87 protein-coding genes and 2 pseudogenes are annotated in these 115343 nt (G+C 71.1%); 41 read left to right on the top strand and 48 right to left on the bottom strand.

Translation table 11 applies throughout. The features are described 5' to 3' along the window. Window positions 1–194 precede the first annotated feature (194 nt). Together NQO67_RS37595 and NQO67_RS37590 are read right to left on the bottom strand one after the other, a co-directional pair. Window positions 195–5375 (bottom strand): wHTH domain-containing protein, encoded by a 5181-nt coding sequence (locus NQO67_RS37595; protein WP_255954966.1) that lies wholly within the window; start codon window positions 5373–5375, stop codon window positions 195–197. Continuing rightward, window positions 5372–5755 (bottom strand): Pepco domain-containing protein, encoded by a 384-nt coding sequence (locus NQO67_RS37590; RefSeq protein ID WP_255954965.1) that lies wholly within the window; start codon window positions 5753–5755, stop codon window positions 5372–5374. Before NQO67_RS37590 ends, NQO67_RS37595 begins: the two co-directional genes overlap by 4 nt. A 348-nt stretch (window positions 5756–6103) precedes the next feature. Here NQO67_RS37590 and NQO67_RS37585 point away from each other — a divergent pair, with 348 nt between their 5' ends. After that, complete coding sequence (locus tag NQO67_RS37585; RefSeq protein ID WP_255954963.1) at window positions 6104–7261, top strand: TolB-like translocation protein; 1158 nt, start codon at window positions 6104–6106, stop codon at window positions 7259–7261. 101 nt (window positions 7262–7362) lie between these two features. On the opposite strand, the gene NQO67_RS37580 is transcribed toward NQO67_RS37585, so the two are convergent. Together NQO67_RS37580 and sigJ are read right to left on the bottom strand one after the other, a co-directional pair. Continuing rightward, on the bottom strand, window positions 7363–8601 hold the full coding sequence (locus NQO67_RS37580; RefSeq protein ID WP_255954962.1) for an NAD(P)/FAD-dependent oxidoreductase: 1239 nt from the start codon (window positions 8599–8601) through the stop codon (window positions 7363–7365). A gap of 115 nt (window positions 8602–8716) precedes the next feature. Further along, entirely contained in the window at window positions 8717–9661 is a 945-nt protein-coding gene (gene sigJ, locus NQO67_RS37575; protein WP_255954961.1) for an RNA polymerase sigma factor SigJ, read from the bottom strand. Window positions 9662–10089: 428 nt separating this feature from the next. Here sigJ and NQO67_RS37570 point away from each other — a divergent pair, with 428 nt between their 5' ends. Then, window positions 10090–10233 carry a hypothetical protein gene (locus tag NQO67_RS37570; protein WP_255954960.1) on the top strand — a complete coding sequence of 48 codons (144 nt, stop codon included), beginning with the start codon at window positions 10090–10092 and terminating at the stop codon, window positions 10231–10233. A 498-nt stretch (window positions 10234–10731) separates the two neighbouring features. After that, entirely contained in the window at window positions 10732–11559 is an 828-nt protein-coding gene (locus NQO67_RS37565; protein WP_255954959.1) for a carbohydrate kinase family protein, read from the top strand. A 16-nt stretch (window positions 11560–11575) separates the two neighbouring features. Here the strand turns inward: NQO67_RS37565 and NQO67_RS37560 are convergent, their stop codons facing one another. Beyond that, window positions 11576–13699, bottom strand: coding sequence for a tetratricopeptide repeat protein (locus NQO67_RS37560; RefSeq protein WP_255954958.1), 2124 nt, complete (start codon window positions 13697–13699; stop codon window positions 11576–11578). A gap of 270 nt (window positions 13700–13969) precedes the next feature. Here NQO67_RS37560 and NQO67_RS37555 point away from each other — a divergent pair, with 270 nt between their 5' ends. Continuing rightward, window positions 13970–17128 carry an AfsR/SARP family transcriptional regulator gene (locus NQO67_RS37555; RefSeq protein WP_255954957.1) on the top strand — a complete coding sequence of 1053 codons (3159 nt, stop codon included), beginning with the start codon at window positions 13970–13972 and terminating at the stop codon, window positions 17126–17128. A gap of 16 nt (window positions 17129–17144) precedes the next feature. On the opposite strand, the gene NQO67_RS37550 is transcribed toward NQO67_RS37555, so the two are convergent. Then, window positions 17145–18503 carry a chloride channel protein gene (locus tag NQO67_RS37550; RefSeq protein WP_374119258.1) on the bottom strand — a complete coding sequence of 453 codons (1359 nt, stop codon included), beginning with the start codon at window positions 18501–18503 and terminating at the stop codon, window positions 17145–17147. Between the two features lie 224 nt (window positions 18504–18727). After that, window positions 18728–19606, bottom strand: coding sequence for a GOLPH3/VPS74 family protein (locus NQO67_RS37545; protein ID WP_255954956.1), 879 nt, complete (start codon window positions 19604–19606; stop codon window positions 18728–18730). Window positions 19607–20551: 945 nt separating this feature from the next. Here NQO67_RS37545 and NQO67_RS37540 point away from each other — a divergent pair. From NQO67_RS37540 to NQO67_RS37520, 5 genes are all read left to right on the top strand, one after another. Continuing rightward, window positions 20552–22627, top strand: coding sequence for a bifunctional polysaccharide deacetylase/glycosyltransferase family 2 protein (locus NQO67_RS37540; protein ID WP_445195115.1), 2076 nt, complete (start codon window positions 20552–20554; stop codon window positions 22625–22627). Between the two features lie 163 nt (window positions 22628–22790). Further along, window positions 22791–23897, top strand: a complete 1107-nt coding sequence (locus NQO67_RS37535) for an LCP family protein (RefSeq protein ID WP_255954955.1) — start codon at window positions 22791–22793, stop codon at window positions 23895–23897. 286 nt (window positions 23898–24183) lie between these two features. Beyond that, the gene (locus NQO67_RS37530) at window positions 24184–25422 is read left to right on the top strand and encodes an AfsR/SARP family transcriptional regulator (RefSeq protein WP_374119261.1); all 1239 of its coding nucleotides are present in this window, start codon (window positions 24184–24186) and stop codon (window positions 25420–25422) included. Window positions 25423–25594: 172 nt separating this feature from the next. Beyond that, on the top strand, window positions 25595–27112 hold the full coding sequence (gene adh / locus NQO67_RS37525; RefSeq protein WP_255954953.1) for an aldehyde dehydrogenase: 1518 nt from the start codon (window positions 25595–25597) through the stop codon (window positions 27110–27112). Beyond that, window positions 27112–27543 (top strand): DUF779 domain-containing protein, encoded by a 432-nt coding sequence (locus NQO67_RS37520; protein ID WP_255954952.1) that lies wholly within the window; start codon window positions 27112–27114, stop codon window positions 27541–27543. The genes adh and NQO67_RS37520 overlap by 1 nt, the downstream gene beginning before the upstream one ends. Before the next feature lie 60 nt (window positions 27544–27603). Here NQO67_RS37520 and NQO67_RS37515 read toward each other — a convergent pair whose 3' ends face one another. Genes NQO67_RS37515 through NQO67_RS37500 form a run of 4 tightly spaced genes read right to left on the bottom strand, consistent with a single transcriptional unit; the run spans window position 27604 to window position 31646 of the window. Then, window positions 27604–28362 (bottom strand): class I SAM-dependent methyltransferase, encoded by a 759-nt coding sequence (locus NQO67_RS37515; RefSeq protein ID WP_255954951.1) that lies wholly within the window; start codon window positions 28360–28362, stop codon window positions 27604–27606. A 59-nt stretch (window positions 28363–28421) separates the two neighbouring features. Next, window positions 28422–29234 carry a carbohydrate ABC transporter permease gene (locus tag NQO67_RS37510; RefSeq protein ID WP_255954950.1) on the bottom strand — a complete coding sequence of 271 codons (813 nt, stop codon included), beginning with the start codon at window positions 29232–29234 and terminating at the stop codon, window positions 28422–28424. Continuing rightward, window positions 29234–30217, bottom strand: a complete 984-nt coding sequence (locus tag NQO67_RS37505; protein ID WP_255954949.1) for a carbohydrate ABC transporter permease — start codon at window positions 30215–30217, stop codon at window positions 29234–29236. Before NQO67_RS37505 ends, NQO67_RS37510 begins: the two co-directional genes overlap by 1 nt. A 10-nt stretch (window positions 30218–30227) precedes the next feature. After that, entirely contained in the window at window positions 30228–31646 is a 1419-nt protein-coding gene (locus NQO67_RS37500; protein WP_255954948.1) for an ABC transporter substrate-binding protein, read from the bottom strand. Window positions 31647–31887: 241 nt separating this feature from the next. Between NQO67_RS37500 and NQO67_RS37495 the strand changes: the two genes are divergently transcribed. Next, window positions 31888–32631 (top strand): GntR family transcriptional regulator, encoded by a 744-nt coding sequence (locus NQO67_RS37495; protein ID WP_255954947.1) that lies wholly within the window; start codon window positions 31888–31890, stop codon window positions 32629–32631. 52 nt (window positions 32632–32683) lie between these two features. Here the strand turns inward: NQO67_RS37495 and NQO67_RS37490 are convergent, their stop codons facing one another. Genes NQO67_RS37490 through NQO67_RS37480 form a run of 3 tightly spaced genes read right to left on the bottom strand, consistent with a single transcriptional unit; the run spans window position 32684 to window position 35860 of the window. Next, a complete protein-coding gene (locus NQO67_RS37490) occupies window positions 32684–33685 on the bottom strand; it encodes an N-acetylglucosamine kinase (protein ID WP_255954946.1) in 1002 nt (333 codons plus the stop codon). An 8-nt stretch (window positions 33686–33693) separates the two neighbouring features. Continuing rightward, window positions 33694–35001 carry a family 4 glycosyl hydrolase gene (locus tag NQO67_RS37485; RefSeq protein WP_255954945.1) on the bottom strand — a complete coding sequence of 436 codons (1308 nt, stop codon included), beginning with the start codon at window positions 34999–35001 and terminating at the stop codon, window positions 33694–33696. Window positions 35002–35053: 52 nt separating this feature from the next. After that, complete coding sequence (locus NQO67_RS37480) at window positions 35054–35860, bottom strand: 6-phosphogluconolactonase (RefSeq protein WP_255954944.1); 807 nt, start codon at window positions 35858–35860, stop codon at window positions 35054–35056. A 443-nt stretch (window positions 35861–36303) separates the two neighbouring features. Between NQO67_RS37480 and NQO67_RS37475 the strand changes: the two genes are divergently transcribed. Next, a complete protein-coding gene (locus tag NQO67_RS37475; RefSeq protein WP_255954943.1) occupies window positions 36304–37320 on the top strand; it encodes a lysylphosphatidylglycerol synthase transmembrane domain-containing protein in 1017 nt (338 codons plus the stop codon). A gap of 49 nt (window positions 37321–37369) precedes the next feature. Here NQO67_RS37475 and NQO67_RS37470 read toward each other — a convergent pair whose 3' ends face one another. Genes NQO67_RS37470 through NQO67_RS37455 form a run of 4 tightly spaced genes read right to left on the bottom strand, consistent with a single transcriptional unit; the run spans window position 37370 to window position 42722 of the window. Continuing rightward, the gene (locus NQO67_RS37470; protein WP_255954942.1) at window positions 37370–39622 is read right to left on the bottom strand and encodes an alpha-L-rhamnosidase; all 2253 of its coding nucleotides are present in this window, start codon (window positions 39620–39622) and stop codon (window positions 37370–37372) included. 18 nt (window positions 39623–39640) lie between these two features. Next, window positions 39641–40468 carry a carbohydrate ABC transporter permease gene (locus tag NQO67_RS37465; RefSeq protein ID WP_255954941.1) on the bottom strand — a complete coding sequence of 276 codons (828 nt, stop codon included), beginning with the start codon at window positions 40466–40468 and terminating at the stop codon, window positions 39641–39643. Further along, window positions 40465–41400: a carbohydrate ABC transporter permease gene (locus NQO67_RS37460; protein WP_255954940.1), complete on the bottom strand. Its 936-nt coding sequence runs from the start codon at window positions 41398–41400 to the stop codon at window positions 40465–40467. The genes NQO67_RS37465 and NQO67_RS37460 overlap by 4 nt, the downstream gene beginning before the upstream one ends. Next, window positions 41391–42722 (bottom strand): ABC transporter substrate-binding protein, encoded by a 1332-nt coding sequence (locus NQO67_RS37455; RefSeq protein ID WP_255954939.1) that lies wholly within the window; start codon window positions 42720–42722, stop codon window positions 41391–41393. Before NQO67_RS37455 ends, NQO67_RS37460 begins: the two co-directional genes overlap by 10 nt. Before the next feature lie 385 nt (window positions 42723–43107). Between NQO67_RS37455 and NQO67_RS37450 the strand changes: the two genes are divergently transcribed. From NQO67_RS37450 to NQO67_RS37440, 3 genes and pseudogenes are all read left to right on the top strand, one after another. Then, window positions 43108–44139, top strand: coding sequence for a LacI family DNA-binding transcriptional regulator (locus NQO67_RS37450; RefSeq protein WP_255954938.1), 1032 nt, complete (start codon window positions 43108–43110; stop codon window positions 44137–44139). A gap of 209 nt (window positions 44140–44348) precedes the next feature. Then, on the top strand, window positions 44349–45815 hold the full coding sequence (locus NQO67_RS37445) for an ABC transporter permease (RefSeq protein WP_255954937.1): 1467 nt from the start codon (window positions 44349–44351) through the stop codon (window positions 45813–45815). A gap of 79 nt (window positions 45816–45894) precedes the next feature. Next, window positions 45895–46563 (top strand): annotated as a pseudogene (locus tag NQO67_RS37440) (ABC transporter ATP-binding protein); the annotation flags it as partial. A gap of 268 nt (window positions 46564–46831) precedes the next feature. On the opposite strand, the gene NQO67_RS37435 reads toward NQO67_RS37440, so the two are convergent. Next, the gene (locus NQO67_RS37435; protein ID WP_255954936.1) at window positions 46832–47224 is read right to left on the bottom strand and encodes a VOC family protein; all 393 of its coding nucleotides are present in this window, start codon (window positions 47222–47224) and stop codon (window positions 46832–46834) included. Window positions 47225–47286: 62 nt separating this feature from the next. Beyond that, window positions 47287–48147: a TIGR02452 family protein gene (locus NQO67_RS37430; RefSeq protein WP_255954935.1), complete on the bottom strand. Its 861-nt coding sequence runs from the start codon at window positions 48145–48147 to the stop codon at window positions 47287–47289. Between the two features lie 61 nt (window positions 48148–48208). On the opposite strand from NQO67_RS37430, the gene NQO67_RS37425 reads away from it, so the two are divergent. Beyond that, window positions 48209–48667, top strand: coding sequence for a hypothetical protein (locus NQO67_RS37425; protein WP_255954934.1), 459 nt, complete (start codon window positions 48209–48211; stop codon window positions 48665–48667). 41 nt (window positions 48668–48708) lie between these two features. Here NQO67_RS37425 and NQO67_RS37420 read toward each other — a convergent pair whose 3' ends face one another. The 5 genes from NQO67_RS37420 to NQO67_RS37400 form a co-directional block, all read right to left on the bottom strand. Further along, a complete protein-coding gene (locus NQO67_RS37420; protein WP_255954933.1) occupies window positions 48709–49848 on the bottom strand; it encodes a suppressor of fused domain protein in 1140 nt (379 codons plus the stop codon). A 145-nt stretch (window positions 49849–49993) separates the two neighbouring features. Further along, the gene (locus NQO67_RS37415; RefSeq protein WP_255954932.1) at window positions 49994–50581 is read right to left on the bottom strand and encodes a DUF1062 domain-containing protein; all 588 of its coding nucleotides are present in this window, start codon (window positions 50579–50581) and stop codon (window positions 49994–49996) included. A gap of 119 nt (window positions 50582–50700) precedes the next feature. After that, a complete protein-coding gene (locus tag NQO67_RS37410) occupies window positions 50701–50946 on the bottom strand; it encodes a hypothetical protein (RefSeq protein ID WP_255954931.1) in 246 nt (81 codons plus the stop codon). A 67-nt stretch (window positions 50947–51013) separates the two neighbouring features. Further along, on the bottom strand, window positions 51014–51982 hold the full coding sequence (locus tag NQO67_RS37405) for an RlpA-like double-psi beta-barrel domain-containing protein (RefSeq protein ID WP_255954930.1): 969 nt from the start codon (window positions 51980–51982) through the stop codon (window positions 51014–51016). 287 nt (window positions 51983–52269) lie between these two features. Next, the gene (locus tag NQO67_RS37400) at window positions 52270–53115 is read right to left on the bottom strand and encodes a helix-turn-helix domain-containing protein (protein ID WP_255954929.1); all 846 of its coding nucleotides are present in this window, start codon (window positions 53113–53115) and stop codon (window positions 52270–52272) included. A gap of 193 nt (window positions 53116–53308) precedes the next feature. Here NQO67_RS37400 and NQO67_RS37395 point away from each other — a divergent pair, with 193 nt between their 5' ends. Then, window positions 53309–53788: an isomerase gene (locus NQO67_RS37395; protein ID WP_255954928.1), complete on the top strand. Its 480-nt coding sequence runs from the start codon at window positions 53309–53311 to the stop codon at window positions 53786–53788. Window positions 53789–53915: 127 nt separating this feature from the next. Here NQO67_RS37395 and NQO67_RS37390 read toward each other — a convergent pair whose 3' ends face one another. Beyond that, window positions 53916–56543: a CBM35 domain-containing protein gene (locus NQO67_RS37390; protein ID WP_255954927.1), complete on the bottom strand. Its 2628-nt coding sequence runs from the start codon at window positions 56541–56543 to the stop codon at window positions 53916–53918. Between the two features lie 71 nt (window positions 56544–56614). Then, window positions 56615–57484, bottom strand: a complete 870-nt coding sequence (locus NQO67_RS37385; protein ID WP_255954926.1) for a carbohydrate ABC transporter permease — start codon at window positions 57482–57484, stop codon at window positions 56615–56617. Window positions 57485–57666: 182 nt separating this feature from the next. Here NQO67_RS37385 and NQO67_RS37380 point away from each other — a divergent pair. Next, window positions 57667–58870, top strand: a pseudogene (locus tag NQO67_RS37380) (RNA-guided endonuclease InsQ/TnpB family protein); the annotation flags it as partial. Window positions 58871–58921: 51 nt separating this feature from the next. Here NQO67_RS37380 and NQO67_RS37375 read toward each other — a convergent pair. The 3 genes from NQO67_RS37375 to NQO67_RS37365 all read right to left on the bottom strand — a co-directional run bounded on the left by NQO67_RS37375 (window position 58922) and on the right by NQO67_RS37365 (window position 62447). Continuing rightward, on the bottom strand, window positions 58922–59911 hold the full coding sequence (locus NQO67_RS37375) for a carbohydrate ABC transporter permease (protein WP_255954925.1): 990 nt from the start codon (window positions 59909–59911) through the stop codon (window positions 58922–58924). A 30-nt stretch (window positions 59912–59941) separates the two neighbouring features. Further along, on the bottom strand, window positions 59942–61279 hold the full coding sequence (locus NQO67_RS37370) for an ABC transporter substrate-binding protein (RefSeq protein ID WP_255954924.1): 1338 nt from the start codon (window positions 61277–61279) through the stop codon (window positions 59942–59944). A gap of 106 nt (window positions 61280–61385) precedes the next feature. Continuing rightward, window positions 61386–62447, bottom strand: coding sequence for a LacI family DNA-binding transcriptional regulator (locus NQO67_RS37365; RefSeq protein WP_255954923.1), 1062 nt, complete (start codon window positions 62445–62447; stop codon window positions 61386–61388). Between the two features lie 186 nt (window positions 62448–62633). On the opposite strand from NQO67_RS37365, the gene NQO67_RS37360 reads away from it, so the two are divergent. Continuing rightward, window positions 62634–64838, top strand: coding sequence for an alpha-galactosidase (locus NQO67_RS37360; RefSeq protein WP_255954979.1), 2205 nt, complete (start codon window positions 62634–62636; stop codon window positions 64836–64838). Between the two features lie 7 nt (window positions 64839–64845). Here NQO67_RS37360 and NQO67_RS37355 read toward each other — a convergent pair whose 3' ends face one another. The 6 genes from NQO67_RS37355 to NQO67_RS37330 all read right to left on the bottom strand — a co-directional run bounded on the left by NQO67_RS37355 (window position 64846) and on the right by NQO67_RS37330 (window position 71725). Continuing rightward, window positions 64846–65247 carry a nitroreductase/quinone reductase family protein gene (locus NQO67_RS37355; protein ID WP_255954922.1) on the bottom strand — a complete coding sequence of 134 codons (402 nt, stop codon included), beginning with the start codon at window positions 65245–65247 and terminating at the stop codon, window positions 64846–64848. Window positions 65248–65420: 173 nt separating this feature from the next. Then, window positions 65421–65807 (bottom strand): DUF742 domain-containing protein, encoded by a 387-nt coding sequence (locus NQO67_RS37350; RefSeq protein WP_255954921.1) that lies wholly within the window; start codon window positions 65805–65807, stop codon window positions 65421–65423. Continuing rightward, a complete protein-coding gene (locus NQO67_RS37345) occupies window positions 65804–66250 on the bottom strand; it encodes a roadblock/LC7 domain-containing protein (RefSeq protein WP_255954920.1) in 447 nt (148 codons plus the stop codon). Before NQO67_RS37345 ends, NQO67_RS37350 begins: the two co-directional genes overlap by 4 nt. Continuing rightward, complete coding sequence (locus tag NQO67_RS37340; RefSeq protein WP_255954919.1) at window positions 66247–69297, bottom strand: sensor histidine kinase; 3051 nt, start codon at window positions 69295–69297, stop codon at window positions 66247–66249. Before NQO67_RS37340 ends, NQO67_RS37345 begins: the two co-directional genes overlap by 4 nt. Before the next feature lie 516 nt (window positions 69298–69813). Then, window positions 69814–70905, bottom strand: a complete 1092-nt coding sequence (locus NQO67_RS37335) for a Gfo/Idh/MocA family protein (protein WP_255954918.1) — start codon at window positions 70903–70905, stop codon at window positions 69814–69816. Window positions 70906–71128: 223 nt separating this feature from the next. After that, window positions 71129–71725 (bottom strand): gamma carbonic anhydrase family protein, encoded by a 597-nt coding sequence (locus NQO67_RS37330; protein ID WP_255954917.1) that lies wholly within the window; start codon window positions 71723–71725, stop codon window positions 71129–71131. 396 nt (window positions 71726–72121) lie between these two features. On the opposite strand from NQO67_RS37330, the gene NQO67_RS37325 reads away from it, so the two are divergent. Continuing rightward, window positions 72122–72502, top strand: coding sequence for a hypothetical protein (locus NQO67_RS37325; RefSeq protein ID WP_255954916.1), 381 nt, complete (start codon window positions 72122–72124; stop codon window positions 72500–72502). A 241-nt stretch (window positions 72503–72743) separates the two neighbouring features. On the opposite strand, the gene NQO67_RS44025 is transcribed toward NQO67_RS37325, so the two are convergent. Both NQO67_RS44025 and NQO67_RS37310 read right to left on the bottom strand, forming a co-directional pair. After that, on the bottom strand, window positions 72744–73481 hold the full coding sequence (locus NQO67_RS44025; protein ID WP_305126736.1) for a cupin domain-containing protein: 738 nt from the start codon (window positions 73479–73481) through the stop codon (window positions 72744–72746). 21 nt (window positions 73482–73502) lie between these two features. After that, the gene (locus tag NQO67_RS37310) at window positions 73503–75056 is read right to left on the bottom strand and encodes an MFS transporter (RefSeq protein WP_374119257.1); all 1554 of its coding nucleotides are present in this window, start codon (window positions 75054–75056) and stop codon (window positions 73503–73505) included. A gap of 659 nt (window positions 75057–75715) precedes the next feature. Here NQO67_RS37310 and NQO67_RS37305 point away from each other — a divergent pair. The 8 genes from NQO67_RS37305 to NQO67_RS37270 all read left to right on the top strand — a co-directional run bounded on the left by NQO67_RS37305 (window position 75716) and on the right by NQO67_RS37270 (window position 84833). After that, complete coding sequence (locus NQO67_RS37305; RefSeq protein WP_255954915.1) at window positions 75716–77722, top strand: elongation factor G; 2007 nt, start codon at window positions 75716–75718, stop codon at window positions 77720–77722. 312 nt (window positions 77723–78034) lie between these two features. Continuing rightward, the gene (locus NQO67_RS37300; protein ID WP_255954914.1) at window positions 78035–79387 is read left to right on the top strand and encodes an extracellular solute-binding protein; all 1353 of its coding nucleotides are present in this window, start codon (window positions 78035–78037) and stop codon (window positions 79385–79387) included. Continuing rightward, window positions 79384–80340 carry a carbohydrate ABC transporter permease gene (locus tag NQO67_RS37295; RefSeq protein ID WP_255954913.1) on the top strand — a complete coding sequence of 319 codons (957 nt, stop codon included), beginning with the start codon at window positions 79384–79386 and terminating at the stop codon, window positions 80338–80340. Before NQO67_RS37300 ends, NQO67_RS37295 begins: the two co-directional genes overlap by 4 nt. Window positions 80341–80441: 101 nt before the next feature. After that, window positions 80442–81239, top strand: a complete 798-nt coding sequence (locus NQO67_RS37290) for a carbohydrate ABC transporter permease (RefSeq protein WP_255954977.1) — start codon at window positions 80442–80444, stop codon at window positions 81237–81239. 81 nt (window positions 81240–81320) lie between these two features. Beyond that, window positions 81321–82346 carry an arabinan endo-1,5-alpha-L-arabinosidase gene (locus NQO67_RS37285; RefSeq protein ID WP_255954912.1) on the top strand — a complete coding sequence of 342 codons (1026 nt, stop codon included), beginning with the start codon at window positions 81321–81323 and terminating at the stop codon, window positions 82344–82346. Window positions 82347–82748: 402 nt separating this feature from the next. Then, window positions 82749–83225 (top strand): phospholipase, encoded by a 477-nt coding sequence (locus NQO67_RS37280; protein ID WP_255954911.1) that lies wholly within the window; start codon window positions 82749–82751, stop codon window positions 83223–83225. 199 nt (window positions 83226–83424) lie between these two features. Next, window positions 83425–84042, top strand: coding sequence for an RNA polymerase sigma factor (locus tag NQO67_RS37275; RefSeq protein ID WP_255954910.1), 618 nt, complete (start codon window positions 83425–83427; stop codon window positions 84040–84042). Next, entirely contained in the window at window positions 84039–84833 is a 795-nt protein-coding gene (locus tag NQO67_RS37270) for a hypothetical protein (protein ID WP_255954909.1), read from the top strand. The genes NQO67_RS37275 and NQO67_RS37270 overlap by 4 nt, the downstream gene beginning before the upstream one ends. Window positions 84834–85120: 287 nt before the next feature. Here NQO67_RS37270 and ku read toward each other — a convergent pair whose 3' ends face one another. Then, window positions 85121–86137: a non-homologous end joining protein Ku gene (ku, locus tag NQO67_RS37265; protein WP_255954908.1), complete on the bottom strand. Its 1017-nt coding sequence runs from the start codon at window positions 86135–86137 to the stop codon at window positions 85121–85123. A gap of 79 nt (window positions 86138–86216) precedes the next feature. Here ku and ligD point away from each other — a divergent pair, with 79 nt between their 5' ends. Continuing rightward, on the top strand, window positions 86217–87104 hold the full coding sequence (gene ligD, locus NQO67_RS37260; RefSeq protein ID WP_255954906.1) for a non-homologous end-joining DNA ligase: 888 nt from the start codon (window positions 86217–86219) through the stop codon (window positions 87102–87104). 64 nt (window positions 87105–87168) lie between these two features. Here the strand turns inward: ligD and NQO67_RS37255 are convergent, their stop codons facing one another. Next, a complete protein-coding gene (locus NQO67_RS37255) occupies window positions 87169–87972 on the bottom strand; it encodes an NERD domain-containing protein (protein WP_255954905.1) in 804 nt (267 codons plus the stop codon). A 726-nt stretch (window positions 87973–88698) separates the two neighbouring features. On the opposite strand from NQO67_RS37255, the gene NQO67_RS37250 reads away from it, so the two are divergent. From NQO67_RS37250 to NQO67_RS37240, 3 genes are all read left to right on the top strand, one after another. Further along, the gene (locus NQO67_RS37250) at window positions 88699–89628 is read left to right on the top strand and encodes an AurF N-oxygenase family protein (protein ID WP_255954904.1); all 930 of its coding nucleotides are present in this window, start codon (window positions 88699–88701) and stop codon (window positions 89626–89628) included. Between the two features lie 102 nt (window positions 89629–89730). Next, the gene (locus NQO67_RS37245) at window positions 89731–90021 is read left to right on the top strand and encodes a DUF8847 domain-containing protein (protein WP_255954903.1); all 291 of its coding nucleotides are present in this window, start codon (window positions 89731–89733) and stop codon (window positions 90019–90021) included. 297 nt (window positions 90022–90318) lie between these two features. Further along, window positions 90319–91647 (top strand): C40 family peptidase, encoded by a 1329-nt coding sequence (locus NQO67_RS37240; RefSeq protein ID WP_255954902.1) that lies wholly within the window; start codon window positions 90319–90321, stop codon window positions 91645–91647. A 57-nt stretch (window positions 91648–91704) separates the two neighbouring features. Here the strand turns inward: NQO67_RS37240 and NQO67_RS37235 are convergent, their stop codons facing one another. The 5 genes from NQO67_RS37235 to NQO67_RS37215 all read right to left on the bottom strand — a co-directional run bounded on the left by NQO67_RS37235 (window position 91705) and on the right by NQO67_RS37215 (window position 97727). After that, complete coding sequence (locus NQO67_RS37235) at window positions 91705–92961, bottom strand: styrene monooxygenase/indole monooxygenase family protein (RefSeq protein ID WP_255954901.1); 1257 nt, start codon at window positions 92959–92961, stop codon at window positions 91705–91707. Window positions 92962–93042: 81 nt separating this feature from the next. Then, the gene (locus NQO67_RS37230; RefSeq protein WP_255954976.1) at window positions 93043–93654 is read right to left on the bottom strand and encodes a GTP-binding protein; all 612 of its coding nucleotides are present in this window, start codon (window positions 93652–93654) and stop codon (window positions 93043–93045) included. A 94-nt stretch (window positions 93655–93748) separates the two neighbouring features. Further along, complete coding sequence (locus NQO67_RS37225) at window positions 93749–94141, bottom strand: DUF742 domain-containing protein (RefSeq protein ID WP_255954900.1); 393 nt, start codon at window positions 94139–94141, stop codon at window positions 93749–93751. Beyond that, window positions 94141–94779, bottom strand: a complete 639-nt coding sequence (locus tag NQO67_RS37220; RefSeq protein ID WP_374119256.1) for a roadblock/LC7 domain-containing protein — start codon at window positions 94777–94779, stop codon at window positions 94141–94143. The genes NQO67_RS37225 and NQO67_RS37220 overlap by 1 nt, the downstream gene beginning before the upstream one ends. Further along, window positions 94776–97727 (bottom strand): sensor histidine kinase, encoded by a 2952-nt coding sequence (locus tag NQO67_RS37215; protein ID WP_374119260.1) that lies wholly within the window; start codon window positions 97725–97727, stop codon window positions 94776–94778. Before NQO67_RS37215 ends, NQO67_RS37220 begins: the two co-directional genes overlap by 4 nt. A gap of 1007 nt (window positions 97728–98734) precedes the next feature. On the opposite strand from NQO67_RS37215, the gene NQO67_RS37210 reads away from it, so the two are divergent. Continuing rightward, a complete protein-coding gene (locus NQO67_RS37210) occupies window positions 98735–99520 on the top strand; it encodes a hypothetical protein (protein ID WP_255954898.1) in 786 nt (261 codons plus the stop codon). Between the two features lie 67 nt (window positions 99521–99587). On the opposite strand, the gene NQO67_RS37205 is transcribed toward NQO67_RS37210, so the two are convergent. After that, window positions 99588–100082, bottom strand: coding sequence for a MarR family winged helix-turn-helix transcriptional regulator (locus NQO67_RS37205; protein WP_255954897.1), 495 nt, complete (start codon window positions 100080–100082; stop codon window positions 99588–99590). Between the two features lie 328 nt (window positions 100083–100410). Between NQO67_RS37205 and NQO67_RS37200 the strand changes: the two genes are divergently transcribed. Together NQO67_RS37200 and NQO67_RS37195 are read left to right on the top strand one after the other, a co-directional pair. After that, the gene (locus NQO67_RS37200; protein WP_255954896.1) at window positions 100411–101256 is read left to right on the top strand and encodes a lysozyme; all 846 of its coding nucleotides are present in this window, start codon (window positions 100411–100413) and stop codon (window positions 101254–101256) included. 338 nt (window positions 101257–101594) lie between these two features. Next, on the top strand, window positions 101595–101954 hold the full coding sequence (locus NQO67_RS37195) for a MerR family transcriptional regulator (RefSeq protein ID WP_255954895.1): 360 nt from the start codon (window positions 101595–101597) through the stop codon (window positions 101952–101954). Here the strand turns inward: NQO67_RS37195 and NQO67_RS37190 are convergent. Next, window positions 101951–102442 carry an ATP-binding protein gene (locus tag NQO67_RS37190; protein WP_374119255.1) on the bottom strand — a complete coding sequence of 164 codons (492 nt, stop codon included), beginning with the start codon at window positions 102440–102442 and terminating at the stop codon, window positions 101951–101953. The two genes, NQO67_RS37195 and NQO67_RS37190, sit on opposite strands and share 4 nt — an antisense overlap. A 147-nt stretch (window positions 102443–102589) precedes the next feature. Here NQO67_RS37190 and NQO67_RS37185 point away from each other — a divergent pair, with 147 nt between their 5' ends. After that, a complete protein-coding gene (locus NQO67_RS37185) occupies window positions 102590–103483 on the top strand; it encodes a helix-turn-helix domain-containing protein (protein ID WP_255954893.1) in 894 nt (297 codons plus the stop codon). Next, window positions 103480–103749, top strand: coding sequence for a DUF397 domain-containing protein (locus NQO67_RS37180; protein WP_255954892.1), 270 nt, complete (start codon window positions 103480–103482; stop codon window positions 103747–103749). Before NQO67_RS37185 ends, NQO67_RS37180 begins: the two co-directional genes overlap by 4 nt. Before the next feature lie 284 nt (window positions 103750–104033). On the opposite strand, the gene lon is transcribed toward NQO67_RS37180, so the two are convergent. Beyond that, window positions 104034–106463, bottom strand: coding sequence for an endopeptidase La (gene lon / locus NQO67_RS37175; RefSeq protein WP_255954891.1), 2430 nt, complete (start codon window positions 106461–106463; stop codon window positions 104034–104036). Window positions 106464–106743: 280 nt separating this feature from the next. Between lon and NQO67_RS37170 the strand changes: the two genes are divergently transcribed. The 5 genes from NQO67_RS37170 to NQO67_RS37150 all read left to right on the top strand — a co-directional run bounded on the left by NQO67_RS37170 (window position 106744) and on the right by NQO67_RS37150 (window position 115208). Then, the gene (locus NQO67_RS37170) at window positions 106744–107547 is read left to right on the top strand and encodes a GNAT family N-acetyltransferase (RefSeq protein ID WP_255954890.1); all 804 of its coding nucleotides are present in this window, start codon (window positions 106744–106746) and stop codon (window positions 107545–107547) included. A 267-nt stretch (window positions 107548–107814) separates the two neighbouring features. Continuing rightward, the gene (locus NQO67_RS37165) at window positions 107815–108615 is read left to right on the top strand and encodes a spermidine synthase family protein (RefSeq protein WP_255954889.1); all 801 of its coding nucleotides are present in this window, start codon (window positions 107815–107817) and stop codon (window positions 108613–108615) included. A 116-nt stretch (window positions 108616–108731) separates the two neighbouring features. After that, window positions 108732–109469, top strand: coding sequence for a response regulator transcription factor (locus NQO67_RS37160; RefSeq protein ID WP_255954888.1), 738 nt, complete (start codon window positions 108732–108734; stop codon window positions 109467–109469). Between the two features lie 61 nt (window positions 109470–109530). Then, window positions 109531–110925 (top strand): HAMP domain-containing sensor histidine kinase, encoded by a 1395-nt coding sequence (locus tag NQO67_RS37155; protein ID WP_255954887.1) that lies wholly within the window; start codon window positions 109531–109533, stop codon window positions 110923–110925. A gap of 434 nt (window positions 110926–111359) precedes the next feature. Further along, window positions 111360–115208, top strand: a complete 3849-nt coding sequence (locus tag NQO67_RS37150; RefSeq protein WP_255954886.1) for a multifunctional oxoglutarate decarboxylase/oxoglutarate dehydrogenase thiamine pyrophosphate-binding subunit/dihydrolipoyllysine-residue succinyltransferase subunit — start codon at window positions 111360–111362, stop codon at window positions 115206–115208. The last annotated feature ends 135 nt before the right edge of the window (window positions 115209–115343 follow it).

Raw genomic sequence — 115343 nt, 5'->3', positions numbered from 1 at the left:
GAGGCCAGTCCACTCACGGCAGCCGACAAGGGTCCCATGGCCTCAACTGGAACCGTTCGGAAGGGAACAGGCACGGAGTGTAACCCCGGTCACACCGGTGATGAAATACTTCAAGTAACTCTTGAGCCACAGTGGCATCAAGTCGCACTCATCGTCGAACTGGTGACTGAGCCGGCATTTGGGTGTTCGACCCGTCACGCCTTCGGCACCAGCGCCCAGGCCTCCGCCACCATGCCGTGGACGTCGGGCACGGTCAGCCCGAACTCTCGTAGGCGCTCCGCCGTCTCCGAGACGGTGGAGCCGAGCCGGTGTGCTGTCACGAGCAGGTGCTCCAGACCGACCGGTTCGTACGGGTTGATCCAGTCGCTGTAGGGCGAGGCGTTCTCTCGCAGGATGAGTAGCTCTTCCTGACGTGGGTGGTGGTCGCTGTACTCGGCCTCCCGGACGGCCAGGCCCGCGGCGGCGAGCCTGCCGGCCGCGTCCCGGAGGGTGAGCAGGTTCTGTGCGGCGACGATGCTCACGTACGCCGAGGGCACGGACATCCCTGTCGCAAGTCGAATTCGGTGTTGACCGGCGATCAGGTTGCGGTCCGGTGAGTCACGGAAAGCCGCCGCTTCTTCCATCGAGACAACGGAAACTCCGAGCTCCAGCAAACGTGCCCGGACCTCGGCAACGGGCAGCCCCACCTCTCGGGCCGCGGTGATCACACTCCATGTGTCCATCGTCTGCCGCGGGTTCCTGAACGGAGGTCGACCGTTCGCCTGCTCGCTCAGGAGTACTCGGTCGACGTCGCTGTCGAAGTCCTGTCGCTCCGGAGGAGGCGGTCCGACCGGCAGACACCGCTCGGCGAAGTGCTCCAGCGTCTCGCGGACTTCCCATCCGCGTTCGACTGAAATGCTGAGAACGTGTGCCCATGGAACCGCAGGTGATTCGCCGGTGGCGGAGTATGGAATCCACCCCTCGGCTGTCGCGCGCTCTTGGGTCTCGGTATCGGGCTCAGGCAGCGGCCCGAGGGCCTGGTCGACCTGCATCCCCAGAGTGCGCAGCCGGTCGATCGTCTGCTGGACCGTCATCCCGAGTGTCGCCGCGGCCAGCACGACGTGCGCGGGCGGAACCGGCGCGCTGGGGTCAAGCCAGACAGGCTGACGGGACAGCCGGACGTTCTGGCTCAGCAACAGGTTGTCCGCCTCGTCCAGCGACTCGGGAAAACTGTGGAACGGCACGTCAAGACCCAGGTCCCGCAACTGTCCGGCCACGACGCTCATGGGTCGCCCGAAGAGCTTGCCCAGTGACTGGAGCACCGGCAGCGGAACCGGCCACCCGATATTGATCCAGTCGCTACCCCAGATCGAGGCGCCCAGTAGATCGAGGTGCGGCGAGACCGTGTCCGTCAGACCGTCGTCCGGCACTACGTAGCCCAGCGCGGCCAGGTGGAGAGCCACCTCTTGTACGTCAGACCCCATACGCCACGCCGTCCACATCACGTGCGTCCTGCTCAGGGGCTGCTCCGGCGGATCCGTCCGGTAGCTACGGCCCAGCAGAACGTTGAGCGTGTCGAGCACCCTCCTGTCCCGTCCGGTGAGCTGCCTCGTGGGCGAGACGACCTCCACGCCCAACTCGGCGAGCCTCCGTCGCACCTCGGCAACGGGCAGGTCCAACTTCCCTGCCACGGCCCGGATGCGCTCCGATCCCGCGAAGGAGATCCACGGGGCTTGCCCGTCCACGCCCTCACTGAGCAGCAGCCGGGCCGCTTGGTCGGCGTCCGAGCCAGGGTCCGAGAAACAGGCGCTGGACTCCATGTCGTACCCGATGCCGTCCAATTGTCGAACGATCTCCGGCACGGACAAACCGGCGCTGTCACACACCATCAGGACCAGATATGCCGCAATCCGATCACCGGGCCGCTGCCACGGCCAACTTGCGTCGCCGTCCCTGCTGATCAGACGAAGGAGGCTGGGGAGCGGGATGTTGGGCTGTGGACCGGGGGCCTCCATGCGCAGGTTGAGAGCATCGATCCTCCGCTCCATCTCGTCCATGGAGACATGCAGCTCGTACGCGCAGTTCTCCATGTTGCCCACCAGGACGACGGCATCCCAGGACGGCTCACTCTCGATATCGCCGAATCGCAGGTCGTGCCCGAGGGCGCGGGCGTGTGAGGGGAGGGCCGGAAGCAAGGGAGCGGTCGGCAGATCGGGAGGGGAGACATCGCCCAAGGCACGAGCAACGTCCTGGGGGAAGTGCGCGGTGTAGCGCCACAGGGCCAGATGGCTGGGGAGGCGACAGACCTTTCCTCGCTCGTCCCACGTCAAGTTGCGGCGTCGAGGAGGGCTCAAGGCCGTCCAGGCGGACCGTAGCTCGATGTCCCCCGGGAAGAATCCCGTGCACGCGATCTGATAGCTGCCGTGCTCGCCCACCACGTCGGCAGACGTCCCGGTGAGCTCGGAGACGATGGCATCGGCGATCGCAATGTCGTCGTGTGCCACGTTCATGAGCCACTTGTCGGTGAGCAGGCTGCTGCGAGCCAGGCTGTCCACCGCCCGACGCAGCCTGCTCACGATCGGCCTGGTGACGTCGTCCAGGACTTCGCCGCGGTCGACCGACAGGCGGGGCAGGACCAGCCCTCTGCCGGGGATCTGGATGCGGCCGCGCAGGTTGACCACGGCGCTGCTGAGCTCGACCCGATCGCCAGGCGCGGCGTCGTCCGTGGTCGCCCAGCGGGCCTCGACGGCGATGCCGTCCACCAGCAGGGCGCCGCCACGCTCGCACCAGAAGACGTCGCCTCCGGGGTCCGCCACGATCTGCCCGGATCCAGCCACGTCCCGTCGGGCCCGTGACCGGTATTCCTGCGGCTCCCAGACCTCCTTCTCGTTCTGCGACTCGAATTCGACAGTGGTGCGAAAGCGTGCGACGCCGAGCACCTCGCGGAGCGCTTGGACGCACGACACGTCGGCGGCACGTTTGCGATCCAGGTACAGCCGCACCCGTGTGCCGCACGGCTCCCCCAGGAAGTCGGCGTCGTCCAGACGGTCGTCCACGTGGAAAAGGTCGTCGGGACCGAACACGGTGACGCGAAGCAACTCGCCGGGCGAGCGGTCCCGGTGAAACTTCCGGGTGGTCACCTCGATCTCGTCCGCGAGCATGAAATAGCTCAGCACGCCGATGCCGAATCGGCTGTTGGGGTGGAAGGAGATCCGCGGATCCTTCTCCCATTCGCGCTGCTCCTGCCGGAAGGAGGCAAGGTGGGACAGGCGCGCGCCGCCCTGTGCGAACGCATAGAGCAGTTCTTCGCGGTCCATTCCGGAAGCGTTGTCCACGCACTCCAGATAGGTGCGGTTGCCGTGGCCGCCCTGGCGGATCGTGATGTGCCCTTCCCAGGGTGCCGAGCCCGCGGGCGGTGGGCGCCACTGCTCCCGGGCCTGCCGCACCGCGCAGGCGTCCATGGCGTTCTGGTAAAGCTCGCGGATGGCGAGCCGGCGGTCCCGGTAGAGCTGTTCACCCGTGAGCAGGTCACGCACCCGCGTACCGTCGAGACCGAAGCGGGTGGCCACGGGGAGGAACTTCATGGTGCCGCTGACCGGGTCCTTCTCCGGCAGGACGGCTTCCCCGGACGCGCGGTGTGGCAGGCCGGCGACGGTGCCGTCGTCGTCCGCGCTCCCGGTCGCCCTCAGTCGGGTACTGGCGTGGTGGAGCAGCCCGTCGAGGTAGTCGGCCCGTTCCTGGAGTGCCACCATGACGGCCTGGTGCCCGCAGACCGCGCTCAGTCGCAGGGTCTGCCCCGAGCGGTGCCAGTCGGCTGCCGCGATGCTCCTGCGGGCCTGCACGAGGTTCATCCGCCCGTGGCCGCCGGTGTGCTCGACCAGGACACGGGGCAGTTCGCAGATGTCCAGTGCCATGGTCTGGGCAGCGGCCAGAAGGTAGCCCACGAGGCGGCGGCGCATCGGCTGCTGCATTCCCGAGCCGCGCTCCGGCGGCTCGCCGAGAACGCTGCCGCCGTGTTGCATGGCGCGGAAGACCCATGCCAGCAGTTCCGCGTCGAGGACCTCCGCAAGCTCCCACGTGTCCTGGAAGGCGTAGTTCAGCAGTTCGCGCAGCCCGTCCAGCGGGCCGCGCGAGTCGTCGTCCAGCCGGTAGTACTCCTGGTGCAGGATCCAGGCCCGGACGGTGCGGTGATCCCTGCTGCGTGGTCGTGGCTCCCGGTCGGGAGAGGTCCGCTGAAGCAGTTGCGCGTATTTGTCCCAGGGTTCGGACGCCACGTCCAGCCGCCGCAGTTGCAGGTCGAGGTCCTGCACCCGGTGCACTTTGAACGCGTGGTAGAGCATGGGCGCCAACGCGAGGACGGCGGCCTCCGCCGTGCTGAACTTCTCCTCGGGCAGGAACTCCTCGATCAGGAAGCCGACCCACCTGGACGCCCGCTGGTCCGTCTCCCAGTCGAGCCAGGGATCGTCGGCGAGGCGCCAGCGTTCCTTTCTGAGGCGGGTGCCGATCGCGGTGGTGACGCTCTCGGTGTCCTGGCGGAGCCGCTGGCTCGCCCGCCTTTCGACCTGTTTCCACACCCGGTGGTCATGCAGCACGTGCAGACGCTCGTCCTCCGGTCGAGCCCCGAACGGCAGGAACGGAAAGGCGTCCCGGCCGCGCTCGCCACTCAGCCGAGGCTCCTGCCGGAAGCCTCTGGGCAGCCGGTCCTCCACCCTCCTCCCCAGGTCCTCCATTTCCTCGCGGAGGAGTTCGTGCAGCCTGTCGGTCGCCATTTCCCCGTGCACGTCACGGACGATGTCCCGCAGTGCCCTGGTGAGAAGGCTGAAGCTCGGCTCCTGCGACTCGGGGACCTCGCCCGTGTAGGCGGCTGACGCCTCCGGCTCGCAGGCCATGAGGTAGCTCAGCTTCTCCGTCTCGGGCGGCGGCGTGACGGGGATCCGGCGGGTGGCTCGGTCGTGCACGAGGCGTTCACGGCAGGCGTCCACGACGAAGAGGACCTTGTCCGCGTGACTGTTCTCCACGGCTTTCGCCCAGCCGTCGCTGAGGGGGACGTTGCCGCTCTCCAGAACCTCGTCGCTGTCGCTGTCGGGATCGGAGTCGGAGGCGGCGAACCAGGAGCGCCCGTTGTGGTGGAATCCGTGGCCGCTCAGGTAGACGAGCAGGTGTTCACGGGCACGCGCGCCCGAAATGAAGTTCTTGATCCGGCGGGTGACATCGGCCCGGGTCAACTGCTCCGGGTCGCAGGTACTGTCCTCGTCGACGAGGTAGCCGCGGTCTTCGAGCGTCGTGCGGAGATCCGCGTACTCCCCTTCGAGGAAGTCGAGATCGATCCACTCGGGCGACCGGTAGCGCGGCACGAAGAGCAGCAGGGCGCGATGCCGACCGCCGGCTGCGCTCATGCCGCACCCTGGTCGCGCGCGCCGAACACCAGGGTGATCCCACCCTTGCCCTCCACCTCGCTGGTACCGATCAGACGGATGCCGCCTTTGGCGGTGACCTCGAAGGAGACCTGGACCTCTTTCAGCGGGAAACGCCCCTCGGTTCCCGCGACCCGCCCGAACAGGTCCCTGAGCGCTGCGACGGTGCCCTCAAGGCTGTCCTTGAGCTGTTCCACGCGGACCGACACGGAAGCGAGTTCGCCCCCGTCTCGACGCAGGAGACCCTTGGTGCCGCCCCGCATGCCCGGAGCTCCGTGGTCCTCCACTTCATCCGCCCGGACGAGGACTTCCAAGCCGGCGATCTCCACGTCCACCGGCTCGCGCTCCGGATACAGCGACACGCTCGGTCCCCCTCCAGTCGTTCGCGTCCGGCTGTCGACACTGCCGGACTTTCGGCCTGCCGGACGCAGTCTACTGACAGGCTTTCAGATGATTGTCCTATCAGCCACTTTTGTGCCACCTCCAGCCGCTGACCTTCTCCGGCCGCCGACCGTCTCTGGTCGCTGACCTCTCTGGTCGCCGGCTTCGGTCGCTTCTGTGTATTTGTCGCAGCACCCCTCACCTACGGTATGGGAGTGACTGTTGTTGAGACCGTGGCGCGTGTGCGCGTCAGTGGCGGGGCTTCTGTTGAGCAGTTGGCGTGCCATCCGCGACGTCCCCTGGTCGCCGGCCTGGATTCGGAACGTCCGATGGTCCACGTCTGGGACTGTGAGGCAGGGCAGCTGCACGAGATCGGTGCGGTTGGCGCCGAGTCGGCCGGCTACGGGGATGCCGACGGTTGGGAGCGGCGGCAGCGCACACCCGCCGTGGCATGGCATCCCGACCGGCCGCTGCTCGTCGTGGCGGGCGAGGGTGGAGTGGTGCAGTGGACGCCCGGCGAGAGCGAGCGCTCCGAACCGGCAGGTCTGCCGCGACTCGCCAAGTACCGGAGCTTGGCGTTCAGCCCGGACGGCCGGACGTTGTGGGGGTCTCCGTCGTCAGGCGAGGGAGACCGCGCATGGGAGAGCTCTGACGTCGTCGATCTCGCCTCGGGAACCGTCGGTACCGGTCCGCGGTGGGACACCGGAATCGCGGAGCATCCCGCGGGCGGACTGGTGGTCACGCTCGCCAGCGATCAGGGCGCGACTCTCGGACTCTTCGCGCGGGTCGAGGCCGGCACCGTGCCCTCCACGCTGCGCGTGCTCCGCCGGGCGCTGATCCTGGATGCCGACGGCTACGGGACGCCGGTCTTCAGCCCGGACGGACGCCATCTGGCGATTCGAGGCAACGCGTACGAGAACTCGCTGGAAGTGTTCGACTTTCCCGCGCTGCGCCGCATTCTGGCGACGACTCTCGGGGAACCCAACCCGGGCTATCCGTACCCGCAGGAGTGGCTCGACCAGATGAACGCCTGGTCGAGCCAGAACGTCGCCTTCGGAGGCCGACCCGGCGTGCTCTGGATCGGCACGCCCACCGGAGCCCTCATCGAAGTCGACCTCGACAACGAGCACGCGGTCGAGCACGACGTGCTGGCCGGCTCCCCGGTGTCCGCGCTGAGCACGACGGCGGCCGGCGAGCTCGTCGTCGCCAGCGGTGGGGGCGATCTCGTGCTCGTGTCGGTGCCCGACGGCTCCGCCACGGCCGGCACCGCGGACGGCGATGCGTTGCGGGCCACCGTCACCGCGTTCTCGGCGGCCACCTCCGAGGTTCCCGACGACGGCGACCTGGAGACGCACCTCGTCCTGACCGACGGATCCCGCACCTGGGAGTCGGACGACCTGGAGGCGGTGACCACCGCAACCCCGGCAGATCCGACCTGGTTGCAGCTTCGAGCGGCTCTCAACGACGCCCTCGAACATGACGGGTGACTTCCCCGAACGACCTTCTCGATCTCGAACACGGCAGGTGGGAGCGGGGCGCCCGCCGGTGTGCGGGTCGAGCCGGCGCCCCGTCCCGTCGGCCGTGGCAGTCAGGCCGGTGCCTTGACCGCCGCCGCCCCCGTCCGGGTCCCCTCCGCCACGACGCGGCGCCGGCGGCTCGGCATCATCAGCGTCGGGTTGGCGACTCCCCAGGCCGCACCCTTGCAGACCAGTTCCTTGTAGACGGCGGCCGTCCGCCCCGTCAGGGCCGCCCGGACGGCGCGGTCGTCGGCGGTGACGTACTGGATCAGGCCTTCCTTGCGGCCCAGCGAGATGCACTGGTTGAAGTAGCGCGCCGCCACCTTCGGCAGCTTTGCGCCGGTCAGCCGGGCCGCGATGGCGTCGGCGGCCTGCCAGGCGGTGGGCACGCCCGAGGCGCACGACATCCGCAGCGGCTTGTCGCCGGGGCCCATCGCCATGGCTGCGTCACCGACGGCGTACACGTCCGGGTGGGAGACCGAACGCATGGTCCGGTCGACCACGATCTGGCCTCTGTCGGTGACCTCCAGGGCGGTGGCCTTCGCGATCGGGTGGACGGCGAAACCCGTGGTCCACACGGTGACCGCAGCCGGGATGGACGTGCCGTCGGCGGTGGCCACCCGGTCGGCGTCGACGGCGGTGACGTGGACGTTCTCGTGCACCGTGATGCTCAGCTTGTCGACGACCTTCCGCAGGTGTCGACGGCCCTTGGGCGCGAGCCAGTCGCCCAGACCACCGCGGGCGGCGAGGGCGACGGCGAGGTCCGGGCGGGCCTCGGCGATCTCGGTCGCGGCCTCCAGGCCGGTGAGGCCACCGCCGACCACGACCACGTGCTCTCCGGCGGTCAGGCGGGCCAGCCGGTCACGCAACCGGAGCGCCCCGGGGCGGCTGGCGATCTCGTGGGCGTGCTCGACGGTGCCGGGGACACCCTGGTCGTTCCAGCCGCTGCCGAGGGCGTACACGAGGGTGTCGTACGCCAGCTCCTCGGTGGTCGGCTCCGACGCGTCGCTGCCGCCGTTCCCGTCATGCGTGTCGGTGACGGTGACGGTGACGGTCTTGCGGTCGACGTCGATGCCGGTCACCCTCGCGAGCTTCAGTTCGACGCCGGTGCCCGCGAACATCTCGCTGAATGGCCGAGGCTCGAGGTCCTGGCCGACCGCGAGTTGGTGCATCCGTACGCGCTCGACGAAGTCGGGCTCGGCGTTGACGAGGGTGATGGCGACGTCGTCGCTGGTCAGCCGCTTGGCGAGGCGTCCGGCCGCGGTCGCTCCGGTGTATCCGGCTCCGAGGACGATGATGCGGTGCTGCATTTCCTGGCTCCTGTCTTCAGCGGTTCGCCCCTTGAACCGGGCGGCCCGCCGTTTCCTGACAGCAAGCAGATGTGAAGCACCTCACATGAGGGGGAGCAGGAGCGGGGCAGCAGGGTCAGAAGGCGTGGAGCAGGGGTTCGCCGTGCTCGCCGGCCGCCCATCGCCGGGTCGCGCGTTCGAGCTTGTCGGGGTTGACCTGGTTGCGGAACGCGGCGATGCCGTCGGCGGTGATCTCCAGGCACATGACGCCGATGACGCGGCCGTCGACGACCGCCACGATGGCGGGATCGCCGTTGGCGGTCGTGGCGTAGACCTCGGGTGAGCCGCCGGCCAAGGCGCGCTTGGCCTGGGCGGGTTTGAACAACCCCCGCATGAACGTCGCGACCGCAACGGCGCCTTCGAAGGCCTTGGCACGTGCCGGGACCTTCCCGCCGCCGTCGCCGACGGCGGTGGCGTCCTGGGTGAGCAGGCGCACGAGCGGCTCGGTCCGACCGCTGGTGGCGGCGGCGAGGAATTCGCCGATGATCCGGCGGGCGGCGGCCTCGTCGATCTCGGTGCGGGCCTTGCCTGCCGCGACGTGCTTCTTGGCGCGGTGGAAGATCTGCTGGCTGGACGCCTCGGTGATGTCGAGGATCCTGGCGATCTCCCGGTGCTGGTAGTCGAAGGCCTCCCGCAACACGTACACCGCCCGCTCGTTGGGGGAGAGGCGCTCCAGCAGGGCGAGGACCGCGTACGAGACCGACTCGCGCTGTTCGGCGGTGTCGGCCGGGCCGAGCATCGGATCCCCGGCGAGCAGCGGCTCGGGGAGCCACTGGCCCACGTACGTCTCCCGCCGTGCGCGGGCCGAGGTGAGCTGGTTGAGGCACAGGTTGGTGAGCACCTTCGTCAGCCACGCCTCGGGGACCTCGATGCGGTCGACGTCGGCGGCCTGCCAGCGCAGGAACGTGTCCTGCACGGCGTCCTCGGCCTCGCCGGCGGAGCCCAGGAGGCGGTAGGCGATGGCCTCCAGGCGAGGCCTGGCGGCCTCGAACCGGTCCACGTCGTTCATGGTCAGCGCCATGGCCGGATCCTAACGCGCGCGGTGGGAGATGGGAGTGGTGCGGCGGCACCCGCCCGGTCGGTCGACCGCCCGGTCGGTCGACCGGCTGCTCCATCCGGCGATGCTCGAAAGAGTTCGGGTTTTACATTTGGTTGCGTTCTCCTGAATTTGTGCGTTTTCGCGGCAAATCATGATCGTCATCCCCATCGGGAAGACGGCGCCACGCGAAAGCAAACGGCTGCGGCCGCGCCGTCAGAAACGGTTCACAAGGCGCATATCGGCAGCTCTCGGCCCAGTCCGACCGAGACCGCCACCCCTGCTAGGGTGATCAGCCTCAAACCCCCCATGGGCTGCGACTTTCGCGGTTGGGGTCCCTTCACGCGCCTCTTCCGGCGACTCCGCTCATTCCTCCGTCACTTTCATTCCTAAATCACCTTGGAGAAATAAGAGTGTTCAGGAACTACGTGTTTGCGGCCCTCCTGGGCGCGGCTGTCATTTCCGGGCTGTTCGTGGGTGTGGAACGCTCTGATCACGTCGAGCCCACTTCCACCACCGTGGTCGCGACTCCCACCATCGACCGCTTCATGATCTGAATTCTCCTTTTCCTTAGGCCTCCGCTGGATCCTCACCAGGTGGAGGCCTTTCCCATGCCTCTTCGCCCGTCCTTGCCCGAAGCGGCGCCACCCCGCCCGCATCCGCGGTACCGTGGAATCCATAGGCAGATGCCCCTGGCACTCCGCTGCCCTTCGGCCGTCCGTCTCGGCGCTGCCGGCTCCGGCCAGGCACACGCGACCGGCGCTGGCGATCAGCCCTTGATCACGTAACCGCCGCTGCCCTTGCAAGCCTTGTGCAGGCATGCTGCAAGCCTTCTGTCCAATCCCCTCCCCCATCCTCGAATGGGCGACGGATGGATCACGCGGTCCGTCGTTCAAAGCGCCGGATTTCACGATCCGGCACCGGAGCAATGAGTAACGGGGGAGACAGAAGAAGTAATGGTGCACATAGTTAGCGTGGGTGTGACGCGCCTTTCCATGACGGTGCCTGTCGAGCGCTTTCCGGTGGAGTTCCACGCCTATCGCCGTGCTTCGTGGATGCGGTGTTCCGTTGTGGGCGGCGCCTACAACGTGGCCAGTGCGGTCGCGCGGTTGGGGGACACCTCTCGGCTCTGCACGGCGGTGGGGTCGGACGACGCAGGGCACACGATCAGGGCGGCCCTGCGCCGAGCCGGCCTGGAAGGGCGTGGTGTCGTCACCGTGCCGGAGTCGGCCAAGACAACCATCTTCGTGGAGTCCGGCGGCCGGGTGTCCCGCAGTTGGTGCAGCGGCGGACCGTCGCTGCCGTACCCCATGGAGCGTTTCATCGAGCAGGCCGTCGGCGCCGATCTGGTGGTGGTCGCCAGCAATCCTTTCGGCGAGCCCTTCCTGCCCGTGGCGAAGGGGCTCCTGAACCTGCCGATAGCCACGGACCTGCATGCGGCCGGCGACTCGGACGACATGAGCAGGAAGCCGTGGCTGGAGTGTGCCGACATCATCTTCCGCAGCCACGAGGGGCTCAGCTGTTCCCCGCAGGAGTGGGTGGCGGATGTGCTCAGCCGCTACCCGGGGTGCAGCATCGCCGTGGTGAGCCGCGGCGATCAGGGCTGCGTCATGGGCCTGCGGGACGGCAGACTGGTCGAGACCGGGGCGGTCGCGCCTCGCGGGGTGTGCAGCACGGACGGGGCCGGGGACGCGCTCTTCGCCGCGTTCCTGCACGGGTGGCTGACCTCCGGTGAACCGGTGGAAGCGCTGGAGTCCGCGACGCTCTTCGCCGGCTGGAAAATCGGGGCCGAAACGGCGGCGGAAGGGTTCCTGACCGCGGGGGAACTCGCCGCGTTGCGCCTGGTCTGCCCGGTTCGATCCCGAGTGGGAAGGTGGCGGTAGGACCAGGGCCGAGGCGTCATCCACCGGTGGCGGAGTCGAGCCGGCGGATGCGCTCGCCGGCGCGGCGCGCCTCGGGTTCGGCGCTCAGACGCGTGTAGACGGCTTCGGCCCGGGCATAGTGCGTCCGCGCCGACGGCCCGTCCTGCTCGGCTTCGGAGAGTTCGCCCAGCACTTCGTGGACGGCTGCGACGTCGTAGGTGTCGCCGACCTGCTCAAGGATGCCGAGCGCCTTGTTCAGGTGGGCGCGAGCGGCTGCAAGGTCACCGGAGCGCATCCGCGCTTCCCCGAGCAGTCGCTCGGTCAGCGCCTCGTAGGGGCCCTGGGTGTCCCGCAGTATCCGCTGTGCCTGCGTCAGGTGCGACAGGGCCTCGGTGTGCCGTCCGGCCAGGCTCTCCACCTCGCCCAACGCGAGATGGGCGCGTCCGACACCGTAACTGTCCCCCGCCTGCTCGCGGATGGACAACGCGGTACCGAAAGTGGACCGGGCACGGGCCCAGTCGCCCCTACGGACATGTGTCAGGCCCACGTTGTGCAGGACGAGTCCCGCACCGCGCCGGTCGTCCGTGGCGTGGCGTAACGCGAGGGCCCTCTCGAACTCGGCCAGCGCCTCCTCGGTTCGGCCCGCATCGCGCAGGGCGATTCCGAGACCGGTACGCATGCGGGCTTCGGCCGGTAAGTTCCGGCAGCACTCGGCCCCTCGCACACCCAGTTCGTGGGTGGAAATCCAGTCCTGGTGATAGCGGAGGTGGATGAACAGGGTCCACATGGCGTCGGCGAGCTGCCACGTCGCCCCGTGGAGATCCAACTGCGCCGCCAGGCGTTGCACCGCGACCAGGCTCTCTCTTTCGCGTTCGAACCAGGCGAGTGCGGTGGGGGAGTCGGGATGGTCGATGTGCAGGTCGATCGGGTGCAGATAGGTCGCGGGCTGGCGTCTTCTCTGGGGGTAGAGGACCTTGTCCGCCGCATCGGCGAGGAACAGGTACGCGTCGACGATCCGCTCGGTGGATTCCCGACGCTGGTCCTCCCCCTCATACGTCTCCGCGCAGCCCCGGGCATGACGATGGATGACGTCGTGGAAGCGGAATCGCTCCGGCTCGGGGGCGGCGAGCAGGTTCGCGTCGACAAGGGCCGTCAGGCTGTCCTCCACATGCGCAATGACAGGTGCGGTCGCCGCCACCGCCTGGGCAACCTGCTTACCGAACACGGTGCCGGGATGGAGACCCAGCCGGCGGTACAGACGCGCGGCATCCGGGGGGAGAGCTCCGTAGGACTGATCGAGGCTGGCGTTCATCGAGATCTCCTCGTCATGGTCCGTCGGGCGAAGGCCGGTCAGCCGGGCGGCGGCCGAGGCGAGGCTCCACTCGGGGCGGCTGAGCAGCAGCGCGGCTCCCACGGCCACCGCGAGGGGGAAGCAGCCGCCCGCGGTGACCATGCTCCGTGCCGAGCGGCGGTCCGCTGCGACCCTGTCCTGTCCCACGATCTGCCCGAGGAGTTCCACCGCGGAGTCGGTGTCGAAGGGATCCAGCGACACGAGGTGCGCCCCGTCCAGGAGCAGCGGCGTCAACTGCCATCGGCTCGTCACCAGGCAGACACCGTTCTCGGACGCGGGAACCAGCGGTCGGACCTGCGCCGCCGACAGGGCGTTGTCGCACAGCACGGCGATGCGGCGGTCGGCGACGACCGTGCGATACAGGGCGGTCTGCTCCGCGAGGTCGGTGGGAATCTGCTCGACGGGGACACCCAGGGCGCGCAGGAACTGCGGCAGAACGGTACTCGGGACAATCGGGTCTTCGGACATGTGTCCGCGTAAGTCGACATAGAGCTGCCCGTCGGTCCAGTCGGCCCGGTGCTCGTGCATCCACCGCAACGCGAGTGAGGTTTTACCGACACCGGCCGGACCGGTGATGAGGGCCATGGACGCGGGTGATTCCAACAACACGTCGAGAGCGGCAAGGCTGTCGGTGCGGTCGGTGAAGTGCCGGGGAGGTGGCGGAATTTGCCGTGGCACAGGCCGAAAACGACCGGCGTCGGCACCGATGAACACATCTCCGTGAATCATTCCCGCCTGGACACTGTGGCCGTGTACCGAGCCGGAGAGAGTGTTCGTGGTCCATGTGGAATCAGCCGCCTCGTGCGACATAGCCGTACCCTCCCCCCTCAGGCCGCCCCTCAGGCCGAGACACACAAAGGCACCGGCGCGCACACCAGTGATCGATCGTTTGCCCAACTCCGGACGCAAACAAACAGATCCAGGGGTGTCAACGAGGCACCTCATCGAAGAATATGCCAGAAGAATATGCCATGACCGCGAAGTGGCCGACACGGCACCCTGCCGAAGCAGACCAAGTGGTGCCACACTCGAAGAGCAGTTCCCATACGGGCGGGGTGCAACCGGCGGAGGGGACGCTGGGTGGAATTCCGGTTACTTGGACCGCTGGAGTTGTGGGCGGACGGTTCGCGGCACCATCTCGGTTCGGTCAAGGAGCGGCTCCTGCTGGCCGTTCTGCTGTACGCAGAGGGAGCTCCCGTCCCGGTGGACACGCTGATGAGGCGGGTGTGGGCCGCGGACCCACCGCCGAGCGGAGCTGCGACCCTGCAAAGCAACATCTCGCGATTACGCTCCCGCCTCCGAGACGCCGTCGGAGACCGTGTCGGCATCGAGTTCAGCGCACGGAACTACACCCTCAACGTGCCGGCCGACACGGTCGATCGCCGACGTTTCCGGACCCTGCGCCGCCAGGCCGGTGCCGCGGCGGCCGAGGGCAACATCGAACGGGCGGTCCTCCTGCTGCGCGAAGCGGAGTCGCTGTGGCGCGCCGAGCCCCTGGCCGAGTTCAGCGGAGCCTGGGCCGCGGCCATGAAACGCCGGCTGATCGAGGACCTGCGCCAGGTCAGGGAGCAGCGCATCACCTGGGAGCTGGATCTGGGCCGGCACGCCGAGCTCGTCGCCGAACTGTACGACCTGCTCGCCCATGAACCCGCCCACGAGCCGTACGCCCGGCATCTGATGCTCGCCCTGCACCGCTGCGACCGGCACGGCGACGCGCTCGCCGTGTACCGGGACACGCGGCTGTGGCTGAGCCGGACACTCGGTGCCGACCCCAGCCCGGAACTCGAACGCCTACAGGGGCGCATCCTGACCCGGGATCCGGCTCTGCGCGCGCGGCCGAGCCGCCTCGCCGTCGCCGGGCCTCCCGACAACCTGCAACGGGACATCGGCGACTTCAGCGGGCGCCAGCACGAACTGGCGGTCCTCCTGTCGAGACCGCAGGGGGAGACGACCGCCCTGCCCGTCACGGTCGTCCACGGGATGGGTGGGGTGGGCAAGACCGCGCTCATCACCCATGCCGCCCACCGGCTGCGCTCCCACTATCCCGACGGGCGGTTTCACCTCCACCTCCGCGCGCACCACGAGCAACCGCCGATCGACCCCGCCGACGCACTCGCCCGGCTGCTTCCGGCGATCGGCGTGCCGGCGGAGAAGCTGCCTCCCACGCTGGACGCCCGGGCGGCCCTGTGGCGGGAGCGTACGGCTCACCGCTCCGTCCTCCTGCTGCTCGACGACGCCCGCAGCGCCGCACAGGTACGGCCGCTGCTGCCCGGCTCCCCCACCTGCCGGGTCTTCATCACCAGCCGCTATCGCCTTGCCGATCTCGAGGGCACCCAGTCGCTCAACCTCGATGTTCCCGACATCGCCGAAGCCACCGAGATGTTCAGCCGGATCGCCGGCGCCCAGCGCGCAGCGGACCAGGAAGCCGTTCGGCAGGTCGTCGACATCTGCAACCGTTACCCCCTGGCCATTCGTCTGGCGGCGAGCCTCTGCCGTCATCGGGAGGCCTGGGACGCCCACGACCTTGCCGAACTGCTCATGCAGTCGGCCAGCCCGATGGACGAGATCGACGCCCAGCCCGGCATCAGCACCGTGTTCGACTTCTCGTACAGAGAGCTCCGTGCAGCCGATCGGCAACTGCTGCGTGCGCTGGCCCTCCATCCCGGGCCCGACCTCACGCTCGACGCGATAGCGAGCCTGGCCGACATCGAACCCGCACAGGCGCGGAAGGGCGTGGCGGAGTTCGTCAACGCCCACATGCTCGAGGAACCCATCAAGGACCGGTATCGGCTGCACGACGTGGTCCGTGAGATGGCGCGGACGGTCGGCCGACGGCACGACACGTTCCAGGAGAGGCACGCTGTCATGCAGCGGATCCTGGACTACTACCTCATGGCCGCCGACCGCAGCGACCGGTTGGCCTACCCGCAGCGCCGGCGGCTGGACCCCGCCGCGGCGCGTACCGCCGGCAGCCTGCCCGACATCGACAGTTCGGATGCGGCACTGGCCTGGCTCGACCTGAACCGGGGGAACCTTCTGGCGGCGGCGCAACTGGCGGCGACGAGGGATTCCGAACACGCGATGTACTTCTCCCACGTCCTGGACCGTTCGTTCCACACCTGGGGCATGTGGCAGACCGCGGCAGAAATGAACGCCGCGGCGCTCGGCCGAGCGCGCGTGCTGGGAGACCGGGCGCTGACCGGCCAACTTCTGGTGGAACGGGCAGCCGTGCTGCGCCCCCAGGGTGCCCATGGCGAGGCCCGTTCCTACGCCACGGAGGCGCTTGCCCTCGGCCAGCGGGTGGGTGACGAGTGGTTGCAGGGTGAAGCCCTGGACCAGATCGGCATCGTCGATCTGGTGTCCGGCCGATTACCCGACGCGCTGAAGCGCTTCCAGGAGGCCCGACCGCTGCACCAGCGGGCCGGGAACGAAGCCGGAGAGGCCGAGACGCTCGGCCATCAGGGGATCGCCCTGGCGCACCTGGGGCATCGCGTGCAGGCGTCACGCCGTTTCCAGGCCGCGCTGGAGATACACCAGAGATGCGGCAACACGAACGGGCAGATAAAGGCGCTGAACAACATCGGCGAAGTGCACGTCATGCAGGGCAGGCACGCGAAGGCCCGGGAGTACTACGAGCGGTCACTGGCGCTCGTGAGGGTGTTCGGCGGCCGTCAGGAACTGGCCATCCTCTACAACAACCTCGGCATCATCCACAGGGAAAGCGGAAGCACGGCACAGGCGGTGGACTACTTCTTCATGGCCCTGGAGAACTACCAGGCCATGGGAGACCGGGCAGGTCAGATAGATTCGCTGATCAACCTGGCCATCACCTGGCAGGGCCAGGGCCGCTACGGAGACGCACGAGGACACCTCACCCAGGCCGACGCGATAGCGCAGGAGATCGACGACCAAAGTCAACGGCAACGGATCCTCGCCGCCTGCGCCGCTCTTCAGCACCGGACGGGACAGAGCGAGACCGCGTTGGCCACCTACCGCAGGGCCCTGCGGATGGCCCGGGACCTGAACCAGCGGTACGAGGAAGCGGCGACCCTGGAGGCCATGGCCCGGATCGTCGAGGAACGGGAAGGGCTGGCGGCCAGCGAGGCGCACTGGCGTCAGGCGTTGGCGATCTACCGGGAACTCGACCTCGAACCCCAGGCACATGCGGTGCTGGGACACCTCGAAGGTGCGGCGGACGCCGGTACGGAAGCCGGTACGGACGCCGGCGGTACGCCGTGAGGCCGGCCCGTGGGCGTCATCGTGCACCACGGTCGTCTTCGTGCACCGCCGCCGGCCTCAACCTGACCGACGCGACATGGGACACCACCACGGCGACGATCACCAGGGGCATGACGGTCACTCCGTCCCTGGCCATCAGCAGGGTGGCCAGGAGCAGGGAACTCATGGGCAGCCCGAGCACGGCGACGGTCATCGCGCCCATTCCCATCGCCGCACCGGCGACGAGCTCGATGCCGGGCAGGTGCGAGAAGGCGATGCCGCCGGCGGCGCCGAGGAACAGGGCGGGGAAGACCGGGCCGCCACGGAAGGCGGCCATGCTCCCCACGTACGCCAGTGCCTTGCAGGCGAGCAGGAGCAGCAGCGTGCCGATCGAGTACCGCGCGCTGTGGACGATCAGCGGGCCGATCCCCGTCTGGCCCGAGAACAGCACGTCGGATGAAGGGAAGCCGCTGCCCTCGGCGTAGGCGATGGCCAGGGCCGCCACGGCAAGGCCGACGATCGGGCTGAGCAGCAGCCTGCGGCGGGCGACGCGCACCTGGAGCGCCTTGGCGAGGACGCGTACGCCCGTGCCGACCATGGCCGCCGCCAGTCCGATGGCGACCGCCCAGCCCAGCTCCGCCAGCGAGGGGTCGCCCACCGGCGGCAGGTCCGGCAGGAACAGCGAGTCCGTTCCGAGGCCGGCCCAGGAGTCGAGTCCGACGAAGACCAGCGCACCGATCCCGGCGGAGAGCAGGCCGGGCAGCAGCACCACTCCCAGTGTCGGGCCGCCGAGACCCACCACTTCCATCAGCAGGAAGGCGCCGAGCAGCGGCGAGCCCAGCAGCGCGCTGACCGCGGCGAAGCTCCCTGACGCGGCCACCACTGCCTGGGCCTTGGCGTCCGCACCGCGCGCGAGCAGCCGTACCGTCAGCAGCGCGACGCCACCGCCCAGCGCGATCAGCGGCGCCTCGGGACCGATCACCGCCCCGAGGGAGAGCGAGGCGACTGCGGCCAGCAGCACCCCGGGCAGTTCGCGGCCACCGGGCGCCCCCGACATGACGAACCCCTCCGCCGGCTCGTGTCCCCCGATACCGGGCAGGAAGCGGATGGTCAGCGCCACCAGCAGGCCGGCCACGGCGAGCAGCGGCAGCGGCCACCACAACGGCTGGCCGTGGAAGCCGAGCGATCGGGGGAGGGCGGTGAAGGACAGGTGCTGCAACTCCTTGACCGCCGCCTGGAAGCCGTAGGCTCCAGCCGCCAGCGGTGCCCCGAGGAGCGCCGCCAGGACCAGCAGCGACAGGTAGGCCCTGCTGCGCAGCGCTGCCAGGGGGTCCGTGCCGGCCGGCCCGGCTGCCGCCCCCGCTGGGCCCGCGCCGCCCGGCTGCTGCTCTGGCACCAGCCCCTCCTCGTGCGGGTGGGCGAGGCCGGCGCGTGAGTCGCCGGCGGGGTCGTGGGCGTGGGGACCGCGCGTCGGGGCTGCCGTGTCCGTGCGTCCGTGCCGCGGGGTTCCGGCGGCGACGGTCTCCCGCCGGCAGGGCCCTCGAATCGATCATGCCAGCCGAGACCCGTGGTGTGCGGGATCGACCCGCGTGGCGGTCGCGCGGTCCTCGGAGGGCGGGGTCACCAGCCGCCACCGCCACCGTCCCCGCCACCGTGTCCACCGCCGCCGTCGTGCCCATGGCCGCCGCCGTGTCCGTGCCCGCCTCCGTAGTGGCCCATCCCGCCTGAGCCGCCGTCGGACCAGCCGCCCGGGTTCAGGTCGTGGCTCAGGCCATGGCCTCCGGTGGTGAGGTCGGAGTAGATGTCGCCGAGTTCGTCGAAGAGGCGGGTGGTGAGGGTCTCCATTCCGGTGGAGAGGGCTTCGGCGAGTTCTTCGTCGGCGGCCGCGGCCGCACCGGAGTGCGCGGCGAGCCGGTCGGTCGTGGCGAGCCGGTCGGTTGCCGTGAGGGCGGCCAGGCGACGGCGAGCGGGGCGGCCCCGTAAGCCCGGGTAGAGGGCGGAGGCGAGGCCCGCGGCCTGGGCGAGCACGGCGAGGGTGACGTCGCGGTCGGCGGCGGAGGTCGCCGGGTCGGAGCGGACCACGGCGTCGACGCGGGCCAGCAGCGCGCGGCGGCGCGCCAGGTCGACGGAGGTGACGCGGTGCCGGACACGGCCGCCGGAGTCCCGCCAGCGACGCAGGCGCACCGCCTTGCGATCCCGGAGTCGGTAGAGGTACGCCGTGGTCAGGGAGGGCGGGGTCCGGCGCAGCCAGCCCTGAAGGCTGGGCGGCGGCGTCGCGGTGGCCAGACGGCGCAGGACTTCCCTCAGGCGCGGGTCCTCGATGTACCGGGAGTCCACCACCTCGATCCGCCGGGGCCCGACGGTGATCCGTCCGGCCAGGCTCAGGTCCGCCAACTCGGCGGCACGCAGGGCGAATCCGAGCCGCCCCTCGCCGCGTATCCGTATGCGCCATCTGCCCGGGACTGTGGCGAGCAGGAGCAACTCATCCCCCGTATTCATATATGTCAGAATATGCTCGATCGGCCATGGAAGAGAGTGCTCCGCAGGCCATTTCTCGCCCGTACCCGGGCGGCACCCCTCGGCAGCCCTGCGGAAGCAGCGGGCCAAGAAGCAGCGGGCCAACAGGACGAACTCGGGGGCGGGTTCGCGCGCCGCACGGAGCGACCCCCGCGCACCACCGGGCCGTCGTCGACCACGGACCCAACACCGGCCCGGCAGGGAGACTCGAACTCACCGACCCTCGAACTCACCGACCTCGAACTCACCGGGGACCATCAGAAGGACCGGTTCGCGGTCGACGCGGAAGTGCGCGTGTCCAACCCGAGCGCCGAGCCGGAAGGGACTCCGTTGATCCGGAGGACCCGCAAGACCGGGACACCTCCGAAGTCCCCGAGGCGACGGGGTCCCCACGCTGAGTGATGTGAACCAGGACACCGCTGGTCAAGATCGTCTGGGCTGAACTGCACGGTACACGACGGGATCCGGGCCCTACCTGCCTCGTCCGTCACGAGACCGCAGTCACATCACATCCCAGAAATGCGCACAAGATTCGCCGTGACTACACTCGCCCCCCATGTGTCACGGCAACCGGAACATAGAGCTCCACAAGAGATACGCCCCTCGTGGCTCCCGCCGCGTCCGCACTCCGGGCCATGACAGCCGCACCCCAGCCCCCGGCACACGGGACGGGAGGGTGTGAGACGACCGATGCGAGCGCGGCAAGCCCGAGCACAGCAGGCCGAAGCACGGCAAGTCCATGTCCAGCGGTCCGAGACACGGCAGCTCCCAGGGGGGCAGGAAGCCGGATCGCGGCAGTACCGAACGCGGGAGACCCGACCGGACCAGACCCGGCCGGACCGGACCCGGCCGGCGCAGGCCCGGAGGCGGCACGCACGGTCCAGGGATCCGCGTGCGCACTGGCTCCTGCTGATCGTCACCCTTCCTGTGATATTCGTCGCCCTGTTCTTCGAGGGGTGGACCAGCCACGAGGTGGACGCGGCGACGACGCGGCCCGCCTGCACCCGGCCGGTGCCCAAGCCCGTGGCGCAGGGCGGACCGGTGGTGCGCATCGACGGCAAGCGGACACAGTCGTATGCCATGCCCGCCCGTACCGTGGCGCTCACCTACGACGGCGGCCCCGACCCGGTGTGGACGCCGCGGCTGCTCGACCTGCTGCGCCGGCACCACGCCCATGCCACCTTCTTCGTCAACGGTGCCCAGGCGGCCCGGTACCCGGGCCTGATGCGCCGGATCAGGGACGCGGGCCACGAGATCGGCTCGAACACCTACACGGGCGCCGACATGGGCGCGGCCTCGCGGCTGAGGGCTCCGGCGGAGCTGTCGCTGGCCCGGTCCGCGATCGCCGGTACGGCGGGCGTGCACACCAAGCTGCTGCGCATGCCGCAGACCACCACGGTGAACACGGTGTGTGACGCCGAGTGGTCGGCGGCACGGCGGGCCGCAGCCGACGGTTATCTGCTGGTCGCGGCGGACCGGCCGAAGCGCAAGCCGTCGCTGGGCGCCATCCGCCAGTACGGCCAGACCGGCACGGCGTACGCGGAGACGAAGAAGCTGCTCGACACGGCCGGCGCGAACCGGTTCACGACGGTCTCGGCCGGCCTCGGCCGGGCATCGACGAACACGCCGGCGCACGCGTCGTCGCACGCGGCGACCCGGACAGCGGCGCCCGCAGCGCCCGCGTCGTCGAACGCACCGGCGTCCACCCTCGACCGGTGGACGGGCACCGGGCTGGTCTGGGCCGCAGCCGCGGGGCGCGGTCTCGTGGAGGTCATGGGCTGGGTCCTTGCCGTGGCGGGCGCGCTGGGCGTGCTCCGGCTGCTGATGCTCGCGCTGTTCGCGCGCGCCCATGTGCGCCGGCTCACCCGCTTCCGGCCCGGGTCCCCGTGGCTGCGCCAGGTCAATGAGCCGGTGACCGTTCTCATCCCTGCGCACAACGAAGCCGCGGGCATCGAGGCGACCGTCCATTCGCTGCTCGCCTCCGATCACCCCCACCTCCAGATCATCGTGATCGACGACGGGTCGACGGACGAGACGGCCGACCTGGCGACCTGGATCGACGACCCCCGCGTGATGGTGATCAGGCAGCCCAACTCGGGCAAGGCCGCCGCCCTCAACACCGGTCTCGCCCATGCCCGGCACGACATCATCGTCATGATCGACGCGGACACCGTGGTGGAGCGGGACGCCATCCAGCAGCTCATCCAACCGCTGGCGCACCCCGCCATCGGCGCGGTCAGCGGGAACACCAAGGTCGGCAACCGGCGGGGGCTGCTCGGCCGGTGGCAGCACCTGGAGTACGTCTCCGGGTTCAACCTCGACCGCCGGATGTTCGAGGTGCTGGAGTGCATGCCGACCGTTCCCGGTGCCATCGGGGCGTTCCGCCGTGATGCGCTGATGGGCGTCGGCGGCATCAGCGAGGACACCCTCGCCGAGGACACCGACCTGACCATGGCGCTGTGGCGGGCCGGCTGGCGCGTGGTCTACGAGGAGACGGCCATCGCCTGGACGGAGGTGCCGAGCTCGCTGCGGCAGTTGTGGCGGCAGCGGTACCGCTGGTGTTACGGCACCTTGCAGGCCATGTGGAAGCATCGCCGCGCCGCCCTCGAAGTGGGTCCGGCCGGGCGCTTCGGCCGCCGCGGACTGAGCTATCTCCTGGTCTTCCAGGTGGCCCTGCCGCTGCTCGCTCCCGTCGTCGACCTCTACGCCCTGTACGGGGCGCTGTTCTCGACGCCCTGGCAGTCGGTCGGGGTGTGGTGCGGCTTCCTGGTCGTCCAACTGATCTGCGCCGGTTACGCGTTGCGGCTGGACGGTGAGCGGGTGCGGACGCTGTGGTCGCTGCCGTTCCAGTTCCTCGTCTACCGGCAGTTGATGTACCTGGTGATCATCCAGTCGGTGGTCGCGCTGCTGCTCGGCACCCGACTGAGGTGGCACCGCATGCAGCGCTCCGGCACCGCCATGCCGACGCATCGACGCCCCGAGTACTCGCCCTCACGCCTGTGAGCGGGCAGCCGTGCACGACGACCGGGACGACGGGCCCCGAGACGACGGGTCCCGGGACGACGGGTCCCAGGACGACGCGTTTCCGACCCGACCGAGCCCGGGCCCGACGAACCCGGACCCGACGAGCCCAGACCAGACGAGCCCGAGACGACCGAGGATCCGCATGAGTGACCGGACGACTGCACGGCCCGGCTACGACGGGGACGGCGTGCCGGCCGGCGCCCTCGCGGCGGGCAGGCGCCGCCGGGCTCCCCGGCCACCGCGCCGCAGGGCCCGCCGGATCCTGCGGGCCGTGGTCGTGGTGGTCTGCCTGCTCCTCGTCGCCTCCGTCGGCGCCTACGTCTGGGCGGGCACCCGGCTCAACCAGGACGTCGACCTCGGCAGGCTCCCGAGCCCCCGGGCGCCGCAGGGCAAGGGCACCAACTACCTGATCGTGGGCTCGGACAGCCGGATCGGCCTCTCGGACCAGGACCGCAAGCGGCTCCACACCGGTGGGTCGGCCGACGACGGGCGCCGCACCGACTCCATGATCCTGCTGCACACCGGCTCCCACGGCACCACGATGACGAGCCTGCCGCGGGACTCGTGGGTGACCATCCCGCCGTACGTCAACCCGCAGACCGGCACGCACCACGGCGCGTCGAAGAACAAGCTCAACGCGGCGTTCTCGTACGGCGGCCCGGAACTGCTCGTACGCACCATCGAACGCAACACCGGGCTGCGCGTCGACCACTACGTGGAGATGGGGTTCGCCGGCTTCGTGGACATCGTGGACGCGGTCGGCGGCGTCGAGATGTGCGTGGACAAGGACGTCAAGGACGAGAAGTCCGGCCTCGACCTGACGAAGGGGTGCCACAACCTGGACGGACGCAGCGCGCTCGCCTTCGTCCGGCAGCGCCACCAGGAGGCGGAGGGCGACCTCGGCCGCAGCAGGAACCAGCAGAAGTTCCTCGCCGCGCTGGCGCGCAAGGCCGCCACACCGGGTGTGCTGACCAACCCGGTCAAGGTCTCCGCCACGATGAGCGCGGGTCTCGACTCGCTCGTCGTGGACGAGGACACGGGCCTGCCGACCCTCGGGACGCTCTTCGAGGCCATGAAGGGGGTCACGGCGGGCAACGGCCGGAAGATCAACGTTCCCGTGGCGTCCCTCGCCTTCCCCACCTCGAAGGGCAGTGCCGTCAAATGGGACGGGCCACAGGCCAGGAAACTCTTCGGTGAACTGCGCAACGATCGGCCGGTGGACGTCAAGGACGTGGCGCCGGGGAAGTGACGAGCGCGCGCCGCACCTCGGAAGCCGGCACCCGCCCCGGCAACCCCCGTATCCCCACGGGCCCGTGCACCCGTCGAACTGGTCCAGATCGCCCTCTCCGCCTTCCTGCCGTACGCCATTAGCATGAGAGCCACCTCACAAGTGACCGACGGCGACCATGCGGACTGCACAGTGGCTCCTTGGAGGTCCGCGCGTTCCCCTCGGTCCGCTACATCGGGAGGTGACCGATCCCCCCGGATCGGTACCGCCCGTGCATACCTCGACGATCAGCGAGCTGGGGATGCCGATGTCAGGGCAGGGAGAGCTGTCGCAGCGGCGGACCGTACTGGAGCGCCAGTGGGCCCGTGTCGTACCGGAGTTGAAAGCCAGCCGCAGACCGCTCGGTGCGGGCTTCGCGCTGCGTCACGAGGTCACCGAGTCCTGGGCCCGCTCCGTGGAGACGGTGGATCCGGCGCGGGACAGCGCTCCGGTGTCGAGCCGGGGCGTGCACGCGCTCTGGTCCCGTTCGCCGCTGTACGAGCCGGTGAACACGCTGGCCGACGAGGTGCGCAGCGTGGCGGACGACGCGGGGTTCGTCGCCGCGGTGACCGACGAGGACGGCACGATCCTGTGGACCTGCGGCGGCCGGGTGATGCGGCACCGCGCGGAACGGGTGAACTTCGCCCCCGGCGGGTGCTGGGGCGAGCCGGCCATGGGCACCAACGCGCTCTCGCTGGCGCTGCGCACCGGCCTGCCCAGCACGGTGTTCTCCGCGGAGCACCTGGTGGCGGCCCTGCACGGCTGGGTCTGCTACTGCGCCCCGATCCACGGCCCGGACGGCCGGGTGCTGGGCGTGCTGGACCTCTCGACGACCTGGGACCGGTCGCATCCGCTGGCCATGTCCACCGTGCGCATGATGGCGTCGGCCGTGGAGGGCGCGTTGCGCAGCAGAGCGGGGCAGGCCGCGGGGACCGGTGGCGGCGGCAGGCTGGAAGTGACCTGCCTGGGCAGCGAGAAGGTGATGCGCGACGGCGCCGCGGTGCACCTGCCGCCGCGGCAGCTGGAGATCCTGACGCTGCTGGCGTTGGAGCCGAAGGGCTTCTCCCCCGAGCGGCTGCGCGCGGCGCTGTACGGCGAGCGGCCGGTCAGCGCGTCCACCTTCAAGGCGGAGGTGTCGCATCTGCGGCGGGCCCTCGGCGGACGGGTCACCACCCGCCAGTACGAGCTGACGGTGCCCGTGGTGTGCGACGCGGTCGAGGTGCTGCGGGCCCTGGAGCGTGGCGACACGACGACGGCCGTGGAGCTGTACCGCGGGCCGCTGCTCCCCTATTCGGAGGCGCCCGGGATCCTCGACTGGCGGGAGCAGATCGCGGTGGCGGTCCGGGAGGCGGTGCTGGCCAGCACCCGCCCGGAGCTGGTGCTGCGCTACGGCAAGCGGGCGCCGTACGACGCCGAGGTCCATGCCCACGCGCTGCGGATGCTCGGTCCGGGGGACCCGCGCCGCGGGATCGCGGCGGGCCGGCTGACGACGGCCCTACGCAGCTGACGAGCCGGGGTCCCCACACCGACCGGAGCCGGCGCCACGTGGCTGACCAGCCCGCATCACACAGCTGACCAGCCTGCCAACCTGGAGCCAACCTCTTCGGCGCACAGTGTGCCCGCCACGGCGGTCGATCCGTCATGGCACCCGCCACACCTCTATCCCGAGGAGCACCGGCATGGTCTACGCACAGCCAGGCACCGAAGGCAGCATCGTCAGCTACGCCAGCAGCTATGACAACTTCATCGGCGGCGAGTGGGTGGCCCCCGTGGAGGGCCGGTACTTCGAGAACCGGTCCCCGGTGACGGGCGAGGTCTTCTGCAACGTCGCACGCTCGACGGCCGCGGACGTCGAACTCGCCCTCGACGCCGCGCACGCCGCGGCCGGCGCCTGGGGCCGCACCTCCACCACCGAGCGCGCGGTGCTCCTCAACAAGATCGCCGACCGTATCGAGGAGAACCTGGAGAAGCTGGCCGTCGCCGAGACCTGGGAGAACGGCAAGCCGGTGCGCGAGACGCTGGCGGCCGACCTGCCGCTGGCCGTGGACCACTTCCGCTACTTCGCGGGCGCGATCCGCGCCCAGGAGGGCAGCGTCGCGGAGATCGACGCGGACACGGTGGCGTACCACTTCCACGAGCCGCTCGGCGTGGTCGGGCAGATCATCCCGTGGAACTTCCCGATCCTGATGGCGACCTGGAAGCTGGCGCCCGCGCTGGCGGCCGGCAACTGCGTGGTGCTCAAGCCGGCCGAGCAGACCCCGGCCAGCCTGCTGCTGGTGATCGAGCTGATCGCCGATCTGCTGCCGCCGGGCGTGGTCAACGTGGTCAACGGCTTCGGCGTCGAGGCGGGCAAGCCCCTGGCGTCCAGCTCGCGGGTGGCCAAGGTCGCGTTCACCGGTGAGACCACCACCGGGCGCCTGATCATGCAGTACGCCAGCGAGAACATCATCCCGGTCACGCTGGAGCTGGGCGGCAAGAGCCCGAACATCTTCCTGCCCGACGTGACCTCGGCCGACGACGACTTCCTGGACAAGGCGATCGAGGGCTTCGTGATGTTCGCCCTCAACCAGGGAGAGGTCTGCACCTGCCCGTCCCGGGCGCTCATCCACTCGGCGATCTACGACGAGTTCATGGCCCGCTGCCTCGAACGCACCAAGGCCATCGTCGGCGGCGACCCGCTGGACCCCGCCACGATGCTGGGCGCGCAGGCCAGCAACGACCAGTACGAGAAGATCCTGTCCTACATCGACATCGGCCGGCAGGAGGGCGCGGAGGTCCTGACCGGCGGCGGCACCCGCAAGGTGCCCGGTCTGGAGGGCGGCTACTACATCGAGCCGACCGTCTTCCGCGGCTCCAACGACATGCGGATCTTCCAGGAGGAGATCTTCGGCCCGGTGGTGTCCGTCACCACCTTCGACTCCGTGGACGAGGCGCTGAAGATCGCCAACGAGACGCTGTACGGGCTCGGCGCGGGCGTGTGGACCCGGGACGGCAACACCGCCTACCGGATGGGCCGCGAGATCAAGGCCGGCCGGGTATGGACCAACTGCTACCACGCCTACCCGGCGCACGCGGCGTTCGGCGGGTACAAGAACTCCGGGATCGGCCGCGAGAACCACAAGATGATGCTGGATCACTACCAGCAGACCAAGAACCTGCTGGTCAGCTACTCCCCCAAGAAGCTCGGATTCTTCTGATGGGCACGGCAGGCGACGGTGGGCCGCCCGCCCGCGTCGAACTCACCCCGGCCGCCGAACGGCTCGTGCAGCAGCTCAGCCGGCAGCACGGCCCGCTGATGTTCCACCAGTCGGGCGGGTGCTGCGACGGCAGTTCGCCGATGTGCTACCCGCGCGGCGAGTTCCGGGTCGGGGCCGCCGACGTCCTGCTCGGAGAGGTCGCCGAGCAGACCCCGTTCTGGATGAGCGCCAGCCAGTACGCGTACTGGAAGCACACCCATCTGACGGTGGACGTGGTCGAGGGCCGGGGCAGCGGGTTCTCCCTGGAGGCCCCCGAAGGGGTGCGGTTCCTCCTCAGGTCCCGTCTCCTCACCGACGAGGAGCTGACGGCACTGGAGGCCCAGCCTCCGCCGTTGACGGGCGACGCCGTGCAGGACGGCGCCCAGCGATGAGCGGGGGAGGCGTGCGGGATCGTCCCGCACGCCTCCCCGGAGCCGGAAAGAGGCCGGCACTCACCGGAAGACCACGAGGTCCAGGCGCTCCGTGACCGGCCCGGGGAAGGCCCCCCGCGCCACGTCCGCCCGGAGCCGGCGCACCCCCGCGTGGTACTCGGCGTCGGGTAGCGCGGCCAACGGGCTCAGGGATCGCGTGCCGACCTTGTACAGCAACTCGTCGCCGTCGGCCGCGAACACCTGCGGGACCTGCGCATGGGCCACCCGGCCCAGACCGGCCGCCGCCAGCACGTCCGTGATGTGGGGCAGCGACGGGTGCGTCGAATCGGCGGACCACGCGCCCGGGAAGTAGCGGTACAGGGGGATGTCGGTGACGGCACCGAACCCGCCGCGCAGGAGGAACGCTCCCCCCTCGGCCAGCACGCGGCGCAGTTCGTGGGCGAACCGCGGGAGGTCCTCGACATGGTGGACGACCTGGGACGCCCAGACGGCGTCGAAAGTGTCCTCGGCGAACGGCAGGGCCTCGGCGGTGCCCGCGACGATCCGCACGTCAGACGGGCAGAACGCCTGGCACGCCGCGCGCATGGCGGCGGACGGCTCGCAGGCGACCACGGTGGCCGGACACGCCTGCGCCAGGGCGGTGCTGAAGCGGCCCGTTCCCGCACCGATGTCGAGCAGCCTGCCCGACCGGCCCGGCAGATGGGGACGGGCGGCGGTCATCCAGGCCTGGACGGCCGAGGACGGCAGAGCGCGCCCGGCGACGTAGGCGGCGGCCATCGCGGTGTCGTAGGTGGTGCGCGGTCCGGCGTGCTGGCCCATGGCCACAGTGAAGCCCCGTGCCGGGAGCGCCGCAAGGGAGCCGGGCGCGTGGCCGACCGTCACTCCTTCAACGCCCCCGCCAGCACCCCGCGGATGAAGTGCCGTTGGAAGATCAGGTACAGCACCACGATGGGCAGGGCGATCAGGACGGCGGCAGCGGCCAGCAGGTTGACATGGACCAGGTAGCGGCCGGAGAAGACGCCCAGGCCCAGGGTGAGGGGCTGGTGGGCGGGGTCGGAGACTAGGACCAGGGAGAGGAAGTAGTCGTTCCAGGTCCACATGAAGCTCAGCAGGACCAGGGTCACCACGGCCGGCCGGGCGATGGGCAGGTAGATACGCCAGAGCTGGGCCCAGCTGCCCGCACCGTCCATGGCGGCCGACTCGCCGACGGCACGCGGCACGGCACGGAACGCGGTACGCATCCAGAACGTTCCGAAACTCACCGAGAGGCCGACCTGGGCCAGGATGATGCCCTGGTAGGTGTCGATGAGCCCGTAGGACTGGAAGTCGTAGTAGAGCGGGACGATGATCGTCTCCATCGGCAGCATGATGCCGAGCAGGACGAGCGGGAACAGCAGCCTCTCGCCGGGGACGCCGAGCACGCCGAAGGCGTATCCCGAGCCGATCGCCAGCACCGTGGCGATGCCCACCACGCTGAAGGTGATGATCAGGCTCGACTTGAGGTACCTGCCGAAGCCGCCCTCGTGCCAGGCGGTGGCGAAGTTGCCCCAGTGCATGTGCGCGAGGTCCAGGTTGCCGTTGACGCTGGGCGAGACGGCGACGCCGAGTATCCAGACGAGCGGGAAGACCACGCAGATCGCCACCAGGGTGAGGACGACGTAGTTGGAGATCTTCTCCCGGGTGGAGATCATCAGGACTTCTCCTCGGAGAGCTTGGCCACGCAGAGGGTCACCAGCAGGGAGACCACGGCGAGCACCACCCCGATGGCGGCGGCGGCGCCGATGTCCGGGTTGGTGAAGGCGCGCTCGTACAGCAGGATCGCGGGGGTGATGGTGGAGGTGCCGGGGCCGCCCCGGTTGGTCAGCCAGACGATGTCGAAGACGCGCAGCGCACCGAGCGCGGAGAGGGTCAGCGCCACGGCGAGGTGCCCGCGCAGGCCCGGCAGCGTCACGCTGAAGAACTCCCGCACGGGCCCTGCGCCGTCGACCCGGGCCGCGTCGTAGAGCTCGGTGGGGATGTTCTGCATCCCGGCGACGAGCAGCACCATGCACAGGCCGAAGGTGGTCCAGGTGCCGACCAGGCCGAGGGCGGGCAGCGCCCAGGTGTAGTCGCCGAGCCAGCCGTGCGCCAGGGAGCCGAGCCCGAGGTCGCGCAGCACCAGGTTGACCGGGCCGTCGGGGGCGTAGATCCGCTTCCACACCACGGCGGTCACCGCGGGGGTGAGCATCTGCGGCAGGAAGATCACCCAGCGGTACATGCCGGCGCCGCGCACCTCCCGGCGGGCGGTCAGGGCGGCGCTGAGCAGGCCGAGCGCGATCGGTAGCGCCGAGAAGAAGATGAGGAAGACCCCGGTGTGGTCGAGGGCCTGGCGCAGCCGGGGGTCCGTGAAGAAGCCCGTGTAGTTGGCGAACCCGGCCCAGGTCGCCGGGGTGACGCCGTCCCAGTGCCAGAACGACAGCCAGACGCCCTGGCCCGCGGGGACCAGCGTGACGACGGCGTAGACGACCAGTGCGGGCGCCAGGTAGAGCAGTCCGAGCAGACGGCGCCGGGCCGAGGCGCGGGAGGCGGTGCGCCGGTACGCGCCGGCCGTGCCGGTGGAGCGGTCACGGCCGGCCGGCGTGGCGGCGGAGGACGGGTGCGGCCGCGCGGCGGCGGGGCGGGTGGAGGTCGGCATGGTCGCCCCGCTACTTCAGCTTGGCCCGGAAGCCGTCGACGTCCTCTTGCACGTCGTCGACCACGTCGGCCGGTGAGATCCTGCCGGCGAGCATGTCCTGCATCCGGGTGCTCATCGTGTCGAGCAGGGTGGGCGTGGTCCAGTCCAGGTAGGGCACCGAGGAGTCGTGCGCGGTGATCTCGGCGGCGTTGGCCACGTCGTCGGCGAACATCGGGTTGCCCTTCGGGGCCTTCAGGTCCGGGGCGAGCATGGGCATCGTGCCGTGGTCGACCGCCAGCCGTGCCGCCTCGTGGCCGGCGGCGAAGTTCAGGAACGCGGCGGCCGCGTCGGGGTGCTTGGACTTGGCGGAGATCGAGAAGTTGGTCGTGGAGCCGGCGGTGGCCACCGGGTCGCCGCCGTGGGCGCGCGGCAGGAAGAACGAGCCGAAGTCGCTCCCCTGCTCCTTGGTCACCGGCAGGGATCCGGAGTAGTTGAAGATGAACAGGCCCTTGCCGTCGACGAAGTCCTGCGTCGCGTCCTGCATGGGCGTGCCCTGGTAGTCGTGGGTGAAGTAGCCCTTCTTCGACCAGTCGTGGACGGTGTCGACCGCCTCGGGGAAACCCGCCTCGCTGAGCGGGACGTCGCCCTGGGAGTAGACCAGGTTCGAGATCTTCGGCTGCGAGCCGTAGGAGTTCATGGCGGAGAACAGCGGCTCGGTCATGCCCGCCTTGTCGGAGTTGCCCATGGCGATGGGGGTGATGCCGGCCGACTTGGCCTTGGCCAGGTCCTTCTCGAAGGCGGCCAGGGTGGTGGGGACCTTGGCGCCGATCTTCTCCATCAGGTGGCGGTTGTAGTAGACCTCGATCAGGGAGGCGCGGGCCACCGGCGTCCCGAACATCGCCCCGGTGCCCATCTTCTTGCCGTCCGTGGAGAACTCGTGCTGGCGCAGGATCGACTCGGGGATGTGTTTGCGCCAGCCGTAGGCGTCGGCGTAGCGGTCCAGGTTGAGCACCAGATGGCCCTGGACGAGTTCGCCCAGCGACTGCCAGCCGTTGTTCGCGGGGACGATGTCGGGCGGGTCGTCGGCCTTGAGCTTCAGCGGGAGTTCCTGCATCACGTCGCCCCAGGGCTGGCTGGTGCGGTCGATGGTGATGTTCGGGTACTTCCGGTGGAAGGCCGCCACCACGCTCTTCATCCACGGGGCGTCGACCCCGCCGGCGAAGGTGTCCAGCACCTTGAGGTGGACCTTGCCCAGCTTCGCCGGGTCGGTGGCCACCGGCCCCGTGGGCGCCTCGGCGGGTGCGGCGGAACCGCTGCCCGGGGCGCAGCCGGACAGGCCGAGCGCCGCGGCGAGCGACAGGGCGATCGCGGTCTTCCTCGCCGTGCCGGAGATCCCGAGCACGGTCCCTTTCGCCGTGCGTGGCAGGCCGTACATCCCAGCGCGTTGCATCCAGCTCCCCTTACGTCGGTGGTCGACCAGGTCCGCCGGACGGTGGCCCGCCAGGAGATCCGGAAGGCACCGCAGGCCCAGCGCGGGCCCAGCAGGGCCAGGAGCCCGGCAGACCCAAGAAGCCGGGCAGGCCCTGGCAGGGGTGGACCCGGAGCGTGGACCGGAGCATAGGCACCGGTAGACCAGTTAGTCCATAGTCGTGCTTGAGTGCCTACTGGTACTCGGCTGGTACCATCCGGTCATGACGAGTGATGCGGAGCCGGGCGGTGGCACGGCCGTCGACGAGACGTATCGCAAGCTCACCGAATCGCTGCACCGCGGGGTCTTCGCCCCCGGCACCCGGCTGCCCGGGGAGCGCGACCTCGCCACTTCCCTCGGGGTCTCCCGCTCGACGCTCCGCCAGGCGCTGGGCCGGCTCGCCGAGCAGGGCGCGCTGGAACGCTCCTCGCAGCGCGGCTGGTTCGTGCCGCGCAGCATGGTGGGTGAGCCGCCGAGCACCTTGCAGAGCTTCTCCGAGATGGCCTACGCACGCGGCCTGACCCCGCAGTCGCGCGTGCTGTCCCGCAGCGAGCGCCCGGCGACCTTCGAGGAGGCCGGCCGGCTGCGGATCGCCCCGGCCTCGCGCGTCCTCGAAGTACGGCGGCTGCGCAGCCTGGACAAGGTCCCGGTGTGCGTGGACACCGGCGTCGTCGTCCTGGAGCAGGCCCCGGCGCTGGCCGAGGTGGACCTGACCGACCGGTCCCTGTACGGGGTGCTGGAGGGGACCTGCGGCGTGCAGATCGCCCGCAGCGCGTACACGGTGCGGGCGGACGCGGCGGCGCCGGAGACCGCCGAGCTGCTGGAGATCGAGCCGGGCAGCCCCGTCCTGGTCGGCGAGGAGATCACCTACGCGGTGGACGGCACCCCGGTGCTCTGCGGGGTGATGTGCTACCGCGCGGACGCCTACCGGTTCCAGGCGGACCTGTTCCGGCCCGTGCGTGCGTGACGCGGGTCCGGCCGCCCCGTGCGCGCGAGCCGGTTCCGCCGTCGCGGGGGGCCTACCGCCGTGCGCCCCGCTCCTGGACGCTCCGGGCGAGCCGTTCCAGCACGTCCTGGTCCGGCGCCGCCCCGCCCTCGGCCAGCGCGTCCAACGCCGCCCCGCCGACCGGCGGTATCACGGCCTGGTGCACGACGGCGTCCGGCAGGTACGCCGGCAACCGGCCCAGCAGCGCCGACGTCACCGGGGAGTCCTGCGCCGTCAGCACCGACCCGGACAGCACCACGCTGACCGGTCGCCCGTCGCCCGAGAGACCCACCTGCCGGGCCGCCACGGCGGCGTACCGGGCGAACCTTCGGCCCTGCTCGGCCACAAGACCCATCGCCACCGGGTCGCCGTGCACGGCCGCCGCGGTGATGGCCGGGGCGCAGCGGGCCCGGTCCGGGTGGCGGGCGGCCCCGACCCGGCGGGTGAGCCAGTGGTTCAGCTCCCGTACCGAGTCAAGGCCGTAGAAGTCCAGCACGGCCCGGGCCAGCTCGGTCGCCGGTGCCTCCCCCAGCTCCGCGAGGACGATCGCGCGGAAGGCCTCCTGCGCGAGGCCGAGCGCCCCCATCGGATGCTGGCCCCACCAGGCCAGCTCCCACAGCGCGCCGTCCGGCCCGCGCGCGGCCACGGCCGCCGCCGTGCCGCCGATGACCGCCACTCCGGTCCCGCTCGGCTCACCGCAGCGGATCGCCGCGTACCCGTCGTTGAGGATCGAGCGCGGCAGCGCCGCCGGCCAGTGGGCGAGAAGCGTGTCGTGCCAGAACTCCCGGTCCTCCGGCCAGTCCACGCCGGCCAGCCGCAGCGCGGCGCCGGCCAGCTGCTCGAGCTTCGCGCCGGCCTCGTCCAGCGCCCGGGTGACCGCGGCGAACACCTCGTCGACGGCGTCCTGCGGGGTCTCGGCGCCGTAGATGTCGCCGCAGCCGGCCAGGCCGGCGCCCACGACCTCACCGGTCGGGGCGCAGACCATGGCCGCGGTCTTGCTGTTCCCGGCGTCGACGCCGAGGTAGAGAGGGGTCATGGAGGGGATCATGAAGCAGGGTGCAGCCGCTGCGGAAGCCAGCGGGCCTGGGCGGTGGCCATCTCGTCGTACAGCGCTTCGGCGACGGTCAGCGACGGCACCAGCGGGTGCGCCGCCATCGCCCGTACCGCGTCCGACCGGTCGCCGTCCCAGCCCGCCCTGGCGGCGAGGATCTGGTACTCGGCGAGGTGCTGGGTGATCCCCAGGACGGAGTGCGGCAGCGGCTTCTGCGCGTCCGGGTGGAAGCCCTTGGCGTCCACCGTGCCCCACACCTCCACCACGGTGGTCTCGTCGAAGCCGGGCAGCACGCCGCCGGTGTTGGGGACGTTGAACGGCAGCCGGTCACCGGTGTCGTTGTAGAAGGCGCTCATGGCCTCGATGGCCAGCTCCAGCTCGTGGATCCCGCCGCGCGAACGCGCCTGGTCCAGCTCCGGCGCGTCCTTGGTGGCCTGCTCGCGGTAGTGCTCCCAGTAGTCCGGCAGCGCCGCCATGATGTCCTCGGAGCGGGTGGTGCGGGCGAGCTGGCGCTCCCGGAGGATCTCGTCGCGGAAGAAGTAGTAGTTGAAGTAGTCCGCCGGGATGGAGTTCATGGCGACGGCCAGGTGCAGCGCCCGCATCCCGCCGACGTTCTCGGTCGGCTGGTCCTTCAGGGCCTCCCAGCGCTCCCGCAGGATCGGGAAGACGTCCTCGCCGTCGTAGGTGGCCTCGGTCGACCAGCAGTTGTGGTTGACGCCGGCCATGGTCGCCTTCAGCTTCGCCGGGTCCAGGCCGGCGGCCCTGGCGACCACCGGCGGGAAGACGATCGGCCCTTCGCAGAACGAGACGATCGGGATGTCGCTGTTGTCGGCCACCGCCTGGGCGACGATGTTGACCGGGTTGGTGTAGTTGAAGATCCGGGCGTTCGGGGCGACCTCGGGCAGGATCGCGCACACGTCCTTGATGATGTTGATCGAGCGCAGCGCCATCATCAGGCCGCCGGGCCCCTGGGTCTCCTGGCCGATCACGCCGTGCTTCAGCGGGATCCGCTCGTCCAGGGCGCGCGCCTCGAAGCCGCCGGGCCGGTAGCTGGACAGCACCGCGTCGACGTCGCGCAGCCCCTCGCGCAGGTCCGTGGTGGCCCGCACGGAGATGTTCACGCCCGCGTGGGCGGCCATCTTCTCGGTGATCGTCCTGACCACCTCGAGCCGGTCGGGGTCCAGGTCGATCAGCACGAACTCGGAGCCCTCGAACTCCGCACCGTGATGGATGAACGAGGCCATGGTGCCCGGGGCGCGCGAGGAGCCGCCGCCGAGGTAGGCGATCTTGATGGAGGCCATGTCTCTCCTTGTGAACTGCGTGGACGGCCGGGGTGGGTGGGCTCGGATGGGCTCAGGTGTGGACGGGCTCGGCGGGGGCGCTCGCGCGGTCGACGTACAGCCGGGCGCCGGCGCACTCCGTGAAGACCGTGGCGGGCCAGTCCGGCTCGTACCGCTCCGCCGCGGTCAGCCGCCGCACCGCGGGCGCCTTGTGCGCGCCGTGCGCCAGCATCACCACGCTGCGGGAGAGCTCCCGGATGGTGCCGATGCCGACGGTGACGCCGTACCGGGGCACGTCCGCGAGGCGCCCTCCGAAACTGGGGAAGGTGGCCAGGTTGTCCCGGCGGGTCTGCTCGGCCAGGGCCACCACCCGGGTACCGGAGTCGCGTGCGGCGCCGGCGGGGTTGAACGCGATGTGGCCGTCGCCCGCGCCGGTGGCGAGCAGGAACAGGTCGATGCCGCCGAGTTCGGCGATCCGCCGGTCGTACGCCTCGGGGGCGGCGGGGTCGGGAACCAGGAAGCGGTCGGCGGTGATGCCGCGGCCGGGTCGGGCGGCGGCGGTGAGCCGTTGCACGATCTCCTCGGCGCCGAAGCGGACGCAGCTGTGCGCCAGCGCCGGGTCGATCCGCCGGAAGGTCCCGTCGGGGCCCTCCTCGACGTACTCGTCCATCATCACCACGACCACGTGGGAGAGGTCGAGGCCGCGTCGCCCCACCTCGTCGGCGAGGGCCTCGTAGGTGCTCAGCGGGGTGCGGCCGCCCGGACAGCCCAGCAGGTACCGGCGTCGTCCCGCCGCATCGGCGATCTCATCGGCGATCCGTCCGGCCAGGGCGCTGCCCAGACTCTCCGGATCGGCGAACAGGGTCGGCGTGACACGCACCAGAGAGCTCCTTTGAGGACCAGTGATCGACGTGGAGCGTAATCTGGTCTGACTGGTTCAGTCAATTTTTTTGGAGCTCGGTTCGCCTCCGGGCTCCCCCACGCTCGAACCAGCTCGCGCGGGAGGTACCCCCACCAGCCGGTGTCGACCTGGGTGACCGCGTCGGACCGCACGAACACCACGGGTGGCCCCTGGCGGCGTGCGGTGAGCAAACGCACAAAACCGCGCCGATCCTCGGCCCCGCGCATGTCAGAAGGGGGTGAGCCCGCCGCCACCCGGTTACCGTCACCTTCACATCGCCGGCTCTTCTTCTGTTTTCGGACACCGAACCGTTACACAGGATGGGAAACCTTTTCTCGTCCCCCACGCACCGTCCCCGCCCGCTCCCCCCTCCGTGCCCGCCGTCCGGCCGTCCGCGGACCCGGCACAGAAACGGCTCGCCTGTGTCCTCACCCCAGCTCGCCGCGGTTGCGCCGGCCACGCCGGCACCCGCCACGCCGGCGCCCGCCCGCGTGTCCTTCCCGGCCAACCGTCTGCACCGGGCCCTGTGCATGCTGCCGCTCCTGATGATCGGGGCATGGATGGCGGCGCACTGGCACACCATGTACGCCGGCGCCATGCGGCTGACCTCCGCCGACCCGAAATGGCTGCTGACCGGGCTGCTCTTCGCCTGCCTGTGCTGGGCGGCGGCCGCCTGCGTACGGCAGGGTGCGGTCCTGGAACGGCTGCCGTCGGGGCTGCTGTACGCGACCCAGTTCGCGGCCGGTGCCGCCAACCACGTCCTGCCGGGCGGGCTGGGTGCGCACGCGGTCACGCTGCGTTTCCTGAACCGGCGCGGGATCCCGCTCGACCGCGGCACCGCGTCGATCGCGCTGTACTCGCTGACCAAGTCGATCGCCACGACGGTGGTGACCACCGCGTTCCTGGCGCTGCGCCCGCACACCGTGCCGTACGACCGGCTGCTGCCCGACAACCCGGGCACCGCGCTGGCCATCGGTGGCGCCGCCGTGGGCGTCGCCGCCGTCGTGGCGGCCCTGCTGCTGACGTTCGTGCACCCGCTGCGCCGGCTCGTCACCGACTTCCTGCGCACCGCACGCACCGACGTACGCCGGCTGCACACGCGCCCCGCCCGGATCCTCGCACTGTGGGGCGGCGCGCTTGCCTTCCCGCTGCTCCAGGGGAGCGTGGTCGCCGCCGTGGGCACCTCGCTCCACCTGCCGCTGCCCTGGGCTGACATCATCCTCGCCTACCTCGCGGCGAACGCCCTGGGCGCCCTCGTGCCCTCCCCCGGCGGCCTCGGCTCGGTGGACGCCGCCCTGGTCCTCACCCTCACCGCCTTCGGCGCCCCGGCGGCCCTCGCCGCCGCCACCGTCATCGGCTACCGCGTCCTGACCGTCTGGCTGCCGCTCCTGCCGGGCGCGCTCACCTTGACGGCGCTGGTGCGCAAGAAGGTGTTGTAGCGGCCCGGCTCTCCTCGGCGCCCCGGCTCCCCCTTTCCCCGGGGGTGCCTCAGCGGACGGTGTGCTCGACGGTGCCGGGGCCGAGTGCGACGTCGTCCCGGCCGGGCAGGCTGAGCACTCCGGTGACCCCGTCGGGCAGCGTGGTGCGCACCCACAGCCCGCCGTCGTCCGCCAGCCGCCACCGGACCTCCACCTCCCCGTGCCGGGTCTTCAGGCTCGTGGTGGCCCAGGTCAGCCCGCCGCCCGGGCGGGGCGCCACACGCACCGTGGCGTAACCGGGCGTGAGCGGGGCGACACCGCCGACGGTGCGGTGCATCCAGTCCGCCACGGCGCCCAGCGCGTAGTGGTTGAAGCTGGTCATCTGGCCCCGGTTGATCGTGCCGTCCGGCAGCATGCTGTCCCAGCGCTCCCAGACCGTGGTGGCGCCCATCGTGACGGGGTAGAGCCAGGACGGGCAGCTCCGCTCCAGGAGCAGCCGGTAGGCGTCGTCGACGTGGCCGGTGCGGGTGAGCGCGTCGGTGACGTACGGCGTGCCGGCGAACCCCGTGGCGACGTGGTAGCCGCCCTCCGCCACCAGCTCGGCCAGCCGGTCCCCCGCCCCGGCGAGGTCGTCCTCGTCCAGCAGCCCGAAGACGATCGCCAGCGCGTAGACCGTCACCGCGTCGCTGTGGACGCGCCCGCCGTCGCGTACGTAGTGCCTGCGGAAGGCCGTGCGCAGCCGGTCGGCCAGCGCGGCGAAGCCGGCCGCGTCGTCCGCCCGGCCGGTCAGCGTGGCGGCCTCGGCGACGGTGCGGGCGCTGCGGTAGAGGCACGCGGTGGCCACCACCCCGGGGTCCGCCTTGGCCCGGGCCGGGTCGTCGGGCGGCGCCGTGGGGTCCAGCCAGTCGCCGAACTGGAACCCGCGGTCCCACAGGCCGGTCGGGGACAGCAGCGACGCGGCCCGCCGCACGTGTGCGGCCATCGAGTCGTACTGGGCGTCCAGGACCGTCCGGTCGCCGTGGGCCCACCACAGCGCCCAGGGCACCCACACCGCGGCGTCGCTCCAGACCGCGGTGGCCTCGGGGTCCGGGAAGTGCGTGGCCTCGGGCACGTACTTGAGCGCGTCCGGGATCACGAACGGGACGAACCCGTGCGCCTCCTGTTCCACCACGAGGTCGCGCAGCCAGTCCCGCAGCAGGGCGTCCACGTCGTAGAGGAACGCGGCCGTGGGCGCGAACACCGCGATGTCACCGGTCCAGCCGAGCCGCTCGTCGCGCTGCGGGCAGTCGGTGGGGACGTCGAGGAAGTTGCCCTTCAGACCCCACACCACATTGCGGTGCAGCTGGTTCAGCAGCGGCTCGGAGCACTCGAAGAAGCCGGTGCGCCGCAGGTCGGAGTGGACCACCACGGCTTCCAGCGACTCCTCGGTCAGGGGCCCCGGCCAGCCGTCGACCTCCGCGTAGCGGAAACCGTGGAACGTGAACGTCGGCTCGAAGAAGTCCTCCCCGCCGCTCAGCACGAACCGGTCGGTGGCCTGCGCCGTCCGCAGCGGCCGGACGCCGAGCTCGCTGTCCTCCAGGACCTCCGCGTGCCGGATGGTGATCTGCCGGCCGGCCTCGCCCCGGACCGTGCAGCGCAGCCAGCCGACGAGGTTCTGCCCGAAGTCGACGAGGGTCCGTCCGGACGGCGCCGTCCAGATCCGCTGCGGGCGCACGACCTCCTGCCGGCGCACCGGCGGGCCGATGTACGGGGTGAGCCGGTCGGTGGCGAAGTCGAGGGCCACCACCGACGTCCACCCCTCGGGCACCTGGCCCGGGTGGGCCCAGGACGGGTCGTGCCGGCGTGCGTCGACGGTCTGCCCGTCGTACAGGTCGTCCGCCGTCACCGCCGACGGGCCCGCCGCCCAGGTGGTGTCGGTGCCGACGACCTGCCGGTGGCCGTCGGCGAAGGTGATCTCCAGCTGGGCGATGGCCGCGAGCCGGTCCCCGTACAGGGCCCGTGCGCCGGTCCAGGCCAGCCGGCCCCGGTACCAGCCGTTGCCGAGCGCGACCCCGAGCGCGGACCGCTCGCGCAGCAGCGGTGCCACGTCGTGGCTGCGGTACCGCAGCCGCCGTTCGTAAGCGCTCCACCCCGGGCTCAGCACGTCGTCGGCGACCGGCGTTCCGTTCACCGAGGCCTCGAAGACCCCGAGGGCGGAGAGGTGCAGCCATGCGTCGCGCACCTCCCCGTGCCCGGGGTCGAGCGCGAACTCCTTGCGCAGGAGCGGCGCGCTGCCGAGCTCCTTCGCCGGGGAGATCATGGATGCGGACCATTGCACAGACATGTCCATCCTTCGCAGGGGTCAGCCTTTGACGGCGCCTTGGGTCATCCCGGACACGATCTGCCGCTGGAAGACCAGGTAGGCGATGAACGGGGGGATCGTGATGAGCAGGATGTTCATGAAGAGCAGGTTGTAGGCGGTGGTGAACTGGCTGCGGAAGTTGTAGAGCGTCAGCTGCACCGTGGCGTTGGCGTCGCCGGGGAAGAAGTACAGCGGGTTGGCGAAGTCGTTGAACACGGTGACCGACTGCACCACGACCACGGTCACGACCACCGGCCTGATCAGCGGGAATATCACCGTGAAGAACAACCGGAGCGGCCCTGCCCCGTCGATGACGGCCGCCTCGTCCAGCTCCCGGGGTATCGAGCCGATGAACGCCCTGAACAGCAGCACGCAGAAGGCGAGTCCGAAGGCGACCTCGATGAGGACCATCCCCGACATCGTCTTGAACAGCCCGATGCCCTGGAGCACCCACACCGTGGGCACCACCGCGGGCGGGATGACGAGACCCATCAGCATGCATAGGTTGACGACGGCGTTCCAGCGGCTCGCGCGGCGCTGGAGCACGTAGGCCACCATCGCCCCGAACACGACCATGAGCGTGACGCTGCACACCGTGAGGGTGGTGCTGTTGATGAGGGCGACCACGAGCATGTAGTCGTGCGCCTGGAAGACCTGCCTGATGTTGCCGACGATCGGGAAGGCGCCGGGCCAGTCGAACGACAGCCGTCGCGCCTGCTCGGGCGGCTTGACCGCCTGGAGGACGATGAACGCGAACGGGACGAGGAAGACGACACCGATCACCACGAAGGTGACGGCGTTGCCGGCGAGGGAGCGGATCGTTCTCACAGGTCCACCTCGCGTCGGTTGAGGAAGCGCATCAGCGGGAAGACGATCGCGGTGACCAGCAGGAAGAGGATCACGTTGCCCGCCGTGGACAGGCCGTAGAAGCCCGCCTGGTACTGCTTGTAGATCACCGATCCGACGACGTCGGAGGTGAATCCCGGGCCGCCTCCGGTCATCGCCCAGATGAGGTCGAACGAGCGCAGCCCGCCGATGAGGGAGAGCAGGATGACCGTCGAGGTGGCCGGGAACGACAGCGGCAGGACGATGTGCCGGAAGGTCTGCCAGCCGTCGGCTCCGTCGGTACGCGCGGCCTCGTAGTACTCCTGGGGGATGCCCGTGATGCCCGCGATGTAGATGAGGGTGGCGAGACCGAGGCCCTTCCACACGTCCGTGAGCGCGATCGAGTACAGCGCCCAGTCGGGGTCCACGAGCCACCCGGGCCCGTCGATGCCGACCCATCCCAGCGCCTCGTTGACGAACCCCTTCGACGGGTCCATCAGCGCCTGGAACGTCAGCCCGACACCGACCGTGCTCACCAGCACCGGGAAGAACACCACCGAGCGCAGGAAGCCCCGCGCGAAGATCTTCCGGGTCAGCAGCACGGCGAGCGCCATGCCGAGGACGACCTTGAGCCCGGAGGTGAGGAACGCGTAGATGAAGGTGTTGACCAGGCCCCTGGTCAGGGCGGGCTCCTGGAGGAAGGTGCGGTAGTTCTCCAGCCCGATGAACTCCGAGTCGAACAGCGTCCACCGGGTCAGGCTGAAGTAGAACGCGACCGCGGTGGGCACCACGAACAGCACGGCGAACACCACGCCGGCCGGGAGGTGGAACCACAGCGGGTAGGGGCTGCGTGCCCGCGTCCCCCGCGTCCCCCGCGCCGCCCGCTTCGGCCGGCCCGTGCCGGGCGCACCCGGCTGCCGGCCCGTCACTGCCATCCGGGCAGGTCGAGCTGCTGCGCCTGCTTCTTGACGTCCTCGTCATAGAGCCGGGCGCCCTTGTCCGCGCTGGTGATCCCGGAGCCGACCTCGACGCAGATCTGCTCCAGCGCCGGGCCCTTGACCGGCGACAGGTACTCCAGCGCCGGCGTGGTCCTGCCCTCGTCGAAGTACCGTTTGATGTCCCTGACCGCCGGTGGCACGTCCGCGGGCAGCGTGCAGCCCTTCACCAGGTACGGCCCGGTGGGCGCGTATGCCTTGCCCTGCGCGGTGCAGCCCCGGGCGCTGGCCACGAAGCGGACGAACTCCTTGGCCAGGTCGAGCTTGTCGCCCTCGGTCGTCTTCGGGACGTAGACGCCGGCGAGACCCGGCCAGACCGTGAGGCCGTTCTTCGCGGCGTCGTCGCCCGGAACGGGGAAGAAGCCGACGTCCTTCGCCTTGTCGGGGAAGGCGTTGGTCAGGCCCGGCAGCGACCCGCTGAGGATCGGGTACTGCACCCCCTTGCCCTGGGCGAGCAGTTCGAGCCCGTCGGTGAGGTTGGCGGAGGCGAAGTCCTTGTTGTAGTAGCCCGCCTTGTGCAGCTCGGCAAGGTGCCGGAAGCCCTCGATGGCCGGCTCCTGTGCGTACTTGACCTGGTTCTTCGTGTACTTGTCCGCCCAGTGGGGGTCCGCGGCGGCAACGTTGTGGAAGTCACCGAGCACGAACAGCTGCGCGGTCCAGGTGTCCTCGTAGGTCTGGATCACCGGGGCGCGCCCGGACTTCTTGATCTTCTCGTTGTTCGCCATGAACGCGTCCCAGGTGCGGGGCACCTTCAGACCGAGGTCGCGGTAGACGGCCCGGTTGTAGAGCAGGCCGCCGCCCTGTGCGGTTCCGAACGGGGCGCCGTAGACCTTGCCCTGGTCCGTCACGGTCTTCAGGAACGAGTCCTCGACGTCGCCGAGGTCGGCGGAGCGGTCGAGGGGGACCAGCTTCTGTGCCGGGTGCAGCGCCTGGAAGAGCGATCCCGCGTTGTACATGAAGACGTCGGACATGTCCCCCGTGGACAGCCGGGTCTTGATGACGTTGTCCCCCTCCGAGCCCTGGGGGCGGCTCTCCACCTTCACGGTGACGCCTTCGTGGGCCGCCTCGAACGCGTCGGCGAGCCCCTTGGCGAGCGCGGTGCTGGCCTCGGAGTCGTCGGCGAGGAACGTGAGCGTCCCACCGCCGCCCTCGTCGTCCGCACCGCCGACCAGGCCACCGGCACTACAGCCGGACAGGACCAGCGCGCCAACCGTGAGGACGGCGAAGGACCACCGCCCGCGCACCCTCGTCTGGGATTTCATGGACGACCTCCGCTGGAACTAGAACGCGGTCCGTTTGATCGCTGGCCAACCGGGTGCCAATCGGGTGCCGGGGCGGCGTAGATCGTTCTCCGTCGGCGCACGCATCAGCGTAGAGCGTTCTCCATGGGCCGACAATGGCCCGGTCACGACCTCTTGTCGCCTGCTCAGTCACGGTCGGCCGGCTGATTCCAACCCGCTTGGACCGGACTTGCGCGCCGCTGGCGTGGTGCGGAAGGCTTCGCTTGACGAAGACCGATCTACGTCGCTCGCCCCACAGCCGAACGACGGCCGAACGACAACCGGCCTACGTCCGACCGACCTACGACCGACCAACGTCCGGCCGACGTACGACCGACCGACCTACGACCGACCCAGGGGAGATGCCGTGTCCCAGCGCAGCAACCGCCGCCGGTCGGTCACGATCGAGGACGTGGCCCAGGCCGCCGGTGTCTCCCGGGCGGCGGTCTCCAAGGTGATCCGCAACGCGTCCGGTGTCAGCACCGCCATGCGCGTGCGCGTGAACGCCGCCATCCAGGAGCTCGACTACCGCCCGAGCGTGGCCGCACGCGCCATGCGCGGCGCCAGCTACACGCTGGGGATCGAGACGCCGCCCCCGGGCAACCAGTTCTTCACCCAGATCGTCAACGGCGCCGGCCAGGCCCTCGACGGCACCCCGTACCAGCTGGTCATGGCCCCGGCGAACGGAGGCCGGGAGTACGGCGCGATCGAGGCACTGGCGGACCGCCAGGTCGACGGGATGGTGGTCGTCTCGCCCCTGGTGGAGCCCGCCTGGTTGGAACGGCTCGCCGAAACGCTGCCCGTGGTCATGCTCGGCCGGCACGGCGCGGCCAGCCACTACGACGCGGTGGTCGGCGACGACGTACAGGGAACCCGTGCGGTCATGGCCCACCTGCTGGAACTCGGCCACCGCCGGATCGCCCACCTGACGGAGCGCGAGGCGGTGACCGAGCCGGGGTCGGGCTCGCCCCACTCCCTGCGTCTGCTCACCTACCGGGAGAGCATGGCCGCCGCCGGGCTCGACCGGTTCGCCCAGGTGGTACGGACCGGCCAGACGGAGGCGGACGCCCGCCTGGCCACGCTCGCCCTGCTCGCCGGGCCCGACCGCCCCACCGCCGTCTTCGCCGGCCACGACCAACTCGCCGTCGGCGCGCTGGCGGCCATCACCGAGCTGGGCCTGCCGCCCGGCGAGGTCTCGCTCGTCGGCTACGACAACATCGACCTCGCGGGACACCCGGCCATCTCCCTCACCACGGTCGACCAGTCCGGCACCGAGATGGGCAGGCAGGCGATCACGATGCTCCTCGAGCGCATCGCGGGCCGCACGGAGCCGCGCCGGCACACGATCACCCCCGTCCTCCACGTGCGGCGCTCGACGGCGCCACGCGCCGCGGCCTGACGCCCCGGGCCCGTCCGGGTACACCTGGCCCCCGGTCCTGTGCGCCGTGGGTGCCCTTGCCGGATGCAACCGGACTCACCTGGACGTACCTACGCGGATGTACCACGTGCGGTACCTACGTGCGCCGCCGGGTGAGCCGGCGGGCCGCTCTCATGCTGCTCTCAGCCCGGTCTTAACCATTCGTCACGCAGCCTCCCTACCGTTCGCCCATGTTCTTCACCTATCTGAGGCGCGAGTTGCGCCGCCGAAGAAAAGCGGCGCTGGTTGTCGCCTCCGGGCTCGCGCTTGGTATCGCACTGGTCATCGTGGTCAGCTCCGTGTCGTCCGGCATGAAGCAGGCCCAGGGCAAGGTCCTCCAGTCGCTCTACGGACTCGGCACGGACATGACCGTCACCAAGGCGCAGCAGGCGCCCAAGGAGGGGGAGCAGCCGGAGCGTCCCAGGTTCGACTTCGGGTCCAGGGACGACGGCAAGGAGCAGAGCAGCGACCGGCTGATGGTCCAGGGCTTCAGCACGCTGAAGTCGGCCACGCTCACGAAGGTCGGTGCCCAGCACGGGGTCGACGAGGCGGTGGGCGGGCTCAGCCTCACCGACCTCAAGGTCAACGGCGACTTCAAGCAGGGCCAGTTCCAGCAGGGCAGGCCGTCCGGGCGCGGCGGCTACGGCGGCCAGTCCGGTGCCGGCGGCGGCAAGGTGACCGGTGGCGGCGCGCAGTTCGACGTCAACTCCTTCACGCTCTACGGCACCGACGTCACCCACGCCACGCTCGGCCCGCTCACCTCGTCGAAGATCACCAAGGGCCGCGGCTTCAAGCCGTCCGAGACCGACGCCAGGACGGCGGTCGTCGACAGCGCGTACGCCAAGAAGGAGAAGCTGTCCGTCGGTGACAAGGTCACCGTCAAGGACACCAAGTTCAGCATCGTCGGCATCGCCACCGCCGACAGCGGCGACGCCGCTGCCGATGTCTACATCCCGCTGAAGCAGGCCCAGACGCTGGCCGACGCAAAGGACCAGATCACCACCGTCTACGTACGGGCGACGGACTCCCAGCAGATCAGCGACGTGAAGAGCGCGATCCAGAAGAACGTCCCCGGCACCACCGTCACCACGTCGGCCGACCTCGCCGACACCGTCTCCGGTTCCCTGTCGACCGCCTCCAGCCTGGCGTCCAACGTCGGCAAGTGGCTGTCGATCGTGGTGCTGGTGGCCGCGTTCCTGGTGGCCGGGCTGCTCACCTCGGCCGCCGTCTCCCGCCGGGTGCGCGAGTTCGGCACGCTCAAGGCGCTGGGCTGGAAGAGCGGCCGGGTGACCCGGCAGGTCATCGGTGAGGCGGTCGTCAACGGCATCGTCGGCGGGGTGCTCGGGATCGCCGTCGGCCTGGCCGGCGCCTATGCGATCACCGAGGCCGCTCCGACGCTCACCGCCCACCTCGGTGCCACCGCAGGTGCCGGTGGTGGCGGCCAGTTCGGCGGTGGCCGGTTCGGCGGCGGTGGTCCCGGGCAGCTGCGCCAGGCCGCGGGCAAGACCCTCGACATCGCGCTGTCGGCGCCGGTCGGCGTCACCACCCTCGTGCTCGCGGTCGTCCTCGCGGTGGCCGGCGGGCTCGTCGCGGGCGGCTTCGGCGGCTGGCGTGCCGCCCGGCTGCGGCCAGCCGACGCACTGCGCCGGGTGGAGTAGCCGCCTTCCCCCGTCGCCGCGACCGGCGGTGACGGACACCCTCACCCATCGTGCACACGCGCAGCGCAGGAGAAGCACCATGTACCAGCTCAGCGGCGTCACCAAGCAGTACAGACGAGGAAAGGACACCATCCACGCACTGGCCGACGTGGACCTGACCATCGGCGACGGGGACCGGCTCGTCATCCAGGGGCCCACGGGAGGCGGCAAGTCCACGCTGCTCCAGATGCTGGGCGGGCTCGATCGGCCCACGTCCGGCCGGGTGGAACTGGACGGCACCGACCTGGCGAAGCTGCCGGAGGCCCGGCTGACCAGGGTCCGGGCGGAGTCCATCGGGTTCGTCTTCCAGACGTTCAACCTCGTCCCGACCCTCACCGCCCAGGAGAACGTCGAAACGGCGCTCGTGCCGCTCGGCGTGAAGGCCGGGGAGCGACGCGAGCGGGCCGCACGGGCACTCGACTCCGTCGGCCTAGGCGAGCGGCTGCGGCACCTTCCCTCGGAGATGTCCGGTGGCCAGCAGCAGCGGGTCGCCATCGCACGTGCCCTGGTCAAGAACCCCAGGGTGCTCCTGGCGGACGAGCCGACCGGCAACCTGGACGAGTCCATGCGCGACGAGATCATGGACGTCCTGGACGCCATGTGGGAGGAGCACCGCCTGACCTTCGTCATGGTCACGCACGACTCGTCGATAGCCAGGAAGGCCCCCCGGCTGGCCACCATCCGCAAGGGCCGCATCACGGTCACCGAGCGCAAGGACGTGCCGCCGAGCGCGGGCGGGGCCGGCACGCGAAACGCCGGGGGCGCGGACACGGACACCAAGACCAAGACGGACACGGACACGGAGACCGAGACGGACTCAGCGACCGGCGAGGAAGCACTGGGAAAGCGGTAGGCGTCCGCGCCGCGCCGCGCGTCGTGGCTCTGCTCCCCGGGGCGCCGTCGGCCGTTGCACCGACGGCGCCCCGGGCACCTTGACCTCCCCCGGGAACTCGCGCACCACTGGGAGGTCTCGCTGCTCAACGATTCAACTGGAGCAGGTCCCAGCGGTTCCCGTACAGGTCCCGGAAGACGGCGACGATGCCGTACGACTCGCGCCGTGGGGCCCCTTCGAACACGACCCCGGCCGCCCGCATGCGCGCGTGGTCACGCTCGAACGCATCCGTGTTCAGGAACCATCCGACTCGCCCTCCCGTCTGCCGCCCGACACTGGCTTCCTGCTCCCCGGTCACGGCCCTGGCCAGCAGCACACCCGTCTCCCGGGCACCCGGCGGGGCGACCACCACCCATCTCTTCTCCTCGTCGATCCGGGTGTCTTCCCGGAGTTCGAAGCCGAGGACGTCCCGGTAGAAGGCGATGGCCTCGTCGTAGTCCCGCACGACGAGGGTGACGAGTCCGAGGTGAGCGCTCATCAGGCCATGCTCGCAGGGACGTGGCGAGCCTTGACCCCCACCTTTTCGCCAGTCGTCGGCAGTCAGACTTTCGGAGGTTCGGGGCCCGGTTCGTCCGCCGAGGGGAAACGGTCGGCGAAGGCGTCCCGGTTGGCGGAGTCCGGCGAGGGGCTCCAGACCGCGAACACCACCCGTTCGAACGCCGTCGCGAAACTGCCGCCCCCGGTGAGGTGGGCGTGGAAGGCCGCGGCGACCTCGCGCGGGTCGTTGCGGAACACGCCGCAGCCCCATGCGCCGAGGACGAGCTGGCGTGCGCCGTGGTGGGCGGCGACGGACAGGACGCGTTCCGTGCGCTCGTGCAGTGCGCGCCGGATGCGGTCCCGCGCGCTGGGATCACGGCGTAGCACCTGTCCGGCGTTGGGAGCCGGCGACGTGAGGAACGAGACGGGGTACGGCTCGTTCAGCAGCCGGCCGCGGTCGTCACGGTGGACGGGAACCCGGGGAGACCAGATGACGCGATGGCTGTAGAGCAGGTCGCGGGAGGCGCGGTGGGCCTCGTAGTAGTCGGGGGCCTGGAGGAGGCAGGGGTAGAGCAGGGCGTTGCGGCAGAGGTCCTCTTCCTGGGCCTTGGCGCCACCGAGGTAGCCGCCCCCGGGATTGCGGGCCGAGGCGAAGTTGAGGACGGCGATCTGCCCGGCGCCGGCGTGGTGGAGCCGCTGTGCCGCCGCCAGGCTGCGCTCGGCGGTCACCTCGAAGGACGTGCGGTGACCCGTCGCCGTGGCCGCCCGCTCCAGGGACCCGTCGGGCGGATGGCTGACGGTGCCGGACGTCGCCGCCGCCAGCTCCGGGTCGATGCCGACGACGGTGCCGTCGTCGGTCGTGTACGCGCCGGCCATGACGATCCGGGCGTTGGCATCCGCGATCCCGCGCAATCTCCCACTCACGCGTCCGCATGGTAGGAGGCGCACCGCTCGGCGGACGAACGGTTTTGGCTAGGCTCCGCGCATGAGTTGGAACCTGGAAGTGGTCGCCGTCCGTACGGATCACCCCGATGACGCGGTGCCGGACGTCTTCGTGCCCGAGGAGGCCTCGATGTGCTTCGAGGACGCGACGTCGGTCTCGCGTGCACCGGGGCTGTGCGCGGCGCAGGTCGGCGAGTGGGTCCTCGTCATCGACGTGGACTGCCGGCTCTCCGGGCACGCCGGCTACCTGGCCGAAGCGTCGGAGTCGACCGAGCTGCACCTGGTCAGGATCGCCGGCAGCCCCTATGACCCCGTCATCCTGCACTACCGCGACGGCCGTCCGATCGTGGCGGCGCACGATCTGGCGGCCTGTCTGGAGATCGCCCCGTGCGACTACGAGGACGGCGAGACCGTCGCGATGACGTACCTGCGGGAGTCCACCGGCGTGTCCTTCGGCGGTGACGAGATGTTCGACGCGAAGTACACCCTCTACCTGCCTTGATCGCCTCCCGCCGCCTCCCCTGCCTCGGTCGCCGCGCCCCGTCAGCGGCTGACGTCGGTGAGCGGCACCCCGTGCTCGCCGGTGAACCGGGCCAGGACCGCCTCGTTGCCGGTGGCCTTGGCCTCGGCCAGCTCCTCGCGGGTGATCCCGACGGCGGTGACGAACTCGACCCGGCCGTTGGGGGCGTCGAGCGTGCCGAGGTGGGGGTCGGTGACGAAGGCCAGGGCGCCCAACCGGCTGCCCTCGGGGCCGAGCGTGCCGGCGACGCCCATCCGGTGCCCGTCGGCGAACGGGTAGCCCTCGCCGAAGACGTACGTGCCCAGGTTGCGCAGCGTCTGGAGGGCCCAGCCGGGCGGCATCTCCTCGTCGGCCTCGCGAGGGACCCGCATCGTCAGTTCGAAGCCGAGGCCGCTGGTGCCCGTGTCGAGGTCGAGATCGCCGTCCAGGTCGCTGAAGCCCCAGGTGACCAGCAGCCAGTAGCCGTCCGCGCGGTGGGCGCTCAGCTCCTGGACGCCCTCACCCATCGCTGTTCCGGTCGCCCAGCGCAGCGGCTGCCCCTCGGGGAGCAGGGCGTCCAGGGCCTTGGCGATCGCCATGCGGCTGCCTTCGCGGATCTCCGGTACGCCGGTCCGGAGCAGCGTCTCGAACACGCCGCCCCAGAAGGCGTCGGGGGCGAGCGCCCGCTCGTCACGGGACGTCAGCTCCGCTATGAGCTTCTCGGTGTAGGGGCGGGCCTCCTCGACGGACGACCCGGCCAGCTCCTGTCGGCGCAGCTCGATCCGGTAGAGGACCTCCACGAAGGACTCGAGTGTCGTGTTGATCGTGTCGACGTGGCTGGTCAACTCGCCGTCCTCGAGGGCGAGCATGAAGACGTTGCCGCTCTCCAGCTCCACGGCGTAGCGGATCTGGTCCGCGTGGGCGATCTCGTCGCCCTTGCTCCCTTGGCCCAGCACCAGGAAGCGGGCCGGCCTGTCCTGCGTCTCGGCCTCGAACACCGTGAATGCCTCGTACGGCCCGTCCACCTTCATGGTGAAGAAGATGTCCGCGGTCACCGGGATCCCCACCGAGCACAGCACGTCGGCGTCAGCGGAACGAACCCCGTGGGACGCGACGTCGGACCGGTCCAGCGTGATGACACCGTCCTCGCCGAAGACCTGGACGAGTTCTGCGTGTGTGGCCACGGGGTGCCTTCCGGAGGAGGGAAGCGGGAACGGGGATCGTGGGGGTGGGGTGATACAGGTGCGCGAGGATACGCCACGCTCCAGCCGCCTCCCCCAGGGCCTGTCCGGGCGAGCTTGCCGGACGGGCCCCGGGCCCGAGGAGCGCTCAGGGCTTGAGCACGAAGGTGAAGTCGCCGGAGAGCTTGCCGCTCAGCCGGACCGCCGAGACGAGTTTCCCCGCCGTGATCAGCCTCTCGACCTCGGCCCGTGAAAGACCGCAGCCCTCAGCGATCAGTCGTACCGGCCGGACCGGTATCCGGGCCGCGAAGTGGACCGAGACGTCGATCTTCCCCGAGCTCTCCGTCTCGCTCGGATGGGCGAGGCTCCGTACGCGGTCCAGGAGATCCGATCCGCCGGTGTCGAGGCGCCAGGCGCCGTTCCAGTCGAGGGCGATGCGATTACGGCTCCGCACGATCGGATCCTGGAGCAGCTCGGCTGCCAGGCCAGGGTCGTTGTCGTGCAGCCGGTCCAGCAGCTCAGGCCGTACGGAGCGCACGTTCGTCCGCTCCAGGACCGTGAGCTTGGCCGTTTCCCCGCAGGCGGTGCAGAGCGCGAGGAGCCAGGCGTCGATGAGCTTGTGGTGTGCGTTGACACGGAACTTACCGCCCGTCCGGAAGCGCCCGGACGCGCAGACGTGGCAACGGCGGAGGACTAGCGGCAGGCAGGTGGGCATGACCACCCAGGTATTGAGCACAGAAGTACACCGGTCCCAGTGAGAAGTCCGCAGCAGAAAGGGGCGCGGCGCACGGACGGCGACGCGCGACACATCAGCGCTCGGGAGGTCTCACAGGGTGTACAACGGCACGTCCTTGCCTAGACGACGTGGTTCGGCAGCACGGTAAAGGCGCACGGCGGCGCTGTTCCACCGGTTTTCTCGGGGTCGAGGCGAGCTGCCGACCGTGTGGGCATCGGTGAGTGCGGCCGCGGATTCGTGCTGCCGTCGTCCTCGCAGCCACCTACCACCAGGGCGAAGAGCAGGGACACCACCGCGATCAGCAGCACCAACGGCTTCGGCGGCGGCTCCGGCTCGCGCGGTCGCGGGGCGTGCGGTGGGGGCATGGTCGGAACGTAACGCCGGTGCCCCGGGACCGGTCCCGGGGCACCGCAGCCCGACCGCAGCCGTTCGTCAGGGCGTGGCGCCCGAGCCGTCCGATGTGGTGTACGTCGTCTGCGTGAACGCCGCGCTGCACTTGTCGCCGCAGGACGCCGGCAGGTCGAAGGAGTAGACGCGGCCGTCGCCCAGCAGGGCGTCGTCGACGTCGCTGACGCGGATCTCGTAGTGGGTGCCGCCGGAGACGGTCGGCTCGATGATGAACGACTGGCCCATGTCGCTGTTCATCTTGGCGTCCTTCCAGGTCGTACCGTCCTGACCCAGGTACTGCACGCCGTGGATGCCGTTCGGCAGGTTGCTGATGGCGATCGCGGACCACCAGGTCTGCGCGCCCGACAGGAAGCCGATCTTGATGTCTCCGGTGTAGTCGGGCGCGGGGATGAACTTCCACGTGACGTGGCGGTTGTTCCAGTGGTCGGCGAGGCCGGTGACAGGGGCACCGTCCAGCTGGAAGTTCTCCAGGGAGCCGGTCCTGAGGTCCAGGTGGTACGGGTCGTCGCGGCACCAGGCGTTGGAGTCGCCGCAGCTGTCGGCCACGATCATGTTCAGGGTGGCACCGTTGTACGCGTCGGACACCCAGTCGCCGTTGCGGCAGAACGGCTGGCTCGGGGCGCCGTCGTTGGTGCCGGTGCAGAAGTCGCTGATGTCGACCTGGACCCAGCGTCCGCAGTTGTGGCCGTTGTCCCACAGGCCGATCTTGTCCGCCTGGTCGGCCGGGATGGGACGCGGGTAGTAGTTGTAGTCGCCCGGCGTGTTGTAGACGTTCAGCGCCACGAAGTCCTGCGTCGGCAGCTCCGCCTGGGGCAGTCCGCAGCCGCCGTAGGGCGAGCCGAGGGCGTCGAAGTGGGTGGCGTTGCCGGTGACCGGCTCGTCCACCGGGGGCACCGGCGGGGTGGTGGCCGCGCCGGCCGGTGCCTGCGTCAGCAGGGCCACGGTGAGGCAGGCGACGCCGGCCACGGCGAGCGTCCTGATCCGGGCCCGCATTCCCGACCCCGGCCTCCCCGGTCCCGTCTTCGTTTCCGACCTCCGCGCGTGCGGCAGCCGTCCGACACCCATGGCCCTCAACCCCTGTCCGCTCGGATGCGTGATCGCTCCCGGCCGGCGTCCCGGTCGATCGGGCGGATCCGCCCACCGCGTCACGGCGATCGGTTCGGTGACGTGGGCGGCGCGGCCGCGAGGTGGGGACACGACAGGCTTGGGAGCGCTCCCACCATGGCTGACGCCCTGGGCGGTGTCAACCGGCGTGACGGCAGGGAGAGTTCAGGAAACCCTCAAGGATTCAGGCCGGCCGCCGCCCGCAGCAGAGCCGCCGTGGCCGCGTCCGCCGGGAAGAACGTCTCGATGGCGATCTCGTCGAGCGTCACGTCCCGCGGCGAACCGAACACCGTCGTGGTGTACAGCAGCGCCAGCTCGCCGTACGCGGACGACATCCTCAGCGGGACCACCAGGTCGTAAGCCGGCCCGTCCGAGGAAGGCGTATCCGCGGAAGACCGGGCCGACGAAGGCCCCGCCGAGGAGGACCCGCTCGTCTCCGCCTCGGGCACCGGATAGCTCTCCAGCTCGGCGAGCAGCTCCGCCAGGCCGGCGGCCGAGGTCCGCTCCAGCTGGCGGCGCACCCGACGCAGCACGTGCGCGTGCCACTGCGGCAGGTTCCGGATGCGTCGGGACAGGCCGTCGGGGTGCAGGGTGGCCTTCAGCACGTTGAACGGTGGCCGTGCCAACTCCCCCGTCACCTCGGCGAGGAACAGCCCCATCGCACGGTTCGCGGCCAGCAACTCCCAGCGTACGTTGACGGCGAGCGCCGGGTTCGGCTCGTGCCCGGTCAGGACGGCCTCCACCGCGGCGCGCGCCACACCCAGATCGGCGAAGGCGCGCTCGGCGTGCATCGGGGCGAAGCCTCCTGCCAGGTAGAGGGCGTTGCGTTCGCGCAGCGGCACGTCCAGCTCGTCGCAGAGCCGCCGGATCATGTCCCTGCTCGGGTTGGCGCGCCCGGTCTCGATGCAGCTCAGATGGCGGGTGGAGAGTTCGGCGGCGAGCGACACGTCGAGCTGGGAGCGGCGGCGACGCCGGCGCCACTGCCGCAACAGCGCCCCGACCGGCTCGGTGGTGGTCGTCATGGCCTTCAGGCTGCCCTGCCGTGCGTAGCACGGCAATGACCTGGCAGGTCATCGACAGTGCGCACCGGCGGCGCCCACAGTCGTGAACCGGAAGCGCAGCTCGTTGCGGAGCGGTCCACCGGACGGCTCAGCAGCGCAGTGATCCACCGGACCGCCGCCACGCAGCGGTCCGCCAGACGAAGGGACACCGGCCATGACCGAGACGACAGCAGGGTCCGAAACCCCGACCGAGCCCTCGACCGAGCCCCTGACCGACGCCGAGACCGCCGTCGAGGGCTTCGAACAGCTCCAGGAGTACGTGCGGTTCTGGAACGCCGACACCGAGCAGGAGCAGCGCCGGCTCGCGGCAGCGGCCCTCGGCGACGGCGTCGAGTACTGCGCGGAGATCGGGATCCTCACCGGCGCGCAGGCGTTGATGAACTTCCGGAACCAGTTCACCGCCCACATGGGCGACGTCGCCCTGCGGCTGCGCGCCCGGCCGCAGGTGCACCACGACCGCGCCAGGCTCCAGTGGGAGATCCTGACCGGTGACGGCGCGTCCTTCGCCACCGGAACCGATGTGATCCAGCTCGACGAGGACGGTCGGATCGGCTCCGTCGTCGCGTTCCTCGACCGGGCTCCCGAGGGTTTCGACCCCGCGGCGCACCAGGAGGAAGTGGCGGCGAGCCAGTAGGGCCTGCCGGGACAGTGCGCTCAGCGCTGCACCCCGTGCCGCCGGACCGTCCCGGCGTGAACCGGAGCGGCCCGGCGGCATGGGTGGGTGTCAGAGGTGCGGTGCACCGTCCGGTAACCGCGACGGCTCAGCCCGCGACCCGCGCCACCCGGATCCGGTCGAGGTCGGGGGCGGCGCCGTCGGCGTTGCCGAGGGTGATCGTGTTGGTTCCCCTGGACAGGTCGACGGGGATGCCCAGGCCCCAGAAGTCCTCCCAGCTGTTGGTGTTGTGGAACCTCACCCGCTGGGCCGGGCCGTCGTCGACGGTGAGGTCGGCGGCGCGGGAGATGATGTTGGTGTTGTACTGGTGGCCGGCGCCGCGCTCGTTGTTGGAGTAGTCGACGACGAGCATGTAGCGCCCGGCGGAGGGGGCCCGGACGGTGAAGCGGGCCGTGGCGTCCGCTGTGCCGCCGAGTTGCTCCACGTAGCCGCCGCCGGAGGCGAAGGGGCTGGCCGCGCTCCGGGCGGTGCCGCCGAGCGCGGCGTCCTCGGCCTCGTACGAGGCGATCCCGGTGCCGTCGCCGGAGCCCTGCACGTCCAGGCTGCGCAGGGCGGTGTCGCCGGTGGTGGGGCGGGCGGTGATGCGGTTGTTGCCCGCGATCAGGAACAGCCGGTGCGCCTGGTGCGGCGCGGTGGTCACGGTGGTGCCGTGCACGGACAGGTCGAGCTTCCCGCCGGTGTGGTCGGACGCGACGGTGTAGTAGCCGTCACGCGGTGCGTCCACGTCGAACGTGGCGGTGTCCCCCCGGTGCAGTACGAGGGCGCCGGTGCCGGTCGGGGTCGTCGTCGCGTAGGCGTAGGAGGGGTGGCCGGTGGTGTCGGCCAGGGTGGCCTCGTACCGGGTGCGGGGTGTGGTGGCCGCGGTCAGGTCGATGCGGTCGAGGGTGACCTCGTCGGTGGCGTGGGCCAGGGTGAGGGTGTGGGTGCCGGCGGCCAGGTGCACCCTGGTGTGCTGGTTGCCGCGGTAGGTCCAGTTGAGGGTGGAGGGGTAGCGCACGGTCTGCGGGTGCGCGCCGTCGACGGTCAGCTGTTGCGTGGCGGGGCGTCCCGACTGGTTGCCGTAGCGTACGCCCAGGTCGTAGTCGCCGGTCGTGGGCACCGCGACGGTGAAGGCGACCTTGCTGGTGTCCCGGTCGAGGGAGCCGACGTCCTTGGTGCCGGAGGTGGCGTAGCCGTTGGCGTTCTCCACGGTGCCCTGTGTGAAGACCTCGCCGTCGGTGATCGCGGCGTCCTCGGCCTCGTAGGACGCGCTCCAGGGCACCGAGGGGGTCTCGGGGGCCCCGTCGCCCGCCGGACTGAGCACGACGCGGTAGGCGGACATCGCCTCCATGGCGTGCAGCGGGACGGTCACCGTGCCGTCCGGACCCACCCGCACGGTGGCGCGGGTCAGGGTGCGGGGTGCGTCGGCGGCACCGTCGTAGCCCGACCAGTCGTCGGCGCTGACGGTGACGTTCACCGCGGAGCCGAAGACCGCCGGGTCCACATGGCGGACGACGACGTCGGTGTCACCGGACGTACCGCCGACGATGGCCTGGGCCCGGCGCTTTCCGGTGTCGAGCGCGGCCATGCCCTGGAGGGTGTCGACGGTGTTCGCCTGCGGCGGGGTGACCTGCACGGTCCGGCCGGTCAGCTGGGCGTACCAGCGGAAGAACCACCAGCCGCCGTTGGGGATGTTCGACTGGACGACGTTGTCGCTGAGGTTGCCCGCGGCGTCCCAGTAGGCCTGGTCGGCGTCGACCTTGTTGCGTTCGAACATCGACACCCACTGGACGAGCTGGCCCGGCACCGACAGGTCGCGGCGGTTGGCGTACTCGTTGATGTTCACCGGGATCGGGGAGACACCCGCCTGCTTCTCCAGCGAGCGGTAGTCGTCGAAGTGCGTCTGGAAGTCCTTCAGGGAGTCCGGGCTGAGCTCGTGCCAGGTCGTCACGTCCGGCAGGACGTCATGCGCCTCGGCGTAGGTGAGGAAGTCACCGAAGAAGCGGCTGCTGTAGGTGGCCACGTTCGGTCCGGCGATCCTGGCCCCGGGGTCGAGGGCGCGTATGTGGTGGTAGACGGTGGTCCAGTCGGCGAGGAACCGGTCGCGTGCCGCCTCGTAGGCGTCGGGGTCGTCGGCGCCGCCGAACTTGTACCAGATCCAGTCGGGCTCGTTGAACGGCACGTAGATGTAGCTGTCGTGGTCCGGCGCTGCGGCCGTCTGCCGGGTGATCCTGTCGACCCTGCCCAGGAAGTCGTCGATGCCCAGGTCGTCGTAGGGCCAGGTGGGATAGTCGTCCTGCATCAGGACGTTGACGTCGCCGCCGCCGTTGCGGAAGAAGTACGGGCCGACGGTCAGGTGGTCGCCGTTGGGGTGCTGCGTGCCGCCCTCCGGCTTCTGGGAGACGGTGCTGAGTTCGAGCGGCTGGATGATGGCGTCGCTGGGCACGGACGGGTCGCTCAGCCCGTACAGCGCACCGTTGGCCCCGTGCAGGACGTCACCGGTCGGTGCCCCCAGGTCGACGACGATCGTCTGGGTGCCCGCGGTGGCCACCGGCGCCGTGACCAGTCCCCCGGCGCCGAGGAGCACGCCGAGGGTGGCGGCGAGCGCGGTGCTCCGCAGGGCGGTCCGGGCGGGTGCGGGCCGTGCGGGTCTGCGGGCGGTGCCCGGGGCGGTCTCACCGGAGGTCGTGCGGCGCAGCAGGCGTCCGGGCAGGTGATGGAGTGTCTTGGCAGTCATGGATCGCGGCTCCTTGTTCGTGATGTCCTGGGGTCGCGTGCGTGGGTGTCGCGCGCAGGTGGCGGCCAGCGCTACTTGACCGCTCCGCTGGTGATGCCGGAGACGATCCGGCGCTGGGCGACCAGGAAGACGGCGGCCATCGGCAGGCTCATGGCCACGACGTAGGCGAAGATCAGGTGCCAGTTGTTCAGATAGAGCTGCGCGGTGGCGACCTGGTAGAGGTTGAGCGGCAGGGTGGCCCGGCTTCCGCCGCCGAGCACGAAGAAGGCGTAGAAGATGTCGCTCCAGGCGTAGAGCATCACCATGATCGTGGCGGTGGCGATGACCGGCCTGAGCAGCGGCAGGATGATCGTCAGGAAGATCCGCAGCGGTCTCGCACCGTCGATGCGGGCCGCCTCCTCCAGCTCCAGGGGGATGGTGCGGATGAAGCCGGTCATGAAGAAGACCGAGGTCGACAGGTACATCCCGGTGTACAGGGCCACCATGCCAGGGCGGGTGCCCGCCAGGCCCAGCTGCCGCAGCTCCAGCACGATCGTGATCACCGCGGGCGGCAGCAGCAGCCCGCTGATGGTGACCGCGTAGGCGGCGGCCACCAGCCGGCCGCCGCGCCGGGCGAACACCCAGGCGGCGCCGGCGCCCAGGACCAGCACCAGGAGCACCGAAGGCAGCACGACCAGCAGGCTGTTGACGAAGCCGTGCACCATGTGGCCCTGGTCGAAGGCGTCGTGGTAGTTCCGGCCGGGCTGCCAGCGGTGCGGCAGGGTGAGGTTCGGCCGTACGGCCTCGCCCTGGGGCTTGGCCGACGTCGCCAGGACCAGCCACAGCGGCACACCGACGGCGAGCGCTGCCAGCAGCACCACCAGCGCGGGCCGCAGCCTGCGCCACAGCACCGGGCCACGCACCGCGGTGGCACGGTTCGGATGCGCACGTACGCCGCTCACCGAGTCTCCTTCGAGGAGGCCCCCACCTTCAGGTGGGGGAGAAATCGAAGCTCCCGCGGGAGCGGGGCAGGGAAAGCCGATTCGCCGCCAGGGCGGATCGGCGTACACCAAAACCGCAGGTGAGAGACACCACACAGAGCAATCGGACCCAACTGTCGTACCTCGCCGGTAGGTTGTGATGCATGACGGCAGAAGCGACCACGGAGGCCACCGGGCACGCCCGGTACACCTTCCGTGTGCGTCTGTCGAAGGCGGCGCGGACCGCTCTTGAAGCGGAGTGGGACCGCTGCCGGTGGGTCTGGAATGAGTCGGTCGCCAAGTCCAAGCAGGTCCACGTGCTCAGCAGGGCCACCGGCAAGAAGCTGACCTGCGGCCCGGCGCAGCTCGACAAGATGCTGACCGAGGCTCGGCGCGTGACACCTTGGCTTGCGGAGGGCGCAAGCGTTCCGCAGCAGCAGGTAATACGGGACTTCAGCAAGTCGCGGGCGAAGGCGCTGAAGGACATCAAGGCCCGGTTGCCGATGCAGCAGCGGGCCGGGATGCCCCGGTACAAAAAGAAGCGCGACGCCCTGCCGAGCCTGAACTACACCCAGCGCGGCTTCCGCCTCAAAGACGGCCGCCTGCACCTGGCCGGGGGCATCTGGGTGAGGCCGGTGTGGTCGCGGGAGCTTCCCAAGCCGCCATCCTCGGTGCGCGTGTATCGCGATGCGGTCGGGCACTGGTGGGCGTCGTTCGTCATCGCCACGGCGACCGAAGAACTGCCCGCGACCGGCCGTGTGATCGGGATCGACTGGGGCGTCAAGGAGACCGCCACCACCACGAGCGACGACCACGACCTTCCCCATGCCCAACACGGGAAGACCGCCACGCAGAAGCTCGCCAGGTATCAGCGGATGATGGCCCGGCGCAGACCGGCGATGAGTCAGGCCGTTTCCAAGGGCTACCGGGAGGCGAAGCGGCAGACTGCCAAGCTGCACCGTAAGGTCGCGAACCAGCGGACCGACACCGGCCGCAAGTGGGCCAAGAAGGTCGTGCGCGACCATGACGCCCTCGCAGTGGAGGACTTCCGGCCGAAGTTCCTGGCAAAGACCACCATGGCGCGCAAGGCCGCTGACGCGGCGATCAGCGCGACGAAGAAGGCTCTGATCGAGATGGGCCGCAAGCACGGGCGAGAGGTCCGCCTGGTGCACCCCGCGCACACCACGATGGACTGTGCGCAGTGCGGAGCGAGAACCAAGCACGCACTCCCCCTTTCCGAAAGGACGTATGCCTGCACCGCATGCGGAGCCGTATCGCCTCGCGATAAAAACTCCGCCCGCGTGATGCTGGTCCGGGCTGGTCTCGTACCCGGCTAGTGCTGATCGTCTAAGACCCGCACCTCCGCCGGAGGGCAGGCGACGTGAGCTGGGAATCCCCCTCCTTCAAGAGGGGGAGGAGTCAAAGCAGTTGCTCCCTTCGGCGCAGACCGGTCACCAGCGGGATCGCCACGACGAGCACCACCAGGAAGAGCACCAGGCTCATCGCCGATGCCTGGGCGTACAGCCCCTGGCCGAAGACCCGGAACATGTAGATGTTGAACACCTCCGTGGACGACGCCGGCCCGCCGCCGGTGGTCGCCTGGACGATGTCGAACGTGTTCATCGAGCCGATCAGCGCGGTGGTGACGTTGAACGTGACCGCCGGGGCCAGCATCGGAAACCGGATCGACCAGAAGGTGCGCCACGGCCCCGCCCCGTCCACCCGGGCCGCCTCCAGCATGTCGCCGGGGATGCCCTTGAGGCCGGCGAGGTAGATCAGCATGGCCAGGCCCATCCACTTCCAGCCGTGCACCATGGTGACCAGCACCAGCGTCCAGGTCGTGCTGCCCAACCACGGGATGTCGACGTGGTGTCCCGTGAGCGCGCTCAGCGCCCCGTTCACCGCCCCGTCCTGCGACAGCAGCGCCTGGAAGAGATAGCCGACCGCGAGCGCGGAGATCAGCACCGGCAGGAAGAACACCGCGCGGAAGAACCGGTTGAAGCGGCTGTCCTCCTCCAGCAGCAGCGCCAGGACAAGACCGAACCCGTTCTGGAAGAAGGCCGCCAGCACCGCGTAGAGCAGGGTGGTGCGCAGATCGGCGAGGAGCGAGCCGTCGTGGACGATGGTCCGGAAGTTGCTGAGCCCGGCGCCGTGGATGGCCTGGTGGTACACCGACCAGTCGGTGAACGGATAGACGAAGTTCAGCAGGTTGGGGACGAGGAAGAAGACGCCGAACACCAGCACGGCGGGCAGTGCGAACCACCACGGGTGGTGCACGGCCGCGCGCGGCAGCCGACCCGGCGGACGCCCGCGGCCCGGCCCCGCGCCCGCTCCCCCGCCCGCTCTGCCGGTGCGGCGGCTGCGCCGGGCCCCGTTCCTCCTGGCCCTCACGGTGGCGGTCTCCGCCATGCCGTACCCCTCCGTCGACGTCGTGGCCCGTCAGAACCCGGGCGCGCCCTGGGCCTTGGCTATCTGGGAGAACTCGTTCTGGACGTACTCGGCGACCTGCTGCGGCGTCTTCTTGCCGTAGATCATGTCGGCGAGGCCGAGGTGGAGGTCCGGGGCGACGATCGCTTTGGCCTGGAAGACGCCGACCGCCTTGCCGAGTGCCGCGGCCTGGTCCTTGGCGGTCTGCGGGAGGCCGCCGGGGTTGGGCACCGCGGGCTCGACGGAGGGGATCTTCATGGTCTTGATGTAGTCGGCGTAGTCCGGGCCCAGCCAGAAGGCCAGGAACTGGCGGGCGGCGTCCTGCCGCCTGGTGTCACCGGTCTTGAAGGCGACCACGCCGTTGGTCTGGTCGGGCGAGTACATGCCGGTGGCGCTGGAGCGGGAGATCGGGAACCAGCCGAGCGTCCTGTCGATCTGCGCGGTGCTGTGCTTGGCCTGGATCTCGGTCTGCAGCGAGGTGACGTTCAGGGCCATGGCCGCCGTGCCCTGCATCAGCGCGTCGCCCTGCTGCACGAACGTGGCCGTCTTGTAGGAGCGCTGGGCGAGACCGGCGCCCAGCAGGCGGTCCCGGTAGGTGCTGATCGCCTTCACCACGACCGGGTCGGTCCACTTCGCCTGGTTCTTGTTGAGCTTGTCCCACCAGGTCGACGGAAGGTCGGTGAGCTGCACCTGGACCTGCCACTGCAAGGGCCACTTGTCGCCGCCCACCTCGAAGAACGGGGCGACGTCCGGAACCCGCTTCCTGATCTTCTCGGCGGCGGCCAGCAACTCGTCGTAGCTCCTGGGCATCGCGGTGATGCCGGCCTTGGCGAAGGCGGCCTTGTTGTAGTACACGCCGAGCATGGCCGGGGTGGTGACGATCGCGGCGTAACGGGTGCCCTTGATCGTGCCCAGCGACCGTTCCGTCTTGCCGAGCTTGGCCACCCAGGGCTCGTCGTCCAGCGGCAGCAGGTTCTGCTCGGGGTGGATGAAGGGCAGGGTGCTGATGCTGGGCTGCCAGAACATCAGGTCCGGACGGTCCCCGGCGGCAAGCTTGGTCGGCACGTTCTGCTCGTACTGGTCCGGGATGGCCTGGGTGCCGACGGTGGCTCCGGTGGCCTTCTCGAACGCCTTGATGACCTGCTTGGGGGCGCCCACGGTGTTCTGCGCCGTCCACATCGTCAGATGGACGCCGTCGAGCCGGGCCGTCGGGTCGACCTTCCGCTGGGTGCTCTGGTCCTGGTCGCCGCCCGCCGCGGTGTTGTCGCTACAGGCGGCTGCGGTCAGTGCGGTGGCGCATATCAGGGACAGCGCCGAGAGGGTGCGTGCGATCGCGGCTTTCACGGGCATACTGCCTCACTGCGTCGGGCGGGCGGATACGGATGCCGAGCGATGGGGAGCGGGTCGGGACGGTGGGGCCGGCCACGTGGGCCGGCGACCCGGCGGACCGGGCGGGCTACCGTAAGGCCGGGTCGCGGCCGCCGGGCGGGCCCGCGCTCTCCCTGACCACCAGTTCCGGCGTCGAGACGGGATGCGGATCGACGGGGGCGTCCTGCTCGATCACCGAGTGCAGCAGGGCGAAGGCGGCTCGCCCCAGACCGGCGAAGTCCAGCCGGACGGTGGTGAGCGACGGGGTGGTGTACGCGGAGTGCGGCGCGTCGTCGAACCCGACCACGCTCACCTCGCCCGGGACCGCGCGTCCCGCCTCGTGCAGCGCCCGCAACACGCCGAGCGCCAGATCGTCGTTGCCGCACAGGATCGCCGTGACGTCGGGGTCACGGGCCAGCCGCCGGCCCGCCGCATGACCGCTCGCGGGATCCCAGGATCCGGCGAGCGGCGCGGGCTCGGGCGCACCGGCCGCGCGGAGCGCGTCACGCCAGCCGGCCGTCCGTTGCCCGGTGTGGGTGCTGGAGGGGATCGACACGTAGTGGACGGTGCGGTGCCCCAGGTCCAGCAGGTGGCGGGTGGCGTCCCGGGCCGCTGCGCGGTCGTCGGTCCACACCCAGGGGCTGCCGGGTCCCGGCGGCTCGGCGGGGGTCTCCACGACGCCCACCATCGGAACCCGGGCGGGGACCGCTGTCAGGGCGCGGACCCCGCCCGGGTCGTACGCGATCACGATGAGCCCGCCGGCCGCGTCCGCCGCCGTCTCGACGGCGCGCCGCACGGCGTCGTCGGCCCCGTCCGTCCCGTCCGACACCTCCAGCACGCTGATGCCCACCGCGAACGACGCGGCGCGCGCCGCCTCCTCGATGCCCTGGAGGATGGCCGCGTACCCGTAGAGCGTGGTGTTCGCGCTCAGCACGGTGAGGGCCCGGGTGCGTCCGCTGGCCAGCGCGTGCGCCGCGGCACTGCGCCGGAAGCCCAGCTCGGCGATGGTGGCCAGGACGCGCTCGCGGGTCGAGGGACGGACGCTGGGGTGGTCGTTGATCACCCGGGAGACCGTCTGGTACGACACCCCGGCCGCGGTGGCGACATCGCGGATGCTGGGCGGGCGGCTTGTGTGACCGGTCACACTCATGCCAGGATTGTGACCGGTCACACAGAACGCGTCAAGGGACCGGACGACTCGATCCGCGAGGGGGTCGCATTGGCGGGCACGACATCGGGCGCGACACCGGACAGCACACCGGACACGACGCACACCGAAGCCACCGAAGCCACCGAAGCCACCGAAGCCACCGAAGCCACCGAAGCCACGGATGCCGTGGAGGCCAGGGACGCCGCAGCGTCCTTCGACTGGGGACACGGTGGGCTGCACGCGGAGTTCCGCACCGCGCCGGACGGCACCCTGCGGCTGGTACGCCTCGACCACCCGGGCGATCCGGTGCCCGCGGGCCGACCGGCGCCCCCGCACGACCCGGCGGCACCCGGCGCCCCGGTGCCCGCCACCGACCCGGACGCGTCACGCCGTGCGGCCGCGCTGCCGCTCGTCGAGGTGCTGGCGATCGGATGGGGCAGCTCGTTCTCCGGTCAGCGCGGCATCGACTCGGCACTGGGCGCCCGGCTGCGGCACCGCGGGCACCGGCGGACGCGGGACGCCGACGGCTGGCACCGGTTGACCATCGACCTGCACGACCCGGACAGCGGACTCGCCGCACACGTCCACCTCGCCTCCCCGGACGGGCTGCCCGTGCTGCGCACCTGGGTGGACGTCAGCAACGAGGGGACGCGGCCGATCGTGGTGCAGTCCGTCAGCAGCCTCGCCCTGGGCGGGCTGCCGGCACCCGAAGCGCTGGACGTGCACTGGGCCCGCAACGACTGGCTGGCCGAGTGCCGTTGGCAGCACGGCCCGCTGCGGGACCGGCTGGTCGACGTCAACCGCGCCGTGCACGACCACGACACCCGCTGCTGCCTGGCCTTCGGCAACCGCGGCAGCTGGTCGACCGACGGCCACCTCCCCATGGGCGCGCTCACGGAGCGCGCCACCGGCCGCACCTGGCTGTGGCAGATCGAGTCCGGCACCGGCTGGCACTGGGAGACCGGCGAGCGGGCGGGCGGCAGCTACCTCGCCCTCTTCGGCCCGGACGACGCCCGGCACCAGTGGCGCCGCCGGCTGGACCCGGGCGCGTCCTTCTCCACGGTCCCCGCCGCACTCGCGCTGTCCCGTGACACGGCGGACGGCGGCTTCGACGCGGCGGCGGCACGCCTCACCACCTACCGGCGTTCCGTGCGCCGCCCCCACCCGGACCACCGCACCCTGCCGGTGATCTTCAACGACTACATGAACACCCTCATGGGCGACCCCACCACCGAGCGGCTGCTCCCGCTGATCGACGCGGCGTCCGAGGTGGGCGCCGAGTACTTCGTGATCGACGCCGGGTGGTACGACGACAACGCCGGCTGGTGGGACGGCGTCGGCGCCTGGGAGGCGTCCCGGCGCCGGTTCCCCGGCGGGATCCACGAGGTCCTGGACCGCATCAGGGACCGGGGCATGGTGCCCGGACTGTGGCTGGAACCGGAGGTCGTCGGGGTGCGCAGCCCGGTCACGACCCGGCTGCCCGACGAGGCGTTCTTCCAGCGCGACGGGGTGCGCATCACCGAGCACGGCCGCCACCACCTCGACCTGCGCCACCCGGCCGCGGTGGCGCACCTCGACCGCACCGTCGACCGCATCGTGGCTGACTGGGGCGTCGGCTACCTCAAGCTCGACTACAACGTCAGCATCGCCCCGGGCACCGACACCGGCGGCCGCACCAGCCCCGGCGCCGGGCTGCTCGCCCACTCCGAGGCCTACCGGACCTGGCTGACCGGTGTACTCGACCGCCATCCCGACCTGGTCCTGGAGAACTGCGCCTCCGGCGGTATGCGCATGGACCACACCCTGCTCTCGATCTCCCAGGTGCAGTCGACCAGCGACCAGCAGGACCCGCTCGCCTACCCGCCGATCGCCGCCGCCGCACCGACCGCCGTGGCGCCGGAGCAGGCCGCGGTGTGGGCCTATCCGCAACCGGAGTTCAGCGACGACGAGATCGCCTTCACCCTGACGGGCGCCCTGCTGGGCCGTGTCCACCTGTCCGGCCACCTGGACCGCATGAGCCCCGCCCAACGGGCGCAGGTCAAGGACGCCATGACGGTGTACAAGGCGCTGCGCCCGGAGATCCCGCGGTCGGTGCCGTTCTGGCCGCTGGGCCTGCCCGGCTGGACGGACCCCTGGCTCGCCCTCGGGCTGCGCACCGCCGGGGAGACCGGCGCAGGGGCGGCCCACCTGGCGGTCTGGCGCCGGGGCGGGCCGGTCGAGCAGCGCCTCCCGCTGCCCCGGCTGCGCGGTCGCGCCCACCGGGTCGACGTGCTCCACCCGTCCGCGCCGGCCGGGACCGCCGCGTTCGACACCGACCGGGGCGAGCTCGTCGTCTCCCTGCCCCGGGCACCGTACGCGCTGCTCCTGCGGCTGACGGAGGACGGCGGCTGAGCAGGCCTCAGGGGGTGTCGTCCAGGTCCACCCGCACGGTGAGCAGATGGGTGCCCACCGCCCGTACCACCGTGCTGTTCATGCGCGGCAGCTGCTTCAGGCGGGCGCGCGGGTCGTCGTCGCGCACCAGGTGGGCGGTGCCGGTGTACCAGCGGCCCCGGACGCGGACCCGGACCCCGGGGTTCGCCTGGATGTTCCGGACGTACTGCGACTTCTCGCCGTACTCGGAGACCAGCCAGAACGCACCGTCGACGATGCGGCCGCCGACCGGTGTCCGCCGTGGCTGCCCGGACACCCGGCCGGTGGTCTCCAGGAGCGTCTGGAGCGGCATCCGGCGCTGCAACGGGTTGGCGACCCGCCGCTGGAGCGTCGTCACCGCCCGGAACTTGATCTCGTCGTACCGCGACATGCCTGTGTCTCCCGTGGGTCGTCGTCCATCGGTCCGCCTACCCGGTCACCGCTGCTGATCGCCTCCGGGCCGGCCGCCGTTCGAACCGTCACCGATCCTGCCCGACCGACACCGCCACGTCCCGCCCCCGCCACGCCCGTCCGGGTGCCGCCCCCGCGTCGCACCCGATCCGTTCAGAGCCGTTCGAGGCCTTCCCGCACGGCTTGGAGCAGGTCCAGGTCCAACGTTCCGTCAGCACCGGGCCGGGCCGGTGCCCTGAAGATCAGGAACCCGGCCTCGATCAGATCGCCGATCAGGATCTTCGTCACGGACACCGGAAGTTTCAGGGCCGCGGAGACCTCTGCCACCACGGCAGGCTCACGGCACTGCTGAAGGATCCTGCGGTGCTCGGGCTCGATGCCGGGCCGCGGGGTGACCTCCTCCTCGGGGATGATCGTGATGACAACGGTGATCAGCCCGAGGTCGCTGCGCTGGGGCGCGGTGCGGCCGCGGGTGATGGTGAACGGTCGGACCAGCGGGTCGTCGTCGTCCTGCTCAAGGCCCTCCGTCCAGTGACTCACACACGTCCACCCCTGTCAGCCGGGATGTCACCCGCAAGTGTCTCCGCGCGGCGCTCGGTTCCGAGTTTCCTCCCGACCTGCTGGACCAGCGTGTGCATGGCGACCGCCATGATCTCGGCGTCCACGTCCTGCGACGCCACCACGGCGAGGTGGGTGCCACGGCCCGCCGAGGTGATGAACAGCCACAGGTTCGAGAGTTCGACGATGACCTGCCGCACCGCGCCGCCGTCGAACAGGTCGTCGACGCCACGGGCCAGGCTCTGCTGGCCGGTGGCGATGGCCGCGAGTCGTTCGGCGTCGTTGCGTTCGATGGTGTCGGACTGGCTCACGACCAGACCGTCGTCGGACAGCACGATGGCGGCCCGGGTGCCCGGTACTTGAGCGACCAAGCCGTCCAGCAGCCAGTCCAGGTCCGGGTTGGTGGCGGTGGTGCGCTGTGTCATGGGGCATCTTCCGTGTGGCTCGAACGGGTGTCCGGCATGGCATCCGTGACATCGGGTGTGACCTGGTCGTCGGCGGCGCGGGCAGGGCCGCGGTTGAGCCGGGACTGCCGCTGGAAGGCGCCGATCGCGGCGCCGGAACGGACGCTCCGGGAGTCGTCCTGCGGATCCGGCGGCTCGTCGTCGCGGTGCCTGCGGGGCCGCGGCGGCTCCTTGAGCCCGGGGGCGAGGTTGGCCTGGCGGACGCGTTTGGGCAGCGGCGTCAGACCGGGCGCCGTCTGCTCCTCGTCGCCCGGGTCCGCGGCGACACCGCGCGCCCGCTGCGGCAACCCACCCGGAGGGCCGGGCGGTACACCCGTCCGAACGTCTTCGGACGGCTCCGGCGCGACCCGGCGGTGCTTCGGCCCGCTGTGCGCGGCCTGGTCTGCCGTGCCGTGGTCACGGGGCCCACGGTGCTGCCCCGCGCCCGCGTTCCCCTGGGGCCCGTCGGTGCTGCTCACCTGCCCTGCGCGCGACCCGCTGGCGGTCACCGCGTCCAGCGCGCGGCCACGTGCCCGGGCCGGCAGCCCGGGCATCGAGGGTGCGGACGCGCCCTGCGGCGGCAGCGCGGCGTCGCCCCCGCTCTGTGCCCCGGCCGGCGCCGCGGCACCGGGGTACCCCGCGCCCGCCGGGTACCGTGCCGGGTCGGACTGGGCCGGGTACTCCGTCGCGGGGTGCCGTGCGGCATCCGCGGGCAGGGTCCCGTGGGCCGGGGCGGCCGGCTCGGGCTGGGCCGCCTCGGCGCGTGCGTGCTCGGTGTACGGGTCCCTGGGCCGCGGCACGCTCGCGCCGAACCCGTCGTGCGGGGCCCACCCGCTCCCCGTCCCGTCCGGTACCACCTGCTCGTTCGCTCCCCCGTGGTCGGGTATTCCCGGGTATCCGGCGAGCACTCCCGAGTGTCCCGCGGGTGCCGGCCAGCCGCCCGTGGGCGCCCCGGCCGCCGGTGTCCCGGCCAGGTCCTCGCCCGGCAGGTCGCCGGCCGGGCCGCCGGACAGCGCGTCGGCCCCGGTCACCGGGGTCGTCGCCCGGACGCCGCGGCTCTCCGTGTCGTCGGCGCCCTCGGGCGGCTCGGCGACGAGCTCCTCCGGCACCATCACGATCACCCGGGTACCGCCGTACACCGACGCCCGGAACTCCACCTTCAGGCCGAGGCTGGACGCCAGTTGGGACACCACGTACAGGCCGAGCCGGGCGTCCTCGGCCCGGGAGACCACGTCCAGCTCGGGGGGTTCGGCCATCATCGCGTTGAGGGCGTCGTAGTCCTCGGCGTCCATGCCCAGGCCCCGGTCCTCGACCTCCACGGCGAGGCCCCGGCCGACCAGCGTGGCGCGCGCCTCGACCGGGTTCGGCGGCTTGGAGAACGCCGCGGCGTTCTCCATCAGTTCGGCGAGGATGTGCACCAGCGGGCCGATGGCACGCCCGGCCAGCCAGGACTCCTCGGCCACCTCGATGCTGATCCGCCGGTAGTCCTGCACCTCGCCCAGGGCGGCGCGCAGCACGTCGATGACGCGCACCGGGCGGCGCCAGCGGCGCTGCGGCTGGCCGCCGCCGAGCACGACCAGGTTCTCCTCGTAGCGGCGCAGCCTGGACGTCAGGTGGTCCAGGTCGAACAGACCCTCCAGGATCTCGGGGTCCTCCTGGCCGCGCTCCATCTCGTCCAGCTTCTTCAGCTGGAGTCCGATGAGCAACTGGGTGCGGCGGGCGATGCGTTGCAGCATGCGCTGGAAGCCGCGGTGCTGCTCGGTCTCGCGCACCGCGGTCTCGACGGCGGTGCGCCGGGCGAGGTTGAGCGCCTGGCCCAGCTTGCCCATCTCGTCCTGGCCGTGCCGGACCTCGCGGACCTCCTTTTCGACGTCCACGTCCTCGCCGCGCCGCAGCCGCGCCATGACGCCCGGCAGCTCCGTCTCCAGACGGGCGGCCTCGTCGCGCAGGCCGAGGATGCGGCGCCGCAGCGAGTTGGTGAGCACCACGCTCAGGGCGATTACGACCACGACCGTGCCGAGGCAGATCACGGCGTAGGTCCGCATCCGGCCCTTGAGGTCGTCGACCGACTCGTCGGTGACGTCCTCGACGACCGTGGAGCGGTGCTGGATGAGCGTGTCGAACCGCGGCTTGAGCGTCTGCATCGCGTGCCGCCACTCGCTGCTGGTCCACGGCAGCAGCTCCGGGTCCGTCGGGTGGTGCCCGATCAGGGCGCTCTCCACCATCTCCTTGGTGTCCCAGGCGTTGTTGCCCTCGAGGTCCTGGAGTTCGGCGCGCTCGGGGAGGCTCACCCGGTTGGTGATCTCACTCTCGATGAGGAAGTGCTGGGCGCCGATCCACTGGCTGAGGCCGGTCCGGTCCCGGTCCCGGAACTCGTCCGCCGCCCAGCTGTAGGACAGCACCGCGTCCTCGCGGGAGAGCATCTCGTCCGCCCACATCAGGTCGGTGAGCGGCTTGAACGAGTCGGCCAGGTCCTCGTTGTCCGCGTGGCCGAAGGCCTCGAAGAAGCCCAGGTTGCTCTCGATCAGGCCGGTGTACGACTGCACCGAGATCTCGTCGGTGATGGTGTGCTGGTCGACGGCCGCACGGATGCCGTCGAGCCGCCCCAGGTCATGGCGGTCCTGCGTGACGGCGTCGCGCAGCCCCTGGCGGGGCAGCGAGGAGAGGTCGCCGTCCGTGGTCCCCAGGAACGCCTTGATCGCGACGTCGGTGTGCTTGCGCTGGGTCTTCACGGCGTCCTGTGAGGCACCCGGCACGGCCAGCATCTGGCCGGTGAGTCGGCGCTCCTCCTGGAGCTGCGCGGTGACGTTGCGAGCCAGCGTGGAGCTACGGTCATAGAGGTCGTCCTGATGGGCGAGTCTCTGCCAGTCGATACCGAGCTGGGCGGTGCTCAGGCCCCACAGGCCGAGCAGCGCCATGCTGGGTATGACGGTGAGGAAGACGAGCACCATCCGGAGCGAGCCGAGCCGGGAGACCTGGTCACGGTCTCGCCTCTGCTTCTGCTTCGACTCGCGTGTACGCGAAGACATGTTCCCCCGCAGCGCTTACGGCAGTTGACGCCGTATTCGCTGCACGGCGTCACAGGTGGCGTGATGCTAGTGCCGTCTGAGCCAGAGACGGAATACGACTGCTCAAAACCTCACGACTATTGCCCGTATCTGTTACCCGGGCCACGCTTCCCCATCCTACGACCGCCCCCTTAAGCGGCCTCCACAACGGCTCATGACCAGCGGCTTCCCACGCTTCACCAAGCTCTACCGGGCACCAGAGCCGGGTGTCGGATTCGGGACACGATCGTGTCTCCCTGGTGACACGATCCGGCCTCGGGAGCGGGGGCGGGACGGCCATGGCAGGCACCCGAGCGACTGCCCGGCAGACGCACCGTCAGCAGTGGGAACGCACATAACCGACACACCGTCAGGTGAACGACATGGGGCCCGGCGCGGGGTCCGGGGAGGGAAAGCGGGCGACGAAATCGGGACTGTCGCGAGCAGACCGGAAATCTCCCACCGGTGCACAGCGAACGTGTCACACACGACCGCACATCACCAGACCGGCCCATTTCCCTGCATCAGCTCATAATGGGGGGAGTCCGCGCCGAGCTCCGCTGCTTCGACGGGACGGCGGGTGAAGGCGGAGGCGTAGATGCCCGCGGCCAGTTGCAGCGTCCGGCGGGCGTCGGTCGTGGTGACCGGTGGCGCCACACCCTCATGGAGGGCGGTGGCGATCTCCCGGAACTGCGCGATGTGCTCGCTGCGCACCCGGGTCGGCCCCCTGTCCCACGCCGCCATGACCCGTTCCTCGTGCCCGGGCGCCGCGGTCACCGTCCAGTCGTCGTCGCCGTAGCCGTACAGGTGCCGTACCTCCACGGTGGCGAACTCGAAGTCGAAGCGGAGGTAACTCTCCTCACGCGGCGAGACGACGCTGTTGACGACCGAGGCCACCGCACCGTTCTCGAAGGTGACGTGCGCGAGGGAGACGTCTTCGGTGTCGACGGCGCGGGCCTGCTGCCGGGCCACCGCGCTGACCGAGGTCCAGGCGCCGAGCACGCAGAGCATGGTGTCGATCTGGTGGATGCCGTGCCCCATCGTCGGCCCGCCGCCCTCGGTGTCCCAGCGACCGCGCCACACCACGTCGTAGTAGGCCTGGTCGCGGTACCAGACGGTGTCGCACAGGGCGAGCAGCGGACGGCCCGCAGCGCCGGACTCCAGGAGCCCGCGCAGCCGCCGTATCCCCGAGCCGAAGCGGTGCTGGGAGATGGTGGCGACATGGCGGCCGGTGGCCTGCTCGGCAGCGACCAGCCGGTCGAACTCGGCGAGCGTCAACGTGGCCGGCTTCTCCAGCACCACATGCCCGCCCGCTTCGAGAACGGCCAGCGTGATGGGGGTGTGGGAGCCGGGCGGGGTACAGACGTGCACCAGGTCGACCTGCTCGGCGGCGAGCAGCGCGTGCACGCTCTCGTATCCGGTGAGGGAGTGGGCGGCGGCGAATTCGGCGACACGCGCCGGGTCGGTGTCGGCCGCGGCGACCAGCTCCACGCCGCCCGTCTCCCGGGCGATCTGCTGCAACGACGACGCATGGATGCCGGCGATGTTCCCGGTGCCGACGATGGCGGTACGCAAGGGCTTGACGGACAACGGGCGCTCCTGGTCGGACGGTCGGGCGGTCGGCGACGTCCTCCGAGGTCAGAGCTGGCCCGACCACGGATAGAAACCGCTTTCCGCAAACCCTAGGTCGGCGGTGAGCAGCCGGGCAACACCCGGTGGTTCGGCACCGGCCTGCGTCGTCGATCACCAGAGGCGTCGTCGGTCGTCGGATCGTCGGCCGCTCGGCCGTCCGCCCTCGAACCGCGCTCATCCCTCACTCGTCGATCCGCCGGTCGTCCCGATGCGCACCGTAGAACTCCGCCTGCCGGGCCATCAGCGTGCGCATGCCCGTGCCGCGTGGGGTGCCGTAGACGGTGCCGGGGAAGTCCATCGCGCGCTGGACCTCCCACAGCTCGTCGTGCCGGTCGGGCGAGAACAGCTCGGCCGGGTCGCCGACCGCGATCCAGCCGATGGGCAGCACGGTGTCGGGCGCGAGCCGTGAATTGACGTGCAGCACGCTGTTGATGCGCAGTTCGGACCGGGTACCGGCCACCGCGCCCGGGAACACCGACGCTCCGGTCGCCACGAAGACCTCGTCCTCGACGACCGCGCCGTTGATGTGCGCGTGCGGCCCGATCAGCACCGCGTCGCCGAGCACCGCCGGATGGTCCGCCCGCCCACGGACCAGCGCGTTCTCCATCACGACCACGTCGGCGCCGGTACGCACCTCACCGTCCTCCGCGGTGAGCACGGCGCCGTGCAGGATCCGGGTCCGCTCGCCCAGCACCACGGCGCCGCAGAGCACGGCGGTGGGGGCGACGTAGGCGGACTCGGGGACGACGGGACGGTTTCCGCGGTGTTCGAGAAGCATGGGCTGGAGCCTAGGCGCGTTCCGCGGTTCAGGTGCCGGGGCGTCTCGACGGCGGGTCGTTGCCGGGCCGCTCAGGTGCCGCCCGGCGCCGGCGGTCGGCGGCCGGGTGCCAGGGCGGCTGGTCCGGCACGGCGCTCAGCGTGGGAACGGCCGGGGTGGCCGCGCGGAGTTCCCGGGCCCCGGCAGCGGGACCACGCCCGAGACCGTACCGGGCGATGCGAGCAGGCGGTAAAGGCTTTTTCGGCGGCGTGCGGCAACCCCGCCCCGCCGGGGTCGGGTCGCCTCCCGGAGATCACCGGGTGCCCCCGGACGTCGCGGTGAGCCATTCGACCGCCGCCGCCGTAAAGGACAGCGAACCGGCGGGTCACAGGGGCCCGCTGCGACGAAAGGACGTGCATGTCCAACTCGGCATTCCGGTGGCTGCGGGCGACCGCGGCCGTCCCGGCGGCGGCACTGGTCGCGCTGGCCGTGGCGGTCCCCGCGTCGGCGCAGAGCACCGACAACCAGCCGCCTTCGGCACCCACGAACGTCACCTCGACGTACTTCACGGATCGCCTCGTCACCATCATCGACTGGGACGCGTCCACCGACGACACCGACGCTCCCGACGACCTGACCTACGTCGTCGTCACCGACGACCCCTATGCACCGAGGCAGGTCGTCAGCGGAGGGGTCACCTCGGCCACGGCCACCGCTCCGTTCACCGTCACGGTCTGGGCGGTCGACACGTCCGGCAACGAGTCGGCGAAGGTCACCGTCCAGACGAAGCCGGTCTAGGCGAGGACAGGACAGGCGACGTCGGTCCCGAAGGCATCGGTCCTGATACCGGACGGACCCGACGGGCCTGACGGACGGCCCTGAAAGGTGATCCGGTCGATCCCCGGCCCGGATCGACCGGATTCGTGCCGCCGGGCGGGTCGGAGAGCGCCGCACGCAGGGGGCTTCCCGAACTCGGCGCCCGAACTCGGCACGGTGGCGGGAGGCCGTCGCCTCCCGCTGTCCCGCGATCCCACTCTCCCTATCCCTCCGCCTTCCCGGCCCGGTCCCGCGGATACACCGCCAGGAAGCCGCACATGCCCAGGGTGTCCTGCTCGGGGGCGGGGATCCGGGCCACGGTGGCCCGGCCGAGGTGGTCGACGTCGCCCCGGCGCAGCGCGGCGATCTGCTCGCCGGTCGCCTCGGCGGCTGCCAGGGCCTTGGCGCGCCAGGCCGCCTCCCAGGTGTCGAGCCGGCCGGACACCAGGGCGGCCGCGGTCCGGTAGAAGTCCCGCAGCGCCTCGCCCGAGCCGTTCTCCACATCGTCCACGAGCCGTTCGAAGCCGCTGATCGCCAGGTCCCGGCGGGCCCGGGCGCGTTCCTGGCGCTCGGCGGGCAGGCCGTCGCCGAGGGAGACCGCGGCGGCGTACGTCTCCGGGTCCGCCAGGTGTTCCGGAGGGAAGGTCAGGACGGCGTCGCCGGCCTCGGGCAGGCCGTCGTTCTGCATGATGACCTGCACCTGGAGGTCGTCGACGTTGACCGCGCGGTGGATGGTGCCGGGGGTGAACCAGACGGCGTCACCGGCGGCCAGTGGAACCCGCCGCAGCCCCTCCGGGGTCAGGGTGTGCAGCTCCCCCCGGCCGCCCAGCACCGCGTAGCACTCGGTGCAGGTCAGGTGCATGTGCGGGGAGCCGCCGTGCAGCCGGTCGGCGGTCTCCCACGGGTAGACGCGGAGCCGGGACAGGCCCACGCCCGCGGGCAGCAGCGGTATGTCGGACATCGGTTTCTCCTTCTTGCACCGTCATTCACGTGCCGTACGGCCGAGCTTCGAACTCCGGACGCGGCTCTCGCTGCGCCGGTCGTGGCGGCGCGCCCCGGCGTCGGCGATGGCCACCAGCAGCGCGACGAGGACGAAGGCGACCGACACCAGCAGCCCGGTGTCGTAGGCGGCGGCCCAGCCCTCGTCCATCATCCGGCTGAAGAACACCGAACCGACCGCGGCGATCCCGATGGACGCCCCGACGCGCTGCCCGGTCTGGAGGCTGCCGCCGGCGCTGCCGGCCGAGGAGACGGGCACCTCGGAGAGCGTCAGGGTCTGGTTGGGGGCGATGACCAGGCCGCTGCCGAGGCCGGCGAAGAGGAGCGGCAGGGCCATCGCCCAGCCGGCTCCCCGGCCCGGCACCATGTGCACGGCGAGCGCGGTGCCGCCCAGGCCGAGCGCGACCACCGACAGGCCCATCACCACCAGGGGCCGCCCGAAGCGTGACACCAGCCGGCCGCCGATGGTCGCCGCGGTGGCGGACCCGACCGCGAACGGGGTGAGGGTGAGCCCGGCCATCAGCGCCGAGTACCTGAGCCCGTTCTGGAGGAAGAGGGTGCTGACGAAGAAGATCGAGGTGAAGCCCGCGAAGTAGAGCAGGATCAGCAGGCTGCCCGCCGTGTAGCTGCGGATGCGGTACAGCCACAGTTGCAGCACCGGTTCGGCACCGCGGGCGCCCCAGGCCCGTTCCCAGCGCACGAAGCCGAACAGCAGCCCGGCGGCCAGCAGCAACAGCAGCCACTTGCGCGGGCCGTGCCACTGTTGGGCCTGCACGAAGGGCAGCAGCAGCGTGAAGACGCCGGCACCGAGCAGCAGCACGCCCACCGGGTCGAGACGGCGGATCGTGAGCCGCCCGGCCGTCGGGGTGTCGGGCAGCAGGCGGTGCGCCAGCACGAGGCAGACGGCGCCGAGCGGCAGGTTGACGTAGAAGATCCACCGCCAGCCCTCGTCGGGTCCGGCGGCATGGATGATCAGGCCGCCCAGGATCGGCCCGACGGCCGTGGACAGGCCGATGGTGCTGCCGAACATGCCGAACGCCCGGCCGCGCTCGGCGCCGCGGAACATCTGCTGGATCAGCGCCGAGATCTGCGGCGAGATCAGCCCGCCCGCGAGCCCCTGCGCCACCCGCGCCGTGACCAGCCAGGTACTCGACTGGGAGGCCCCGCAGGCCGCCGATGCCAGGGTGAACAGCGTCAGGCCGGTCATCATCATCATGCGCCGGCCGCGCGCGTCGCCCATCCGGCCGGCCGGGATCAGCAGCAGCCCGAAGGAGAGGGCGTATCCGGAGACCACCCATTGGAGTTGCTCGATCCCGGCGTGCAGGCCGGTGCGGATGGACGGCAGGGCGACGTTGACGATGGAGACGTCGAGCAGGGTCATGAACCCCGCGACGAGGCACACGTAGAGCGCCTTCCAGCGCCGCTCGTCCGGCACGCCGTCGCCAGCGCCGCCCCCGGGCCCGCCCCGGGCCGGCCCGGGGGCACCGGGCGGGCCCGGCGCACCGGGTGTGGACGGGTGCTCGGACGACGGGGTCACCGGACCGCCTCCTCGTACTTCGGTGTACATCGGTCGTACCTACTGATCGCCAGCTGAACTGCCGTTCGCACCGCCACGTGAACGGCCGCGTGCACTGCCACGTGAACCACTGCTCGAACGGCCGCCCGGGCCTCGTGCCCTGGCGGCTCACGGCCTTGGTGCGCCTGTCCGGTACCCATCGGCCGTACGGCGTACGCCAGTGACTCATGCTCGCTCATGGCCGCGGGGGTGGCACGCAGCGGCACACCGGGCGGGCCCATGGCATCGCGCTGACCTGGTGCGTCCATGCGGTCCAAGGCTCCTGCCACGGCGCCGCACGCGCCCGTCGCACGCCCCTGAGGAACCGCTGCCCGGCCGGGGCGCCCCGGTAATTGGGCGGCGCCACGGCCCGGCCTCCGGTACGGTCGGGCACGCCGCCACCGCCGTCCGGATCCGGGTGTCTCGCCCGCCGGAGGGTCGTACCGCGGCCGGGAGAGCACCCCCGGCCGTCGGAGCTTGGCCCAAGCCGGCAAGAAGGGCGCCGCCGGCAGCACGAACGCCGCGGGGCGGCGCGCGGCACCGGAAGAAGAAGACCGCCAGAGGACCAGGAGTGAGAATGCGCCGAGCACACATGTCCGCACCAGAGGGAAACTTCCGCCTTTACCTGGACATGGAGCTCGATGCATACGCTCAACCTCGGAATTCTCGCGCATGTCGACGCCGGTAAGACCAGCCTGACGGAGCGGCTGCTGCACGCCACCGGCGTCATCGACACGCTCGGCAGCGTGGACGCGGGCAGCACCCGAACGGATCCCCTGGCGCTGGAGCGCCGCCGCGGCATCACCATCAAGTCGGCGGTGGCGTCCTTCGTCATCGGTGACGACCTCGCGGTCAACCTCATCGACACCCCCGGCCACCCGGACTTCATCGCCGAGGTGGAGCGGGTGCTCAGCGTGCTGGACGGCGCCGTGCTGGTGGTGTCCGCGGTGGAGGGCGTGCAGGCGCAGACCCGGGTCCTGCTGCGCACCCTGCGCCGGCTGCGCATCCCCACGCTGATCTTCGTCAACAAGCTGGACCGGGGCGGCGCGGACGCCACCCGGGTGCTGCGGGACATCGCCGGGCGGCTGACGCCCGCCGTGGTCGCGATGGGCAGCGTCCAGCGCGCCGGCGCCCGTTCCGCCGCCGTCTCGCCGTACGGAACCGGCGATCCGGCGTTCGCCACCCGGCTGGCCGATCTGCTGACCCGGCGAAACGATGCCCTGCTCGCGGCGTGGCTGCGTGCCGGCGGGGCGCTCCCGCAGGACCGGCTGCGTGCGGAACTGGCCGCGCAGACCGGGCGGGTGCTGGTGCATCCGGTCTTCTTCGGCTCGGCCGTCACGGGTGCCGGCGTGGCCGACCTGATCGCCGGGATCGCCGAGTTGCTGCCGGCGGCCGCGGCCGACGTCGAGGGCCCGCTCGCCGGCTCGGTCTTCAAGGTGGAGCGCGGGCCGGCCGGCGAGAAGGTGGCCTATGTCCGGATGTTCTCCGGGCAGCTGCGGGTCCGTGACCGGGTGCCCTTCGGCGGGGGCCGGCCCGACGAGCCCGTCCAGGAGGGGAAGGTCACCTCGGTCGGGGTCTTCGAGGCGGACGGTGCGGTGCCGGGGGAGGCCGTGCGGGCGGGGCAGATCGGCCTGGTGCGCGGGCTCGGCGGCATCCGGGTGGGCGACACGATCGGTACCGGCGCCGGGCCGCACGCCCAGCGGCACTTCGCGCCGCCGACGCTGGAGACGGTGGTGGTGCCGCGGCGCGCGGCCGACCGGGCCGCGCTGCACACGGCGCTGACCCGGCTCGCCGAACAGGATCCGCTGATCGACCTGCGGCAGGACCCGATCCGGCGGGAGACCTTCGTGTCCCTGTACGGGGAGGTGCAGAAGGAGGTCATCGAGGCGACGCTCGCCGAGGAGTTCGGGGTGCGGGTCGGTTTCCGCGCGAGCACCACGATCCACATCGAGCGGCCCGCCGGCACCGGCGCCGCGGTGGAGTTCATCGGCGTGGACCCCAATCCGTTCCTGGGCACGGTGGGACTGCGCGTCGAACCTGCCCCGGTCGGCTCCGGGGTGGCCTTCCGGCTCGCCGTCGAGCTGGGCTCGATGCCGGCCGCCTTCATGACCGCGATCGAGGAGACCGTCCGGGAGACCCTGCACCAGGGCCTGTACGGCTGGCGGGTCGTCGACTGCACGGTCACCCTCACGCACTCCGGCTACTGGGCCCGGCAGAGCCATGCGCACGGCACCTTCGACAAGAGCATGTCGAGCACGGCCGGCGACTTCCGGGGACTGACCCCCCTGGTGCTGGCCGCCGCCCTGCAACAGGCCGGCACGGAGGTGTACGAGCCGGTGCACCGCTTCCGGCTGGAGATCCCGGGCGACGTGCTCGACGCGATGCTGCCGGTGCTGGCACGGCTGCACGCGCTGCCGGCGTCGACCGTGGCGCACGGGTCCGGATACCTGCTGGAGGGCGATGTGCCGGCGGCCCGGGTGCACGAACTCCAGCAGCAGTTGCCCACGCTGACGCGCGGTGAGGGCGTCCTGGAATGCGCCTTCGACCACCACCGGCGGGTACGCGGCACGCCTCCCGCCCGGCCGCGCACCGATCACGATCCGCTCGACCGCAAGCAGTATCTGCTGCATGTGGTGCGCCGGGTGTGACTTGGCCGTACGGTGCGTGACCGGACCCGTCCGGGTCCGGCCCGCACGCGGGGTTCAGCCGCACTGCGGTTGACGGCGATTTCGGAGGTAGATACCGGGAACGATGCTGAAATCGATACCGGTGAATCTCTGCGCGAATCGTTGACGCGCACGGCGTTCGATTCTACGGTCAGCGTTCGCAGTTACGAGCAATTTTCGACATATCGAACGCGCATGATCGAACAACTCTGAACGTCTGGGGTGGATATGGGACCGCCTTCCTCTGCGCTGCCGACGGACCGCGGGGCTCCGGAGCGTGCGGCATCGAGCCGTGTGGGCCCGGGCCGCACGGGCCTGACCCGGCGCGGTGCGCTCACCGGGCTCGGCGGACTGGCCGCCGCCGGGGTGACCGGCCTTGGCGCCGCGGGGTGCGCGGCACCCGAGTCGGTCGCCGCCGGCAAGGTCAGGATGCGCTACTGGCACCTGTTCGGCGGCGGCGACGGAGTCAACATGACCGCACTGGTCGACGCCTTCGCCCGGGCCCATCCGGACATCGACATCCAGGCCACCCAGCTGGCGTGGGGCACCCCGTACTACACCAAGCTCGCGATGGCGGGTGCGGGTGGCCGGGCACCGGAGGTGGGGGTGCTGCACATGTCGCGGCTGGTGGGGTTCGCACCCGGCCGGCTGCTCGACCCGTTCGACCTGGACCAGCTCGCCGCGGGTGGCGTCACGCCGGAGCAGTTCCCCACCGACATCTGGCAACGCGGGCGTTCCGGCGGCCGGCAGTTCGCCATCCCGCTCGACACCCACCCCATGGTGCTCTTCTACAACACCGAGGTCTGCAAGAAGGCGGGCCTGCTCGACGGGTCGGGAAAGCTCCGCCCGATCAGCGGCGCCGATGACTTCGTGACCGCCCTGAAGGCCGCGAAGAAGGCCACCGGCGCCCCGGGGTGCACCGCGGAGACGCTGGGCCCGGACGCGGTAGGACCCTGGCGGTTGTTCTCCACCCTCTACTCGCAGACCGGCGGCCGCGTGCTCTCCGCGGACGGCAAGCGGCTGGTGATCGACGACGCCAAGGCGCTGAAGGTCCTCGACTACATGGCGATGCTGACGGGCGACGGCCTGATGGTGCGGCGCGCCGACTACCCGGGCACCGTCGGGGTGTTCAACGGCGGCAAGACCGGCTTCTTCCTCAACGGCGAGTGGGAGGTCAGCACGTTCAAGAACAGCGGCCTGCCGTTCTCCATGACCCGGATCCCCGCCCTGTTCGGCAGGCCCACCGCGCAGGCCGACTGCCACTCCTTCGTCCTGCCGCACCAGGAGGACCGTTCGGGCAAGCCGAACGAGGCGGCGCACACCTTCGTCGCCTGGATGCTGCGGCACTCCGTCGACTGGGCCAAGGGCGGGCACATACCGGCGTACGGGCCGGTGCGGAAGGATCCGGCGTATCTGCACCTGGAACCGCAGTCCGCTTACCGGTCGGTCATCGACGACGTGGTGCTGGACGACCCGGCCTGGTTCACCGGGTCAGCGTCCAAGGCCCAGATCGACCTGGCCGGCTTCTTCTCGGGCGTGCTCACCGGCTCCCGCTCACCCCGGAACGCCCTCGCCGAGGTCAAGTCCCACCTGCGTGACCTGCTGTCCACGCCCGACCCGCTCGGCGGCCTTGGAGCGGCCTCATGACCACCACCACGGCCACCGTGCCCACCCCCGACGAGACCGCGCGGACCGCGTCCGCCACCCCACCGGTCTCCGTGCGCCGCAAGTGGACCGAGCACGGGCTGATGTTCGTCGCCCCGTTCTTCCTCGTCTACGGCCTCTTCCTGCTCTGGCCGCTGGTCTTCGGCGTCGGCATGAGCCTGACCGACGACAACATCACCGGCTCGGGCGGCCAGTTCATCGGCTTCGACAACTACGTGGAGGCGCTCGGCGATTCCAACGTCTGGTCGTCGCTGTGGAACACCGTGTGGTTCACGGTGCTCTCGACCGTGCCGCTGGTGGTGATGGGCCTGGTCTTCGCGCTGCTCGCGCACCATCTGCGCTGGGTGCAGTGGCTGTGGCGGCTGACCTGGTTCGCGCCCTTCCTGCTGCCGTCCGGTGTCGTCTCGCTGCTCTTCATGTGGGTGATCTACCCGTCCGACTTCGGCTTCGCCGACCAGTTGCTCGCCGAGTTCGGGCTGCACCCGGGCATCGGGTGGCTGACGGACACGCGGTACGCGATGCTGTCGATCGTGCTCACCACCGTCTGGTGGACGGTCGGCTTCAACTTCCTGCTCTACCTCGCCGCCCTCCAGTCGATCCCGCAGCACCTGTACGAGGCCGCCGAGCTGGACGGCGCGAACGGCTGGCAGCGGCTGACGCGGATCACGCTGCCGATGCTGCGGCGCACCACCGGGGTGGTGCTGGTGTTGCAGGTCCTGGCGTCGCTGAAGGTCTTCGACCAGATCTACATCATGACCAGCGGCGGCCCGGACAACTCCACCCGGCCGATCCTCCAGTACGTCTACCAGACCGGCTTCACCGGCTACCGCATCGGCTACGCGTCCGCCGTCTCGTACATCTTCTTCGCGCTGATCGTGATCGTCTCCCTGGTGCAGCTGCGGCTGTCCCGGCGGAGCGGTGAGGAGTCCCGTTGAGTGCCCTCGCCCGTGTGAACGCCGCGCCCCGCGGCCGTGCCACCCGTTCCGCCTCCGGTGACAGCGGTCGCCGGCCCCGCTGGACGCCCGCCCGTATCGGCATGCTGGCGCTGTCCCTGCTGCTCGCGGTGGTGTGGGTGCTGCCGCTGGCGTGGGCGCTGGCCACCTCGTTGAAGCCGGACAGCGAGACGACGAGCACCCCGCTGAAGTGGATCGGCTCGCACCTCACGTTCGACGCCTACCAGCGCGTGTGGGACTCCGGCGACCTGGTGCGCTGGTTGTTCAACACCGCGTACATCTCGGTGATGACGACCCTGCTGACCGTCCTGCTCTGCTCGATGGCCGCGTACGGCTTCTCCCGCACCGAGTTCCGCGGTCGCAAGGTGCTCTACGCGGTGGTCCTCGCCGGGATCATGGTGCCGCCGCAGGTGCTGATCGCGCCGCTGTTCGCGGAGATGGTGCAGTTCGGTCTGGTGGACACCTACTGGGGTGTGATCCTGCCGCAGGTCGCCGTGCCCGCGATGGTGTTCATCCTGGTGAAGTTCTTCGACGGCGTGCCGCGGGAGCTGGAGGAGGCCGCCTTCGTCGACGGGGCGGGCCGCTGGCGGGTCTTCTTCACCATCGTGCTGCCGCTGTCCCGCCCGGTGCTCGCCGCCGTGGCGATCTTCACCTTCATCTCGACCTGGAACAACTTCCTGTGGCCGTTCCTGGTCACCACCGACCCGAACGGGATGACGCTGCCCGTCGGCCTGGTCAACGTGCAGTCCTCGTACGGGGTGCGCTACGCGCAGATGATGGCCTCGGTCGTCATGGCGGGGCTGCCGTTGCTGGTCGTGTTCACGCTCTTCCAGCGTCAGATCGTCCGCGGGGTCGCCCATACGGGCCTCGCGGGCCAGTGATCGGCCCCTCACACTCCTGCATCCCGGGGCCGCTCATCACCACGGACACCCTGACATCACAGACCCCCTCAGGAGACACGCATGAGTCGCCTCAGCCGTACCGGCGCCCTCCGCCGGCGCCTCGGCGCCACGCCGCGGTTAACCCGCCGGCGCACCGCCCGCGCGCTGGCCGCCCTGCCGGCCGCCCTGCTGCTGGCCCTGCTGCCGACCGCCGCTTCGGCCTACCCGAACCCGGGTGTGGTCAGCGGCGACATCGTCGTGCACGACCCGAGCATGGCCCGCACCCCCTCGGGCCAGTACCTGCTCTACTCGACCCACAACGGTCTCGAGCTGCGCACCTCCGGCGACCGCACCGCCTTCAGCCGCAGCGGCTCCGCCTTCTCGTCGGCGCCGAGCTGGTGGAGCAAGTACACCTCGGGGACGGACGCCTGGGCGCCCGACGTCTCGTACCACAACGGCACCTACTACCTGTACTACGCCGTCTCCTCGTTCGGCTCCAACACCTCCGCCATCGGGCTCGCCACGTCGAGCACCGGCCAGGCGGGCAGCTGGAGCGACAAGGGCACGGTGTACACGTCCAGCTCCTCCAGCGACTACAACGCCATCGACCCGAACCTCTTCGTCGACGGCAGCGGCTCCTGGTGGCTGTCGTTCGGCTCCTGGTGGACGGGGATCAAGATGATCCGCATCGACTCCTCCACCGGCAAGCAGTCCGGCAGCGACACCACCCGCTACTCGCTGGCCACCACCAGCAGCACGGCCATCGAGGCGCCGTACGTCATCAAGCACGGCAGCTACTACTACCTGTTCAGCTCGTACGACAAGTGCTGCGCGGGGACCAGCTCCACGTACAAGATCAAGGTGGGCCGCTCGTCCAGCGTCACGGGCCCGTACACGGACAAGAGCGGCGTCGCCCTGATGAACGGCGGCGGCACGCCCGTCCTGGAGTCGCACGGCCGCTACATCGGCCCCGGTGGCCAGTCGGTGCTCAGTGACGTGGACGGCGACCTGCTCGTCTACCACTACTACGACGGCAACGACAACGGCACGCCGAAGCTGGGCGTCAACCTGCTCGACTGGAGCAGCGGCTGGCCGGTGGCGTACTGACTTCAGTCGGTGACGCGCTGACGTAGCGCGCGAGGGAGAACGCATCGAGCCCGCGGGAGCGGCGCCCTTCTGTGACCGGGCACCGCTTCCGCCGGCGCGTCCGCCGTATTCGCAGGCGCATTCCACCCGTCGCGCACCATCCCGCGCGAGTCGCACGGCGGTATGCGCTACGCGCGTAACAATCCGGCTCAGGACCGGAGTTACGCGCGTCACATCGGGGTAAGTCTGAGGCACCCGGGCGGACTTGACGGTCGGGACGGTCGTCACCACCACGCGGGTGACATGTCGCCGCGCGTCCACGTGTCGTACGACACCACGACAGCGCGGCGCCGAACGCTGTGACCGTCCCGGCCGATCCGGCCGTCGGCACCGCACCGTCCCCCACAGAGGAGTTCACCGCTCATGCGTCGCAGATTCGCGCTTCCGCTGGCCGCCACCGGTCTCGCCCTCGCCGCCACCCTGCTGCCCACCGCCTCCGCCTCCGCGGCCCCCGCCGACAAGCTCCAGGTCCTCAGCAGCTGGACCCAGACCAGCGCCGCCAGCTACAACGCCTTCATGGCCGCCCGTAACAACCAAGGCGCCTGGTCCGCCTACGGGTTCGACTGGTCGACCGACTACTGCAGCGACTCCCCCGACAACCCGTTCGGCTTCCCGTTCAAGGACGCCTGTTCCCGCCATGACTTCGGGTACCGCAACTACAAGGACGCCGGACAGTTCCCCGCCAACAAGGACCGTCTCGACAGCGCCCTGTACGAGGACCTGAAGCGGGTCTGCGCCACCTACAGCGGCGCCACCAAGTCGGCCTGCGACGGCACGGCGTGGACGTACTACCAGGCGGTGCACAACTTCGGCTCGGTCGCCCCCGCCAAGCACGCCTGACCTGCCCTCCACCAGGCGGCACACCCGGCCCGACCGTCGGGGAGTCACGGCTCCCGGGGCGGTCGGGCCGGAGCGCTGACTTCGTGAAGTCAGCGACAGGACCCTGATGTTCATGTGATATTTGGCACCTCCCCCACGCTTTGGGCAGCGTGCCGGGGGTGCACGGGACCTGTGCCGGACCAGTACGAAGAGGGGCGTTGTGAACCAGGCTGGCCGTGTCCGCCGCGAGCGGCCGCAGGATCGCGTGCTGGAAGAGGCCATCACCCGCGCCCAGGAAGGCGACGAGGAAGCGTTCGCCACGGTGTACCGCACGGTGCACCCCGGCATCCTCGGCTACACGCGCGGCCTCGTCGGCGACGACGCGGAGGACGTCGCCGCGGAGGCCTGGTTGGAGATCACCCGCGACCTGCGCAGGTTCCGCGGCGATGCGAACGGCTTCCGCGGCTGGACGGCCACCATCGCCCGGCACCGCGCCCTGGACCACCTCCGCAGGCAGAAGGTGCGCCCCCGGTCCGCCTTCGTCGACCCGTCGATGCTGGAGTTGCCCGGCGGGCTGAACACCCACGACCAGGCCATCGAGGCCATCACCACCCAGCAGGCGCTCCGGCTGATCGCGGCCCTGCCGCAGGACCAGGCGGAGGCGGTGCTGTTGCGGGTCGTGGTCGGGCTGACCGGCCCCGCGGCGGCGCGGGTGCTGGGCAAACGCCCCGGAGCCGTGCGCTCTGCCGCCCACCGCGGGCTGAAACGGCTGGCCCGGCAGTTAGGTGACCGCGGCGTGCCGGAGGGCGGGCCCCACACCCTGGGGAAGTCGCTATGAACGAGACGTCTCGGCGGCCGGACGAACCGGTGGAGCAGCGCGTCGTGGAGGCGCTGCTGCGCGTGGTGCCACGGTCGGAGGATATCGATCCGGTTGCCCTGGAGCGGGCGCTGGAAGCCTTCCGCGGCGCGCAGCACCCCACCCCGCCGGCCCGCCCCCCGGTCCGAACCCGCACCCGGAAACGCGACGACTGGCACCCCGGCGTGCGCCCAGGGCTCAAGGGTGCCCGGCGGGCCGCCGCACTGGCCCTCGCGGTCAGCCTCGCGCTCGGTGGCGTGGCCTACGCCCTCGCCACCCTCCCCCACCGTCCCGGGCACCCCACGGCCCCGCACACCTCCCCGTCCCCGTCGGCCGGCCTCGGCACCCACGCCTCACCCCACCCCGCGCCGCACCCACCCACCTCGCCCGGCACCGGCGAGGGCACCCGGAAGCCGGGCGGGGGCAAGCACGGGAAGCAGCACGAGAAGGCGGACAAGAACAGGGACGCGACCGGGAGCAGGAGCAGCGGGAAGGGCAACAACGGGAAGGCGAAAGGGAAGGGGAACGAGGACAGGACGCCCAAGGGGCGTGCTGCCGGGGACCAGGGAAAGGGCCAGAAGAAGACCAGGAAGAACGACAAGGGCAAGAAGAACGACGGGGCCACGAAGACCGACGAACCCGGGAAGGACAGGAACGACGAGAGGGTCAAGGGAACCACCAGGCCCGACCGTCGGATCCACCGGACCACGGCCGAGGAAGGGCCCGGCACGAGGAATCCGAGCACGTTCCCCAGCGCGACGGGAACGCCGTAGCCACTCCGCTCAGGGGGTTCCCGTCGGTTCGTCCGACCGTGGGGCGCATCGCGGGCAGGAAACCGGCACTCAGGCCGACCTCTCCCGCACGGGCACAGCCTTGATCGCAGGCTCCTTCGAAGCCCCCGCCTTCCGCTCAGCCGACTTGCGAGCCAGCCAGAACACGCCCAGCGGCCTCCACCGACCGAGGGGCGCATCGCGGCCAGCGCACCGACGCCCAGGCCGACTTGCGCCCGTCGGGTTCGACCAGCGGGCGGGCGTATCGCGGGCCGAGGGTCGGCGCTGGTTCAGGCCGACTTCCGTCCCCGGGTGGTGGTCTTCTTCGGCTGGCCCGTCTTCTTCGTGGTCGCCGACTTCTTCCGGGTCGCGGCCTTCTTCGCAGTCGCCGTCTTCCGTTCGGCCGTCTTTCGGGCCGGGGTCGCCGCCGTCTTCTTGGCCGCCTGTTTCCCCGTCGACTTCGCGGTCTTGCGCGCCGCCCGGCGCCGGCCGGCGGAAGGCTCCGTGCCCTCCTCCTCGGGCGCACCCTCGCCACGGGACTCCCGCGCAGCGCGTACCGAGCTCTCCAGGGCGGACATCAGGTCGATGACCTTGCCGCCGGTCTCGGGCCCGGCCGGCTGTTCCAGGGGCTCGCCCGAGGTCTTCGCGGTGATCAGTTCTTCCAGGGCCGCGCGGTAGTCGTCGTGCAGTTCGTCGAGGTCGACCTCGCCGAGCGTGGCCATCAGCGTGTCCGCGAGGTCCAGCTCCGCATCGCGCACCGTGACCTCGACCTCGGGTGCGGCGTCCTCGGGGGAGCGGATCTCGTCGGGCCACAGCAGGCCGTGCATCGCGATCACGTCTCCGACGACCCGCAACATGCCGAGCCGCTCCCGCCCGCGCAGCGCGAACTTCGCGATCGCCACCCGCCCGCTGCGCCGCAACGCCTCGCGCAGCAGGGCGTACGGCTTCGTGGCCTGGGCCCCGTTCGCCTGCACGTAGTACGCGGTGCCCATCTGCAACGGGTCGATGCGCTCGGCCGGGACGAAGGCGACGATGTCGACGGTCTTGGTGGTGCGGATCGGCAACGCGGCGAGATCGTCGTCGGTGATCGGCACGATGGAGCCGTCCGGCTCCTGGTAGCCCCGGCCGATCTCGTCCTGCGTGACCTCCCGGTCCTCCAGCTCGCACACCTTGCGATAGCGGATCCGGCCGCCGTCCTCGGTGTGGATCTGCCGGAAGGCGATCGAGTGGCTCTCGGTCGCGTTCACCAGCTTGATGGGGATGTTGACCAGGCCGAAGGAGATGGCTCCGTTCCAGATGGATCGCACGTTCCGCACCTTTGCCATGGTTCCGAGTGCGTATCAGTGGATTCATGTTATTTCACGGCATTCATGAGACGCTCGTCGTATGACGCCGATCACGGAGGTGGAGGGACGGCGGCTGTCGCTGACCAATCTGGAGAAGGTCCTCTATCCGCGCAGCGGCTTCACCAAGGCGGAAGTCCTGCACTACTACGCGACGGTGGCCGAGCCCCTGCTGGCCCAGCTGGACGACCGCCCTGTGTCGTTCCTCCGCTTCCCCGACGGGCCCGAGGGGCAGCGGTTCTTCGCCAAGAACGTGCCGCCGGGCACGCCCGACTGGGTGAGGACCGCCGAGGTGCCCCATTCCGACGGCCCGGCGCGCCAGGTCCTGGTGTCGGACCTGGCCAGCCTGATGTGGGCGGCGAACCTGGTGCCCGAGTTCCACACCCCGCAGTGGCGGGCGGGCGCCTACGGCGTGGCGGACCGCCTGGTGTTCGACCTGGACCCCGGGGCGCCGGCGACCGTGGTCGAGTGCTGCCGGGTGGCGCTGTGGCTGCGCGAGCGGCTGGCCGAGGACGGCCTGGAGGCGCATCCCAAGACCTCCGGATCGAAGGGGCTGCATCTGCTGGTGGCGCTGGAGCCGGTGGCGTCGTCGCAGGTCACGGCCTATGCCAGACGGCTCGCCGTGGCGGCCGGGCGGGCCTTCCCCGAACTGGTGACCCATCTGATGAAACGCAGCCTGCGCACCGGCAGGGTCTTCGTGGACTTCAGCCAGAACGCCGCCGCCAAGACCACCGCCACCCCGTACACGCTGCGCGCCCAGCCGGAGCCGACCGTCTCGGCGCCGGTGACCTGGGACGAGGTGGCCGCGTGCCGGGACCCGGCGCACCTGGTGGTGACCGCCGCCGAGGTCCCGGACCGGCTGCACGAGCACGGCGACCTGCTCGCGCCCCTGCTGGCGGAGGAACGGGCGGGCACGCTGCCCGAGGGGTGAAACCCGCAGCCGTGCAGCCCGGAGGCGGGCGACCCGTCAGGCCCGTCGCCCTCCCCCGGCTGCCTCACAGCCGCAGCCAGGTGTGCCGGTCGCGTGCCGTGCCGTACAGGGTCTCCACCTCCGCCGGTTTGAGGACGACGCCTTCGCGGCCCAGCATCGGCAGCTCGGTGTCCCGGATGACGTGCACGTCGCGGGCGGGCGTGCGGAACTCGACGGCGGCCGGGTCGACCAGCACCAGGACGGGGCGCACCTCCACGTCGAGGGCGTGGGCGGCACGGTCGGCGTCGGCACGCAGCCGGGACAGCGGCGGCGCGTGGGTACCGCGGCCGAGGTCGACCACCGGCGGGGTGATGCGCACCCGGCGGCGGTGCGCATGCAGTGCGTGCAGGGCGAAGAGCCCGCCGGGACCGATGAGGAGGTGGTGGATGCGGTCGGCGCCGGGCAGCAGGAGGGAGTGCAGGGTGCGCCAGCCCGCGGCCTCCATCCGGTCGAGCGCCTCGCCCACCGTCTCTTCGGCGGCCAGTGCCCGGCGCCGCGGGTCGGGGCGGAGGCGGCGGACGGCCGCCGGTTCGCGTTCCAGTGAGACGCGCAGCGCCTCGCCGGGACGGTTGGGGGCGAGGTCGTCGTCGGGGTGCAGGGCGAGCCTGGCCAGTTCGGCGGGCGTCGGCACCGGAGGCGGACCGACCGTGACATCGCCGGCCAGGTAGGGCGCCAGGGCCTCCAGGACGGTTTCGGTGAGGTCCTGGCGCAGGATGTTCACCCGGGAGGCGTCCCGGTCGAACCAGGCGACGTTTCCGCCGTCCGGGAGGCTCACGTAGAGCCGCGCCCGGCCGTGCCGCCAGGACGGTACGACGCGCAGCTCACTCATGCCGGCCCCGCCTCCGTGCGCGCGCCCTGGGGTCGTCGTGCGCCCCCGTCACCGTCCCTCTCCCCGTCCATCGTGCGCTCCCGCCCCGGATCCGTCGTGCGCTTGTGTCCTGGACCTGTCGTGCGCCGGCATCCCGGGATCGTCGTGCGCCCGCACCCAGCCTGCACCACTCGCCTCCTCATTCACCGCCGCCTCACCCGCACGGTAACCCGCGGGCACCCCGGTCTCAGCCGCACCGGGTCTCGCCAAGTCCCCCCACACCGGTCCCGCACGCCGGTCCGGCACGGCCGTGCCCCGATCCGGGTCTGCCGGGTGCCCGGCCCGCGCCCGGCCGGCGCCCGGTCCGGACCGCGGTGTGCCCGACCATGGGACCAAGTCCGGCGGCGCGTCGGCAAGCACGCCGCCGGTCGACAACGGCCCCGGCCGGGCGGCGCGTTCGTCGGGCAGACCGCGGCTGGGCGCACTGCTCGCGAACGACGGTCCCGCACGCCTGCATACTCAGGTTTCCCACGTGATGTCCGCGCCGGACACCCCAGCTGGCCTGCTCTTCCGGCTGGGGGTCCGGCCCGTCGCGGAGCGACTGTGGACCACAGCATCCCCGGGAAAACGCAGTAACTCCCCTCAAGGGATTGACGCCCCCGACCCGGAGCGATCTCATGAAGGTGTGACCGGCGGTAACACCCCGGGGTGTGCCGAAGCACGGCCGGATGAACGGAGTGGGAGAGCATGACGACCCTGCCGGACGAGGCGAAGCTGCGGGACGCACTCGGGGTGCTCAAGGACCGGGAGCAGGTCGCCGAACGGCTGCTCCTCGCCTCCGACCAGCACTCCTTCGACCCGGACACGGAGCTCGACTGGGACGCACCGTTCGAAGAAGGCAAGTGGTTCTGGCCGCCGGAGCTGGTCTCCCTCTACGACACACCGCTCTGGCGGCGGATGTCAGAAGAGCAGCGGATGAACCTCGCCCGGCTCGAAAACGCCTCGCTCGCCTCCCTCGGCATCTGGTTCGAGGTCATCCTCATGCAGCTGCTGGTGCGGCACATCTACGACATGTCGCCGACGAGCTCACACGTGCGCTACGCACTCACGGAGATCGCCGACGAGTGCCGGCACTCGAAAATGTTCGCCCGGCTGATCCACAAGGGTGGCTTGCCCACCTACCGGGTGACCCCGCTGCACCACAACCTGGCCCGGGTGATGAAGACGGTGTCGACCACCCCGGGTTCCTTCGCCGGGACCCTGCTCGGCGAGGAGATCCTGGACTGGATGCAGCGGCTGACCTTCCCCGACGAGCGGGTCCAGCCGCTGGTGCGCGGCGTGACCCGGATCCATGTGGTCGAGGAGGCCCGCCACGTGCGCTACGCGCGCGAGGAACTGCGCCGCCAGATGGTGACCGCCCCCCAGTGGCAGCGCCGGATGACCCGGGTGACGTCCGGCCAGTCCGCGCGCGTCTTCGCGCTCTCCTTCGTCAACCCGCAGGTCTACACCGACGCCGGCCTCGACCGGCACGAGGCGGTGGCCCAGGTGAAGGCCAGCCCGCACCGCCGCGAGGTGATGCAGGCCGGCGCCAAGCGGCTGACGGACTTCCTGGACGACGTGGGTGTGTTGCGCGGCGTCGGCCGCCGGATGTGGAAGTCGGCGGGCCTGCTGGCGTGACCGGCGCCCACGGCACGGCAACCGACCGGTGCGCGTGCCATCGCGCGCCCCCGTAAGCCACCCGCACGCCCGGCGTCCCGTCGCCCGGGTGACACTGGTGCGGTGAGGAGCGAAGACACCGCCTTCGTCGGCGGTCCCCTGGACGGCCGGGTGCTGCCGGTGCTGGTCGGCCCGACGGGCCAGCCGCCGAAGGTCTACCGGGTCCCGGTGCCGGACGCCGCGGGCGGCGCCCCGGCCGTCCTGGTCTACCGGCGGGTGGCCGCGGGCTACAGCAGGCGCTTGGGCCTGCAACTGGGCTGGCGCTACGAGTACGACCCGGAGGGCACCGCCTCGGGACGCGGCGGCCGCCTCAAGTGGCCGTGGACCCGACCGGCGAGCGGGCCGACGGCCTGACGCACCACCCGTGCAGCGAGCGCGTGCCGACCGCAGGACGGACGCCTGCCCTCCCCCGCGGCCCCTCCGTCTCCCGCCCCTCCGTCTCCCGCCCCTCCGTCTCCCGCCCGTCCACCTCCCGCCCGGGTCACCCGATCGGCTGCCCTCCGGTGGCCGGCAAGGTCACCGTTCCCGCCCCGCGCGGGTGAGATCTTTGGGCCGAACCGCCCAGCACAGGTGAGCGTCGCCCCCCGGGCCCGGGACATTCCACCGTGCGGTGCGCACGGACCTCCCGTCGCCCGCTGCGGAGGTGACCACATGACGGGCAGGCTCGTACGGGGGATCTGTACGGCCGCGGCGGCCGCTGTCGCGGCAGGCTCACTCGTCGCGGGCACGCCGGCGTCCGCGCAACCCGGACCGGTGCCGGCGCCATCGGGTCCGGCGGCCGGCAGCGGCGCACGGGCCGGCGCGCCGGAGCGCGACAGCACGGACCGCGACAGCACGGACCGCGGCGGTACAGCCCGCGCCGGCGCCGGCCGCGGCACGACCGACCGCGCCGGGGCGGACCGTGGCACCACGACGCGCGACACCGCGCACCGTGCCACCACCGGCCGCGCTGCCGCACCGGGCGCGCCGGGCGCACCCGGCGCCGGCGAAACCTCGGTGACCGCGCTGCTGAACGACCTACGGCGCCTCTACGCCACCGCCGAGGCCGCCGACACCGCCTACCGCACGACGCAGCGCACGCTGCAACGCCGGCGCGGCAGTTCCGCCGGCCTGAACCGGCGGCTGACGAGGGCCCAGCGTGCCCTGCACGACAGCAAGGTGGCCGCCGGGCGGCTGGCCCGGTTGCAGTACCAGGGCAGCAGCACCGCGCTCTCGCCGTACGTCCAGCTGCTGCTCGCCCGTGACCCGCAGCACGCGCTGGAGCAGGGCCACATGCTGCAACGGGTGTCCGCGGCGCGCGCCTCGGTGGTGCACCGGCTCACCGACGATGAACGCCGGGCGCGCACGCTCGCGGCCCACGCGCACCGCAGGACCAAGGCGCAGGAGGCACGGGCGGCCCGCCAGAAGAGGCAACGCGACGCCGCGCGGGCCCGTCTGAAAGCCGTGGAGAAGCAGCTCGCCGCGCTCGGCGCCACACCGCAGGCCACGGCCCGTGGCACCGCACGACCCGACACCCGGCCGGAGCCCGAACGGAGCACGCAGGCCACCGCAGCAGCCGCGAGCCTCACCGGGCTGACCGGCTCGGCCCGCTCGCTGCTCAGCAGGGCGCTCAGCAGTTCCCGCCCACCGTCGAAGGCCGGCGCCGCCGCGCTGCGGTACGCGGTGCAGCAGATCGGCAAGCCCTACCGGTGGGGCGCCGCGGGGCCCGACGCGTTCGACTGCTCCGGACTCACCTCGCAGGCATGGGCGCACGCCGGCCGGACGCTGCCGCGCACCAGCCAGGCCCAGTGGCGGAGCCTGCCCCGGGTGTCGATGGACCAGCTGCGCCCCGGCGACCTGGTGGTGTACTACCCGACCGCCACGCACGTCGCCCTGTACGTGGGCGGCGGCATGGTCGTACAGGCCCCGCGTCCCGGCGAGCGGGTCAAGGTGTCACCGGTGCGCTCCAACCCGGTCCTCGGCGCGGTACGCCCCGGCTGAGCCGGCGGCCGGCCCGGGGAACGGCCGCCGGCACGTGGCGGGCAGCCCGGTGGCCCGTCAGGCCTGGCCGGCGACCTGCCGCAGGTACTGCCCCGTCAGCTCCGGGTCGTAGAAGAAGTTCTCGAAGTCCGACGGGTCGTTGAAGCCGCCCGCCACCCGGTCGGCGACCTCCTGGTGCTCGCCGGCCGCGCCGAACAGGCCGAGGACGTGCTCCGGCGGCGGGGCGAGCATCGCGTTGGTCCACTTGGTGACGTGCTGGGCGACCTCGGACCAGTAGCGGTCGAAGGTGGCCGTCATCCACGCCTCGTCGAAGGGCTCGTCGCCCCGCGCGAGGATCGCGTCCAGGTAGAGCGCGGCGCACTTGGCGGCGGAGTTCGAGCCCTGGCCGGTGATCGGGTCGTTGGTGACGACGACGTCGCCGACACCGAGCACCGCCCCACCGCCCGGCAGCTGCCCGACGGGCCGGCGCACCGTGGGGGTGAACCGGCCGGACAGCGTGCCGCGCTCGTCGGTCAGCTCCACCTTGGTGGCGCGCGCGTACTCCCACGGCGTGAACCGCTCCATCAGCTCCAGCGTCAGCGCCAGATGCTCCGAGGGGTCCTTGACGCCCTGGAAGACGTCGAGCGGGCCGCCGGGGATGCCCTCCAGGAAGAGGATGTCGGCCCGCCCGGACGTCGTCAGGGTGGGCATGACGAACAGCTCGCCCACCCCGGGGATCGGGTTGCAGCGCACCGCCTCCACGTCCGGGTGCTCGGGGCGCGGGCCGAGACCGTGCACGTACGCGACGGCGAGGGCACGCTGCGGCTCGGTGTGCGGGGAACGGGCGGCGTCGCGCGCGAAGAGCGAGCCGAGTTCGCCGCGGCCGGCGGCGACCAGCACCAGGTCGTTCGAGCGCGCGAAGTAGTCCAGGTCGGAGACGGTCACGCCGTGCACGACGAGCCGGCCACCGCGCTCGACGAAGGTGTCCATCCAGCCGGCCATCTTCAGCCGCTGGTCCACCGACTGGGCGTGGCCGGGCAGCCGGCCGAGCCAGTCGATGACCCGTGACGAGGAGCCGGACGCGTCGGGCGGGCCCGCGACGGACAGGCCCAGGCCGTGGATGCGGGGCGCCTCGGACTCCCAGAAGTCCAGGCCCAGATCCCGCTCGTGGTGCAGCGCCGCGTCGAACATGCACTGCGTGGACATCACCCGCCCGGAGCGGATCTCGTCCGCCGTCCGGTTGGACATCAGGGTGACCTCGTACCCGTGCCCCTGGAGGCCGAGGGCGAGCTGGAGTCCGGACTGGCCGGCTCCGACGACGAGTACCTTCCGCATGCGGGGTCTCCTCCTGCTGGTTCTTCGAGCGCGAACCCCGGCATCGGTTCTCCGGGGCCGGTGGCGGCGAGCGGCGACCCGTCAGGCGGGAGTGGCGTCCAGGGCATGGCCCACGAGGGCGAGCAGGGTCTCGACCACCGGGATCCGCAACCGGGCGTCCATGACCAGTACGGGAACGTGCACCGGCACCGTCAGGGCGTCCCGCACATCCTCGGCGGCGAACTTCTCCGTGCCCTCGAAGTGGTTGACCGCGACCACGTACGGCATGCCACAGCTCTCGAAGTAGTCGAGCACCGGGAAGCAGTCCTGAAGCCGGCGGGTGTCCACCAGAACGACGGCGCCGATCGCGCCACGCACCAGATCGTCCCACATGAACCAGAAACGTCGCTGGCCAGGGGTGCCGAAGAGGTAGAGCACCAGATCGTCGTCGAGGGTGATCCGACCGAAGTCCATGGCGACGGTGGTCGTCGACTTGTCCGGTGTCGCGGTGAGGTCGTCCATCTCCTCGCTGGCCACCGTCATCAGCGCCTCGGTCTCCAGCGGGCTGATCTCCGAGACGGTGGTGACCAACGTGGTCTTGCCGACGCCGAACCCGCCGGCCACCACGATCTTGGTGGCCACCGGCGCCCGGGTACGGTCCAACTGCCAGGGCCGCAGGCAGTCCTCGGGCTCGTCGACGCCACCGGGCAGCACCGTGCCACGGGCGGCGCCGGTGTCGCCACCGCCCGGGTCGGTGCCCTCGCCGCCTTGACGGTCGGGCGGTTCGGTCTCGTCGGAGACGGTCTCGTCAGAGACGGCGAAGTCCACTCAGCACCCTTTCCAACAGCACGCGGTCCGGCGCTCCCGGGCCGTGACCGGTTCCGTACACGCGGATCCTTCCCTGGTCCGCCAGGTCGCTCAGCAGCACGCGGACCACGCCGAGCGGGATCCTCAACAGCGCCGCGATCTCGGCCACCGTCCGCATCCGGTGGCAGAGTTCGACGATGGACCGCATCTCCGGCATCATCCGGGCACCGCCCTGCGGCGGCCCGGACGGCTGCCCCTCGGGCGCCTCGACGGCGGCGACGAACGTCTCGACGAGCAGCACATGACCGAAGCGGGTACGACCGCCGGTGAGCGAGTAGGGGCGCACGCGGGCGGGCCTGGAGCCCGCACCGCGGCGCGGCAAACCGTCGCCCATCAGGTACGCCCCGCGGGCCGACCCGCCAGCGGCTCACGCGCCATCGACCGGGCCGGCTCGGCGACGGACCGGCGCACCGCACCGGGCACCCGCTCGTCCCGTGCCGCGTTCGACGCCCCGTTCTCCATCGACTGGCGCAGCTCGCTGCGGAGTTCGGGGGTGAGGACGTGCCCGGCACGGCTGACGAAGAACGCCATGTGGTACGCGACGATGCTCATGTCGCACTCGGGGGTGGCGTGCACGCCCAGCAGCGAACCGTCGCTGATCGCCATCACGCAGAGGTTGCCCTCCCGCATGGTGACCACGGTCTGCTTGACCTTGCCGCCGTCCATCAGCTTGGCCGCACCGAGGGTGAGGCTGCCGAGCCCGGAGACGATGGTGGCGAGGTCGGCCGCGGACCCCCGCGGTCCGCCCGTCGCGGCGGCGCGGGCTGATCGCCCCTGCGCCGCGCCGCCCGCACCGCCGTCGTCCCGGCCGGTGTGGGTGCCTCCCTCCGCGTCGGAGGAGAGCAGCAGCAGTCCGTCGGAGGAGACCACCGCGATCGACAGCAGTCCGGGCACCTCCTCCACGAGATTCGCCAGCAACCAGTGCAGATTCCGGGCTTCCCTGCTCAGGCCGTGCGTACTGGGCGCAGTCAACTGCTTGCCTCCTCGACTGTGTCCCCCTGGGCGTCCGCGACTGGTCGGGCCGCGTGAGCTGGTCCATCGTGCCGATTCTGCCGCGTCGTCGTGGTGGTGGTGAGGGGGTGCTGCGGAGCGCGCGGGTGGGGTACGGCGGGCGGCGTCGTGGGTGCGTCGGACGCGCGACGGGGGGTGCGCGTGCTGGACGCGGGGCGGGGGGTGGTGGGTCCGGTGGCGGGGCGGCCCGCCGGTGTCGGGTCGTCGTACGAGCCGGCCGGTGCGGTGGCGGGGTCCGCCTCCGCGTCCTGCCGCCCGGCTCTGGCCCCTTGCTGGAACCCGCCGAGTCTGCGGCGCAGTTCCTGCGCGTCCACGCCACCGGTGCGCTCCATCGGCTCACCGGCCTGCGGGGCGATCCGGGGCGTCCGCTTCGGCAGCCCCTTGGCGGTCAGCCGCTGGGGGGCGGCGGTTCCGGGGGCCCCGGGTGCGGCGGCGGGGTCCTGCGGCGCGGTGGGCGCGGCGGCGTCCCGGGTCCGCTCGTGGGCGTCGGGGCCGATGGCGTAGGGGTTGATGGGGTGGTCGGGGGTGAGGGGGGCTTCGTGCCGCGTCGGTGAGCGGTGTCCGGTCGGCTGCGCACCCGCCGGCGCGCCCTGTTCCGGACCCGCCGGCCCGGCCGGCTCCGTACGGGCATGGCCGGGGGCGGACGCCGCGGCCTGGTGCGGGCCGGACGCCGCGGGCTCGCCCTGCGAGGCGGCATCGGCGAGGGCGCTCTCCGCCGCCGCGATCAGGGAGTCGGCGAGGCCGCGCCCGGGAAGCACCGGCGAGTTCGCCTCCGTCGCGGCACCGGGCCCCTGCTGTGCGGCGGCCGGTCCCCCGACCACGCGCACCTCGCTCGGCGGTGCCACGACACCCGCTCCGGACTCGCCCAGCGCCGAGCGCGGCACCCACACGACCGCCGCGATGCCGCCCTGCTGCTGCTCGCGCAGCCGCACCCGCACACCGTGCCGCTGGGCCAGCCGCGCCACCACGTACAGACCGAGCCCGAGCCCGTCCGGTGTGTCCGGGCCGGCCGCGAGGTCCCCGGTCGAACGCGTCGCCTGGGCGCTGGAGACCAGCCGGGCCAGTTCCGCGTTGATCCCGGTCAGCCGCTCGGGCGCCATGCCGATGCCCTGGTCGGCGACGGAGAGCATCACGTCACCGCTCTCCAGCAGCCAGCCGGAGACCTCCACGGTGGCGTCCGGCGGCGAGCACGAGGTGGCGTTCTCCATCAGTTCGGCGAGCAGATGGCTCAGGTCGTCGGCGGCGAGCCCCGCGATGTGCGGCTGCGCGGGCAGCGCGGCGACGTGGATGCGCGTGTAGTGCTCGACCTCGCTGACCGCGGCGCGCACCACGTCGATCAGCGGCACGGGACCGGCGTGCTGGTGGCCGCGGTCGGCACCGGCGAGCACGAGCAGGTTCTCGCTGTGCCGCCGCATGACCGTGGCGAAGTGGTCGAGCCGGAACAGCGTGGCGAGCCGGTCGGGGTCGTCCTCCTGCTCCTCCAGCTTCTCGATGACGGCGAGCTGCCGCTCGACGAGACCGAGGGTGCGCAGCCCGAGGTTCACCAGGGTGCGCTGGCCGCCACCCTCCTCAGCGCCGTCGACCGCCTCCTCGTCCGCCGCGGTCTCCGCCACGTCCTCCGCCACGTGCGCGTCTTCCCGTGCGACGGCCCGCTGCGAACCGCCCGCCGGGGTGCCGTCCGCCGCGGCGCCGTGCGCCTGTGCGTGCAGCTCGACGGCATGCGCGTGCAGCGCGTTGACGGAGCGCAGGACCTGCGCGAACTCGTCGTTGCGGCCGGTGAAGCGGATGGGTTCGGCGGCGACGGGGTCGGCGGCCAGCCGGGCGGTGCCCAGGCGCAGCACGGCGAGCGGGCGGGTCAGCCCGCGTGCCATCGCCATGACGATGCCGACGCCCAGCAGCAGGCAGACGCCGGCGAGCGCGACACGGATCTCCAACGCCGTCACCGCGTCGTCGCGCAGCCCGGCGAGCTCCTTGATCCGGTCCACGTTCAGCGAGGCCTCGGCGCTCCGCATCACGTCGATCCGCGCGGTGAGCGTGCCGGCCAGCTTCTCGGCGTCGGTGTCCCGGTCGTCGTCGGACAGGGTGGGCTGGTCGGTGAGCCGGGCGAGGGCCTTCTCCGCCGCGGTGACGTCCGGCCCGGTGACGGTGGTGTCGTACGTGCTGCGGTACGCGTCGCTCGCCCGGTCCCGGAAGCCGGCGAGCTCGGCCGTCTCACGCAGCCGGGCCTGCTGGGCTGCGGCGCTCAGCTCGTTGCGCTGCCGGGTGGCGGACGCGGGCTCGTTGGGGACGGTGCGCGGCAGTCCGGTGGCCGGGTCGATGACGGTGGTGGTGCCGGTGGCACCGGGCACGGCGAGCGCGGCGAGCAGCAGCCCACGGGTGGCCTCGGCCTGCTCGACGGCGGTGTCCAGACCGGCCAACGCATGCCCACCCCGGGTGGCCTCGGGCGGCATGCGGTCCGCCAGGTCCTCCGCGAGGTGGTGCAGGGCGAGGATGACGTCCGCGTACGCCTGATGCACCGTGAGGGCGCTGCTCTTGCCGCTCAACGCCGACTTGCGCACCCCGGCGACCCGATCCAGGTCACGGCGGAGCGCGGCCGGTGCGTCGTCGTCGGCGCGCAGCTCGGCGATCCGCCGGTCGACGGGGACGCTGTGCGTGTCGGCCGGAGCCCTCCCGTGCGGCCGCCCGGCGGCGACGTACGCGGTGACCGCCTGGCTCTCGTCGGCCAGCGCGTGGGCGAGGGTGAGCGCCCGCTGGGTGCGCCGGGCGTCGTCCAGCAGCGCCTGCGCATCGCTGAGCCGTCCGGAGGCGTCGATCAGCCCCGGCGCACTCGCCGCGGCGGTCGCGGCCGCCACCACGGCAACGGCGACGACGAGCCGGTTCCGCACCCGCGCACGCCGGCCACGGCCCACGGGGGCGGGGGGACGGGGGGCGCTCGAAGCGGGTGCGCCCTTGCCGGCCTTGAGGCCCGTGGCGGTCTTGGGATCCGTGGCGACCCCGGCCTCCGTGGCGACCCCGGCGTCCGCGGTCGTCTTCGTGCCCGCGGTCGCCTTCCGACCCGTGCCGCCCTTGCCACCCGTGCCGGTCTCGGCCCCTGTGGTCGCCACCTTGCCGTCTCCCCTGCCCTTGACGTCCTTGCCGGCGGCGGAGCCGGAAACGGCGTCGCCACCGGAGTCGGTATCGGTGTGGGGGTTGATGATCGTACCGGCGTCCTTATCCGCATCGGTGGGGGTGGCCGCCGGACCGGATGCCGTCGCATCCGTGGTCGCGTGCGTGCTCGGGTCCGCGTGCGCGTCCACGGCACGTGCCTTCGGCACACCGGCGGGTGGCGTGGCGTCCTCGGCTCTGCGGGCGGCGCCCCCGCCGCGCACCGCGGGTCGTGCGCCCCGGACCGTGGGGCACGGGTGGAGGTCGTCGAGCCCGGGGGCCTGGTCACCCGGGGTGGTGCCCGCGGGGTCCGCCGGCCCGGTGGGACCATCCGGCGTGCGGCCGCCCGTGGCTTCCGCCGACACCGTCTGCTGCCTGCCTTCGCGCCGCGGCCGCTTCTTCTGCACCGGTGCTCGCAATCTCGTCGTCTGCCCTAAGACCCGGGTGACGATCCGTCAACACGAGCAGTCTCCGGGTACGGTTCCCGACCATCCCAGTGCCCGTGAGAAGTGGACGCGCATCGCACCACCCGCCACTCGAAGGAGTGAACCTGGACGGGGAGTCGTCGGCAAGTTCCCCTGTCATACGCAGCAGGCATGCGTGCCAGGCCAGTTGGACGTTGCGCACCGCCTTTGGCAAGATGCCCCGCCGCTCCGTGCACGGACGCCTCAATCTATCCCAAAGGGGCCGCCTGACCTGCGGCTACTGTCCGATTCTCGCACCCTGCCGCGCCGCCTCGGACCAGCCGGATCCGGTCATGCAGACTGGCCGAATGCGCATCGAATTGGCCACGGCACCGGGCACCCCCGCACACCCCAACGAGGACTACGCATCGGTGGCGCTGCCCGCCTTCGGACGGGGTGGCGCCTTGGTACTCCTGGACGGTGTGACCCCGCCGCGCGACGCATACGGGTGTCTGCATTCCGTCCCCTGGTTCACCGCCCGGTTGGGTGGCGCGCTCGGCGAACTGTCCGTTTCCCGGCCGGAACTAGCCCTGACCGACGTTCTTCACAAGGCGATTCTGCGCACCGCTGACGCACACCGTGCGACCTGTGACCTTTCTCACCCGCGCACCCCTCAGGCGACGGTGGTCCTGGTCCGCTGGGACGACGAGCGGGTGGAACATCTGGTGCTCTCCGACTCGGTCCTGCTGGTGACGGCGCCGGACGGCCGGGTGGAGCCGGTCCTGGACGGCCGTCTCGCCCACGTGCCACGCGCCTCCCTCGCCTCGGACGCCATCGCCGACGCGACGGTGCGCAACAAGGAGGGCGGCTTCTTCACCGCGGCCGCCGACCCGGAGGTGGCGGCACGTGCGGTGACGGGTACGCGGCCGCGCACGGAGGTGCAGTCCGTTGCGGCGCTCACAGACGGGGCGGCGCGCTGGGTGGAGAAGTTCCGCGAGGGCGACTGGCCGGACTGCGTCGCCCTGCTGCGCAAGGAGGGGCCACAGGCGCTCGTCGACCGGGTGCGCGCGCTGGAGAGCGCCGACACCGAGCGGGTCTTCCTGCGCCGCAGCAAGACCCACGACGACGCGGCGGTGATCTACGCGGAGCTTTGACACGCGGCCCGCCGCGCCGTCCACTGCCGCACCCGCCACACCACCCGCCGATCACGCCCGCCTCACTTCACTCCGCCCCCGCCGCCGCGTTCAACTGGTGCAGCAGTCGCGCCAGCTCGGCGACCTCCGTGCGGTCCCAGTCGGAGAGCTCGCGGACGTAGCGGGCGCGGCGGGCGTCGCGTACGGTGCGCAGCCGGTGGCCGCCGCGCTCGGTGAGGTGGATGAGCCAGGCCCGCCCGTCGGCCGGGTCGGGCTCCCTGGCGACGAAGCCGAGCGCCTCCAGGGCGCGCAGCTGCCGGCTCATGGTGGCCTTGCCGACGCCGATGTACCCGGCGAGGTCGGTGGCCCGCTGCCGGCCGAGCTCGTCCAGGCAGACGAGCAGACCGTAGGCGGACGGCTCCAGGTCCGGGTGGACGGCTCGGGCCATCTCACCCGAAGACGCCCGGGCTCGGCGCAGGAAAACCGTCAACTCCCTTTCCAACGCCAGGAACTCCGGGTCGACGCGGGATTCGGGCGCGCCGGTTTCCGCAGCCTGTTCCGCGCTGTTTCCGTCTCCGCGCACGTCTGCATCCATGCTCTGCATTACGAGGTTCCCGATCTGAAAGTTCCGCCGACTTCGGTTGCCGTTTCCGGCGGACACGGTCGTCGCCCCAGCTCGGCCAGTATTCCGTAGGCGTAGACCACCGGCGATCACCGCGGCCCTTCCCGCAAGGGTTCTACGTGCGTAGAATCGCATTGATGTCATGCAACCGACAAATCGTCGGATTGAGACGCCACCCATCCCCACCCGTGGGTCGCGCCAGAGTCACCGAACTTCCCCCCTGTCCCCCCATCCGGGCTCCCACGAGCCGTGCCGGCTCGTGCGCCCGCCAGGCATTCGGAGGCACACCATGCATGTCCGCGTCCGCAGACCCCTGACGACCCGCCGCTCACCCCGCACGGCGGTCGGGGCCCTCCTCGCCGCGCTCAGCCTGCTCGTCGCCCTGCCCGCCGCGGCCCAGGCCGCCGACCACCACAGCACGGTGCCCGAACGCGGCTCCGCCTACCTGGGCATGGGCGTCGTCGAACACGACGGCCGGGCCCCCGCCGGGCCGCTGCACGCCGACGCCGAGCAGACGGAAGGCGTCGACGTCGCCAGCTACCAGGGCAACGTGGACTGGGCCGGGCTGTGGAACAGCGGCGTGCGGTGGGCCTACACGAAGGCCACCGAAGGCACGTACTACCAGAACGAGTACTTCACGCAGCAGTACAACGGCTCCTACAACGTCGGCATGATCCGCGGCTCGTACCACTTCGCCACCCCCGACACCACGTCCGGCGCCACCCAGGCCCAGTACTTCGTGGCACACGGCGGCGGCTGGTCCAAGGACGGCAAGACGCTGCCCGGGATGCTGGACATCGAGTGGGACCCGTACGGCGGGGACTGCTACGGCCTGAGCCAGGGCGCGATGGTCTCGTGGATCCAGGACTTCACCACCACCTACCGCTCGCTCACCGGTCGCGACCCCGTGATCTACACGGCCACCAGCTGGTGGACCGAGTGCACGGGCAACTCCGGAGCCTTCGGCAGCGTCAACCCGCTGGCGATCGCCCGGTACGCCTCCGACGTGGGGACGCTGCCGGCCGGCTGGGGCTTCTACACGATCTGGCAGTACACGTCGACGGGTCCGATCGTGGGCGACCACGACCACTTCAACGGTGCGCTGGACCGGGTACAGGCGTTGGCCAACGGTTGATTTGTTCCCGGGCGTTGCCCGGGGCGCCCGGTGCGGTTCACGTGCCCGTGCGGTGTGGCTACGCCGGTCGTCCGGGGCGCCCGGTGCCGTTCACGTGACCGTGCGTCGTGGGCTGTGCCCACCCGTTCCGCCCTGCGGAACGACTGCCCACAGAAGGGTAGGGGTGCGGTGCCCCCTTGTCCTCGGGTGCCGAAGGGCCGCCTTCGCTGGGGTGGGTGGGTCGGTGTCGTGGGGGTATGTACTCCCCCACGACACCTTCCGTCTCACTCGCGGCTCTCCCCCGGTGGTCCCTCGTGAACAGTGGAGTAAGGTCCGCCGTCAAGGTCGAGGGGGAAACCATGCGTATCGGAGAGTTGGCCGAACGAACGGGTACGACCAAAGACACCATTCGCTTCTACGAGAAGATCGGCATCGTCGAAGGTCAACGGCTGGCGAACGGCTACCGTGACTTCCCGCCGGAAACGGTCGCCTGGCTGCACTACGTCCGCACCGCGCAGAGCCTTGGTTTCACGTTGGCCGAGATCGCCCGCTATGGCGAAGAACTCCGCAACACGCCGGACGACGACGAGGCATTGTCCGCTCTGCTCCAGAAGAAGATCCAGATCATCGACGAGCGTATAGCCGGCCTTACCGAGCTACGCGCCGACCTCGTGACGCGAGTCGACACCACATGCCCGTTGCGGAAGGCGGCATGCTAACGCGCTGGAACGGCGACGCACTCCGCCCATACCACCTTCCCCGGCGCTCCGGTGCGCGGCGCAACCCCCCACCGCATCGCCAACCGAGCGATGATCAGCAGCCCCCGGCCCACCTCGGCGTCCCCCGGCGGCTCCGGGCATGCCATCGACGGCACGCGCTCGGTACGGGTGTCGGTGACCTCAACGCGCACCGTGCCCGCCACCTCTGTCAGACGGACGTGGAAGTCCCGGCCGGGCACATGCCCATGACGCACGGCGTTGGCGCACAACTCCGCCGCGATCAAGGTGACTTCCTCATTGATGACGCTGCCGTACGGGTGGCCCCACGTATCCAGCCGATGCGAGACGAGGCGGCGCGCCAGGCGGGCACCACGGCGCGATGACGTGAAGCGCATCGCAAACTCGTGGCCGGGATCGTCGACGGCGTCGAGTGCCGGCCCTTGAGGGCGGACCGGAACGTCGCGTTCGAGGGACTTCTCGCTGTTCATGGGGTCCACGCTGCCGCCCTCGTTTTAGCGTGACGAGACACGGCGCGCACACGGCAGGTCGCTGTACGTGGCCGGTGCGCGGATGTCGGCGGGGTGGAGCGTGACGGCCTGCGCCAGGCCGCGTTGGCCCACGGAGGTGATAGGGCGATGAGTGAACCAACGGACACGTGGGACGCGGAGTCCAGTCCTGGAGAACAGCGACCGGAACCGGAGACAGGAGCGGGGGCCGGAGCGGATCCAGGTGCCCGCTCCGCCATCCTCCGCGTGTTCGGCCGCCAGTTGAAACGGTGCCGCGTGCGCGCGGGCCTTGAACGCCCGGAGTTCGGCGCGATGGTCGGCTACTCGGCCTCCACGATCGCCGCGTTCGAGCAGGGGCGCCGCATCCCCCCGCCCCGCTTCATCGACCAAGCGGACGAACTCCTCGACGCCGGCGGCGTCCTGCTGGAGATGAAAGACGAGGTCGCCAAGGCCCAGTACCCACCGTTCTTCCAGGACGCGGCGGAGTTGGAGGCGAAAGCGGTCGAGCTACACGTGTACGCGAACCAGGCTGTGCCTGGGCTGTTGCAGACGAAGGAGTACGCACGGTCAGTGTTCGGGATGATGCGTCCACCGCTGAACGAGGACACAATCGAACAGCGGGTAGTGGCTCGCCTCGCGCGTCAGGAGCTTTTCGCTAAGCATCCAACACCGCTCATGAGCTTCGTTATCGATGAATCGGTGCTTCGCAGGCCGATTGGTGGTCGTGAAGTGTTGCGCGGCCAGTTAGAGAAGATACTGCTGGCCGGGCACCAGCGGGCAGTTGAGATTCAGCTGATGCCACTGAGCAGTGAGCAGAACGCTGGACTCGCTGGGCCGTTCACGTTGATCGAGACAGACGAAAATCAGAGGATCGCTTACGTTGAGGTCCAGAACGTGAGCCAGGTCCACACTGAGCGACGGCTGGTCAGAGGGCTGGAGATCAAATACGGCATCCTACGCGCCCAGGCACTCACGCCCCAGGCGTCGCTCAACTACGTTGAGGAGCTGCTGAGGGAGCTATGAACACCGAATTCAGGAAGAGTGCCGCTGAGCGCCTATGGGTCAAGAGCAGCTACAGCAGCGGGGCTGGAGGCGAGTGCGTCGAAGTCGCTCTGGAGTGGCACAAGTCCAGCTACAGCAGCGAGGAGGGCGGCGAGTGCGTCGAAATAGCCACCTGCCCGCACGCCATCCACATCCACGTACGAGACTCCAAGGACATAGCCCGCCCTGGGCTTACGGTCAGCGCCGCCGCGTGGACCGCGTTCCTCTCCGGGCCTCCGAAGGAGTAACGCGGGAGGCGCAGTAGAAGTCCCCACCGGGCCGCAGACGCGAACGAGACGGCAGGGGGCGTGGGGGATGTGCGCGCGCAGGACCGCCGCTGAGTGCCGGTGAACTGACGGTCCAGGATCATCGCGCCGGCCGAGCACGTGCATCCCCCGCGCCCCCGACCCGCAACGAAGCCTCACGCGCCATGAACAGCCCGTCCGGCGCTTGAGGACAGAGGCCGTCAAGGCCGAAAAAAGGGGGCCTGGGGGCAAAGCCCCCAGACCCACGCCCCAGCCAGCGGCAAAAGCTACGCCGCAGCCAACGGAACCCCGGCCTCCCGCGACGCCGTCGCAGGCGAAAGGGCCAGTTCAAGAACCTGCCTGACATCCGAAACCGCATGCACGTCAAGCTTCGCAAGAACCTCGTCAGGCACGTCGTCCAGATCCGCCTCGTTCCGCTTCGGTATCACCACGGTCGTGATCCCCGCCCGGTGCGCAGCAAGCAACTTCTGCTTCACGCCACCGATCGGCAACACCCGCCCCGTCAGCGACACCTCCCCCGTCATCGCCACGTCCGTCCGCACCAGACGCCCACTCAGCAGCGACGCCAGCGCGGTCGTCATGGTGACCCCGGCACTCGGCCCGTCCTTGGGCACCGCACCCGCGGGGAAGTGGATGTGCACGCCGCGGTCCTTGAGGTCGGCCACCGGCAGCTCCAGCTCCGCACCGCGCGAGCGCAGGAAGGACAGCGCGATCTGCGCGGACTCCTTCATCACGTCACCGAGCTGACCAGTCAGAGTCAGCCCGGACGCACCCGTCTCAGGATCCGCCAGCGACGCCTCCACATACAGCACGTCCCCACCCGCACCGGTGACGGCGAGCCCGGTGGCGACACCGGGCACGGACGTACGCCGCTCGGCCGGGTCCTGGGCGGACTCGGGCACGTGGTGCGGCCGCCCGATCAGGCCGCGTAGATCGTCCTCGCCGACGGTGAACGGGAGCTCCTGCTCACCCAGCTCCTGACGGGCGGCGACCTTCCGAAGCAGCCGCCCGACCGCACGCTCCAGGTTCCGCACCCCCGCCTCACGGGTGTACTCACCGGCGAGCTTGCGCAGCGCGCTCTCCTCCAGGGTGACCTCGTCCGCCGCGAGACCGGCCCGTTCCAGCTGGCGCGGGAGCAGGTGGTCACGGGCGATGACGACCTTCTCGTCCTCCGTGTAGCCGTCGAGGGTGACCAGCTCCATGCGGTCGAGCAGCGCCTCGGGGATGGCCTCGCGCACATTGGCGGTGGCGAGGAACACCACGTCGCTGAGGTCGAGCTCGACCTCCAGGTAGTGGTCCCGGAAGGTGTGGTTCTGCGCCGGGTCGAGCACTTCGAGGAGCGCGGCCGCCGGGTCACCGCGGAAGTCGGAGCCGACCTTGTCGATCTCGTCGAGAAGGACGACCGGGTTCATCGAGCCGGCTTCCTTGATGGCGCGCACGATACGACCGGGCAGCGCCCCGACGTAGGTGCGCCGGTGCCCGCGGATCTCGGCTTCGTCCCGTACGCCGCCGAGCGCGACGCGGACGAACTTGCGGCCCATCGCGTGGGCCACGGACTCGCCCAGCGAGGTCTTGCCGACACCGGGCGGCCCGACGAGCGCGAGCACGGCGCCGCCGCGTCGCCCGCCGACCACGCCGAGCCCACGGTCGGCGCGCCGCTTGCGCACCGCCAGGTATTCGACGATCCGTTCCTTGACGTCCTCGAGGCCGGCATGTTCGGCGTCGAGGACGCCCTGGGCGCCCTGGATGTCGTAGGCGTCCTCGGTGCGGGTGTCCCACGGGAGTTCGAGGACGGTGTCGAGCCAGGTCCTGATCCAGGAGCCCTCCGGGCTCTGGTCGCTGGACCGCTCCAGCTTCTCGACTTCCTTCAGTGCGGCTTCGCGCACCTTCTCGGGCAGGTCGGCCGACTCCACACGGGTCCGGTAGTCGTCGGACTCGTCCTCGCCACCGTCGCCGTTCAGATCACGCAGTTCCTTGCGAACGGCTTCCAGCTGGCGGCGGAGCAGGAACTCACGCTGCTGCTTGTCGACGCCTTCCTGGACGTCCTTGGCGATGGACTCGGCCACGTCCTGCTCGGCGAGGTGCTCGCGGAGCTGCTCGGTGGCGAGCTTCAGCCGGGCCACCGGGTCGCCGGTCTCCAGGAGGTCCACCTTCTGCTGGGTGGTGAGGAACGGCGAGTAGCCGGAGTTGTCGGCGAGCTGGGCGATGTCGTCGATCTGCTGGACGCGGTCCACGATCTGCCAGGCGCCGCGCTTGCGCAGCCAGCTGGTGGCGAGCGCCTTGTACTCCTTGGCGAGATCGGTGACGGCGCCGGGCAGGGGCTCGGGCACGGACTCCTCGACGGCGGTCGCCTCGACCCACAGGGCCGCGCCGGGGCCGGTGGTGCCCGCGCCGATCTTCATCCGGCGCCGGCCGCGCACCAGCGCCCCGGGATCACCGTCGGCGAGCCTCCCGACCTGCTCGACGGTACTGAGCACACCGGTACCCCCGAGGGTCCCGTCGATGCGTGGCACCAGCAGCACCTTGGGCTTGCCGGGCTCGGTTCTGGCGGCCGCTTGGGCGGCTTCGATGGCGGCCCGTACGTCGTTGTCACTGAGGTCGAGCGGAACCACCATCCCGGGCAGCACCACATCGTCGTCGAGCGGCAGCACGGGCAGGGCGAACGATGTAGCGGTGCCAGCGGACTCAGCAGGCATGATCTCCCCTTCGGCAGTCAAGTTGAGCTATGCAGACTCAATGCACCTGAGTCCCCGGATGTTCCCGACCCTTCGTGGCGTTCGCTGTGAGCGATCAGCCACCCTTGGTCGCGCCCCACCTCGTGACCGTTTCGACCGTTCCAGCCGTTCCAGCCGTTCCAACCGTTCCCCAGCCGCGTTCCATCCCGTGCCGGCGAGGTCGGGCCCCGCCGGACCGGTCCGGGCCCCGAGAATCGGAAAACGGGTTGCGGCGGACAGCCGAGTGCTCTTCCGTACCCGGGTGACCGAACTCGCCGCGGCGGACGCCGACCTCCTGACCGCCTACGACGCACAGCTGCGCGGCATACCGCCGTCCCTCCCCACGGGGGTGCACACGGAGCGGGACGGACCGCTCACCCGGATCGTCGGGCAGTTCCGCGGCTTCGTGGCCACCCCTCGCGACATGGGCGTCCGAGGCACCGACCTGGACCTGCTGATCGCGCGACAGCGTGACTACTTCGCCGCCCGCGGAGAGGCGGTCGAGTGGAAGACCCGCGGCCATGACCTGCCGGCCGACCTCACCGACCGGCTGACCTCGGCTGGCTTCGTCCCCGAGGAGCGCGAGACGGTGCTCATCGGGCGCGCCGCCGAGCTGACCGCCGCGCCGGGCCTGCCGGACGGCGTCACGCTGCGGCAGGTCACGGCCGACGCCGAGCTGCGCCGGATCGCCGCGATGGAGTCCATCGTCTGGGGTCAGGACTGGTCCTGGCTCGCGGACGACCTGAGCGCGCGGATCGCGGCCGCTCCGGACCAGATCGAGGTACTCGTCGCCGAGGCGGACGGCACGGTGGTCTCGGCGGCATGGCTGGTGTACCGGGCCGGCACCGACTTCGCCTGCCTGTGGGGCGGCTCGACGCTGGCCGAGTGGCGGGGCAGGGGCATCTACCGCGCGCTGGTCGCCGCCCGCGCCCGCAGCGCCGCCGCACGCGGTGTGCGGTACCTCCAGGTCGACGCCTCCGACGACAGCGCCCCGATCCTGCGCCGCCTGGGCCTGGCCGCGGTGACCACGACGACACCGTACGTGTGGACCCCGGCGGCCGACTGAGCCGAGGGGACGCGCCCCGGCGCGTTCCCCGTCGTCGGGCGGCACGCCACCGGACCCCCGTCGTGGGGCGGCACGCCACCGGACCCCCGTCGTGGGGCGGCACGCCACCGGACCCCCGTCGTGGGGCGGCACGCCACCGGACCCCCGTCGTGGGGCGGCACGCCACCCGACCCCCGTAAGGGGACGGCACGCCGCCCGTCCTCCATGGTGGGGCGCCACGCCGCCCCGCCCCTGGCCCCACCCCTCCCCAGTCGAGAAGATGGCCCCATGCACGCCGCGCACCTTCCCCACCCCGCCACCGCGCCCGCGCCCGACGGCCCGCCCGTCGTCCTGGACCGGCGGGAGGGCCCCTACGGCGAAGTGGTGCTGCGGCGGCACGGCACGCTGCTCCAGATCATCGCCAACGGGTGCTTCCTGATGGACACCTCGGACGGCCGCTCGGAGCGACTGCTCATGGACGTCGCCCTGGAGACCCTGGAATCCCGGGAGGCCGGTGAAGCCCTGGAGTCCCGGGAGGCCGGGGAGGCCCCGGAGCCCCAAGCCGGCCGCCCGGCACCGTCCGTACTCATCGGCGGACTCGGCGTCGGGTTCTCCCTCGCGCACGCCGCCGCCGATCGGCGCTGGGGCCAGATCACCGTCGTCGAGCGCGAGGCGGCGATCATCGACTGGCACGGCGGCCCGGGCCGCCCCTCGGCACCGGACGCCGCCCCGCTCGCCGAGATCTCCGCCGCGGCGCGCACCGATCCGCGTACCGAGATCGTGCACGCCGATCTCCTCACGCACCTGCGCACGACCGGCGCACGGTACGACGCGCTCTGCCTGGACATCGACAACGGCCCGGGGTGGACCGTCACGGAAGACAACGACGACCTGTACTCCCCCGCGGGACTCGCCGCATGCCGGACCCACCTGACGCCGGGCGGCGTTCTTGCTGTATGGTCCGCGGAACCCTCGCCGGAATTCGAAACCGCCTTGCGCAATGCCGGATTCCGAGCGGTTCACACCAAAGAGATCCCCGTGTCTCGGGGTGTTCCCGACGCGGTGCACATCGCGGTCGGGCCCCGATAGCCGTGGCAGGGCCCGGGCCCGTACGCTGCTGACCGGCGCACGGATGATTCAAGCGTCAATCGAACGGCAGGGATCACCCCCACGATTCCGGAAAAGCAACAGTCAGGGGCGGGGCGATGGAGCAGACACACACCTCCCACAACGGCAGCACGGCGGCCTCCGGCGCACAGCGCCGCGTGCTGGTCATCGAGGACGACCCGACGATCGTCGAGGCCATCTCCGCCCGGCTGCGTGCCGAGGGTTTCCTGGTGCAGACAGCCGGGGACGGCCCTGCGGGCGTGGACACCGCCGAGGCATGGCAGCCCGATCTGCTGATCCTCGACGTGATGCTGCCCGGCTTCGACGGCCTGGAGGTCTGCCGGCGGGTGCAGGCACAGCGGCCGGTGCCGGTACTCATGCTGACGGCTCGCGACGACGAGACGGACATGCTGGTCGGCCTGGGCGTGGGCGCCGACGACTACATGACCAAGCCGTTCTCGATGCGTGAACTCGCGGCCCGGGTGCACGTACTGCTGCGCCGGGTGGAGCGCGCGGCGCTGGCCGCCACCACACCGCGCAGCGGCATACTCAGGCTCGGCGAACTGGAGATCGACCACGCGCAGCGCCGGGTTCGGGTGCGCAGCGAGGACGTCCACCTCACACCCACCGAGTTCGACCTGCTGGTGTGCCTGGCGAACACCCCCCGCGCGGTGCTCTCCCGCGAGCAGTTGCTCGCCGAGGTGTGGGACTGGGCAGACGCCTCCGGGACCCGTACCGTCGACAGTCACATCAAGGCACTGCGCCGCAAGATCGGCGCCGAGCGGATCCGCACCGTGCACGGTGTGGGGTACGCCCTGGAGACGCCCAACCCGTGAGCACCACATGAGCCCAAGACGATGAGCCCGACGGCATGAGAGGTCCCGACGGTAGCTGGCGATGAGCGGGATCAGCGGAACGAGTCCCACAGAAGGCACCGGCGGCCCGGGGGACGCATCCCAGCAGGGCCACCACGCCAAGAGCACCGACGGTGACACCGGTGCAGCCACCGGCATGACAGCGCGGGCCCGAGCGCGCCTGCGGGCCGCCCGCACTCCGGCGCACTCCACGACCTGCAACGACAGCCGTGTCCGACGCCCGGCCAGGCTACGGCGGGCCGTCGAGGCGGCCGGCCAGGCGGTGGCAGACCTGAGGGAGACCCTCAGCGCCCAGCAGGGCAACGACGCCGGCCGCCAGATCGTGCTGTGGGCGTCGGGGGTACGGCCGTTCTCCGTGAAGACCAAGCTCGGCATGCTGGTCGTCGTCTCGGTCTTCATCACCACCGGACTGCTGATGATCGCGGTCCGCACCGAGACCGAGCTGCGCTTCATCACGGTCTTCTCGGTGATAGCCACCCTGCTGATCACCCAGTTCGTGGCGCACTCCCTGACGGCGCCGCTGGACGAGATGAACACGGTGGCCCGGGCGATCTCGCACGGCGACTACACCCGCCGGGTGAGCGGCGACAGCCGCCGCGACGAGCTCGGCGACCTCGCCTCCACCATCAACCGCATGGCCGACGACCTGGAGGCGCAGGACCAGCAGCGCAAGGAGCTGGTGGCGAACGTGTCGCACGAGTTGCGCACCCCCATCGCCGCGCTGCGCGCCGTCCTGGAGAACGTCGTCGACGGTGTCTCCGCGGCCGACCCCGAGACCATGCGCACCGCCCTGAAGCAGACCGAACGGCTGGGACGGCTGGTCGAGACGCTGCTCGACCTCTCCCGGCTCGACAACGGCGTCGTGCCGCTCAAGGCGCGCCGTTTCGAGGTGTGGCCGTATCTCTCGGGCGTGCTGAAGGAGGCGAACATGGTCGCCTCGGCGCGCGCCGGGATCGCCTCGGGCTCCGGCAGCCACACCCGTACCGACGTCCACCTGCACCTGGACGTCTCCCCGCCCGAGCTGACGGCGTACGCGGACGCGGAGCGCATCCACCAGGTGGTGGCCAACCTGATCGACAACGCGGTCAAGCACAGCCCGCCGCACGGCCGGGTCACCGTACGGGCGCGGCGCGGCACGAGCCCCCAGTCGCTGAACCTGGAGGTGCTGGACGAGGGGCCCGGCATTCCGCGCTCCGAGTGGCACCGCGTCTTCGAGCGCTTCAACCGCGGCCGCCACCGCGGCGCCGGTGCCGCCCAGGGGGGACACGGCTCCGGCAGCGACGGTGGCACGGGGCTCGGTCTCGCCATCGCGCGCTGGGCGGTCGACCTGCACGGCGGCACGATCGGGGTGGCCGAGTCGACCCGCGGCTGCCGGATCCAGGTCTCCCTGCCGGGCGAGCCGCGCGCCCGCGTGTGAGAGGCGTGCCGGCTACGCCGGGCGCCGACCGGACGAGGTCAACGCCGGGATGCGTGACGTCACCCACATGCAGGCGGCGTGGTCGACGTCACGCACCCCTTTCGTAGATGCCATGCACATGCAAAGACGGAGCCGGGCCCGGGCAGCCGGGGCACCCGGGGCCGCGGCGTGCCGCAGGCGTACCAGGAGCCGGGATCAAGCCGCGGCACGGCGCCCGAGGCCCGTAGGCGCACCTCGGGACGGCCCTGCGCGGCCAGGTTCTCCGTGCGAACGAAACTGAATCTTTTTCCCGATCGCCATCGCCGTGAAACACCCTCTTCGGTGTGACTTACACGACGGATGACCGGCCCGGACTGCAGGTCCCACCCCAAGAGGCGTAGCCTTTATTCCCGCTGTCCCATCATCTTGTGAAGCGGAAGAGGGCGGTTGCCGCCGTGTCGCCACAGTCCCCTAGTAATGCGAGCTCCCCCAGCCTGAGCGCGGGTGGTACTTCCCGGACCGACCAGGAGGGGCAGGGCAAGAACCCTGCGGCTTCCTTCGGTCCCAACGAGTGGCTCGTCGACGAGATCTACCAGCAGTACCTCCAGGACCCGAACTCCGTCGACCGCGCCTGGTGGGACTTCTTCGCCGACTACAAGCCGGGTGCCGCCGCCACCGCCTCCACCTCGACGGCCGGTGCCACGGCCGCCGAGACGGCGGGGACCGCCACCAGTGAGGCCCCCGCGGCGCCGAGCAGGCCCGCACCGGCGCCCGCCGCCCCGAAGACCGCAGCGCCCGCGCCCCAGGCCGCCACGACAGCGCCGAAGGCCGCAGCGCCCGCCGCACCCGCGCGGCCCGCCGCCAAGCCGGCGCCGGCCGCGCCGGCGAAGCCCGCTGCCGCGCCCGCCGCAGAGGCCGCCGAAGGCCCCGAGTACGTGGCCCTGCGCGGCCCCGCCGCCGCCGTCGCGAAGAACATGAACGCCTCCCTGGAACTGCCGACGGCCACCTCGGTCCGCGCGGTGCCGGTGAAGCTGCTCTTCGACAACCGCATCGTCATCAACAACCACCTCAAGCGGGCCCGCGGTGGGAAGATCTCCTTCACCCACCTGATCGGCTACGCGATGGTGCAGGCCATCAAGGCCATGCCGTCGATGAACTGGTCGTTCGCCGAGAAGAACGGCAAGCCGACCCTCGTCAAGCCCGAGCACGTCACCCTGGGCCTGGCCATCGACCTGACGAAGCCGAACGGCGACCGGCAGCTGGTCGTCGCCGGCATCAAGAAGGCCGACACGCTGAACTTCTTCGAGTTCTGGCAGGCCTACGAGGACATCGTCCGCCGCGCCCGTGAGAACAAGCTCACGATGGACGACTTCTCCGGCGTCACCGTCTCGCTGACCAACCCCGGCGGCATCGGCACCGTCCACTCCGTGCCGCGGCTGATGCCGGGCCAGTCGGTGATCATGGGCGTCGGTGCGATGGAGTACCCGGCCGAGTTCCAGGGCACCTCCCAGGACACCCTGAACCGCCTGGGCATCTCCAAGGTCATGACGCTCACGTCGACCTACGACCACCGCGTCATCCAGGGCGCAGCGTCGGGCGAGTTCCTGCGCATCGTGGCCAACCTCCTCCTCGGCGAGAACGACTTCTACGACGAGATCTTCGAGGCGCTGCGCATCCCCTACGAGCCGGTCCGCTGGCTCAAGGACATCGACGCCTCCCACGACGACGACGTCACCAAGGCCGCCCGGGTCTTCGAGCTGATCCACTCCTACCGGGTGCGCGGCCACGTCATGGCCGACACCGACCCCCTGGAGTACCGCCAGCGCAAGCACCCCGACCTCGACATCAACGAGCACGGGCTCACCCTGTGGGACCTGGAGCGCGAGTTCGCCGTCGGCGGCTTCGCCGGCAAGTCGATGATGAAGCTGCGCGACATCCTCGGTGTGCTGCGCGACAGCTACGTGCGCACCGTCGGCATCGAGTACATGCACATCCAGGATCCCAAGCAGCGCAAGTGGATCCAGGACCGCGTGGAGCGCCCGCACGCCAAGCCGGAGCGCGAGGAGCAGCTGCGCATCCTGCGCCGGCTGAATGCCGCAGAGGCGTTCGAAACGTTCCTGCAAACCAAGTACGTCGGCCAGAAGCGGTTCTCGCTGGAGGGCGGCGAGTCCGTCATCCCGCTGCTGGACGCGGTGCTGGACGCCGCGGCCGAGTCCCGGCTCGACGAGGTCGTCGTCGGCATGGCACACCGCGGCCGGCTGAACGTCCTGGCGAACATCGTCGGCAAGTCGTACGCGCAGATCTTCCGCGAGTTCGAGGGCAACCTCGACCCGAAGTCGATGCACGGCTCCGGCGACGTCAAGTACCACCTGGGTGCCAACGGCACCTTCACCGGCCTCGACGGCGAGCAGATCAAGGTCTCGCTGACCGCCAACCCCTCGCACCTGGAGGCGGTCGACCCGGTCCTGGAGGGCGTCGCCCGCGCCAAGCAGGACATCATCGGCAAGGGCGGCACCGACTTCACCGTGCTCCCCGTCGCGCTGCACGGCGACGCGGCCTTCGCCGGCCAGGGCGTGGTGGCCGAGACACTCAACATGTCCCAGCTGCGCGGCTACCGCACCGGCGGCACCGTGCACATCGTGATCAACAACCAGGTCGGCTTCACCGCCGCGCCGGAGTCGGCCCGTTCCTCGATGTACGCCACCGACGTGGCCCGCATGATCGAGGCGCCGATCTTCCACGTGAACGGTGACGACCCGGAGGCCGTGGTCCGCACCGCGCGGCTGGCCTTCGAGTTCCGCCAGGCGTTCAACAAGGACGTCGTGATCGACCTGATCTGCTACCGCCGCCGCGGCCACAACGAGTCCGACAACCCGGGCTTCACGCAGCCGCTGATGTACGACCTGATCGACAAGAAGCGCTCGGTCCGCAAGCTCTACACCGAGTCCCTGATCGGGCGTGGCGACATCACCCTGGAAGAGGCCGAACAGGCGCTCCAGGACTACCAGGGCCAGCTGGAGAAGGTCTTCACCGAGGTCCGCGAAGCCACCCAGCAGCCGAGCGGCGCCGAGGTGCCGGAGGTGCAGCCGGAGTTCCCGGTCGCCGTCCAGACCGCGATCTCCGAGGAGGTCGTCAAGCGGATCGCCGAGTCCCAGGTGAACATCCCCGACCGGGTCACCGTCCACCCGCGCCTGCTGCCGCAGTTGCAGCGCCGGGCCACCATGGTCGAGGAGGACGCCATCGACTGGGGCATGGGCGAGACCCTGGCGCTCGGCTCCCTCCTCCTGGAGGGCACCCCGGTCCGGCTGTCCGGGCAGGACTCCCGGCGCGGCACCTTCGGCCAGCGGCACGCCGTCCTCGTCGACCGCGAGACCGGTCAGGACTACACGCCGCTGCTGTACCTCTCCGAGGACCAGGCCCGCTACAACGTCTACGACTCGCTGCTCTCCGAGTACGCGGCCATGGGCTTCGAGTACGGCTACTCGCTGGCCCGGCCCGAGTCGCTGGTCATGTGGGAGGCCCAGTTCGGCGACTTCGTCAACGGTGCGCAGACGGTGGTCGACGAGTTCATCTCGTCCGCCGAGCAGAAGTGGGGCCAGACCTCCGGCGTCACCCTGCTGCTGCCGCACGGCTACGAGGGCCAGGGCCCCGACCACTCCTCGGCCCGCCCGGAGCGGTTCCTCCAGATGTGCGCGCAGAACAACATGACGGTGGCCATGCCCACCATGCCGTCGAACTACTTCCACCTGCTGCGCTGGCAGGTGCACAACCCGCACCACAAGCCGCTGGTCGTCTTCACGCCGAAGTCGATGCTGCGGCTGAAGGCCGCGGCGTCGAAGGCGTCGGAGTTCACCACCGGCGGCTTCCGGCCGGTCATCGGTGACTCCGCCGTGGAGGCGGGGACGACGGACCCGAGCGCGGTCCGCAAGGTCGTCTTCACCGCGGGCAAGGTCTACTACGACCTGGACGCCGAGCGGCAGAAGCGCGGTGCCACGGATGTGGCGATCATCCGTCTGGAGCGGCTGTACCCGCTGCCGGGTGCCGAGGTGCAGGCCGAGATCGCCAAGTTCCCGAACGCGGAGAAGTACCTGTGGGTCCAGGAAGAGCCCGCGAACCAGGGTGCCTGGCCGTTCATCGCGCTCAACCTCATCGACCACCTGGACCTGGCCGTCGGCGCGGACGTGCCGCACGACGAGCGGTTGCGGCGGATCTCCCGGCCGCACAGCTCGTCCCCCGCGGTGGGCTCCGCCAAGCGGCACCAGGCGGAGCAGGAGCAGTTGGTTCGTGAGGTGTTCGAGGCGTAACGCCTGCGGCGAGCTCAGCCGACGATCCGGGGTGCCCCTTTTTTCGGGGGCACCCCGGTTCCCTTTTGCGGGGCACCCCGCCGCGTGCGCTGCGCGCCGCCGCCCCCGTCCCGGGGTGGTCTTGGCGTCTTCGGG

The sequence above is a fragment of the Streptomyces odontomachi genome, from assembly GCF_024435355.1.
Classification (GTDB): Bacteria; Actinomycetota; Actinomycetes; order Streptomycetales; family Streptomycetaceae; genus Streptomyces; species Streptomyces odontomachi.
Note: the sequence above shows the minus strand (reverse complement) of the source record. Positions and strands in the feature narration are given on the sequence as shown.

Excerpts from the sequence above, each read along its gene's own strand:
- NQO67_RS37595 (WP_255954966.1), bottom strand. The coding sequence starts at position 5,375 with ATGAGCGCAGCCGGCGGTCGGCATCGCGCCCTGCTGCTCTTCGTGCCG.
- NQO67_RS37585 (WP_255954963.1), top strand. The coding sequence starts at position 6,104 with ATGGTCCACGTCTGGGACTGTGAGGCAGGGCAGCTGCACGAGATCGGT.
- NQO67_RS37580 (WP_255954962.1), bottom strand. The coding sequence starts at position 8,601 with ATGCAGCACCGCATCATCGTCCTCGGAGCCGGATACACCGGAGCGACC.
- sigJ (WP_255954961.1), bottom strand. The coding sequence starts at position 9,661 with ATGGCGCTGACCATGAACGACGTGGACCGGTTCGAGGCCGCCAGGCCT.
- NQO67_RS37565 (WP_255954959.1), top strand. The coding sequence starts at position 10,732 with ATGCGGTGTTCCGTTGTGGGCGGCGCCTACAACGTGGCCAGTGCGGTC.
- NQO67_RS37560 (WP_255954958.1), bottom strand. The coding sequence starts at position 13,699 with ATGTCGCACGAGGCGGCTGATTCCACATGGACCACGAACACTCTCTCC.
- NQO67_RS37545 (WP_255954956.1), bottom strand. The coding sequence starts at position 19,606 with ATGAATACGGGGGATGAGTTGCTCCTGCTCGCCACAGTCCCGGGCAGA.
- NQO67_RS37535 (WP_255954955.1), top strand. The coding sequence starts at position 22,791 with ATGAGTGACCGGACGACTGCACGGCCCGGCTACGACGGGGACGGCGTG.
- NQO67_RS37530 (WP_374119261.1), top strand. The coding sequence starts at position 24,184 with ATGTCAGGGCAGGGAGAGCTGTCGCAGCGGCGGACCGTACTGGAGCGC.
- adh (WP_255954953.1), top strand. The coding sequence starts at position 25,595 with ATGGTCTACGCACAGCCAGGCACCGAAGGCAGCATCGTCAGCTACGCC.
- NQO67_RS37520 (WP_255954952.1), top strand. The coding sequence starts at position 27,112 with ATGGGCACGGCAGGCGACGGTGGGCCGCCCGCCCGCGTCGAACTCACC.
- NQO67_RS37515 (WP_255954951.1), bottom strand. The coding sequence starts at position 28,362 with ATGGGCCAGCACGCCGGACCGCGCACCACCTACGACACCGCGATGGCC.
- NQO67_RS37510 (WP_255954950.1), bottom strand. The coding sequence starts at position 29,234 with ATGATCTCCACCCGGGAGAAGATCTCCAACTACGTCGTCCTCACCCTG.
- NQO67_RS37505 (WP_255954949.1), bottom strand. The coding sequence starts at position 30,217 with ATGCCGACCTCCACCCGCCCCGCCGCCGCGCGGCCGCACCCGTCCTCC.
- NQO67_RS37500 (WP_255954948.1), bottom strand. The coding sequence starts at position 31,646 with ATGCAACGCGCTGGGATGTACGGCCTGCCACGCACGGCGAAAGGGACC.
- NQO67_RS37495 (WP_255954947.1), top strand. The coding sequence starts at position 31,888 with ATGACGAGTGATGCGGAGCCGGGCGGTGGCACGGCCGTCGACGAGACG.
- NQO67_RS37490 (WP_255954946.1), bottom strand. The coding sequence starts at position 33,685 with ATGACCCCTCTCTACCTCGGCGTCGACGCCGGGAACAGCAAGACCGCG.
- NQO67_RS37485 (WP_255954945.1), bottom strand. The coding sequence starts at position 35,001 with ATGGCCTCCATCAAGATCGCCTACCTCGGCGGCGGCTCCTCGCGCGCC.
- NQO67_RS37470 (WP_255954942.1), bottom strand. The coding sequence starts at position 39,622 with ATGTCTGTGCAATGGTCCGCATCCATGATCTCCCCGGCGAAGGAGCTC.
- NQO67_RS37460 (WP_255954940.1), bottom strand. The coding sequence starts at position 41,400 with ATGGCAGTGACGGGCCGGCAGCCGGGTGCGCCCGGCACGGGCCGGCCG.
- NQO67_RS37455 (WP_255954939.1), bottom strand. The coding sequence starts at position 42,722 with ATGAAATCCCAGACGAGGGTGCGCGGGCGGTGGTCCTTCGCCGTCCTC.
- NQO67_RS37445 (WP_255954937.1), top strand. The coding sequence starts at position 44,349 with ATGTTCTTCACCTATCTGAGGCGCGAGTTGCGCCGCCGAAGAAAAGCG.
- NQO67_RS37435 (WP_255954936.1), bottom strand. The coding sequence starts at position 47,224 with ATGAGCGCTCACCTCGGACTCGTCACCCTCGTCGTGCGGGACTACGAC.
- NQO67_RS37425 (WP_255954934.1), top strand. The coding sequence starts at position 48,209 with ATGAGTTGGAACCTGGAAGTGGTCGCCGTCCGTACGGATCACCCCGAT.
- NQO67_RS37410 (WP_255954931.1), bottom strand. The coding sequence starts at position 50,946 with ATGCCCCCACCGCACGCCCCGCGACCGCGCGAGCCGGAGCCGCCGCCG.
- NQO67_RS37405 (WP_255954930.1), bottom strand. The coding sequence starts at position 51,982 with ATGCGGGCCCGGATCAGGACGCTCGCCGTGGCCGGCGTCGCCTGCCTC.
- NQO67_RS37400 (WP_255954929.1), bottom strand. The coding sequence starts at position 53,115 with ATGACGACCACCACCGAGCCGGTCGGGGCGCTGTTGCGGCAGTGGCGC.
- NQO67_RS37395 (WP_255954928.1), top strand. The coding sequence starts at position 53,309 with ATGACCGAGACGACAGCAGGGTCCGAAACCCCGACCGAGCCCTCGACC.
- NQO67_RS37390 (WP_255954927.1), bottom strand. The coding sequence starts at position 56,543 with ATGACTGCCAAGACACTCCATCACCTGCCCGGACGCCTGCTGCGCCGC.
- NQO67_RS37375 (WP_255954925.1), bottom strand. The coding sequence starts at position 59,911 with ATGGCGGAGACCGCCACCGTGAGGGCCAGGAGGAACGGGGCCCGGCGC.
- NQO67_RS37370 (WP_255954924.1), bottom strand. The coding sequence starts at position 61,279 with ATGCCCGTGAAAGCCGCGATCGCACGCACCCTCTCGGCGCTGTCCCTG.
- NQO67_RS37365 (WP_255954923.1), bottom strand. The coding sequence starts at position 62,447 with ATGAGTGTGACCGGTCACACAAGCCGCCCGCCCAGCATCCGCGATGTC.
- NQO67_RS37355 (WP_255954922.1), bottom strand. The coding sequence starts at position 65,247 with ATGTCGCGGTACGACGAGATCAAGTTCCGGGCGGTGACGACGCTCCAG.
- NQO67_RS37345 (WP_255954920.1), bottom strand. The coding sequence starts at position 66,250 with ATGACACAGCGCACCACCGCCACCAACCCGGACCTGGACTGGCTGCTG.
- NQO67_RS37340 (WP_255954919.1), bottom strand. The coding sequence starts at position 69,297 with ATGTCTTCGCGTACACGCGAGTCGAAGCAGAAGCAGAGGCGAGACCGT.
- NQO67_RS37330 (WP_255954917.1), bottom strand. The coding sequence starts at position 71,725 with ATGCTTCTCGAACACCGCGGAAACCGTCCCGTCGTCCCCGAGTCCGCC.
- NQO67_RS37325 (WP_255954916.1), top strand. The coding sequence starts at position 72,122 with ATGTCCAACTCGGCATTCCGGTGGCTGCGGGCGACCGCGGCCGTCCCG.
- NQO67_RS44025 (WP_305126736.1), bottom strand. The coding sequence starts at position 73,481 with ATGTCCGACATACCGCTGCTGCCCGCGGGCGTGGGCCTGTCCCGGCTC.
- NQO67_RS37305 (WP_255954915.1), top strand. The coding sequence starts at position 75,716 with ATGCATACGCTCAACCTCGGAATTCTCGCGCATGTCGACGCCGGTAAG.
- NQO67_RS37295 (WP_255954913.1), top strand. The coding sequence starts at position 79,384 with ATGACCACCACCACGGCCACCGTGCCCACCCCCGACGAGACCGCGCGG.
- NQO67_RS37290 (WP_255954977.1), top strand. The coding sequence starts at position 80,442 with ATGCTGGCGCTGTCCCTGCTGCTCGCGGTGGTGTGGGTGCTGCCGCTG.
- NQO67_RS37285 (WP_255954912.1), top strand. The coding sequence starts at position 81,321 with ATGAGTCGCCTCAGCCGTACCGGCGCCCTCCGCCGGCGCCTCGGCGCC.
- NQO67_RS37280 (WP_255954911.1), top strand. The coding sequence starts at position 82,749 with ATGCGTCGCAGATTCGCGCTTCCGCTGGCCGCCACCGGTCTCGCCCTC.
- NQO67_RS37270 (WP_255954909.1), top strand. The coding sequence starts at position 84,039 with ATGAACGAGACGTCTCGGCGGCCGGACGAACCGGTGGAGCAGCGCGTC.
- ligD (WP_255954906.1), top strand. The coding sequence starts at position 86,217 with ATGACGCCGATCACGGAGGTGGAGGGACGGCGGCTGTCGCTGACCAAT.
- NQO67_RS37255 (WP_255954905.1), bottom strand. The coding sequence starts at position 87,972 with ATGAGTGAGCTGCGCGTCGTACCGTCCTGGCGGCACGGCCGGGCGCGG.
- NQO67_RS37250 (WP_255954904.1), top strand. The coding sequence starts at position 88,699 with ATGACGACCCTGCCGGACGAGGCGAAGCTGCGGGACGCACTCGGGGTG.
- NQO67_RS37240 (WP_255954902.1), top strand. The coding sequence starts at position 90,319 with ATGACGGGCAGGCTCGTACGGGGGATCTGTACGGCCGCGGCGGCCGCT.
- NQO67_RS37235 (WP_255954901.1), bottom strand. The coding sequence starts at position 92,961 with ATGCGGAAGGTACTCGTCGTCGGAGCCGGCCAGTCCGGACTCCAGCTC.
- NQO67_RS37225 (WP_255954900.1), bottom strand. The coding sequence starts at position 94,141 with ATGGGCGACGGTTTGCCGCGCCGCGGTGCGGGCTCCAGGCCCGCCCGC.
- NQO67_RS37210 (WP_255954898.1), top strand. The coding sequence starts at position 98,735 with ATGCGCATCGAATTGGCCACGGCACCGGGCACCCCCGCACACCCCAAC.
- NQO67_RS37200 (WP_255954896.1), top strand. The coding sequence starts at position 100,411 with ATGCATGTCCGCGTCCGCAGACCCCTGACGACCCGCCGCTCACCCCGC.
- NQO67_RS37195 (WP_255954895.1), top strand. The coding sequence starts at position 101,595 with ATGCGTATCGGAGAGTTGGCCGAACGAACGGGTACGACCAAAGACACC.
- NQO67_RS37190 (WP_374119255.1), bottom strand. The coding sequence starts at position 102,442 with ATGAACAGCGAGAAGTCCCTCGAACGCGACGTTCCGGTCCGCCCTCAA.
- NQO67_RS37185 (WP_255954893.1), top strand. The coding sequence starts at position 102,590 with ATGAGTGAACCAACGGACACGTGGGACGCGGAGTCCAGTCCTGGAGAA.
- NQO67_RS37180 (WP_255954892.1), top strand. The coding sequence starts at position 103,480 with ATGAACACCGAATTCAGGAAGAGTGCCGCTGAGCGCCTATGGGTCAAG.
- lon (WP_255954891.1), bottom strand. The coding sequence starts at position 106,463 with ATGCCTGCTGAGTCCGCTGGCACCGCTACATCGTTCGCCCTGCCCGTG.
- NQO67_RS37165 (WP_255954889.1), top strand. The coding sequence starts at position 107,815 with ATGCACGCCGCGCACCTTCCCCACCCCGCCACCGCGCCCGCGCCCGAC.
- NQO67_RS37160 (WP_255954888.1), top strand. The coding sequence starts at position 108,732 with ATGGAGCAGACACACACCTCCCACAACGGCAGCACGGCGGCCTCCGGC.
- NQO67_RS37155 (WP_255954887.1), top strand. The coding sequence starts at position 109,531 with ATGAGCGGGATCAGCGGAACGAGTCCCACAGAAGGCACCGGCGGCCCG.